Origin of the sequence: Kitasatospora terrestris (assembly GCF_039542905.1) — a bacterium.
GTDB lineage: Bacteria > Actinomycetota > Actinomycetes > Streptomycetales > Streptomycetaceae > Kitasatospora > Kitasatospora terrestris.
In genome coordinates this window covers 5,073,431-5,187,629 of record NZ_BAABIS010000001.1, presented here as the reverse complement: position 1 = coordinate 5,187,629, position 114,199 = coordinate 5,073,431, and the positions used below count along the sequence as shown (strand labels likewise).

100 protein-coding genes, 1 tRNA gene and 1 riboswitch (2 of these 102 cut by a window edge) are annotated in these 114,199 nt (G+C 73.2%); of the genes, 50 read left to right on the top strand and 51 right to left on the bottom strand.

Annotated features, from left to right (window positions below; all coding sequences use genetic code 11):
* Window positions 1-856 carry the 5' end (the start) of an endopeptidase La gene (gene lon / locus ABEB06_RS23960; RefSeq protein ID WP_345698946.1) on the bottom strand. 1,535 nt of this gene lie to the left of the window's left edge, so 856 of the gene's 2,391 nt are visible here — the first part of the coding sequence; it begins with the start codon at window positions 854-856; its stop codon lies off the left edge, out of view.
* Between the two features lie 88 nt (window positions 857-944).
* Window positions 945-1,634: a rhomboid-like protein gene (locus tag ABEB06_RS23955; protein WP_345698945.1), complete on the bottom strand. Its 690-nt coding sequence runs from the start codon at window positions 1,632-1,634 to the stop codon at window positions 945-947.
* A 412-nt stretch (window positions 1,635-2,046) separates the two neighbouring features.
* On the opposite strand from ABEB06_RS23955, the gene ABEB06_RS23950 reads away from it, so the two are divergent.
* The 7 genes from ABEB06_RS23950 (at window position 2,047) to ABEB06_RS23920 (ending at window position 12,187) form a co-directional block, all read left to right on the top strand.
* Window positions 2,047-2,772, top strand: coding sequence for a response regulator transcription factor (locus ABEB06_RS23950; RefSeq protein ID WP_345698944.1), 726 nt, complete (start codon window positions 2,047-2,049; stop codon window positions 2,770-2,772).
* A 78-nt stretch (window positions 2,773-2,850) separates the two neighbouring features.
* Window positions 2,851-4,005: a HAMP domain-containing sensor histidine kinase gene (locus tag ABEB06_RS23945; RefSeq protein ID WP_345698943.1), complete on the top strand. Its 1,155-nt coding sequence runs from the start codon at window positions 2,851-2,853 to the stop codon at window positions 4,003-4,005.
* Window positions 4,006-4,293: 288 nt separating this feature from the next.
* The gene (locus ABEB06_RS23940; protein ID WP_345698942.1) at window positions 4,294-8,031 is read left to right on the top strand and encodes a multifunctional oxoglutarate decarboxylase/oxoglutarate dehydrogenase thiamine pyrophosphate-binding subunit/dihydrolipoyllysine-residue succinyltransferase subunit; all 3,738 of its coding nucleotides are present in this window, start codon (window positions 4,294-4,296) and stop codon (window positions 8,029-8,031) included.
* A 154-nt stretch (window positions 8,032-8,185) separates the two neighbouring features.
* Window positions 8,186-9,898 (top strand): serine/threonine-protein kinase, encoded by a 1,713-nt coding sequence (locus tag ABEB06_RS23935; protein WP_345698941.1) that lies wholly within the window; start codon window positions 8,186-8,188, stop codon window positions 9,896-9,898.
* Window positions 9,899-9,950: 52 nt separating this feature from the next.
* Window positions 9,951-10,130 (top strand): DUF6104 family protein, encoded by a 180-nt coding sequence (locus ABEB06_RS23930; protein WP_345698940.1) that lies wholly within the window; start codon window positions 9,951-9,953, stop codon window positions 10,128-10,130.
* 142 nt (window positions 10,131-10,272) lie between these two features.
* Complete coding sequence (locus tag ABEB06_RS23925; RefSeq protein ID WP_345698939.1) at window positions 10,273-11,184, top strand: DUF4097 family beta strand repeat-containing protein; 912 nt, start codon at window positions 10,273-10,275, stop codon at window positions 11,182-11,184.
* A 1-nt stretch (window position 11,185) separates the two neighbouring features.
* Window positions 11,186-12,187 (top strand): PadR family transcriptional regulator, encoded by a 1,002-nt coding sequence (locus ABEB06_RS23920; RefSeq protein ID WP_345698938.1) that lies wholly within the window; start codon window positions 11,186-11,188, stop codon window positions 12,185-12,187.
* Between the two features lie 62 nt (window positions 12,188-12,249).
* Here the strand turns inward: ABEB06_RS23920 and ABEB06_RS23915 are convergent, their stop codons facing one another.
* Window positions 12,250-13,212: a zinc-binding dehydrogenase gene (locus tag ABEB06_RS23915; RefSeq protein WP_345698937.1), complete on the bottom strand. Its 963-nt coding sequence runs from the start codon at window positions 13,210-13,212 to the stop codon at window positions 12,250-12,252.
* A gap of 94 nt (window positions 13,213-13,306) precedes the next feature.
* The gene (locus ABEB06_RS23910; protein ID WP_425559685.1) at window positions 13,307-14,506 is read right to left on the bottom strand and encodes an NAD(P)-dependent malic enzyme; all 1,200 of its coding nucleotides are present in this window, start codon (window positions 14,504-14,506) and stop codon (window positions 13,307-13,309) included.
* A 608-nt stretch (window positions 14,507-15,114) separates the two neighbouring features.
* Between ABEB06_RS23910 and ABEB06_RS23905 the strand changes: the two genes are divergently transcribed.
* From ABEB06_RS23905 to ABEB06_RS23885, 5 genes are all read left to right on the top strand, one after another.
* Window positions 15,115-16,035 (top strand): ABC transporter substrate-binding protein, encoded by a 921-nt coding sequence (locus tag ABEB06_RS23905; protein ID WP_345698936.1) that lies wholly within the window; start codon window positions 15,115-15,117, stop codon window positions 16,033-16,035.
* Window positions 16,036-16,270: 235 nt separating this feature from the next.
* On the top strand, window positions 16,271-17,170 hold the full coding sequence (locus ABEB06_RS23900) for an ABC transporter substrate-binding protein (RefSeq protein ID WP_345698935.1): 900 nt from the start codon (window positions 16,271-16,273) through the stop codon (window positions 17,168-17,170).
* A gap of 86 nt (window positions 17,171-17,256) precedes the next feature.
* Window positions 17,257-18,153 carry an amino acid ABC transporter permease gene (locus tag ABEB06_RS23895; protein ID WP_345698934.1) on the top strand — a complete coding sequence of 299 codons (897 nt, stop codon included), beginning with the start codon at window positions 17,257-17,259 and terminating at the stop codon, window positions 18,151-18,153.
* Window positions 18,150-18,938, top strand: a complete 789-nt coding sequence (locus tag ABEB06_RS23890) for an amino acid ABC transporter ATP-binding protein (RefSeq protein WP_345698933.1) — start codon at window positions 18,150-18,152, stop codon at window positions 18,936-18,938. The genes ABEB06_RS23895 and ABEB06_RS23890 overlap by 4 nt, the downstream gene beginning before the upstream one ends.
* A gap of 128 nt (window positions 18,939-19,066) precedes the next feature.
* Window positions 19,067-19,657 carry a CGNR zinc finger domain-containing protein gene (locus tag ABEB06_RS23885; protein WP_345698932.1) on the top strand — a complete coding sequence of 197 codons (591 nt, stop codon included), beginning with the start codon at window positions 19,067-19,069 and terminating at the stop codon, window positions 19,655-19,657.
* Here the strand turns inward: ABEB06_RS23885 and sodX are convergent.
* Entirely contained in the window at window positions 19,648-19,983 is a 336-nt protein-coding gene (gene sodX, locus ABEB06_RS23880; protein ID WP_345698931.1) for a nickel-type superoxide dismutase maturation protease, read from the bottom strand. The genes ABEB06_RS23885 and sodX overlap by 10 nt on opposite strands.
* A gap of 104 nt (window positions 19,984-20,087) precedes the next feature.
* On the opposite strand from sodX, the gene sodN reads away from it, so the two are divergent.
* The 4 genes from sodN to ABEB06_RS23860 all read left to right on the top strand — a co-directional run bounded on the left by sodN (window position 20,088) and on the right by ABEB06_RS23860 (window position 22,743).
* The gene (gene sodN / locus ABEB06_RS23875) at window positions 20,088-20,483 is read left to right on the top strand and encodes a superoxide dismutase, Ni (protein WP_345698930.1); all 396 of its coding nucleotides are present in this window, start codon (window positions 20,088-20,090) and stop codon (window positions 20,481-20,483) included.
* 112 nt (window positions 20,484-20,595) lie between these two features.
* Window positions 20,596-21,078: a GNAT family N-acetyltransferase gene (locus tag ABEB06_RS23870; RefSeq protein ID WP_345698929.1), complete on the top strand. Its 483-nt coding sequence runs from the start codon at window positions 20,596-20,598 to the stop codon at window positions 21,076-21,078.
* Window positions 21,079-21,308: 230 nt separating this feature from the next.
* On the top strand, window positions 21,309-21,722 hold the full coding sequence (locus tag ABEB06_RS23865) for an ATP-binding protein (protein ID WP_345698928.1): 414 nt from the start codon (window positions 21,309-21,311) through the stop codon (window positions 21,720-21,722).
* A 34-nt stretch (window positions 21,723-21,756) separates the two neighbouring features.
* On the top strand, window positions 21,757-22,743 hold the full coding sequence (locus tag ABEB06_RS23860; protein ID WP_345698927.1) for an RNA polymerase sigma factor SigF: 987 nt from the start codon (window positions 21,757-21,759) through the stop codon (window positions 22,741-22,743).
* A gap of 85 nt (window positions 22,744-22,828) precedes the next feature.
* On the opposite strand, the gene ABEB06_RS23855 is transcribed toward ABEB06_RS23860, so the two are convergent.
* Window positions 22,829-23,245, bottom strand: a complete 417-nt coding sequence (locus ABEB06_RS23855; RefSeq protein ID WP_345698926.1) for a hypothetical protein — start codon at window positions 23,243-23,245, stop codon at window positions 22,829-22,831.
* Window positions 23,246-23,296: 51 nt separating this feature from the next.
* Here ABEB06_RS23855 and ABEB06_RS23850 point away from each other — a divergent pair, with 51 nt between their 5' ends.
* Together ABEB06_RS23850 and ABEB06_RS23845 are read left to right on the top strand one after the other, a co-directional pair.
* Window positions 23,297-24,268 carry a diacylglycerol/lipid kinase family protein gene (locus ABEB06_RS23850; protein WP_345698925.1) on the top strand — a complete coding sequence of 324 codons (972 nt, stop codon included), beginning with the start codon at window positions 23,297-23,299 and terminating at the stop codon, window positions 24,266-24,268.
* A 342-nt stretch (window positions 24,269-24,610) separates the two neighbouring features.
* Entirely contained in the window at window positions 24,611-24,862 is a 252-nt protein-coding gene (locus ABEB06_RS23845) for a WhiB family transcriptional regulator (protein WP_014138019.1), read from the top strand.
* Window positions 24,863-25,135: 273 nt separating this feature from the next.
* Here ABEB06_RS23845 and ABEB06_RS23840 read toward each other — a convergent pair whose 3' ends face one another.
* From ABEB06_RS23840 to ABEB06_RS23830, 3 genes are all read right to left on the bottom strand, one after another.
* A complete protein-coding gene (locus ABEB06_RS23840) occupies window positions 25,136-26,656 on the bottom strand; it encodes a sensor histidine kinase (protein WP_345698924.1) in 1,521 nt (506 codons plus the stop codon).
* 362 nt (window positions 26,657-27,018) lie between these two features.
* On the bottom strand, window positions 27,019-28,086 hold the full coding sequence (locus tag ABEB06_RS23835) for an SIS domain-containing protein (protein ID WP_345698923.1): 1,068 nt from the start codon (window positions 28,084-28,086) through the stop codon (window positions 27,019-27,021).
* Between the two features lie 150 nt (window positions 28,087-28,236).
* Complete coding sequence (locus tag ABEB06_RS23830) at window positions 28,237-29,544, bottom strand: extracellular solute-binding protein (protein WP_345698922.1); 1,308 nt, start codon at window positions 29,542-29,544, stop codon at window positions 28,237-28,239.
* Window positions 29,545-30,009: 465 nt separating this feature from the next.
* Between ABEB06_RS23830 and ABEB06_RS23825 the strand changes: the two genes are divergently transcribed.
* From ABEB06_RS23825 to ABEB06_RS23790, 8 genes are all read left to right on the top strand, one after another.
* Window positions 30,010-31,323: an extracellular solute-binding protein gene (locus ABEB06_RS23825; protein ID WP_345698921.1), complete on the top strand. Its 1,314-nt coding sequence runs from the start codon at window positions 30,010-30,012 to the stop codon at window positions 31,321-31,323.
* 108 nt (window positions 31,324-31,431) lie between these two features.
* Window positions 31,432-32,421: a carbohydrate ABC transporter permease gene (locus ABEB06_RS23820; protein WP_345698920.1), complete on the top strand. Its 990-nt coding sequence runs from the start codon at window positions 31,432-31,434 to the stop codon at window positions 32,419-32,421.
* Window positions 32,418-33,326, top strand: coding sequence for a carbohydrate ABC transporter permease (locus ABEB06_RS23815; RefSeq protein WP_345698919.1), 909 nt, complete (start codon window positions 32,418-32,420; stop codon window positions 33,324-33,326). Before ABEB06_RS23820 ends, ABEB06_RS23815 begins: the two co-directional genes overlap by 4 nt.
* 60 nt (window positions 33,327-33,386) lie before the next feature.
* Window positions 33,387-34,967 (top strand): glycoside hydrolase family 3 protein, encoded by a 1,581-nt coding sequence (locus tag ABEB06_RS23810; RefSeq protein ID WP_425559684.1) that lies wholly within the window; start codon window positions 33,387-33,389, stop codon window positions 34,965-34,967.
* Window positions 34,968-35,080: 113 nt separating this feature from the next.
* Window positions 35,081-35,866 carry a GntR family transcriptional regulator gene (locus ABEB06_RS23805; RefSeq protein WP_345698917.1) on the top strand — a complete coding sequence of 262 codons (786 nt, stop codon included), beginning with the start codon at window positions 35,081-35,083 and terminating at the stop codon, window positions 35,864-35,866.
* A 406-nt stretch (window positions 35,867-36,272) separates the two neighbouring features.
* Window positions 36,273-36,530, top strand: coding sequence for a DUF3311 domain-containing protein (locus ABEB06_RS23800; RefSeq protein ID WP_345698916.1), 258 nt, complete (start codon window positions 36,273-36,275; stop codon window positions 36,528-36,530).
* Window positions 36,527-38,149 carry a monocarboxylate uptake permease MctP gene (gene mctP / locus ABEB06_RS23795; protein WP_345698915.1) on the top strand — a complete coding sequence of 541 codons (1,623 nt, stop codon included), beginning with the start codon at window positions 36,527-36,529 and terminating at the stop codon, window positions 38,147-38,149. Before ABEB06_RS23800 ends, mctP begins: the two co-directional genes overlap by 4 nt.
* Window positions 38,150-38,263: 114 nt before the next feature.
* Window positions 38,264-39,004, top strand: a complete 741-nt coding sequence (locus ABEB06_RS23790) for a histidine phosphatase family protein (RefSeq protein WP_345698914.1) — start codon at window positions 38,264-38,266, stop codon at window positions 39,002-39,004.
* Between the two features lie 4 nt (window positions 39,005-39,008).
* Here ABEB06_RS23790 and ABEB06_RS23785 read toward each other — a convergent pair whose 3' ends face one another.
* Window positions 39,009-39,956, bottom strand: a complete 948-nt coding sequence (locus tag ABEB06_RS23785; RefSeq protein WP_345698913.1) for a helix-turn-helix domain-containing protein — start codon at window positions 39,954-39,956, stop codon at window positions 39,009-39,011.
* A 270-nt stretch (window positions 39,957-40,226) separates the two neighbouring features.
* On the opposite strand from ABEB06_RS23785, the gene ABEB06_RS23780 reads away from it, so the two are divergent.
* The 3 genes from ABEB06_RS23780 to ABEB06_RS23770 all read left to right on the top strand — a co-directional run bounded on the left by ABEB06_RS23780 (window position 40,227) and on the right by ABEB06_RS23770 (window position 44,566).
* Window positions 40,227-40,721 (top strand): GNAT family N-acetyltransferase, encoded by a 495-nt coding sequence (locus ABEB06_RS23780; protein ID WP_345698912.1) that lies wholly within the window; start codon window positions 40,227-40,229, stop codon window positions 40,719-40,721.
* A gap of 93 nt (window positions 40,722-40,814) precedes the next feature.
* Window positions 40,815-40,946: riboswitch (cobalamin riboswitch) on the top strand.
* 162 nt (window positions 40,947-41,108) lie between these two features.
* A complete protein-coding gene (locus ABEB06_RS23775) occupies window positions 41,109-43,550 on the top strand; it encodes a ribonucleoside-diphosphate reductase subunit alpha (protein ID WP_425559683.1) in 2,442 nt (813 codons plus the stop codon).
* Window positions 43,550-44,566: a ribonucleotide-diphosphate reductase subunit beta gene (locus ABEB06_RS23770; protein ID WP_345698911.1), complete on the top strand. Its 1,017-nt coding sequence runs from the start codon at window positions 43,550-43,552 to the stop codon at window positions 44,564-44,566. The genes ABEB06_RS23775 and ABEB06_RS23770 overlap by 1 nt, the downstream gene beginning before the upstream one ends.
* Before the next feature lie 55 nt (window positions 44,567-44,621).
* Here ABEB06_RS23770 and ABEB06_RS23765 read toward each other — a convergent pair whose 3' ends face one another.
* The 11 genes from ABEB06_RS23765 to ABEB06_RS23715 form a co-directional block, all read right to left on the bottom strand.
* Entirely contained in the window at window positions 44,622-45,443 is an 822-nt protein-coding gene (locus ABEB06_RS23765) for an AfsR/SARP family transcriptional regulator (protein ID WP_345698910.1), read from the bottom strand.
* A 134-nt stretch (window positions 45,444-45,577) separates the two neighbouring features.
* Window positions 45,578-47,038, bottom strand: coding sequence for an aKG-HExxH-type peptide beta-hydroxylase (locus ABEB06_RS23760; protein ID WP_345698909.1), 1,461 nt, complete (start codon window positions 47,036-47,038; stop codon window positions 45,578-45,580).
* 98 nt (window positions 47,039-47,136) lie between these two features.
* On the bottom strand, window positions 47,137-47,259 hold the full coding sequence (locus ABEB06_RS23755) for a hypothetical protein (RefSeq protein ID WP_345698908.1): 123 nt from the start codon (window positions 47,257-47,259) through the stop codon (window positions 47,137-47,139).
* Window positions 47,260-47,400: 141 nt separating this feature from the next.
* Window positions 47,401-48,027, bottom strand: coding sequence for a peptide deformylase (gene def, locus ABEB06_RS23750; protein ID WP_345698907.1), 627 nt, complete (start codon window positions 48,025-48,027; stop codon window positions 47,401-47,403).
* A gap of 59 nt (window positions 48,028-48,086) precedes the next feature.
* Complete coding sequence (locus ABEB06_RS23745) at window positions 48,087-49,073, bottom strand: tetratricopeptide repeat protein (RefSeq protein ID WP_345698906.1); 987 nt, start codon at window positions 49,071-49,073, stop codon at window positions 48,087-48,089.
* A 93-nt stretch (window positions 49,074-49,166) separates the two neighbouring features.
* The gene (locus tag ABEB06_RS23740; RefSeq protein ID WP_345698905.1) at window positions 49,167-50,543 is read right to left on the bottom strand and encodes an HD-GYP domain-containing protein; all 1,377 of its coding nucleotides are present in this window, start codon (window positions 50,541-50,543) and stop codon (window positions 49,167-49,169) included.
* Window positions 50,540-51,925, bottom strand: a complete 1,386-nt coding sequence (locus ABEB06_RS23735) for an HD domain-containing phosphohydrolase (RefSeq protein WP_345698904.1) — start codon at window positions 51,923-51,925, stop codon at window positions 50,540-50,542. Before ABEB06_RS23735 ends, ABEB06_RS23740 begins: the two co-directional genes overlap by 4 nt.
* Window positions 51,926-52,208: 283 nt before the next feature.
* Window positions 52,209-52,562 (bottom strand): mycothiol system anti-sigma-R factor, encoded by a 354-nt coding sequence (rsrA, locus tag ABEB06_RS23730; RefSeq protein WP_345698903.1) that lies wholly within the window; start codon window positions 52,560-52,562, stop codon window positions 52,209-52,211.
* On the bottom strand, window positions 52,559-53,272 hold the full coding sequence (locus ABEB06_RS23725; protein ID WP_345698902.1) for a sigma-70 family RNA polymerase sigma factor: 714 nt from the start codon (window positions 53,270-53,272) through the stop codon (window positions 52,559-52,561). The genes rsrA and ABEB06_RS23725 overlap by 4 nt, the downstream gene beginning before the upstream one ends.
* A 282-nt stretch (window positions 53,273-53,554) precedes the next feature.
* A complete protein-coding gene (locus ABEB06_RS23720; protein WP_345698901.1) occupies window positions 53,555-54,187 on the bottom strand; it encodes an alpha/beta hydrolase family protein in 633 nt (210 codons plus the stop codon).
* A 41-nt stretch (window positions 54,188-54,228) separates the two neighbouring features.
* Window positions 54,229-54,978: an SOS response-associated peptidase gene (locus tag ABEB06_RS23715; protein WP_345698900.1), complete on the bottom strand. Its 750-nt coding sequence runs from the start codon at window positions 54,976-54,978 to the stop codon at window positions 54,229-54,231.
* A gap of 136 nt (window positions 54,979-55,114) precedes the next feature.
* Here ABEB06_RS23715 and ABEB06_RS23710 point away from each other — a divergent pair, with 136 nt between their 5' ends.
* The 7 genes from ABEB06_RS23710 (at window position 55,115) to ABEB06_RS23680 (ending at window position 61,900) form a co-directional block, all read left to right on the top strand.
* The gene (locus ABEB06_RS23710) at window positions 55,115-55,822 is read left to right on the top strand and encodes a M50 family metallopeptidase (RefSeq protein ID WP_345698899.1); all 708 of its coding nucleotides are present in this window, start codon (window positions 55,115-55,117) and stop codon (window positions 55,820-55,822) included.
* A 54-nt stretch (window positions 55,823-55,876) separates the two neighbouring features.
* On the top strand, window positions 55,877-57,196 hold the full coding sequence (gene aroA, locus ABEB06_RS23705) for a 3-phosphoshikimate 1-carboxyvinyltransferase (protein ID WP_345698898.1): 1,320 nt from the start codon (window positions 55,877-55,879) through the stop codon (window positions 57,194-57,196).
* 15 nt (window positions 57,197-57,211) lie between these two features.
* On the top strand, window positions 57,212-58,270 hold the full coding sequence (gene rsgA, locus ABEB06_RS23700; RefSeq protein WP_345698897.1) for a ribosome small subunit-dependent GTPase A: 1,059 nt from the start codon (window positions 57,212-57,214) through the stop codon (window positions 58,268-58,270).
* A gap of 79 nt (window positions 58,271-58,349) precedes the next feature.
* A complete protein-coding gene (locus tag ABEB06_RS23695; protein ID WP_345698896.1) occupies window positions 58,350-58,673 on the top strand; it encodes a DMT family transporter in 324 nt (107 codons plus the stop codon).
* Between the two features lie 18 nt (window positions 58,674-58,691).
* Window positions 58,692-59,489, top strand: coding sequence for a histidinol-phosphatase (hisN, locus tag ABEB06_RS23690; RefSeq protein ID WP_345698895.1), 798 nt, complete (start codon window positions 58,692-58,694; stop codon window positions 59,487-59,489).
* 198 nt (window positions 59,490-59,687) lie between these two features.
* Window positions 59,688-61,556: a sensor histidine kinase gene (locus tag ABEB06_RS23685; protein ID WP_345698894.1), complete on the top strand. Its 1,869-nt coding sequence runs from the start codon at window positions 59,688-59,690 to the stop codon at window positions 61,554-61,556.
* Window positions 61,553-61,900 (top strand): DUF742 domain-containing protein, encoded by a 348-nt coding sequence (locus ABEB06_RS23680; RefSeq protein WP_345698893.1) that lies wholly within the window; start codon window positions 61,553-61,555, stop codon window positions 61,898-61,900. Before ABEB06_RS23685 ends, ABEB06_RS23680 begins: the two co-directional genes overlap by 4 nt.
* A gap of 95 nt (window positions 61,901-61,995) precedes the next feature.
* Here the strand turns inward: ABEB06_RS23680 and ABEB06_RS23675 are convergent, their stop codons facing one another.
* The gene (locus ABEB06_RS23675) at window positions 61,996-63,474 is read right to left on the bottom strand and encodes a catalase (protein WP_345698892.1); all 1,479 of its coding nucleotides are present in this window, start codon (window positions 63,472-63,474) and stop codon (window positions 61,996-61,998) included.
* Window positions 63,475-63,579: 105 nt separating this feature from the next.
* Here ABEB06_RS23675 and ABEB06_RS23670 point away from each other — a divergent pair, with 105 nt between their 5' ends.
* The gene (locus ABEB06_RS23670) at window positions 63,580-64,002 is read left to right on the top strand and encodes a Fur family transcriptional regulator (RefSeq protein ID WP_345698891.1); all 423 of its coding nucleotides are present in this window, start codon (window positions 63,580-63,582) and stop codon (window positions 64,000-64,002) included.
* Between the two features lie 7 nt (window positions 64,003-64,009).
* Here ABEB06_RS23670 and ABEB06_RS23665 read toward each other — a convergent pair whose 3' ends face one another.
* The 4 genes from ABEB06_RS23665 to ABEB06_RS23650 form a co-directional block, all read right to left on the bottom strand.
* Window positions 64,010-64,726 (bottom strand): alpha/beta fold hydrolase, encoded by a 717-nt coding sequence (locus tag ABEB06_RS23665; protein ID WP_345698890.1) that lies wholly within the window; start codon window positions 64,724-64,726, stop codon window positions 64,010-64,012.
* Between the two features lie 199 nt (window positions 64,727-64,925).
* The gene (locus ABEB06_RS23660) at window positions 64,926-66,854 is read right to left on the bottom strand and encodes a tetratricopeptide repeat protein (RefSeq protein ID WP_345698889.1); all 1,929 of its coding nucleotides are present in this window, start codon (window positions 66,852-66,854) and stop codon (window positions 64,926-64,928) included.
* A 334-nt stretch (window positions 66,855-67,188) separates the two neighbouring features.
* A tRNA-Met gene (locus ABEB06_RS23655) sits at window positions 67,189-67,262 on the bottom strand.
* Window positions 67,263-67,318: 56 nt separating this feature from the next.
* The gene (locus tag ABEB06_RS23650; protein ID WP_345701961.1) at window positions 67,319-70,237 is read right to left on the bottom strand and encodes a UPF0182 family membrane protein; all 2,919 of its coding nucleotides are present in this window, start codon (window positions 70,235-70,237) and stop codon (window positions 67,319-67,321) included.
* Window positions 70,238-70,379: 142 nt separating this feature from the next.
* Here ABEB06_RS23650 and ABEB06_RS23645 point away from each other — a divergent pair, with 142 nt between their 5' ends.
* Complete coding sequence (locus tag ABEB06_RS23645; RefSeq protein WP_345698888.1) at window positions 70,380-70,937, top strand: PPA1309 family protein; 558 nt, start codon at window positions 70,380-70,382, stop codon at window positions 70,935-70,937.
* Window positions 70,938-70,964: 27 nt separating this feature from the next.
* On the opposite strand, the gene ABEB06_RS23640 is transcribed toward ABEB06_RS23645, so the two are convergent.
* The 4 genes from ABEB06_RS23640 to ABEB06_RS23625 form a co-directional block, all read right to left on the bottom strand.
* Window positions 70,965-72,044 (bottom strand): YlbL family protein, encoded by a 1,080-nt coding sequence (locus ABEB06_RS23640; protein ID WP_345698887.1) that lies wholly within the window; start codon window positions 72,042-72,044, stop codon window positions 70,965-70,967.
* A 55-nt stretch (window positions 72,045-72,099) separates the two neighbouring features.
* Window positions 72,100-72,288, bottom strand: coding sequence for a hypothetical protein (locus tag ABEB06_RS23635; protein ID WP_345698886.1), 189 nt, complete (start codon window positions 72,286-72,288; stop codon window positions 72,100-72,102).
* A gap of 165 nt (window positions 72,289-72,453) precedes the next feature.
* Window positions 72,454-72,894, bottom strand: coding sequence for a molybdenum cofactor biosynthesis protein MoaE (locus ABEB06_RS23630; RefSeq protein WP_345698885.1), 441 nt, complete (start codon window positions 72,892-72,894; stop codon window positions 72,454-72,456).
* An 83-nt stretch (window positions 72,895-72,977) separates the two neighbouring features.
* Window positions 72,978-74,126 carry an NAD-dependent epimerase/dehydratase family protein gene (locus ABEB06_RS23625; protein ID WP_393069014.1) on the bottom strand — a complete coding sequence of 383 codons (1,149 nt, stop codon included), beginning with the start codon at window positions 74,124-74,126 and terminating at the stop codon, window positions 72,978-72,980.
* Between the two features lie 189 nt (window positions 74,127-74,315).
* Here ABEB06_RS23625 and ABEB06_RS23620 point away from each other — a divergent pair, with 189 nt between their 5' ends.
* Both ABEB06_RS23620 and ABEB06_RS23615 read left to right on the top strand, forming a co-directional pair.
* Window positions 74,316-75,884, top strand: a complete 1,569-nt coding sequence (locus ABEB06_RS23620; RefSeq protein ID WP_345701959.1) for a zinc-dependent metalloprotease — start codon at window positions 74,316-74,318, stop codon at window positions 75,882-75,884.
* On the top strand, window positions 75,881-76,459 hold the full coding sequence (locus ABEB06_RS23615; protein ID WP_345698884.1) for an NUDIX hydrolase: 579 nt from the start codon (window positions 75,881-75,883) through the stop codon (window positions 76,457-76,459). Before ABEB06_RS23620 ends, ABEB06_RS23615 begins: the two co-directional genes overlap by 4 nt.
* A 32-nt stretch (window positions 76,460-76,491) precedes the next feature.
* Here ABEB06_RS23615 and ABEB06_RS23610 read toward each other — a convergent pair whose 3' ends face one another.
* Window positions 76,492-77,103, bottom strand: a complete 612-nt coding sequence (locus ABEB06_RS23610; protein ID WP_345698883.1) for a M48 metallopeptidase family protein — start codon at window positions 77,101-77,103, stop codon at window positions 76,492-76,494.
* Window positions 77,104-77,288: 185 nt separating this feature from the next.
* Here ABEB06_RS23610 and ABEB06_RS23605 point away from each other — a divergent pair, with 185 nt between their 5' ends.
* Both ABEB06_RS23605 and ABEB06_RS23600 read left to right on the top strand, forming a co-directional pair.
* The gene (locus ABEB06_RS23605) at window positions 77,289-78,398 is read left to right on the top strand and encodes a ThiF family adenylyltransferase (RefSeq protein WP_345698882.1); all 1,110 of its coding nucleotides are present in this window, start codon (window positions 77,289-77,291) and stop codon (window positions 78,396-78,398) included.
* A gap of 51 nt (window positions 78,399-78,449) precedes the next feature.
* Window positions 78,450-79,793 (top strand): ABC1 kinase family protein, encoded by a 1,344-nt coding sequence (locus tag ABEB06_RS23600; protein ID WP_345698881.1) that lies wholly within the window; start codon window positions 78,450-78,452, stop codon window positions 79,791-79,793.
* A gap of 150 nt (window positions 79,794-79,943) precedes the next feature.
* Here the strand turns inward: ABEB06_RS23600 and ABEB06_RS39410 are convergent, their stop codons facing one another.
* From ABEB06_RS39410 to ABEB06_RS23580, 4 genes are all read right to left on the bottom strand, one after another.
* Window positions 79,944-80,366: a hypothetical protein gene (locus ABEB06_RS39410; protein WP_425559682.1), complete on the bottom strand. Its 423-nt coding sequence runs from the start codon at window positions 80,364-80,366 to the stop codon at window positions 79,944-79,946.
* Entirely contained in the window at window positions 80,363-80,728 is a 366-nt protein-coding gene (locus ABEB06_RS23590; RefSeq protein ID WP_345698880.1) for a WhiB family transcriptional regulator, read from the bottom strand. Before ABEB06_RS23590 ends, ABEB06_RS39410 begins: the two co-directional genes overlap by 4 nt.
* A 169-nt stretch (window positions 80,729-80,897) precedes the next feature.
* Window positions 80,898-81,302 carry a hypothetical protein gene (locus ABEB06_RS23585; RefSeq protein WP_345698879.1) on the bottom strand — a complete coding sequence of 135 codons (405 nt, stop codon included), beginning with the start codon at window positions 81,300-81,302 and terminating at the stop codon, window positions 80,898-80,900.
* Between the two features lie 159 nt (window positions 81,303-81,461).
* Window positions 81,462-83,684 (bottom strand): ATP-dependent DNA helicase UvrD2, encoded by a 2,223-nt coding sequence (locus ABEB06_RS23580; protein ID WP_345701957.1) that lies wholly within the window; start codon window positions 83,682-83,684, stop codon window positions 81,462-81,464.
* A 184-nt stretch (window positions 83,685-83,868) separates the two neighbouring features.
* Between ABEB06_RS23580 and ABEB06_RS23575 the strand changes: the two genes are divergently transcribed.
* Window positions 83,869-84,120: a mycoredoxin gene (locus ABEB06_RS23575; RefSeq protein ID WP_345698878.1), complete on the top strand. Its 252-nt coding sequence runs from the start codon at window positions 83,869-83,871 to the stop codon at window positions 84,118-84,120.
* Window positions 84,121-84,136: 16 nt separating this feature from the next.
* Here ABEB06_RS23575 and ABEB06_RS23570 read toward each other — a convergent pair whose 3' ends face one another.
* Complete coding sequence (locus tag ABEB06_RS23570; protein WP_345698877.1) at window positions 84,137-85,006, bottom strand: GntR family transcriptional regulator; 870 nt, start codon at window positions 85,004-85,006, stop codon at window positions 84,137-84,139.
* Between the two features lie 150 nt (window positions 85,007-85,156).
* On the opposite strand from ABEB06_RS23570, the gene ABEB06_RS23565 reads away from it, so the two are divergent.
* Complete coding sequence (locus tag ABEB06_RS23565; protein ID WP_345698876.1) at window positions 85,157-85,654, top strand: ATP-binding protein; 498 nt, start codon at window positions 85,157-85,159, stop codon at window positions 85,652-85,654.
* 52 nt (window positions 85,655-85,706) lie between these two features.
* Here the strand turns inward: ABEB06_RS23565 and nudC are convergent, their stop codons facing one another.
* The 5 genes from nudC to ABEB06_RS23540 all read right to left on the bottom strand — a co-directional run bounded on the left by nudC (window position 85,707) and on the right by ABEB06_RS23540 (window position 92,455).
* Window positions 85,707-86,648, bottom strand: a complete 942-nt coding sequence (nudC, locus tag ABEB06_RS23560) for an NAD(+) diphosphatase (protein WP_345701956.1) — start codon at window positions 86,646-86,648, stop codon at window positions 85,707-85,709.
* An 80-nt stretch (window positions 86,649-86,728) separates the two neighbouring features.
* Window positions 86,729-88,126, bottom strand: a complete 1,398-nt coding sequence (locus ABEB06_RS23555; protein ID WP_345698875.1) for a dipeptidase — start codon at window positions 88,124-88,126, stop codon at window positions 86,729-86,731.
* Window positions 88,127-88,227: 101 nt separating this feature from the next.
* Entirely contained in the window at window positions 88,228-91,074 is a 2,847-nt protein-coding gene (locus ABEB06_RS23550) for an FtsX-like permease family protein (protein ID WP_345698874.1), read from the bottom strand.
* Window positions 91,071-91,835 carry an ABC transporter ATP-binding protein gene (locus ABEB06_RS23545; protein ID WP_345698873.1) on the bottom strand — a complete coding sequence of 255 codons (765 nt, stop codon included), beginning with the start codon at window positions 91,833-91,835 and terminating at the stop codon, window positions 91,071-91,073. The genes ABEB06_RS23550 and ABEB06_RS23545 overlap by 4 nt, the downstream gene beginning before the upstream one ends.
* A gap of 14 nt (window positions 91,836-91,849) precedes the next feature.
* Window positions 91,850-92,455: a PadR family transcriptional regulator gene (locus ABEB06_RS23540; protein WP_345698872.1), complete on the bottom strand. Its 606-nt coding sequence runs from the start codon at window positions 92,453-92,455 to the stop codon at window positions 91,850-91,852.
* A gap of 108 nt (window positions 92,456-92,563) precedes the next feature.
* Here ABEB06_RS23540 and ABEB06_RS23535 point away from each other — a divergent pair, with 108 nt between their 5' ends.
* Window positions 92,564-93,517: an endonuclease/exonuclease/phosphatase family protein gene (locus ABEB06_RS23535; RefSeq protein ID WP_345698871.1), complete on the top strand. Its 954-nt coding sequence runs from the start codon at window positions 92,564-92,566 to the stop codon at window positions 93,515-93,517.
* Here ABEB06_RS23535 and ABEB06_RS23530 read toward each other — a convergent pair.
* The 4 genes from ABEB06_RS23530 to ABEB06_RS23515 all read right to left on the bottom strand — a co-directional run bounded on the left by ABEB06_RS23530 (window position 93,514) and on the right by ABEB06_RS23515 (window position 101,957).
* The gene (locus tag ABEB06_RS23530) at window positions 93,514-94,665 is read right to left on the bottom strand and encodes a PP2C family protein-serine/threonine phosphatase (RefSeq protein ID WP_345698870.1); all 1,152 of its coding nucleotides are present in this window, start codon (window positions 94,663-94,665) and stop codon (window positions 93,514-93,516) included. The two genes, ABEB06_RS23535 and ABEB06_RS23530, sit on opposite strands and share 4 nt — an antisense overlap.
* A gap of 261 nt (window positions 94,666-94,926) precedes the next feature.
* A complete protein-coding gene (locus ABEB06_RS23525) occupies window positions 94,927-98,055 on the bottom strand; it encodes an ATP-dependent helicase (RefSeq protein WP_345701955.1) in 3,129 nt (1,042 codons plus the stop codon).
* Window positions 98,056-98,209: 154 nt separating this feature from the next.
* The gene (locus ABEB06_RS23520) at window positions 98,210-101,476 is read right to left on the bottom strand and encodes an ATP-dependent helicase (RefSeq protein ID WP_345698869.1); all 3,267 of its coding nucleotides are present in this window, start codon (window positions 101,474-101,476) and stop codon (window positions 98,210-98,212) included.
* Between the two features lie 127 nt (window positions 101,477-101,603).
* Window positions 101,604-101,957 (bottom strand): MGMT family protein, encoded by a 354-nt coding sequence (locus tag ABEB06_RS23515; RefSeq protein ID WP_345698868.1) that lies wholly within the window; start codon window positions 101,955-101,957, stop codon window positions 101,604-101,606.
* A gap of 144 nt (window positions 101,958-102,101) precedes the next feature.
* Here ABEB06_RS23515 and ABEB06_RS23510 point away from each other — a divergent pair, with 144 nt between their 5' ends.
* Window positions 102,102-104,807 (top strand): flippase-like domain-containing protein, encoded by a 2,706-nt coding sequence (locus ABEB06_RS23510; protein ID WP_345698867.1) that lies wholly within the window; start codon window positions 102,102-102,104, stop codon window positions 104,805-104,807.
* 63 nt (window positions 104,808-104,870) lie between these two features.
* Here the strand turns inward: ABEB06_RS23510 and moeZ are convergent, their stop codons facing one another.
* The 5 genes from moeZ to ABEB06_RS23485 form a co-directional block, all read right to left on the bottom strand.
* Window positions 104,871-106,049 carry an adenylyltransferase/sulfurtransferase MoeZ gene (moeZ, locus tag ABEB06_RS23505; RefSeq protein ID WP_345698866.1) on the bottom strand — a complete coding sequence of 393 codons (1,179 nt, stop codon included), beginning with the start codon at window positions 106,047-106,049 and terminating at the stop codon, window positions 104,871-104,873.
* A gap of 131 nt (window positions 106,050-106,180) precedes the next feature.
* Window positions 106,181-107,128, bottom strand: a complete 948-nt coding sequence (locus ABEB06_RS23500; protein WP_345698865.1) for an NAD-dependent epimerase/dehydratase family protein — start codon at window positions 107,126-107,128, stop codon at window positions 106,181-106,183.
* A gap of 85 nt (window positions 107,129-107,213) precedes the next feature.
* A complete protein-coding gene (locus ABEB06_RS23495) occupies window positions 107,214-108,245 on the bottom strand; it encodes a hypothetical protein (protein WP_345698864.1) in 1,032 nt (343 codons plus the stop codon).
* Window positions 108,242-109,795 carry a DUF3492 domain-containing protein gene (locus ABEB06_RS23490; RefSeq protein ID WP_345698863.1) on the bottom strand — a complete coding sequence of 518 codons (1,554 nt, stop codon included), beginning with the start codon at window positions 109,793-109,795 and terminating at the stop codon, window positions 108,242-108,244. Before ABEB06_RS23490 ends, ABEB06_RS23495 begins: the two co-directional genes overlap by 4 nt.
* A gap of 280 nt (window positions 109,796-110,075) precedes the next feature.
* On the bottom strand, window positions 110,076-110,987 hold the full coding sequence (locus ABEB06_RS23485) for an alpha/beta fold hydrolase (protein WP_345698862.1): 912 nt from the start codon (window positions 110,985-110,987) through the stop codon (window positions 110,076-110,078).
* A 210-nt stretch (window positions 110,988-111,197) separates the two neighbouring features.
* Between ABEB06_RS23485 and ABEB06_RS23480 the strand changes: the two genes are divergently transcribed.
* From ABEB06_RS23480 to ABEB06_RS23470, 3 genes are all read left to right on the top strand, one after another.
* On the top strand, window positions 111,198-111,854 hold the full coding sequence (locus ABEB06_RS23480) for a TetR/AcrR family transcriptional regulator (RefSeq protein ID WP_345698861.1): 657 nt from the start codon (window positions 111,198-111,200) through the stop codon (window positions 111,852-111,854).
* A gap of 153 nt (window positions 111,855-112,007) precedes the next feature.
* Entirely contained in the window at window positions 112,008-112,235 is a 228-nt protein-coding gene (locus ABEB06_RS23475) for a DUF3107 domain-containing protein (protein WP_345698860.1), read from the top strand.
* 157 nt (window positions 112,236-112,392) lie between these two features.
* Window positions 112,393-112,680, top strand: coding sequence for a hypothetical protein (locus ABEB06_RS23470; protein ID WP_345698859.1), 288 nt, complete (start codon window positions 112,393-112,395; stop codon window positions 112,678-112,680).
* Between the two features lie 45 nt (window positions 112,681-112,725).
* On the opposite strand, the gene ABEB06_RS23465 is transcribed toward ABEB06_RS23470, so the two are convergent.
* Entirely contained in the window at window positions 112,726-113,454 is a 729-nt protein-coding gene (locus tag ABEB06_RS23465) for a ferritin-like fold-containing protein (RefSeq protein ID WP_345698858.1), read from the bottom strand.
* Between the two features lie 415 nt (window positions 113,455-113,869).
* Here ABEB06_RS23465 and ABEB06_RS23460 point away from each other — a divergent pair, with 415 nt between their 5' ends.
* Window positions 113,870-114,199 carry the start of a DEAD/DEAH box helicase gene (locus ABEB06_RS23460; protein WP_425559681.1) on the top strand. The gene runs 2,343 nt beyond the window's last position, so the window shows 330 of its 2,673 coding nt (coding positions 1-330); the start codon lies at window positions 113,870-113,872; the stop codon falls past the right edge of the window.

Here is a 114,199-nt window from a genome sequence, read left to right as displayed (position 1 = left end):
CCTCGGGCGACTGGTCGCTGGAGCGCTCCAGCTTGTCGACCTCCTTGAGGGCGGCCTCGCGGACCTTCTCGGGCAGGTCGGCGGCCTCGACCCGGGCCCGGTAGTCGTCCTCCTCGGTGCCGGACTCGCCGTTCAGCTCGGCGAGCTCCTTGCGGACGGCCTCCAGCTGGCGGCGGAGCAGGAACTCCTTCTGCTGCTTGGCGACCCCCTCCTCGACGTCCTTGCGGATGCTGTCGTTGACCTCCTCCTCGGCGAGGTGGTCGCGGAGCAGGCCGAGGGCGTACTCGAGGCGGGCCAGCCGGTCGGCCTCCAGCAGGACCTTGAGCTTCTGCTCGGCGGTGACGAAGGGGGCGTAGCCGATGTTGTCGGCGAGCTCGCCGACGCCGTCGATGGCGGCGACCCGGTCGACGACCTGCCAGGCGCCGCGCTTGCGCAGCCACTGGGTGGAGAGCGCCTTGTACTCCTTGACCAGGTCGGCGGCGCGGCCGGCCACCGGGAGGCCGGGGTCGGACTCGCGGAACGGGCCGGTCTCGACCCAGAGCGCGGCGCCGGGGCCGGTGGTGCCGGTGCCGATCCGCACCCGGCGGACGGCGCGGACCAGGGCGGCGGGGTCGCCGTCGGCGAGCCGGCCGACCTGCTCGACGGTGGCGAGGGTGCCGACCGCGGCGTACGAGCCGTCCAGCCGGGGCACCAGCAGGACCTGCGGCTTGGCGGCGCCGGCGGCCGAGCGGGCGGCCTCGACGGCGGCGCGGACCTCGGTGTCCTTGAGGTCGAGCGGCACGACCATGCCGGGGAGCACGACCTCGTCGTCGAGCGGCAGGACCGGCAGGGTGAGCGGAGTGGACGTCGATGCCATGATCTCTCCCCAGTCAGTGAAGTTGAGCTGACCTGACTAAGGTTTGGCGGGCCCCGGATGTTCCCGGCCGGCTGTTCGCCGTGAGCGATCAGCGCTGGGCGTCGGCGAGCACCAGGGCGCCCCGCGGCCGGGCGGGCCGGGCGCGGTCGCGGCGGCGCAGGAACGGCCAGAGGGCGACGCCGGCGGCGAGCGCGGCGGGGTGGCCGACGGCGGTGACCAGGTCGCCGTCGGCGAGCGCCTGGCGGCCGACGAACAGCGCGGCACCTGCCAGCACGGCCGCCCGCCAGGGCGGCGGGAGCAGGCCGGCCAGCGCGCCGAGGCTGGTCAGCACGCCGTAGCTGACGCCGATGTCCAGCGCGTCGAGGTCGGCGGCGGGGGCCCGGCCGGCGGCGACGGCGGCGACCACGACGGCCTGGGAGAGCAGGGTGGCCCCGACGTGCCCGGTGGCGAGGACGCCGGCCGCCCGCAGCCCGCCGATCCGGCGCTCCAGCGGGGCGACGGTGAAGAGGAAGGCCCAGAAGTAGGGGAGCCAGACCGGTCCGGCCACCCAGAGCCCGCTGAACAGCAGGGCCCGCACGGGGTGGACGAAGAGGTTGTGGGCGTCGCTGCTGGAGGCCTGGTGCAGCCGCTGCACCAGGCCGGGGTCCGCGAAGCGCGCGAACAGCGTGGTGCCGAGCAGCAGGGCGAGGTACCCCAGCGCGAAGGGGTTGCGGCGCGGCGTCGGAACACCCCGGCCGAGGGCGCGCGCGAGGCGCGGCAGTGCCCGGGTGCCGGCCATCGCACCTCCCCGTCCGGGTCTGACGCGCCTTGACGTGACCACGATACGTCGCGGTCCTGGGAGTCTGCTGAGGAAGTCCTGTGAAGAGTGGAACGATGCGTACCGCTTCCTTCTCCCCCTTGGTCCGTACCAGCCCTCCGCTTACGCACGAGTAGCCGTGCGGGCATTGGGCGAGAGCCCGACGGGGGGGTATACGCACCGTTACGGGGGAGATTTTGGGCAGGTAAGGTATCGGCCCGTGCCCGCCTGAAGTGTCCGGTTCACCTGCCGGAACACACGCGGTGTCCGTACGCTGCACAAGGGCGGGCCGGGCACAGCCCACGACGGAACAAGACGACTACGACGCGGAGCCCGCTGTCCCCACAGGCAGCCGGCCCGCAGCCCTGGGGGCGGTGGCGTGACCGTGACAGAAATGCAGCAGGAAACCCTCAACAACGGCCCGGTGGGCACTCAGCGTCGGGTGCTCGTGGTCGAGGACGAACCCACCATCGCGGAGTCCATCGCGGCCCGACTGGGCGCGGAGGGCTTCAAGGTCGCCGTGGCCCACGACGGCCCCGGCGCGGTGGACGGCTTCCACACCTGGCAGCCGGACCTGGTGGTCCTCGACATCATGCTGCCCGGCTTCGACGGCCTCGAAGTGTGCCGCCGGATCCAGGCCCAGCGCCCGGTGCCGGTGCTGATGCTGACCGCCCGCGACGACGAGACGGACCTGCTGGTCGGCCTCGGCGTCGGTGCGGACGACTACATGACCAAGCCGTTCTCGATGCGCGAACTGGCGGCCCGGGTCAACGTGCTGCTGCGCCGCGTGGAGCGGGCCCAGCAGGCGGCGCGGACCCCGGCGCTCGGCAGCCTCCGCTTCGGCGAACTGGAGATCGACCACGTGCAGCGCCGGGTCCGGCTGGGCACGGAGGACGTCCACCTGACGCCCACCGAGTTCGACCTGCTCGCCTGCCTGGCCGCGCAGCCGCGCGCGGTGCTCACCCGCGAGCAGCTGCTCGCCGAGGTCTGGGACTGGACGGACGCCTCGGGCACCCGCACGGTCGACAGCCACGTGAAGGCGCTGCGCCGGAAGATCGGCGCGAGCTGGATCCGCACGGTGCACGGCGTCGGGTACGCCCTGGAGGCCCCGCTCTCCTAGGCCGGCGCGGACGGCATGGGCCACCGGGGGGCCCATCGCCGCGCGGAGCAAGACGGCCACACGGACTCGGGACCTGCCATGACCTTTCCTCAGCAACGCAACGGGGACGCCGAGCGCTCCCCGCGCCCCGGCCTGGCCGCGCGCGCCGCGCGCCGCGTGTGGGCCGACATGCGGCCGTTCGACCCGGTCCGCTCGATCAAGGGCAAGCTCGCCCTGCTGGTGGTCGTCTCCGTGGTGCTGGCCACCGGGATGGTGGTGGTCGCGATCCGGTCGGAGACCCAGATCCGGATCATCATGATCTTCTCCACCATCGCCTCGCTGCTCTTCATGCAGTTCCTCGCGCACGGCCTGACCGCTCCGCTGCGCGCCATGACGGCCGCCGCCCGGGCGATGGCCCGGGGCGACTACAGCGCCCGGGTGGACGCCTCCTCCCGCGACGAGATCGGTGAGCTGGCCGCCACCTTCAACCTGATGGCCGCCGACCTGGAGGCCGCCGACCGGCACCGCCGGGAGCTGATCGCCAACGTCTCGCACGAGCTGCGCACGCCCATCGCCGCACTGCGCGGCGTGCTGGAGAACGTGGTGGACGGGGTCGTGAAGCCCGACCCGCAGAGCCTGGGCGCGGCCTTGGAGCAGACCGAGCGGCTCGGCCGGCTGGTCACCCACCTGCTCGACCTGTCCAAGCTGGACGACGGCGTGGTGCCGCTGGACGCCCGCCCGTTCGACGTCCGCCCGTTCCTGGACGGCGTGCTGCGCGGGGTGACCGTGGACGGCGCCACCGCCGGCGGCGCGTACGCGCGGCGCGGCGACCTGCGCCTGGCCCTGGACGTCGAGCCGTCCGGCCTGAGCGCGGTGGCCGACCCCGAGCGGCTGCACCAGGTGGTGGCCAACCTGGTCGACAACGCCTGCAAGCACTCCCCGGCCGGCGGCACGGTGACCGTGCGGGCCCGGGCCGGTCAGCGGCCCGGCGCCCTGCGGCTGGAGGTCGAGGACCAGGGCCCCGGCATCCCCGCCGCCGACCGCGAGCGGGTCTTCGAGCGCTTCGGCCGCAGCGGCTCCGCGACCGCGCTCGGCCCGGGCAGCGACGGCGGCACCGGCCTGGGGCTGGCCATCGCCCGCTGGGCGGTGGACCTGCACGGCGGCGAGATCCGGGTGGCCGAGGCCGGCCGCGGCTGCCTGATCGAGGTCACCCTGCCGGGTGAGGCCCAGCTCAGGGCGCGACTCGGCGCCTAGTTGTCACACAACCGGTACAAACATGTCGGGCCCGGGCGGAAGATCGCGCCCGGACGGTACCGCCACCACCTTTTGTCCGATTTAATGGCGGTATCAGCATGGTGGGGGCCCGGCCGGGTTCCCACCTTTACCGGATCTCTAACGCGCAGATCCGGCCAAAATCCTGCCCGCCGATGTGATCTGGGCGACGCCTGACCGGTGGGGACTGCGCGATCACTGGTCGGAGGCGTAGCCTTAATCCCCGCTGTCCAACCATCCAAAAGGAAGCGGAAGAGGGCGGTTGCCCCGATGTCGCCACACCCTGAAACCCCCAGCAGCTCGGCAAGCTCCACTGGCTTCGGCCCCAATGAGTGGCTCGTCGACGAGATCTACCAGCAGTACCTCCAGGATCCCAACTCGGTCGACCGAGCCTGGTGGGACTTTTTCGCCGACTACAAGCCCGGTACCGAGGTGACTCCAGTGACCCAGGCCGCAACCCCGGTCGGCCCCACGCCGACCCCCGTTGCCGCTCCTGCCGCTGCCGCTCCGGCGGCGCCCGCCCCCGCTGCACCGGCCGCTCCGGCTCCGGTCCAGCCGGCGCCCGCGCCGCTCGCCGCCGCTCCCGCCGCCCCGCCGGCGCCCAAGGCCGCCGCCCCGGCCGCGGTCGCGCCCGCCGCCGAGACCGGCCCCGAGCTGGTCCAGCTGCGCGGCCCGGCGAAGGCCGTCGCGACCAACATGGACGCGTCCCTGGAGGTCCCGACCGCGACCTCGGTGCGCGCCGTCCCGGCGAAGCTGCTGATCGACAACCGCATCGTCATCAACAACCACCTCCAGCGCGCCCGCGGTGGGAAGGTCTCCTTCACCCACCTGATCGGCTACGCCCTGGTCCAGGCCGTCAAGGCCAACCCGGGCATGAACTACAGCTACAAGGTGGAGGACGGCAAGACCTACCTGGTCAAGCCGCAGCACATCAACCTCGGCCTGGCCATCGACCTGGTCAAGCCGAACGGCGACCGCCAGCTCGTCGTCGCGGCCATCAAGAAGGCCGAGACGCTCGACTTCTTCGGCTTCTGGCAGGCCTACGAGGACATCGTCCGCCGGGCCCGCGCCAACAAGCTGACCATGGACGACTTCACCGGGGTCACCGTCTCGCTGACCAACCCCGGCGGCATCGGCACCGTGCACTCCGTGCCGCGCCTGATGCAGAACCAGGGCACCATCGTCGGCGTCGGCGCCATGGAGTACCCGGCCGAGTTCCAGGGCTCCTCCCCGGACACGCTGGCCCGCCTCGGCGTCTCCAAGATCATGACGCTGACCTCCACCTACGACCACCGCGTCATCCAGGGCGCCGCGTCGGGTGAGTTCCTGCGCTCGATCCACCAGCTGCTGCTCGGCGAGAACGGCTTCTACGACGAGGTCTTCGAGTCGCTGCGGATCCCGTACGAGCCGGTCCGCTGGGCGACCGACGTCGCCGCCACCCACGACGACGAGGTCAACAAGACCGCCCGCGTCATGGAGCTCATCCACGCGTACCGCGTGCGCGGCCACCTGATGGCCGACACCGACCCGCTGGAGTACAAGCAGCGCAAGCACCCCGACCTGGACGTCGTCCAGCACGGCCTCACCCTGTGGGACCTGGAGCGCGAGTTCGCCGTCGGCGGCTTCGGCGGCCAGAAGATGATGAAGCTCCGCGACATCCTCGGCCTGCTGCGCAACACCTACTGCCGCACCGTCGGCATCGAGTACATGCACATCCAGGACCCGAAGCAGCGCAAGTGGCTGCAGGAGCGCCTGGAGAAGCCGTACACCAAGCCCGAGCGCGAGGAGCAGTTGCGCATCCTGCGCCGGCTGAACTCGGCCGAGGCCTTCGAGACCTTCCTGCAGACCAAGTACGTCGGGCAGAAGCGTTTCTCGCTGGAGGGCGGCGAGTCCCTCATCCCGCTGCTGGACGCGACCATCGACGCGGCGGCCGAGCACCGCCTGGACGAGGCCGTCATCGGCATGGCCCACCGCGGCCGCCTGAACGTGCTGGCCAACATCGTCGGCAAGCCGTACGGCCGGATCTTCGGCGAGTTCGAGGGCAACCTCGACCCGAAGTCCATGCACGGCTCCGGCGACGTCAAGTACCACCTGGGCGCCGAGGGCACCTTCACCGGCCTGGACGGCGAGACCATCAAGGTGTCGCTGGCCGCCAACCCGTCCCACCTGGAGACGGTCGACCCGGTCGTCGAGGGCATCGCCCGCGCCAAGCAGGACATCCTGGACCAGGGCGGCACGACCTTCCCGGTGCTGCCGATCCAGGTCCACGGCGACGCGGCCTTCGCCGGCCAGGGCGTGGTCGCGGAGACCCTGAACATGTCGCAGCTGCGCGGCTACCGCACCGGCGGCACCGTGCACATCGTGGTGAACAACCAGGTCGGCTTCACCGCCGCCCCGGCGTCCTCGCGCTCCTCGATGTACTGCACCGACGTGGCCCGCATGATCGAGGCCCCGATCTTCCACGTGAACGGCGACGACCCGGAGGCCGTGGTCCGCGTCGCGCGGCTCGCCTTCGAGTTCCGCCAGGCGTTCCACAAGGACGTCGTGATCGACCTCATCTGCTACCGCCGCCGCGGTCACAACGAGGCCGACAACCCGTCGTTCACCCAGCCGCTGATGTACGACCTGATCGACAAGAAGCGCTCGGTGCGCAAGCTGTACACCGAGGGCCTGATCGGTCGCGGCGACATCACCATGGAAGAGGCGGAGCAGGCGCTCCAGGACTTCCAGGGCCAGCTGGAGAAGGTCTTCTCCGAGGTCCGCGAGGCCACCGCGCAGACCAGCACCGCCAACGGCCGCCCGGTCGCCGACTTCCCGGTCAACATCCAGACCGGCATCTCCGAGGAGATGGTGAAGCGGATCGCCGCCTCGCAGGTCAACCTGCCCGAGTGGCTGACCGTGCACCCGCGCCTGCTGCCGCAGCTGCAGCGCCGCGCCGCCTCGGTCGAGGACAACACCATCGACTGGGCCACCGGCGAGACCCTCGCCATCGGCTCGCTGCTGATGGAGGGCCACCCGGTCCGCCTGGCCGGCCAGGACTCCCGCCGCGGCACCTTCGGCCAGCGCCACGCGGTGCTGATCGACCGCAACACCGGCGAGGACTACACCCCGCTGCTGTACCTGACCGAGGACCAGGCCCGCTTCACCGTCTATGACAGCCTGCTGTCGGAGTACGCGGCGATGGGCTTCGAGTACGGCTACTCGCTGACCCGCCCGAACGCGCTGGTCATGTGGGAGGCGCAGTTCGGCGACTTCGTCAACGGCGCGCAGACCATGGTGGACGAGTACATCGCCTCCGCCGAGCAGAAGTGGGGCCAGCACTCCGGCGTCACCCTGCTGCTGCCGCACGGCATGGAGGGCCAGGGCCCGGACCACTCGTCCGCCCGCCCGGAGCGCTTCCTGCAGCTGTGCGCGCAGGACAACATGACGGTCGCGATGCCGACCCTGCCGTCGAACTACTTCCACCTGCTGCGCTGGCAGGCGCACAACCCGCACCACAAGCCGCTCATCGTCTTCACCCCGAAGTCGATGCTGCGCCTGAAGGCCGCGGCGTCCGCCACCAGCGAGTTCCTGTCGGGCTCGTTCCGCCCGGTCATCGGGGACTCCACGGTGAACCCGGCTCAGGTCCGCAAGGTCGTCATCACCTCCGGCAAGTTCTACTACGACCTGGAGGCGGCCCGGACCGAGCGCGGCATCACCGACACCGCCATCGTCCGGATGGAGCGGCTCTACCCGCTGCCGGTCGCCGAGCTCCAGGAGGAGCTGGCCAAGTACGGCTCGGACGTCCAGTTCATCTGGGCGCAGGAGGAGCCGGCCAACCAGGGTGCCTGGCCGTTCATCGCGATGAACCTGGTCGACCACCTGCAGGTCGTCATCGGCCGCAGCGCCAACGGCGGTGCGCGTCTGCGCCGCGTCGCCCGCACGGCCTCCTCCGCCCCGGCGGTGGGTTCGGCCAAGCGGCACGCCGCGGAGCAGCAGGCCATCGTCGACGAGGTCTTCTCGATCTGACCCCGGTCGTTCCCGAAGGCCCGGCCCCCGCACCGCGAGGGGCCGGGCCTTCGGCGTTCCGGCCGGCGCCCGCCGCTGAGCCCCCGTCAGCCGCCGGACGGGCGGGCCGCTACGGTATGGCGGTCACCGCGTGCGCTCACTGGGGGAACCTCGCATGTCCGATCCGCTGCCGCCGCCCGTCTTCCGTCCGCTGCTCGCCGAGGACCCGGCCGAGGTCGGCGGCTACCGGCTGTACGCCCGGCTGGGAGCGGGCGGCATGGGCCGGGTCTACCTCTCGTACACGCCGGGCGGGCGTCCGGTGGCGCTCAAGGTGGTGCGCCCGGAGTTCGCCGAGGACGCTGAGTTCCGCCGCCGGTTCGCCCAGGAGGTGCTGAACGCCCGGCGGATCCACGGCCTCTACACCGCGCAGGTGATCGACTCCGGCCTCGACGCCGAGGCTCCCTGGCTGGTCACCGCGTACGTGCCCGGCCCGTCCCTGCAGCAGGTGGTCCGCGAGCACGGCGCGCTGCCGGTCCGGACCGTGCTGCTGCTGCTCGGCGGGATCGCCGAGGCGCTGCAGGCGATCCACGGCGTCGGGGTGGTCCACCGGGACCTCAAGCCGGCCAACGTGCTGATCGCCGGCGACGGACCGCGGGTGATCGACTTCGGCATCGCCCGCGCGGCCGACGCCACCGCGCTGACCGGCACCGGCTTCCGGATCGGCTCGCCCGCCTTCATGGCCCCCGAGCAGGCGCAGGGCCACCCGGTCACCCCGGCCACCGACGTGTTCGCGCTCGGTGCACTGGCCGCGTACGTGGCGGGGGGCGTCCCGCCGTTCGGCGAGGGCCCGGAGACCGCCGTGCTGTACCGGGTGGTGCACGAGGAGCCGGTGCTCGACGGCGTCCCGGCCGAGCTGCGCGGCCTGCTGCTGCGCTGCCTGGCCAAGCGGCCGGAGGACCGGCCGGCGCCCGCCGAGATCATTGAGGTCGCCCGCGCGCACCCGGCGGTCGGCGGCCTGCTCCGGTTCGGCGACGACTGGCTGCCGGCCGGGGTCGGCCCCGAGCTCACCCGCCGCTCCGACCTGCCGCACACTCCCCCGGCGCCGTTGCCGACGGCGCCCGCCGGCCCACCGCCGCCCGCGATCCCGCCGACCGCCCCGGTCACCGTGCCGGTGTCCGGCCCACCCGTGCCGGTGTCCGGCCCACCCGTGCCGGCGGTGCCGCCCGCCGCCGGCTTCGGCCCGCCCCCGGCCGGCTTCGGCCCACCGCCGGCCGGCGCGTACGACACGACCCGGACGGCCGCCGGGCCCGCGCCCCGGCGCGGGAGCGTCTCCTGGAAGACCCTGCTGGCCGTCTCGGTGGTCATGGTGCTGGCCGGCACCGCGGCCGGGGTGGCGCTGAAGGGCCGGGCGGACGGGAACGGCGCGGCCACCGGCGGCGTCGCGGGCGGCTCGGCCGGCGCCGCGGGGAGCCCGCAGGGGACCGCCCGGGGCGGCTCCGCCGAGGGCCGGTACACCGAGGTGTACCGGGACCGGGAGCTGCACAGCCCGGACTACACCTACAGCTTCGACCTGGCGGCCGGGAAGGTGGTCTCCGACGGGGCGAGCCCGTCCTGGGAGCTGGAGCCCGGCCTCGGCCGTTTCACCTGGTCCGGCAACTCGGACGTGTTCGTCTCCCGCGACGGCGGCCTGACGCCCGAGCAGTGCGCGGCCGGGATCGACCGGGCCCCGGTGACCGACCTCGCCTTCGACGCGCTGCCGGTCGGCCGGGTGTTCTGCGTCCGCAACCGGGTCAACGGCGGGGTCGCCGTGGTCACGGTGCTGGAGCAGGGCAACCGGAGCACGGCGGAGGTCCGGCTGTCGGCCAGCTACTACCGCCACGACGGCTGACCCGGCCGTTCTATCCTGACGGGGTCACACCCCCATCGCACCGGAGCGCACCGTGTACTTCACCGACCGCGGCATCGAGGAGTTGGCGGGCCGACGCGGCGACGAGGAGGTCACTTTCGAGTGGCTGGCCGAGCGTCTGCGCGAGTTCGTCGACCTCAACCCCGATTTCGAGGTCCCGGTCGAGCGGCTGGCCACCTGGCTGGCCCGCCTCGACGACGAGGACGACGAGTAGGAAACCGCACCGACACGGCCCGGGAGGCGATCGCCTCCCGGGCCGTTCGCCGTTCCCGGGGGGTGCTTGACAACTCCAGAACGCGATATATCGTGAATGACAGAGGAACGCGATACATCGCGAACGGGAGGACGGGACAGCCATGACCCAGTGGACGGTCGACGAGACGACGAAGATCAGCTCCGAGGAGCCGGTCTCCACCCTGCACGTACGGATCATCGAGGGCGCCGTCAACGTGGTGCCCACCGACGGCCCGGCCCGGCTGGAGGTCAGCGAGCTCAAGGGCGAGCCGCTCCAGGTCACCCTGGAGGACGGCGTGCTCACCGTCACCTACAAGGACCTCAGCTGGGGCGAGTTCGGCGACGCGGTGAAGTCCGTGCAGTCCGCCAAGCAGTTCTTCGGCACGCTGCGCCGCCGCCGCAAGGCCGTGGTCTCGCTGGCCGTCCCGGCCGACGCCACCGTGAAGATCGGCACGATCTCCGCCGACACGACCGTCTCCGGCATCACCGGCGAGGTCTCGGTGCAGGGCGCCAGCGGCGGCACCACGCTGGTCGGCCTCTCCGGCCCGACCCACGTCAACACCGTCTCCGGCGACGTCGACGCCGAGGACCTGGCCGGCGAGCTGCGGGTCAACACCGTCTCCGGCGCGCTCACCCTGGTCGCCGGCCTCGCCGAGAAGATCCAGGCCAAGTCGGTCAGCGGCCGCATCACCCTCGACGTGGAGGCGACCACCCCCACCGACATCTCGGTGGGCACCGTCTCCGGCGCCGTCGGCATCCGGCTGCCCTCGCTCGCCGACGCCAAGGTCGAGGCCGGCACCACCACCGGCCAGCTCTCCAGTGCCTTCGAGGAGCTCACCCTGGTCTCCAGCTGGGGCGCCAAGCGGCTCAGCGGCCAGCTCGGCAGCGGCGCCGGCCGCCTCCAGGCCACCACCGTGACCGGCCCGGTGACCATTCAGCGCCGCCCCGACACCGACGAGGACGGCGCCGCCGCGCCGAAGGAGCTCCCCGCCCCGGCCGACCTCGGCAAGACCGACCTCAGCAAGGAGCTGTGACATGACCCCCGTCTTCGGCCACGGCCGGCTGCGCCTGTACCTGCTGAAGCTGCTCGACGAGAGCCCCCGGCACGGCTACGAGGTGATCCGTCTGCTGGAGGAGCGCTTCCAGGGCCTGTACGCGCCCTCGGCCGGCACCGTCTACCCCCGGCTGGCCAAGCTGGAGGCCGAGGGGCTGGTCGCGCACTCCACCGAGGGCGGCCGCAAGGTGTACCGGCTGACCGACGCGGGCCGCGCCGAGCTGGCCTCCCGGCAGGGCGAGCTCGCCGAGCTGGAGCAGGAGATCCGCGACTCGGTCGCCGAGCTCGCCGGGGCGATCCGCGAGGACGTCCGGGACAGCGCCAAGGACCTGCGTGCCCAGCTCTGGCAGGACGCCGAGCAGGCTCCCCGGTCCGGCCGCCGGGCCGGCGACCCGTGGGCCGGGCCGTGGGGCGACAAGGAGTCCTGGCAGCGCGCCAAGGACGAGTTCGCCCAGTTCAAGGCGCAGGCGAAGGAGCAGGCCAAGCGCGCCAAGGAGCAGGAGCGGGCCGCCAAGGAGCAGGCCCGCGCCGCCGAGGCCGAGGCCAAGCGGCTGCGCGAGCAGTCCAAGGCCGCGCGGTCGGCCGCCCAGCAGGAGGCCCTGCGGCTGAAGAAGCGGATCGAGGAGCAGATCCGCGAGCACGCCTCCCGCGGCGACTGGTCCACCGGCCTCAGCGAGGGCCTGGCCGAGCTCACCCGCGGCCTCGGCTCGCTCGCCGACGCCGCGAAGTGGGGCCACCCCACCGCCGAGGAGCAGCTGAAGTCGGTCCGGATCGACCTCGACGACCAGGCCCCGGCCGAGCTCCCCGACTGGGCCCGCACCGACCCCGCCGGCGACCCGGCCCGCGAGCTGGAGCGCCTGCTCGACCGCTTCCGCGACCGCGTCCGCGACGCCGCCCGCGACGACGGCGTCACCGCCGCCCGGCTGTCCCGCGCCCAGGCCGTGCTCGCCGCGGCGGTGGAGAAGCTCGACTTCGGCTCCTGACCGGTCGGCGACCGCGGCCTGGGCCGCCCGCTCGCTGCGGGCGGCCCAGGCCGCGGTGCCGGTCAGGGCGTCAGGACGAGCTTGCCGAAGACGTCGCCCTTGGCGAGGCGGGCGAAGGCGTCGCGGGCCGCGCCGAGCGGCTGGACGGAGTCGATCACCGGGCGGACGCCGGTGTTGGCGCAGAGCGCCAGCAGGCCGGCCAGCTCCTCCTTGGTGCCCATGGTGGAGCCGACCACCTTGAGCTCCAGGAAGAAGATCCGGTTCAGCTCGGCGGCCTTCGGGCTCGGGCCGCTGGTGGCGCCGGAGATCACGATCGTGCCCCCCGGCTTGAGCGCCTTGACGGAGTGGGACCAGGTGGCGGCGCCGACGGTCTCCATCACGGCGTCCACCCGCTCGGGCAGCCGGGCGCCGGACTCGAACGCGGCGTCCGCGCCGAGCTCCACGGCCCGGGCCCGCTTCGCCTCGTCCCGGCCGGTCACCCAGACCCGCAGGCCGGCGGCCTTGCCGAGCACCACCAGCGCGGTGGACACGCCGCCGCCCGCGCCCTGCACGAGCACGGTGTCGCCGGGCTTCACCCCGGCGTTGGTGAACAGCATCCGGTACGCCGTCAGCCAGGCGGTGGGCAGGCACGCGGCCTCCGCGAAGGAGAGCTCGGCCGGCTTCGGCAGCAGGTTCCAGGTCGGGACGGCGACGCGCTCGGCGAAGGTGCCCTGGTAGCGCTCGGTCAGGATGGAGCGCGGTTCGGCCGGGCCGACGCCGTGGCCGCTCTGGCCGATCACCGAGTGGATGACCACCTCGTTGCCGTGCTCGTCGACGCCGGCGGCGTCGCAGCCGAGGATCATCGGCAGCCGCTCGGCGGGCAGGCCCACGCCGCGCAGCGACCACAGGTCGTGGTGGTTGAGGGTGGCGGCCTTGACGGTCACCACGCTCCACCCGGGGCGTGCCTGGGGCTCGGGCAGCTCGCCCAACTCCAGTCCGCTCAGCGGGTCGTCGGCGTCGATACGTGCGGCGTAGGCAGCGAACATGTCCCGGACGATAGCCGGGAACGGGCGGGGCCCGGTACCACGCGGGTGTGTGAGTCTCACCGCGTGTCCCGGGCCCCGGAACCGTGCTATCGCGTTACCGGCGGGCGACGCCCTCGGCGCGGGCGGCCTCGGCGACGGCCTTGGTGACGGCCGGGGCGACCCGCTCGTCGAAGGGGGACGGGATGACCTTCTGCGGGGTCAGCTCGTCGGCGACGACACCGGCCAGCGCCTTGGCGGCGGCCAGCTTCATGCCCTCGGTGATCCGGGTGGCCCGGACCGACAGCGCGCCCGCGAAGATGCCGGGGAAGGCGAGCACGTTGTTGATCTGGTTCGGGAAGTCCGAGCGACCGGTGGCCACGACGGCCGCGTACTTGTGGGCGACCTCGGGGTGGATCTCCGGGGTCGGGTTGGCCATCGCGAAGACGAAGCAGCCCTCGGCCATGGTCGCCACGACGTCCTCGGGGACGGTGCCGCCGGAGACGCCGATGAAGACGTCCGCGCCGTTCAGCGCGTCGGCCAGCGAGCCCTCGACGCCGGTGCGGTTGGTCAGCGCGGCGATCTCGGCCTTGACGTCCGTCAGGTCGCCGCGGCCCTCGTGCACCACGCCCTTGCGGTCGCAGACCGCGACGTCGCCGATGCCGGCGGCGACCAGCATCTTGGCGATGGCGATGCCCGCGGCGCCGGCGCCGGAGATCACGGCGCGCAGCGAGGAGATCTCGCGGCCGGTGACCTTGGCGGCGTTCCACAGCGCGGCGGTGGTGACGATCGCGGTGCCGTGCTGGTCGTCGTGGAAGATCGGGATGTCCAGGGCGTCCTGGAGCCGGCGCTCGATCTCGAAGCAGCGCGGGGCCGAGATGTCCTCCAGGTTGACGCCGCCGAAGGACGGGGCGAGCCGCACCACGGTCTCGACGATCTCGTCGACGCCGGTGCAGGCCAGCGCGATCGGGACGGCGTCCACGCCACCGAACTGCTTGAAGAGGATCGCCTTGCCCTCCATCACGGGCAGCGAGGCCTCGGGGCCGATGTCGCCCAGGCCCAGCACCGCGGTGCCGTCGGTGACCACGGCGACGGTGTTGGACTTCCAGGTGTAGTCGTTGACCAGCTCGGGCTGCTCGGCGATGGCGGTGCAGACCCGGGCGACGCCCGGGGTGTAGGCGAGGGACAGGTCGTCCGCGTCGCGCACCGGCACGGTGGCACGGACCTCCATCTTGCCGCCGCGGTGGAGCGCGAAAACGGCGTCGACCGGGTCCTCGGTCGTGTCCTGGGTGTTGGGGTGGATGATCTCCGCTGCCACGATGACCTCTTCGTCAGTGTTCAGCGAGAGCGCAACGAACCCGACGGCAGCCGTCGGGCGGCGCCCTCGGTTGAGGGTTTTATGGGTGTTCTGCGCTGTGTTACTGCCGGCTGTACCCAGGCCCGGCCGGCCGGAGTCGGCAATGTGACGGACTCCGCTCGAGCCTAGGTCGGACCACGGCACCGCACCTTGTGCCGTTACGTCCATTTCGCACACCGTTCACGGCGAATCGACCACTTGACGACGGACGGACGTCGGAAGCGTCCGCCCGCCAGCGGCAACAGCCGTCCGGCGTGCACACCCGCAGGAGTGAACGCAGACCCGGAGGGGAGGCGGTGCCTCGGATCCAGAGCCGGCGTACCCGGCTTCCAGTCCTGCGCACCCCGGTCCTGTCGCGGACCGTCGGCCTGTGTTCATGCTTCGGGGGTCACCCGATACCAGATTCTGACACACCCGATGCCCGACCCAGCAGGCCGGGATGGCAGGATCCCGTGTTCGACGACCGGAATCCGGCGCTCCGCGTACTCGCGCGGACGTGGACAGCCCGCGCCGATCGGCGCGTACCGGCGGGTAACAGCACCACCTCTCCCACAGGAGCACCGCACGTCATGTACGTCCTGCACAACGCCATACGCACCGCCGGCCGGGTCGGCGCCACCGCCGTCGCCGGGTCCGTCCTCCTCACCGCCTGCGCCTCTCCCGCACCGAAGGAGCCGAACGAGGAGAAGCTCCACGACCGGCTGCCGGCCGCGGTGAAGTCCGCCGGCGCGATCAAGATCGGCGTGGACCTGAACTACGCGCCGGTCGAGTTCAAGAGCCAGGGCAACAAGCCGGACGGCCTCGACCCGGACATCGCCAACGCGCTGGGCGAGGTGCTGGGAGTCCGGGTGGAATTCGTCGACACCCCGTTCGACAAGCTGCTCCCCGGGCTGCACGCCAAGAACTACGACGTCGTGATGTCGGCGATGACCGACAACCGGCAGCGCCGCGAGGGCACCGACGAGACCGGCAAGCAGGTCACCCCGGGCGTGGACTTCGTGGACTACTTCATCGCCGGCACGTCGATCGTGGTGTCCAAGGGCAACCCGCAGAACATCGGCTCGCTCGACGACCTGTGCGGCCGCACCATCGCGCTGCAGCGCGGCACCACCCAGGCGGCGATCATCCAGCGGCAGACCGGGGCCTGCGAGAAGAACCGCAAGCCGATGACCGTGAAGCTCACCGACAGTGACGCCGAGGCGCTGGCCCTGGTCGGCTCGAACAAGGCCGTCGCCGACCTCAGCGACTTCCCGGTCGCCGCGTACGTCGCCCAGCAGGGCCAGAACGGCGCCCAGTTCCAGGTCGCCGGCGCGCAGCTCCAGGCGGCGCCGTACGGCATCGCGCTGACCAAGGAGAACTCCGAGCTGCGCGACGCGCTCACCAAGGCCCTGGACCGGATCATCCGCAACGGCGAGTACGAGAAGATCCTCAACAAGTGGGGCGTGGGCGCGGGCGCGGCACAGAACGCCGTGGTCAACGGCGGTTTCTGACCCGCCGGGTCTGCATACTTATACGCAGGGTGACAGGGGCGCGGCATTCGTCCGAATAGCGGACATCCTGGCCCCTTGTTATCCGATTTTGATCTGAATAAGGGTCCGTCCACCGGTGCCGAGTGGCAGGATTCCCACAACTCGGATCGCAAAAGCCCACCTCGGCGGAGGGTGGTGCTCGCTTCCCCCGGCGGCGCGCTCCGCCCGACTCTCCCAACAGGAGGAGATCCCCCTCATGACCGCTCGTACCCAGCGCACCCGTTTCCTCGCGGCTGGTGCCGCCCTGGCCGCCGGCACTCTGCTCCTCACCGCCTGTGGCAGCGACGGCGACAAGACGAGCACCGCCTCCGGCTCGTCGGCGCCGCTCTACAGCAAGCTCCCCGCCGACATCCAGAAGGCCGGCGTCGTCAAGGTCGGCTCCGAGGTCGCCTACGCGCCGGTGGAGTTCAAGCAGGGCGAGAAGATCACCGGCATCGACCCGGACCTGGCCGAGGCCCTGGGCAAGCAGCTCGGCGTGAAGTTCCAGATCCAGGACGCCGGCTTCGACACCCTGATCACCTCGCTCTCCACCAAGCGGATCGACCTGATCATGTCGGCGATGACCGACAACAAGGAGCGCCAGGGCAAGGGCGTCGACTTCGTCGACTACTTCAAGGCCGGCACCTCGATCCTGGTTCAGAAGGGCAACCCGAAGGGCATCAAGTCCCTGGAGGACCTGTGCGGCCAGACCGTCGCCCTGCAGAAGGCCACGGTCAACGAGGACACCGCCAAGGCCCAGTCCGAGAAGTGCAAGGCCGCCGGCAAGGGTGAGATCACCATCCAGGGCTACGAGCACGACGGCGAGGCCCTGCTGAAGCTGAAGGCCGGCGCCGCGGTGGCCGACCTCAACGACTACCCGGTCGCCGCGTACAACGCGCAGACCTCGGGCGGCGGCAAGGACTTCGAGGTCGTCGGCGAGCAGATCGACCCGGGTCTGTACGGCATCGGCGTCTCCAAGGAGAACGCGCAGCTGCGCGACGCGGTCAAGGCCGGCGTGGACGCCCTGATCGCCAACGGCGAGTACGCCAAGATCCTCGACAAGTGGAACGTCAAGCTCGGCGCGGTGACCGAGGCGACGGTCAACGGCGGCTCCTGAGCCACCGCCCCGGTCGGGCCCGCGGTTCGAGTGACCGCGGGCCCGACCCCGTCTCCCCCTCCGCCCGCCCGAGAGGCCTCATCCCCATGACTACTCCCCCGACCGGCCCGGACCAGGTGCCCGCCGAGCACGTGATCAAGGCGATCCCGGTGCGGCACTACGGCCGCTGGGTGGCCGCGGTCGCCGTCGTCGCCCTGCTGGCCGCCCTGATCGCCGCCTTCGCCGGCGCGAAGATCCAGTGGTCCATCACCGGCGACTACCTGTTCAAGCCCGAGATGATCAAGGGCGCCGGCAACACCCTGCTGATCAGCGTCGCCTCGATGGCGCTTGGCCTGATCCTCGGTGTGCTCGCCGCCGTCATGCGGCTCTCCCACAACCCGGTCACCTCGACCGTGGCGTGGGGCTACATCTGGCTGTTCCGCGGCACCCCGGTGCTGGTCCAGCTGCTGATCTGGTGGAACCTGGCGCTGGTCTTCCCGACCATGTTCGGCACCTCCACCAACGAAATCATCACCCCGTTCATGGCGGCCTTCCTGGGCCTGGGCATCAACGAGGGCGCCTACATGGCGGAGATCGTCCGGGCCGGCATCCAGTCGGTGGACGAGGGCCAGACCGAGGCCGCCCACGCGCTCGGCATCTCCCGGACCAAGACCATGTGGCGGATCGTGCTGCCGCAGGCGATGCGGGTCATCGTCCCGCCGACCGGCAACGAGTTCATCAACATGCTGAAGACCTCCTCGCTGGCGTACGTGGTGACCTACCCCGAGCTGGTCACCAAGGCCAAGGACGTCTACACCAGCAACCTCGCGGTGATGGAGCTGCTCTTCGTCACCTGCTTCTGGTACCTGGTGCTCACCACGATCTTCAGCATCGGCCAGTACTACCTGGAGCGGCACTACGCCAAGGGCTCCACCCGGAACCTGCCGCCGACCCCGCTGCAGAAGATCAAGGCCAACCTCTTCTCCCTGGGGCGTGCCAAGTGACCGACTTCGAGAAGTCCACCCCGTCGAACGTCCTGGTCCGCGCCGAGGGCGTGCGCAAGTCCTACGGCCTGGTCGAGGTGCTCAAGGGCATCGACCTGGAGGTCCGCAAGGGCGAGGTGTTCTGCCTGGTCGGCCCCTCCGGCTCCGGCAAGTCCACCTTCCTGCGCTGCATCAACCACCTGGAGAAGATCAACGCCGGCCGGCTCTGGGTCGACGGCGAGCTGGTCGGCTACCGGCAGAAGGGCGACAAGCTCTACGAGCTGAAGGACAAGGAGGTCGCCCTGCAGCGCCGTGACATCGGCATGGTGTTCCAGCGCTTCAACCTCTTCCCGCACATGACCGCGCTGGAGAACGTGATCGAGGCGCCGGTCCAGGTGAAGGGCCAGGCCAAGGCCGCCGCCAAGGAGCGGGGCATGCAGCTGCTCGAGCGGGTCGGCCTCGCCGACAAGGCGAAGAACTACCCCTCTCAGCTCTCCGGCGGCCAGCAGCAGCGCGTGGCGATCGCCCGCGCCCTGGCCATGGAGCCGAAGCTGATGCTCTTCGACGAGCCCACCTCGGCGCTCGACCCGGAGCTCGTCGGCGACGTCCTGGACGTCATGCGCCAGCTCGCCCAGGACGGAATGACCATGATCGTGGTGACCCACGAGATGGGCTTCGCCCGCGAGGTCGGCGACGCGCTGGTCTTCATGGACGGCGGCGTCGTGGTCGAATCCGGTCACCCGCGCGAGGTGCTCACCAATCCGCAGCACGAGCGCACCCGCGCCTTCCTCTCCCGGGTGCTCTGAGTCCGCGGCCCGATCCCCGGCGCCCGTCGCGTTCCCCGCGGCGGGCGCCGACACATGCGGGCGCGACGTAATACCCTGGAGGCACTTGGCCCGTTACGGCCCCTGTCGGCCGCTGTGGAAGGACCCCCGTGGAGCTCGCCTCGTACGCCGACTTCGCCGTCCGGCTGGTCAACACCGAGGAACCGCAGCGCGGCACCGACGCGCTGACCACGGTGGACGCGGTGCGCGGCCTGTTCGGCACGCCCTCGCGCGCCGCCCAGCTGGCCGACGAGGCCGACCTGCCCCGGCTGCGCGCCGTCCGCACCCGGCTGCGCGGCGTCTTCGAGGCGGCCGCGGCCGGCGAGGAGGTCCGGGCCGTCGACCTGCTCAACAGCCTGATGGTCGAGTACCCGGTCAGCCCGGTGGTCTCCGGCCACGACTACCCGGACGAGAACGGCCGGCCCGACTGGCACCTGCACCTGGCCGACAACGCGCCCACCGCCGCCGCCAACTACACCGCGGTGGCCTGCATGGGCCTGGCCATCCACCTGACCGAGCTGGGCGTCGACCGGCTCGGCATCTGCCAGGCCGCGCCCTGCCGCAACTCCTACCTCGACACCTCGACCAACCGCTCGCGCCGCTACTGCTCGGACCGCTGCGCGACCCGGGCCAACGTCGCCGCCTACCGCGCCCGCAAGCGCGAGGAGGCGCAGCGCGCCGCGCTCGCCCCTCAGGGCTGAGGCGGCCGGGCCGTCACCCCGCCCGGCCTCGGCCACACCCGCAGCAGCACCCGGCCGAGCACCAGGGCGTCCGGGACGGGGCCGTACTCCCGGCTGTCGCTGGCCACCAGCGGGTTGTCGGAGAGCATCCACCAGCCGTCGGCCCGCCGCTGCGCCGCGCGCTTGACCACCAGCAGGTCCCGGCGGTGCGGGTGCCGGAACAGCGCCACCGCGCCGGGCCGCAGCGGCGCGCCGTAGCGGACCAGGACCCGGTCGCCGTCGAACAGGGTGCGCCGCATCGAGGGACCGCTGATGTCGACCAGCCCGAACGGTGTCCGGTATCGCACGGTTCAGTCTCCTTCTTTTGCCCTAGGCCCCCGGGGCGACAGCGAATCCGACGAGGCGTAAGGGTAATGTCGGGCGCGGGAAGACGATCTAAGGAAGGACTCCCATGTTCTCTCGTCTGTTTGCTCCGCGGGTCACCGCTCACGCCCACTGCGACCTGCCCTGCGGCGTGTACGACCCCGCTCAGGCCCGTATCGAGGCCGAGTCGGTGAAGGCCACTCAGGAGAAGTACCAGGCCAACGAGGACCCGCACTTCCGTGCGCGCGCCATCGTCATCAAGGAGGAGCGCGCCGAGCTGGTCAAGCACCACCTCTCCGTGCTGCACACCGACTACTTCAAGGCCCCGCACTTCGAGGCGTACCCGGGTCTGCACGAGCTGTTCAACCGTGCCGGCAAGGCCGCCTCCGCCGCCAAGGCCTCCACGGACCCGGCCACCGGCCAGGCCCTGCTCGACCTGATCGCCGAGATCGACGCGATCTTCTGGGAGACCAAGAAGGCCTGACCCCGGCCCTCGGACGAGCACCCGGCCCGCACACCGCGGAGCCGGGTGCTTTTCTCTTTCGCCGCGGCAAACCCTTTCCGGGTCGCCGCCGGCCGCGAGTACGCTCGCACATATGATCCGCACCGCGACCGTCACCGACGTCCCCGTCATCCGCTCGATGATCCGCGAGCTCGCCGACTACGAGAAGGCGCTCACCGAGGCGAAGGCCACCGAGGAGCAGCTGCGCGAGGCGCTGTTCGGCGAGAACCCCGCGGTCTTCGGCCTGATCGCCGAGGACGACGCGTCCGGCGAGCCGGTGGGCTTCGCCCTGTGGTTCCGCAACTTCTCCACCTGGAAGGGCACCCACGGGATCTACCTGGAGGACCTCTACGTCCGGCCCGGGGCGCGCGGCGGCGGCCACGGCAAGGCGCTGCTGACCGAGCTGGCGCGGATCGCGGTGGAGCGCGGCTACGCCCGCATGGAGTGGTCGGTGCTGGACTGGAACGAGCCGTCGATCAACTTCTACAAGTCGCTCGGCGCGGTCGGCATGGACGAGTGGACCACGTTCCGGCTGACCGGCGAGGCGCTCACCGAACTGGGTTCGCGCCCGCGCTGAGGCGCGCGCGTTCGCTCGTTCCCGTGATCGTCGTCCGAGATCACGACAGAGGCCGGTCGATCGCGGTAACGTCTCGGGCGGATGCACGGCGTTCCGACTGTCCCGGGTGGGTATGGACCGGTACGTACCGCACCACCCCTCTGGACAGTTGGGGCAAGCAGTTGAACCGAGCAACAGGAAGTGCCGAGGCCGTCCGGCCGCAAGCACCGCGCGTCACCCAGGAGGTGAGGGTGTCCCAGATCGACGGCGAGCCCGGAGTGAAGGACTTCGTGGAGGTCCGGCTGCCCGCTGCGGGGGCCTACCTCTCCGTGCTGCGAACGGCCACGGCCGGTCTCGCGGCCCGGTTGGACTTCACCCTGGACGAGATCGAGGATCTCCGGATCGCGGTGGACGAGGCCTGCGCGATCCTGCTCCAGCAGGCGGTGCCGGGCTCGATCCTGAGCTGCGAGTTCCGCCTGGTCGGCGACTCCCTGCGGGTCACCGTCTCGGCGCCGACCACCGACGGCCGCGCTCCCGAGCGCGACACCTTCGCCTGGACGGTGCTCTCCGCGCTGGCCGGCGAGGTCGACTCCTCCGTCGGCGAGGACAACACGGTCTCCATCAGCCTCCACAAGAAGCGCGGCGGGGCGCCGTCCCAGCCGTAGTGAAAGTGCTCCCGGAACGGAACGGGTGATCGCCGTGAGTGATCTGGACCGCACAGTTGCTGTCGTACCGCCCCAGGCGAGCGCTGCCCGCACCGCCACCCCTGACGAAGCGCACCCGAAGGACTCCCACCGGATGAGCCAGCCGACCGACCCGAAGCCCGACCGGCCCGAGGCGTCCGCCTCCGAGCCCGCGGACGACGGGCCGGCGGCGGCCGCCGCGGAGACCGTGCGCTCGACCGTGCCGGCCCAGGGGCAGCGCTCCGGGGCACCGGACCGGGAGGCGGCCCGCGCGCTGTTCGTGCGGCTCTCGCAGCTGCCCGAGGGCTCGCCGGAGCGGGTGGAGATCCGGAACCAGCTGGTGCGGATGCACATCCCGCTGGTCGAGCACCTGGCCCGCCGCTTCCGCAACCGCGGCGAGCCGCTCGACGACCTGACCCAGGTTGCCACCATCGGCCTGATCAAGTCGGTGGACCGCTTCGACCACGAGCGCGGGGTGGAGTTCTCCACGTACGCGACGCCGACCATCGTCGGCGAGATCAAGCGCCACTTCCGGGACAAGGGCTGGGCGGTGCGGGTGCCGCGCCGGCTCCAGGAGCTGCGGCTGTCGCTGACCACGGCGACCAGCGAGCTGTCCCAGCGGCACGGGCGCTCCCCCACGGTGCACGAGCTCGCCGAGCACCTGGGCATCTCGGAGGAGGACGTGCTGGAGGGCCTGGAGTCCGCCAACGCGTACTCCACGCTGTCGCTGGACGTCCCGGACAGCGACGACGAGTCGCCTGCCGTGGCGGACACCCTGGGCGCGACCGACGAGGCGCTGGAGGGCGTCGAGTACCGGGAGTCGCTCAAGCCGCTGCTCGCCCAACTGCCGCCGCGCGAGCAGAAGATCCTGGTGCTGCGCTTCTTCCGCAACATGACCCAGTCGCAGATCGCGGCGGAGGTCGGCATCTCCCAGATGCACGTCTCCCGGCTGCTGGCCAGGACACTGGCCCAGCTCCGCGAGAAGCTCCTCGTCGAGGAGTAGGGCACCGGGAGCGGCGCACCGACGCGAAGACCCGCCCACGGCACGGCAGTGGGCGGGTCTTCGCGTCGCCCGGGAGCGGTCCCGCTCAGCCGGCGGTGGTGCCGTAGAGCAGCGCGGTCACCTTGGGGTTCAGCAGCGCGACGATGCCGGTCAGGCCGAGCAGGGCGACCACGACGCCCGCGGCGGCGCTGACGCCGCCGGCCTGCCACATGTAGTAGGCGACCGGGAGGCAGATCGAGTTGGTGAGCAGCGCCGGCGTGCGCCCCCAGCGGCGCGCCCTGAGCAGGGCGCGCCCCGCCAGCAGGGGGAACAGCCCCATCAGGAGCAGCACCGCCCCGCCCATCTCGGTGCGGCCGAGCGCGGCGGAGTCGCCGAAGAATCCGGCCACCAGGTCGTAGAGGCCCCAGCCGGCCAGCGCGGCGCCCTCCAGGGCGGTGATCGCGGCTCCGACGAGCAGCGGGGTGGGCCGGGCGGGCGCGGGGGCGGTGGTTTCTGCGGTCACCCCAGCAGGGTAACGGCACCCCTTCCGGGACCGACCCGTAGGCTGATCGTCATGCGCGCACTCCTGGTCGTGAACCCGAAGGCCACCACCACCAGCGCCCGGACCCGGGACGTGCTGACGCACGCCCTGCGCAGCGATCTGAAGCTGGACGTGGCCCACACGGAGTACCGCGGCCACGCGCGCGACCTGGCCCGCCAGGCGGCCGAGGAGGGCCAGGTCGACCTGGTGGTGGCCCTGGGCGGCGACGGGACCGTCAACGAGGTCGTGAACGGCCTGCTGGCGCACGGCCCGCACGACCGGGTGCCGCGCCTGGCGGTGGTGCCGGGGGGCTCGACCAACGTGTTCGCCCGCGCACTGGGCCTGCCGAACCACCCGGTGGAGGCCACCGGTGTGCTGCTGGACGCGCTGGACCGGCGCCGGGAGCGGGCGATCGGCCTGGGCAAGGCGATGACCGAGGGCCTGCCGGACCGCTGGTTCACCTTCACCGCGGGGCTGGGCTTCGACGCCGGGGTGGTGGGCCGGGTGGAGGAGCAGCGCAAGGCGGGGCGCAGGTCGACGCACGCGCTCTACGTGAACCAGGCGCTCCGCCACTTCGTCACGGAGCGTGAACACCGCCGGTCGGGCCCGATCACGCTGGAGACGCCCGGCGAGGGGGCGGTGCCGGGCATGGTGCTGGCCATAGTCTCCAACACTTCTCCGTGGACGTTCCTCGGCAACCGCCCGGTGTTCCCTTCGCCCTCCGCCTCCTTCGACACGGATCTGGACGTCTTCGGCATCACTCGAATGACCGCGTTCGGCACGGCTCGAACGGTCCGTCAGATTCTTCGCGCGCAGACCCCCGGGCAGGCCGGCGCCAAGCCCTCCGGTCCCACCGGAAAGCACGTCGTCTCCTATCACGACGTCCGGCACTTCACCTTGGTTTCCCAGGAACCGGCCCCGTTTCAGGTCGATGGGGACCACCTTGGAGACAGGAGTCGCGTCAGTTTCACAGGCGTTCGGCGGGCACTGCGTGTGATTGTGTGACCAGAAGGGGGTCCCGCCCTTCTTCTCGAACGCACAAGCCCCTTCACCCCATAGAAGTACGGCCTGTGAGGTAGGCGACACCGAAGAATCAAAAATTTCTTGCCGAAGGGGGTTGTATCCGCGTCCGAGGTTTGCGAACCTCTACATGGCGATCGGGACAGGCCGCAGCGGGACGGCGGCAGGATCCCTTGATAGCCGGAACCCCACTCAGCACAGACCGCCCGGGCCCGATGGGCCTTAGGTCCCTTTTGCTGTTGCGGGATTCGTGAAAGCGTTCACATTCACAAGCCATCGAGTGTGTCGGCCGGGCCACAGCCCGCCGACCGGAGGAGTTGGACCACCATGGACTGGCGCCACCGCGCTGTCTGCCGCGAAGAGGACCCGGAGCTGTTCTTCCCGATCGGGAACACCGGCCCCGCTCTGCTGCAGATCGAGGAAGCCAAGGCCGTGTGCCGCCGCTGTCCCGTCATGGAGCAGTGCCTGCAGTGGGCGCTGGAGACCGGCCAGGACGCCGGCGTCTGGGGCGGCATGAGCGAGGACGAGCGTCGTGCGATGAAGCGCCGCGCCGCCCGCAACCGGGCCCGCACCGCCTGACGTTCCGTCAGGCAGCAACTGATCGATCCACGATCAAAGGCTTGGCCGCGATGGCCGGCCGAGCCTTCCGACGACGCGAGCCGCCCAGCTACTTGATACTGCTCACTGAGAGCAATATCGTGGACCTGAGGCGCTCACCGTGTGCAACACACGTGGCGGGCGTCGCGCCACCCAGAGCCCCCGTTCCGGCCGACTCCCCCCGACGGCCGGACCGGGTTGAGAGGCCCTGTCGACCCACCCCCCCCGGTCGACAGGGCCTCGTTTCTCTTCCCCCTACTTCACCGGGATCTCCAGCACCACCTTGGTGCCGCCGTCGGGCGCGGCCACCATGTCGAAGGTGCCGCCCAGCTCGCCGGTGGCCAGGGTGCGGACGATCTGCAGCCCGAGGTTGCCGGCCTTCTGCGGGTCGAAGTCCTCGGGCATGCCCTTGCCGTCGTCCTGCACGGTGATCAGCAGGTACTCCTCCGGGCGGGCGCCGCCGTTCCAACTGTCCGACCAGCCCTTGCCGGTGGCGGGGGCCCGGCCGCGCAGTGCGCTGACCTCCAGGTTGCCGGCCGCGCTCGGACCGAAGGCGTGCTCCAGGGCGTTCTGCAGCAGCTCGGTGAGGATCATCGCCAGCGGGGTGGCCACCTCGGCGGAGAGGATGCCGAAGGAGCCGCTGCGCCGGGTGGCGACCCGGCCGTCCTGGGAGAGCTCCATCACCATGGCGAGCACCCGGTCGGCGATCTCGTCGAAGGCGACCGCCTCGTCCAGGCCCTGCGACAGGGTCTCGTGCACGATGGCGATCGAGCCGACCCGGCGCACCGCCTCGTCGAGCGCGGCCCGGGCGGAGTCGGAGTCCATCCGGCGGGACTGCAGGCGCAGCAGCGCGGCGACGGTCTGCAGGTTGTTCTTCACCCGGTGGTGGATCTCCCGGATGGTGGCGTCCTTGGTCATCAGCTCGCGGTCGCGGCGGCGCAGTTCGGTGACGTCGCGGCAGAGCACCAGCGAGCCGGTGGGGGTGCCCTTGGGCTTGAGCGGGATGGTGCGCAGGGTGACGACGCCGCCCTGGGCCTCCACCTCGGTCTGCCGGGGCGCCCAGCCGGAGGCCATCTTGACCAGGCCCTCGTGGACGGCCGCCCGGCTGGGCGGCACCAATTCGGCGGTGGTCCGTCCGAGGTGACTGCCCACCAGGTCCGAGGTGAGGCCGATCCGGTGGTAGGCGGAGAGCGCGTTGGGGCTGGCGTAGGTGACCACGCCGTCGGCGTCCAGGCGGATCAGGCCGTCGCCGACCCGGGGGGCCGCGTCCATGTCGGTCTGCTCGGCGCCGGGGTAGGGGAAGGTGCCGGCGGCGATCATCTGGGCCAGGTCGGAGGCGGACTGCAGGTAGGTGAGCTCCAGCCGGCTGGGGGTGCGGACGGTGAGCAGGTTGGTGTTGCGGGCGATCACGCCGAGCACCTTGCCCTCGCGCCGGACCGGGATGGACTCGACCCGGACCGGCACCTCCTCGCGCCACTCCGGGTCGCCCTCGCGGACGATCCGCCCCTCGTCGTAGGCGGCGTCCAGCAGCGGCCGGCGGCCGCGCGGGACCAGGTGGCCGACCATGTCGTCCTGGTACGAGGTGGGGCCGGTGTTGGGCCGCATCTGGGCGACCGAGACGTACCGGATGCCGTCCCAGGTGGGGATCCACAGCACCAGGTCGGCGAAGGAGAGGTCGGAGAGCAGCTGCCACTCCGACACCAGGAGGTGGAGCCACTCCACGTCGGCACCGGTGAGGGTGGTGTGGCGGCGGACGAGTTCGTTCAACGAGGGCACACCGTGACTGTAACGCCGGACGGGCCGGCCCACGTTGTCCAGACCAATTGGAGGACGGCTCTGGACAACCCAGATTGGTCTAGTCCACAATGGAGATGCACCAAGGAGCCGCCCACCGCGCACACTGCCCTGACCGCGCGAGGCAGCTCCGAGGTCGGTGGTCCAGCGCCCGAGGGTCCCGCACAACTCTCGGCCGGAACGGGCCGCCGACGACAGCTCCGGGCTGCGGTGCCGCACGGGTTGAGGGTCCTGTGTCGGCGCCGTGGCCCGTAGTGTTTCCCCCGTCCGCGCTCCCGGCGCGGGGGGACGCGAAGGACCCCCCGGCCGCTCGGCGCAGCCGGGGGGTCCTTCGCGTTCCGGGGTCAGCGGGTCTCGGTGACCTTGGCCAGGGCGCGCGGCGCGTCCGGGTCCTGCCCGCGGGCGATGGTGACCTCGTACGCGAGCAGCTGCAGCGGCAGGATCTCCAGGATCGGCTGCACCTCCTCGGACACCCCGGCGGGGAGCGCGAAGCCGGCGGAGGCGGCGTCCACCTGCTCCTGCTGGCCGACCACCACCAGATCCGCGCCGCGGCCGCGCAGGCGGTCCAGCACCGGCTGGAGGGCCTCGCCGCCCTTGCCCTCCGGGACGATCGCGATCACCGGCGAGACGTTGTCGACCATGGCCAGCGGGCCGTGCAGCAGGTCGGCGCCGGAGAACGGGGTGGCCGGGATGTAGGTGGTCTCCATCAGCTTCAGCGCCGCCTCGCGGGCGGTCGGGTAGCCGTAGCCGCGCGAGGTGATGACCAGGCGCTGCGCGAAGCGGTAGCGCTCGGCCAGCGCCTTGACCTCGGCCTGCCGGTCCAGCACGCCCGCGGCCAGCTCCGGCAGGTCCTTGGCGGCCGCGCCGTCGCCGCCGCGCAGGCCCTCGACGAAGAGGTACAGGGCGAGCAGCTCGGCCGTGTAGGTCTTGGTGGCGGGCAGCGCCTTCTCCGGGCCGGCCAGCACGTCGATGTGGAACTCGGAGACCTCGGCCAGCGGGGAGCCGGCGTTGTTGGTCACCGCGAGGGTGATCGCCCCGGCCTCGCGGGCGGCCTTGGTGGAGGCCACCAGGTCGGGCGAGCCGCCGGACTGGCTGACGGTGATCACCAGGCAGTCGCGGAGGTCCGGCTTGGCGCCGTACGCGGTGGTGGTGGACATCGAGGTGAGGCCGGCCGGCTTGCCGAGCAGGACCTCGACCAGGTACTTCGCGTACAGCGCGGCGTTGTCCGAGGTGCCGCGCGCGGTCAGCAGGACGAAGCGCGGGTTGCGGGCCGCGATCCCGGCCGCGATCTCGCGGATCTTCGGGGCGCCCTCGTCGAGGATGCGCCGGAGGACGGCCGGTTGCTCGGCCATCTCCGCCGCCATGCAGCGGCCCGGGACGCGGGGGCCGGGGAGGGTCTGCGGGTCGGACATCGGGGTGTGCCTCCGTGAAGACGGTCCTCCCCGACGGGCGGCTGCCCGCCGGGGACCTTCCTGACGGCGGCGAGTCCGCACACTCGCTGCTGGGTTGTCCGGACCGATTCTACGTGCGCCCCGGTCACCGCGCCCCGGTCGGCCGGGGCGTCACGACGGGTTGTTGATCAGTTGGTCGATCCTGGCGTCGGCCTCCTTGGTGGCCTCGTCGACCGACTTTCCCTTGAGGATGTCGTTGAGCATGCTCACCAGGACGTTCTGCTTCTCGATCGCGCCCCAGCCCGGGGCCAACGGGGTGAACCAGGCGTCCGGCACCGCGTTGGCCGCGGCGGCGGTGGTGGCCTTGTCCTTCAGCGGCGCCAGCTGGGTGAGGTTGTTGGGCAGGGTGTCCTTGTTGACCAGGACCTGCTGGGACTTGGTCGAGGTGAACATCCGGATCCACTCGGCGGCGAGCGCCGCGGACTGCGACTTCGCGGTGATCGCGAGGTCGGAGCCGCCGATGAAGGAGGGCAGCGGCTTGCCGTTCGGGCCGGGCATGCCGACGACCTTGAGCGCGTCCTTGAGCTTGGGCTCGCCGGAGATCGGCGCGATGGCGGTGGAGATCTCCCAGCCGTTGCCGTAGATCATGGCGGCCTTCTGCCGGCCGAGCACGGTGGCCTGGTTGGCCTCGTTCACCTTCCAGTCGCCCTTGTTGTACTTCTTCACCAGGTCGACGAAGTGCTGGATGCCCTGCTGGGACTTGGGGTCGTGCAGGGTGCCGTGCCAGCGGCCGCCGTTGTCGAAGCGGGCGATGGCGCCGTCGTAGGCGGCGACGTAGGACATCGCGGCGTACCAGTACGGGCCGGGCAGGTAGACCGGGGAGAACCCGGCGTTGCCCTTGTTCTTCGACTGCAGCTTGTCCAGCGCGGAGAGCAGGTCTTCCTCGGTCTTGGGGAAGTCGGGGCTGCCGGTCGCGTCCTGGAACATCTGCGCGTTGTAGATGCCGACCCGGGCGCCCGCGTAGTAGGGGACGCAGTAGAGCTTGTCCTGGTAGCTGCAGGTGTTGACCAGGCCCTTGATCCACGCGTCGGAGTTGTCGAAGGAGGTCCGGTCCACCGGGGCGAGCGCGCCGCTGAGGATGTACTTCATGGTCTCGGTGTTGCCGAGCTCGACCACGTCGGGGGCGTTGCCGTCCTTGAGGGCCGCGTCCAGGTTGTTGATCTTGTCGGCCCAGGTCTGGTAGCTGAGCTTGAGCTGGACCTTGGGGTACTTGGCGGCGAACTCGTCGTTGACCTGCTGCACGAGCTCGGGCCAGCTGGTCTGGGCCTCGTTCATCAGCCACACGGTCACGGTGCCGGTCATCGCCTTGGGGTCGGGTGCGCTGCCCGCCCCCTTCTCCGACGGGCTCCCGGACCCGCAACCCGTGGCGGTGGCCAGCAGGGCCGCGGTGGCGAGCGCGGCGAATACCTGACGCTTCACGCAATCCTCCGGAAAATCATGGGGGTCTGCGCTGTGGTACAGACCAGATCCACGGATCCTGGCCTAGACCACTATCTGCGTCAACGCAGCTCGGGGCTCAAGTAGCCCTTGTTGCAAACCTGTTGTGCACCCCGACCTGGCCATGTCAGACCAGGTGCTTCAGGTCTCTTTAAGGTCACGTTGAGGCGGGCTTGAGGGGGGAGTCTTTGTCCGGAAAAAACGTGATCCGGGCCCCCACTTGGTCCAGTCCAACTACGACGGAGTCAAGCGTTGATAACGGCTTGCGCAACCGCTCTTTGAACCCTTGACGCCTCTCATTGGTCCATGCCAATCTCCAGGCGTTGGTCTAAACCAATGGTCTACTCCACCTGAATCGGTGACGTTCCCCCCACAGGCACAACGCAGCTCGCAGGCCTCGGCCCCGCAGCCCGGTGCCCTACCTTGCTCATCCCTCTGGAGGATGGTTTGAACCGCAAGATCGCAGCCGTGGCCGCCATTGCCACCGTGCTCGTTGCCTCGGCTTGCTCCTCGTCCGGTTCCTCCGGCGACTCCAAGCAGGCGACGCTCAGCACGGACGGCAAGGGCAAGAAGATCACCGTCTGGCTGATGGACGACGCCCAGAAGGGCTGGCCGGGCGTGGTCGAGGCCGCCAAGGCCGAGTTCAAGGAGAAGACCGGCGCCGACGTCGACATCCAGTGGCAGACCTGGACCAACTACACCACCAAGCTCGACACCGCGCTGCTCTCCGGCAACGCCCCCGACATGCTCGAGGTCGGCAACACCCAGGCCGCCAAGTACATCGAGGCCGGCTCCTTCGTCGACCTGACCGGCGTCAAGGGCCAGTTCGAGAACTCGGACAAGTGGCTGGACTCGCTGGCCGCCTCCGGCCAGTCCGGTGACGGCACCAAGACCTACGCCGTGCCGTACTACGCCGGTGCCCGCGTCCTGATCTACCGCAAGGACCTCTTCGAGGCCGCGGGCGTCAAGGAGGCCCCGAAGACCCTGGGCGAGCTGAAGGACGCGCTCACCAAGGTCAAGGCCGCCAACGCCTCGACCCCGAACTTCTCCGCCCTGTACCTCCCGGGCCAGAACTGGTACACCGCCGCCTCCTTCGGCGCCGGCACCTTCGGTGTCAAGGGCATCGTCGCCAAGAAGGACGGCGACAAGTGGACCGGCACCCTGACCGACCCGAAGTTCATCGAGGGCGTCAAGGCCTGGAACGACCTGCAGAAGGAGTTCTCGGTCGGTGGCACCACCACCGACGAGGCCACCCAGGACGCGCTGATGGCCAAGGGCAACATCGCCGCCATCGTCGGCGCCGGCTGGGAGGTCGGCTCGGTCACCGACCCCAAGGCGGGCGACCCGTCGCTGAAGGACAAGCTGGCCACCATCGCCCTCCCGGGTGCGGCCGCCGGCTCCACCACCCCGGCCTTCCTCGGCGGCTCCGACCTGGCCGTCCCGGCCAAGGCCGCCAACGCCGGCCTGGGCGCGACCTTCCTGCAGATCTACACCAACACCAAGCAGCAGACCGAGCTCGCGAAGTTCGCGATCCCGAACGCGAAGAACCTGGTCGCCGCGTACAAGGCCGCCTCGCCGGCCAACAAGGCCACCGGTGACGCCGCCGAGGGCGCGACCTGGTTCATCCCGAACTCGCCGCTGTGGTCCGGTGCCGACGAGACCGCGCTGAAGAACGCCTTCGGTGCGATCGCCGCCGGTGGCGACCCGGCCGCCGAGCTCAAGAAGGTCCAGGACACCGTGGTGAAGGACCTCAACGGCTGACACGGCTGAGCTGAGCTGAAGCAGAGGGGTGGGCAGTTCGCGAGCGACGCGGACTGCCCACCCGTGCGCCAGGACCGAACCAGTTCCGCGGGCCTTGGAAGGACCCTGATGAGTGTGACCACCGACGAGACCGTTATCCGGTCCGAGGCCGCCGGGCCCGTCCCGGCCGGGAAGCCGCAGCGCCGCGGGTTCTTCGCAGCGGGCCTCCACATCCCCTACGCCATGATCCTGCCGGCCGTGATCGCCATGGTGGGCATGCTGGCGTACCCGCTGTACAGGCTCTTCGACCTGTCCTTCCAGAACGTCAACCGCTACGCCTACCTGGTCAACCCGGCGCTCGCGAAGTACATCGGGTTCGACGGCTACACCAAGGTGCTCGGCGACAGCGAGTTCTGGGACGTCGTGCTCCGCTCGATCTGCTTCACGGTCGAGCTGGTCGCCGCCTCGATGGTGCTGGGCATGCTCTTCGCCCTGCTGCTCAACCGGGTCTCGCCCTGGGTCCGGGTCGTCTGCATCACCGTGATGATGTTCGTCTGGGCCATCCCCGCCCTGGTCACCGGCACCGTCTTCCGCTGGCTGTTCGCCTCGAACGGCGGCGTCGTCGACTACCTGTGGTTCCTGGTCACCGGTGACGAGTCGGTCAAGCACTACGACTGGTTCGCCGACCCGACCGTCGGCCTCTACGCGGTCGGCGCCGCGGTCATCGTCTGGGGCGCGCTGCCCTTCCTGGTGATCGGCCTGTACGCCGCGCTCACCCAGGTGCCGAAGGAGCTGATGGAGGCCGCCAAGCTGGACGGCGCCAACGCCTTCCAGGCCTTCCGCCACGTGACCGTCCCGGTCATCAAGCCCTTCCTGATGATCAGCACCGCGCTCAGCTTCATCTGGGACTTCCAGGTCTTCGCGCAGATCTTCTCGCTGCGCAACACCTCTCCCGAGCCGGGCTACTGGACGATCGGCACCTTCCTCTACGAGAAGGGCATCGTCGCCTCCAAGTACAGCGACAGCTCGGTGATCTCGATCGCCATGATCCTCCTCATGCTGGCGGTGCTGGTGTTCTACATCCGCCAGATGCTCAAGATCGGAGCCCAGGACCGATGACCGTCGTCGACCACAAGCCCGCGCCGGCCGTCGCCGCCGCCCCCAAGGTCAAGGCCAAGGCCCGCGCCACCGGTCGGAGCTCCGCCGCCACCTGGATCTGGAACCTGCTCGGCCTCGGTTTCGCCCTGGTGATGGCCTTCCCGATCTACTGGATGATCATCACCACGTTCAAGACGAACAAGGACCTGATCGCCCAGGACCCGACGTTCTGGCCCAGCTCCTTCTCGTTCGAGAGCTACAAGACCGTCCTAAACGACACCGAGTTCTGGCCGTCGCTGCAGAACACCCTGATCATCACGCTCGGCGCGGTGGCCATGGGCCTGATCGTCGGCTTCCTCGCCGCGATCGGGGTGGCCCGCTTCAACTTCCGCGGCCGCAGCTTCTTCATCGTCACCATGCTGGTGGTCCAGATGGTGCCCCTGCTCGCGCTGATCGTCCCGCTGTACGTGGTGATGAACAACGCCGGCATGACCGGCACGCTGGTCGGCGTGATGCTGGCCTACCTGGTCTTCACCGTCCCGTACGTGGTCTGGACGCTGCGCTCGTTCATCGTGAACATCCCGGCCGAGCTGGACGAGGCGGCCATGGTCGACGGCTGCACCCAGTGGGGCGCCTTCTTCCGGATCATCCTGCCGCTCACCCTGCCCGGCCTGATCACCACCGGCGTCTACAGCTGGATCCAGGCCTGGAACGAGTTCATCGTCGCCAACACCCTGCTCGCCACCGGCGGCCAGAAGACGGCGATGGCCTGGCTGACCTTCTACGCCACCACCCCCACCCGCGGCGCGGACTACGGCGCGCAGATGGCCGGCGCGCTGCTGGTGTCGCTGCCCGTGATCGTCCTCTTCGTGTTCTTCCAGAAGAAGGTGTCGGCCGGCCTCACCGCCGGCGCGGTCAAGGGCTAGAACCCTTCCTCACGCCCCACACCGCACACCTCCAGCACCCCCACCACCAGGGAAGGAACCATGGCGATGCCCGGTTCGGAAAGCGTCGAACTCCTCCACGACGCCGGCGCGGTCCTGCAGCCCGGCTTCGCCGGACAGACCGCACCCGACTGGCTGCGCCGCAGACTGGGCTCGGGAGAGCTCGGCGGAGTCGCCCTGTTCGGCCGCAACATCCACACCCCGCAGCAGGTCGCCCGGCTCACCTCCGAGCTGTACGCGCTCAACGGCGACCTGCTGATCGCCACCGACGAGGAGGGCGGCGACGTCACCCGGCTGGAGGTGACCAGCGGCTCCTCGTACCCGGGCAACCACGCGCTCGGTGAGGTCGACGACACCGACCTCACCGAACGGGTCGCCCGCTCGATCGGCTTCGACCTCTCCAGCGTCGGCGTGAACCTCAACTACGCGCCCGACGCGGACGTCAACTCCAACCCGGACAACCCGGTGATCGGCGTCCGGTCCTTCGGCGGCGACGGCGGACTCGCCGCCCGCCACACCGCCGCGTACGTCCGCGGCCTGCAGTCGGCCGGCGTCGCCGCCTGCGCCAAGCACTTCCCCGGCCACGGCGACACCGCCGGCGACTCGCACCTGGGCCTGCCCCGGATCGACCTCTCGCCCGAGCAGTTCGCCGAGCACCTGCTGCCCTTCAAGGCCGCCATCGCCGCCGGCGTGAAGTCGATCATGACGGCACACATCCTCTTCCCCGCGTACGACCCCGAGCTGCCCGCCACCATGTCCCGGCGGATCCTCACCGGGCTGCTGCGCGAGGAGCTCGGCTTCGAGGGCCTGATCGTCACCGACGGCATCGAGATGGGCGCCATCTCCGGCACCCACGGCGTCGCCGCCGGCTCGGTGCGGGCCGTCGCGGCCGGCGCCGACACCATCTGCGTCGGCGGCGGGCTCCAGGACGAGGAGGCCTTCGTCTACCTGCGCGACGCCCTGGTCTGGGCGGTCCGCGAGGGCCGGCTGTCCGCGGAACGACTGCACGAGGCCGCCGAGCGCAACCGCGCCGTCGCCCGCTGGTCGGCCGCCGTCCGGCAGGCCCAGGTCGGCGCGCACGGCGAGGTCGGCATCGGTCTCACCGCCGCCCGCCGGGCGCTGCGCGTGCACGGCGAGCTGCGCCCGCTCAGCGGCGTCCCGCACGTGGTCGAGTTCTCCCCCGGCGCCAACATCGCGGTCGGCGACGAGACCCCCTGGGGCGTGGCCGCGCCGCTCGCCGAGCTCGTCCCCGGCACCACCGTGACCCGGGTCGGCGCCCCCGCCACCCGCATGGAGGGCTCCGGCCTGCTGCACGTCGCGGTCGCCGCCGACGGCGCCGAGGTCGACACCGCCCCGCTGCTCGGCGCCGCCGTGGGCCGGCCGCTGGTCGTGGTCGTCCGCGACATCCACCGGCACACCTGGATGAAGCGCGCCGCGGTCGCCCTCACCGAGGCCCGCCCCGACGCGGTCGTCGTCGAACTGGGCACCGGGCACGGCGTCACCGAGCTGTTCTCCGCCCGCGACGTCACCGTGCTCGCCACCCGCGGCGGCTCCCGGGTCTGCGGCATCGCCGCCGCCGAGGCCCTCGCCGGCCTCGCCGTCAGCCCGGCCAACGCGGGCTGAGAACACCGCCGTGCATGCGGGAGCTCCCCGGTGGGCGCTCCCGCATGCAACCATGTGCTGTTACATAGACATCAGGAGCCCTTGAGGCTGCCTTAAGAGGAGTGAGAGCTGCCATGAGTGGCGAACGGGAATCGGCACTCGCCGAGAACACCACGGTGCCGACGCAGTCGGGCCCCGCCACGAGTGCGGCCACGCGCGTCCCCAAGTACTACGGGCTCAAGCGCCACCTGCTGCAGCTCACCGAGACCCAGCCGGCCGGCACCCCCGTCCCGCCGGAGCGGGCGCTCGCCGCCCAGTTCGACACCTCCCGCACCACGGTCCGCCAGGCCCTGCAGGAGCTGGTCGTCGAAGGCCGTCTGGAGCGCATCCAGGGCAAGGGCACCTTCGTCGCCAAGCCCAAGGTCGCCCAGGCCCTGCAGCTCACCTCCTACACCGAGGACATGCGGGCCCAGGGCCTGGAGCCCACCTCACGGCTGATCGAGATCGGCTACATCAGCGCCGACGACCGGCTCGCCCCGCTCCTCGACATCAAGACCGGCGGCCGCGTCCTGCGGATCGAGCGCCTGCGCCTGGCCAACGGCGACCCGATGGCCATCGAGGTGGCGCACCTGTCCGCCAAGCGCTTCCCCGCGCTCCGGCGCAACCTGCTGAAGCACAACTCGCTCTACACCGCCCTGCGCGAGGTCTACGGCGTCACCGTGGCCGAGGCGGAGGAGACCATCGAGACCACCCTCGCCAACCCGCGCGAGGCCGGCCTCCTCGGCTCGGACCTGGGCCTGCCGATGCTCCAGCTCTCCCGCCACTCCTTCGACGCCGAGGGCGCACCCGTCGAGTGGGTCCGCTCGATCTACCGCGGCGACCGCTACAAGTTCATCACCCGCCTGCAACGCCCGGAATAGGCCTCCGGCCCGGCCTGCTCCCCCTCCGGCAAGAACCTCTCCCTCCCCGGCGGGAGCACGCAGCATCACCCGCCTGCAGCGCCCGGAACAGGCCTCCGGCCCGGCCTGCTCCCCCTCCGGGGAGGACGAGGAAGCAAGACCTCCCCCCTCTCCCTCCCCGGCGGAAGCACGCAGCATCACCCGCCTCCAGCACCCCGAGCAGGCCTCCGGCCCGGCCCGAGTGGTCACTCGAAGGTGCCGAAGTGGGTCCGATATTCGGGAACTTCGGTGGAACGTAGTGACACGCGTCACTTCGTGCTCTAAATTCCGGCTGACTTCCGATCACCAGAGGTGCTGCTCGGCGGGCGCACAGTGATGTGCGCTGCGGCGCCGACGAGGTGAGACCACTTCAGCCGGAGCCGCTTACATGTCGTCAGAAACGAACCTCCCGGCGGTCACACCCGCCCGGGTCCTGGCCGGGCTGTGCCTGGCCGTGCCGATCGTCGCCATGCTCTGGGTCGCGTCGTACAGCAAGGCCGACCCGGAGCTCGGCGGGATGCCGTTCTTCTACTGGTACCAGCTGGCGTGGGTGCCGGTCTCGGCGGTGTTCACGGTCGGTGCGTACCTGCTGATCAACCGCGACGAGAAGGCCCGCAAGGCCGCCCGCGGGGGTGACGCGCTGTGAAGGACGTCAACTGGGTCGCACTGACCGTCTTCCTGCTCTTCTTCGTCCTGGTCACCGTGATGGGCTTCCTGGCCTCGCGCTGGCGCAGGGCGGACGACGCCCTGCACCTGGACGAGTGGGGTCTGGGCGGCCGCAGCTTCGGCACCTGGATCACCTGGTTCCTGCTCGGCGGCGACCTGTACACCGCGTACACGTTCATCGCCGTCCCGGCGGCGATCTACGCGACGGGCGCGGCGGGCTTCTTCGCGGTGCCGTACACGATCATCGCCTACCCGCTGGTCTTCCTGTTCCTGCCGCGGCTGTGGTCGGTCTCCCGGGTGCACGGGTACGTGACCCCGGCGGACTTCGTCCGGGGCCGGTACGGCTCGAAGGCGCTGTCCCTGGTGGTGGCGCTGACCGGGATCCTGGCGACGATGCCGTACATCGCGCTGCAGCTGGTCGGCATCCAGGCGGTGCTGGACGTGCTGGGCGTGGGCGGCAGCGGCAACTGGTTCATGAAGGACCTGCCGCTGTTCCTGGCGTTCGGCGTGCTGGCGGCGTACACGTACTCCTCGGGCCTGCGGGCGCCGGCGCTGATCGCGTTCGTCAAGGACACCCTGATCTACGTGGTGATCATCGTCGCGGTGATCTACATCCCGATGCGGCTGGGCGGCTACGGCCACGTCTTCGACTCGGCGGCGCAGAAGTTCTCCACGGTGAACCCGGCGACCGGCAAGCCGATCGGCTCGCTGATCCTCGGCGAGAAGGCGCACTGGACGTACGCGACGCTGGCGTTCGGTTCGGCGCTGGCGCTGTTCATGTACCCGCACTCGGTGACCGGCGTGCTGGCGTCGAAGTCGCGCAACACGGTGCGCCGCAACATGGCGATCATGCCGGCGTACTCGCTGATGCTGGGCCTGCTGGCGCTGCTGGGCTTCATGGCGATCGCGGCGGGCGTGGGCAAGGGCGTGAAGGGCTACAACAACCAGCTGGCGGTGCCGCAGCTGTTCGAGAACATGTTCCCGGACTGGTTCACCGGTGTGGCGTTCGCGGCGATCGGCATCGGCGCGCTGGTGCCGGCCGCGATCATGTCGATCGCGGCGGCCAACCTGTTCACCCGCAACGTGTACAAGGAGTTCCTGAACCCGGCGGCCACCCCGGCGGACGAGACCAAGGTGGCCAAGGTCGCCTCGCTGCTGGTGAAGGTCGGCGCGCTGGTCTTCGTGCTGCTGATGGACAAGCAGGCCGCGATCAACCTGCAGCTGCTGGGCGGCCTGTGGATCCTGCAGACCGCGGTCTCCATCGTGGCGGGCCTGTTCACCCGGTGGTTCCACCGCTGGGCGCTGCTGGCCGGCTGGGCGGTCGGCATGGCGTACGGCACCTGGAAGGCGTACGGGATCTCCTCGCCGGCCACCAAGCACTTCGGCGGCAACTCGGCCGAGATCCCGGTGATCGGGCAGATCGGCTACATCGGCCTGACCGCCTTCGTGCTCAACGTGCTGGTGGCCGTCGCGCTGACGCTGGTGCTGAAGGCCGTGAAGGCCCCCGAGGGGCTCGACGAGACCGCCACCGCGGACTACAGCGCGGACGCCGGCGACGAGGCCCTGAAGGACGCTCCGCAGCCCGCTGCGGCGCACTGAGTCACCCGGGGCGCGCGGCCGAGCGCCGTGCGCCCTGTGATCGCGCCGTCACTCCGGTCAACACTGGAGTGACGGCGCGATCATTTGTTATGACGAGAACGGGGAGTCGCGGCCATGGCAGACGTCACCACCATCTCCAACGGGCACCGCACGCACCAGGGCGGCGCCCTGCTGCCCTCGGTGCTCATCGCCACCAGGCACGGCGAGTCCGTGGCCAACGTCGAGTTCCGGAACGCGGACGCGTCCGGCGCCCTGACCGTCCCGATCGGGAGCAGAGACGCCGACATCCCGCTCTCGATGCACGGCCAGGCCCAGGCCCAGGCGCTCGGCCGCTGGTGGGCCGCCCTGCCGCCGGCCGACCGGCCGCGCTCGGTCTGGTGCTCCCCGTACGTGCGCACCGCCGAGACCGCCCGGATCGCGCTCGCCCAGGCCTCCGGGCTCGGCGCGGTGCCGGTGGCGCTGCCGGTCCGCTACGACGAGCGGCTGCGCGACCGGGAGCTCGGGGTGCTGGAGATGCTGACCAAGGCGGCGATCGAGAAGGAGCACCCGGCGGAGGCGGCCCGGCGCCGCAAGATGGGCGAGCTGTACTACCGGCCGCCGGGCGGGGAGTCCTGGCTGGACGTGGCGCTGAGGGTGCGCAGCGTGCTGCGGGACGTCTGCGAGGAGGAGGCCGGCCGGCCGGTCCTGCTGGTCGCGCACGACTGCACCGTGCTGATGCTGCGGCACGTCCTCGACCGCCTCTCCGAGCCCGACCTGCTGGCCCTGCCGCCGGTCGCCAACTGCTCCACCAGCCTCTGGCGCCCGCAGGCCGGCCGCCTCCTCCCCGACGGCTGGAACGGCACCGACCACCTCTGAGCGCTCAGGCGCCCGCGAAGGCCCTCCGGTACGCCTGCGGGGTGGTGCCGAGGCGGCGGCCGAAGTGGTGGCGGAGCGTGGCGGCGTTGCCGAAGCCGCTGCGGGAGGCGATCGCGTCGATCGGCTCGGCGGTGGACTCCAGCAGCCGCTGGGCGTGCAGGATGCGCTGCCCGGTGAGCCAGCGGTGCGGGGTGGTGCCGGTCTCCTGCTGGAAGCGGCGGGCGAAGGTGCGCGGCGACATGTGGGCGAGGGCGGCCAGCCGGTCGACGGTGGTCTCCTCGTCGAGGTGCTGCCGCATCCATTCGAGCACCGGGCCGAGCGACTCGCCGTCCGCCTCGGGCAGCGGCCGGTTGATGAACTGGGCCTGGCCGCCGTCCCGGTGCGGGGCGACCACCATCCGCCGGGCGATGCCGCGGGCGACCTCGGCGCCCTGCACCTTGCGGACCAGGTGCAGGCAGGCGTCGATCCCGGCGGCCGTGCCGGCGGAGGTGATCACCGGGTCGTCGTCGACGTAGAGCACGTCGGGCTCGACGGTGGTGAGCGGGAAGCGCCGGGCCATGGTCTCGGCGTGCTTCCAGTGGGTGGTGGAGCGCCGGCCGTCCAGCAGCCCGGCGGCGCCGAGCAGGAAGCTGCCGCTGCAGATGGAGAGCAGGTACGCGCCGCGGTCGTGGGCCGCGCGCAGCGCCTCCAGCAGCGGCTCCGGGTAGCTGTCGCGGACCCCGGTGGCGGTGGCGACGACCAGGTCGGCCTGCGCGATCCGCTCGGGGCCGTGCGGGACGTCGACGGTGAAGCCCGCGTGGGTGCGCATCGGGCCGGGCCGGTCGCCGACCAGGGCGAAGTCGTAGACCGGCAGGCCCTCCTCGCCGCGGTCGAGGCCGAAGACCTCGCAGGCGACCCCGAGTTCGAAGGGGTGGACCTCTTCCAGGACCACGGCGACGACGTTCTTCAGCATGGCTCCAGGATGCCGCTGGCAGGATCTTTCGGCAAGTGTGCGTTTCTGCCACTCGTGGGGCGGTCGGCACCCCGGGAGAGTGGGGGGCATGACCTCAGCGCTCGCCCTGATGGGCATCATCGGCACCTTCGGACTGCTCGGCGCCCTGGTCGGCCGCGACCTGGAGCGCACCGGCCGGCACGGCCGGGACAACTGGCACCGCCCGGGCGGCTACCCGGTGGACCCGGCCCTCCCCGACCGGCTGCACGGCCCTTCCGGCAGACTGTCCGGATGGACACCGTCATCCGCCGCGCCCGCCCCGAGGACCTCGTCGCCGCGGGTGACGTCACCGTCGAGGCGTTCGTCGGCGACGGCCACACCCCTGCGGACGGCGACTACGTCCGGCTCCTGCGCGACACCGTCCGGCGCAGCGCGGAGGCCGAGCTCCTCGTCGCGGTCGACGCCGCGGACGGGAGAGTGCTCGGCTGCGTGACCTTCGCGGTCGGCGGCACCGAGTGGGCCGACATCGCCCGACCCGAGGAGGGCGAGATCCGGATGCTCGCGGTCGGCGCGGCCGCCCGCGGGCGCGGGGTCGGCGAGGCGCTGGTGCGGGCGGCGATGGACCGCAGCCGCGAGCTGGGGCTGGCCGGGATGGCGTTCTCCACCCGGCCCGCGATGACCGCCGCGCACCGCCTGTACGAGCGCCTGGGCTTCGTCCGGACCCCTTCCCGGGACTGGGAGCCGCGGCCCGGAATCGACCTCCTGGTGTACGCGTTGGCCTTCTGACGGGTCGTAGGGTGGCTCCGCGCGACCGCACGGACACCGCACGGACACGACACGCCGACACTACATCTGGGGCTTCCAGCTCCCCGCGCCACTACATGTATGCTCACTCTCGCTGTCGAACGCAGGGGAACCCGGTGCGAGTCCGGGACTGCCCCGCAACGGTGAGCGGGCTCGGCGTACCCCGGCCCGCACAGTCCGAGGACCTGCCGACGGTGTGCACACGGCTTCCCCGCAGACGCCTCGGTGCACAGCTGTGCCGTCCGGGCCTCGTGGGCGGGCCGGGGGTGGATCTTCGCGCGCTTGAAGCGTTTCGGCGTGCCCTCCTCCCCTGCCTGTGCGCGCGTCCGGGTTCGTACCGTCCGCTGCCGCCACAGGAGAGAGTGCGCCTTGACCGTCGCTGCCTCAGTCACCCTGCCCGCCCAGGGATCCTCCCCCAGCCTTGGGCCGGGAGGTGCCCCCATCGCCTTCACCGACCCCGGGGCAGAACTGCTTCGGCTGCTCACCGACCGCAGCACCGACCTCCCCCAGGTGGACCCCGGCCACGTCGCCGCCGCCGCGCTGCGCGGCCGCCACGCCGGTTCGGACTTCGCCGAGCTGCGCGGGCTGGCCGTGGAGGCCGCCGCGTCGATGATCGCCGAGGACCCGCAGTACTCGAAGCTCGCGGCCCGCCTGCTCGCCCTGGAGATCCAGGACGAGGCGGTCTCCCAGGGCGCCGTCTCCTTCGCCGCCTCGATCGCCGTCGGCCACGCCGAGGGCCTGATCGGCGACGTCACCGCGGCCTTCGTCGCGAAGCACGCGGACGCCTTCGACGCGCTGATCGACCAGCAGGGCGACGACCGCTTCGAGTACTTCGGCCTGCGCACCGTGCAGTCCCGCTACCTGCTGCGCCACCCGATCACCCGCAAGGTCGTCGAGACCCCGCAGCACTTCCTGCTCCGCGTGGCGGCGGGCCTGGCGGTCGGCGACACCGAGGAGTCGGTCGCCGAGGTGGCCGAGCTCTACACCCTGATGAGCCGTCTGGAGTACCTGACCAGCTCCCCGACGCTGTTCAACTCCGGCACCAAGCACCCGCAGATGTCCTCCTGCTACCTGCTGGACTCGCCGCTGGACAACCTGGACTCGATCTACAACCGCTACGCGCAGATCGCCCGGCTGTCCAAGCACGCCGGCGGCATCGGCCTGTCCTACTCCCGGATCCGCTCGCGCGGTTCGCTGATCCGCGGCACCAACGGCAAGTCCAACGGCATCGTGCCGTTCCTGCGCACCCTGGACGCCTCGGTCGCCGCCGTCAACCAGGGCGGCCGCCGCAAGGGCGCGGCCTGCGTCTACCTGGAGACCTGGCACGCGGACATCGAGGAGTTCCTGGAGCTGCGCGACAACACCGGCGAGGAGGCCCGCCGGACCCACAACCTCAACCTGGCGCACTGGATCCCGGACGAGTTCATGCGCCGGGTCAACGCCGACCAGGAGTGGTCGCTGTTCTCCCCCGCCGACGTCCCCGAGCTGGTCGACCTGTGGGGCGCCGACTTCGACGAGGCGTACCGCAAGGCCGAGCAGGCCGGCAAGGCCGTCCGCACCATCCCGGCGCAGACCCTGTACGCCCGGATGATGCGCACCCTGGCGCAGACCGGCAACGGCTGGATGACCTTCAAGGACGCCTCCAACCGGGCCGCCAACCAGACCGCGCTGCCGGGCCGCACGGTGCACTCCTCCAACCTGTGCACCGAGATCCTGGAGGTCACCGACGACTCCGAGACCGCGGTCTGCAACCTCGGCTCGGTCAACCTCGGTGCCCACGTCGCCGCCGGCGCCACCGCCGCCGACCTGGTGAACGCGATGGACTGGGACCGCCTGGACGCCACCGTGCGCACCGCGGTGACCTTCCTGGACCGGGTCATCGACATCAACTTCTACCCGACCACCGAGGCCGGCACCTCCAACTCCCGCTGGCGGCCGGTGGGCCTCGGCGTGATGGGCCTGCAGGACGTCTTCTTCCAGCTGCGGATCGACTTCGACTCCGCCGACGCGAAGACCCTCTCCACCCTGATCTCCGAGCGCATCATGCTCACCGCCTACGAGCGCTCCGCGGACCTGGCCGAGCAGTTCGGCCGCCACGAGGCGTACGGCGAGACCCGCGCCGCCCGCGGCGAGCTGCACATCGACCACTTCCCGACCGCCGCCCCGCAGTGGGCCGGCCGCTGGGAGGCGCTGCGCGCCCGGATCGCCACCACCGGCCTGCGCAACTCGCTGCTGCTGGCGATCGCGCCGACCGCGACCATCGCCTCGATCGCCGGCGTCTACGAGTGCATCGAGCCGCAGGTCTCCAACCTGTTCAAGCGCGAGACGCTGTCCGGCGAGTTCCTCCAGGTCAACCCGTACCTGGTGCGCGAGCTCAAGGAGCTCGGCGTCTGGGACCAGCAGACCCGGGACGCGCTGCGCGACGCCAACGGCTCCGTCCAGGAGCTGAACTGGCTGCCGCAGGAGGTCCGCTCGCTGTACCGCACGGCGTGGGAGCTGCCCCAGCGCGCGCTGATCGACCTGGCCGCGGCCCGCATGCCGTACATCGACCAGAGCCAGTCGCTGAACCTCTTCATGGCGGCGCCGACCATCGGCAAGCTCAGCTCGATGTACGCCTACGCGTGGAAGGTCGGTCTGAAGACCACCTACTACCTGCGCTCGCGCCCGGCCACCCGGATCGCCCAGGCCGCCTCCGGCGCCGCCCGCACCGCCGCGCCGCAGCCCGTCAACACCCCGACCCTCTCCCAGGAGGAGCAGGACGCCATCGCCTGCTCGCTGGAGAACCCCGAGTCCTGCGAGGCCTGCCAGTGATGAGCACCGAGAACCGCAAGATGCTGCTCGACCCGGGCTTCGAGCTGACCCTCCGTCCGATGCGCTACCCGTCGTTCTACGACCGGTACCGGGACGCGATCAAGAACACCTGGACCGTCGAGGAGGTGGACCTGCACTCCGACGTCGCCGACCTCGCCAAGCTGAGCGAGGGCGAGCGGCACATGATCGGCCGGCTGGTCGCCTTCTTCGCGACCGGTGACTCGATCGTCGCCAACAACGTGGTGCTGAGCCTCTACAAGCACATCAACTCCCCGGAGGCGCGGCTGTACCTGTCGCGCCAGCTGTTCGAGGAGGCCGTGCACGTCCAGTTCTACCTGACGCTGCTCGACACCTACCTGCCCGACCCGGAGGACCGCAACGCGGCCTTCGCCGCGGTGGAGAACATCCCCTCCATCCACCAGAAGGCGCAGTTCTGCTTCAAGTACATGAACGCGGTCGACCACATCGACTCGCTGCGCACCAAGGAGGACCGCCGGGCGTTCCTCCTGAACCTGATCTGCTTCGCGGCCTGCGTCGAGGGCCTGTTCTTCTACGGCGCCTTCGCGTACGTGTACTGGTTCCGCAGCCGCGGCCTGCTGCACGGCCTGGCCACCGGCACCAACTGGGTGTTCCGTGACGAGTCCATGCACATGGACTTCGCGTTCTCGGTGGTGGACACCGTCCGCGAGGAGGAGCCCGACCTCTTCGACGACGAGATGGCCAAGCAGGTCACCGAGATGCTGGAGGAGGCCGTCGAGGCCGAGCTCCAGTTCGCCCGCGACCTGTGCGGCGAGGGCCTGCCCGGCATGAACACCGAGTCGATGCGCGAGTACCTGCAGGCGGTGGCCGACCAGCGCCTGGCCCGGCTCGGCCTGCCGATCCGGTACGGCTCGACCAACCCGTTCGGGTTCATGGAGCTGCAGAACGTCCAGGAGCTGACCAACTTCTTCGAGCGCCGGGTCTCCGCCTACCAGGTCGCCGTCGAGGGCTCGGTCTCCTTCGACGACGACTTCTAGGCGACGGGCCCCTGCCCGACCCCGAGGGGGGTGCCGCCCGCGGGCGGCACCCCCCTCAGCCGTTCTCCAGCCCCGCGTCGCCGGCCAGGATCCGGGCCTGGAGCTCGGACACCGCACGGCCCGGGTCCAGCCCCTGTTCCTCCCGCAGCAGGGCCCGCAGCTCGCCGTACTCGGCCAGCGCCTCCGCCTGCCGGCCGCTGCGGAACAGCGCCAGCATCAGCTGCGCCCGCAGCCCCTCGCGCAGCGGCTGCCCGACCACCAGCTCACGCAGCACCGGCACCGCCTCGGCGTGCCGGCCGAGCGCCAGCTCCGCCTCGATGAGCCACTCGGTGGCGGTCAGCCGCTCCTCCTCCAGCCGGCTGGCGTACGCGTACGCGCCGGGCGCCACCGGCACGTCGGCCAGCGCCGGGCCGCGCCACAGGCCCAGGGCCGGGCGCAGCAGGCGCGCCGCCTGCTCGGGCCGGCCGGCCAGCAGCTCGGCCCGGCCCCGCTCGGCGAGCATCCCGAAGCGCACCGCGTCGATCGCGTCGGCGGCGGCGCGCAGTTCGTACCCGTTGCCGGTGGTGTGCAGCGCGCCGGGTCCGAGCAGGGTGCGCAGCCGCCAGACGTAGCCCTGCAGGGTCTTGCGGGCGGTCTTGGGTTCGCGGTCCTGCCACAGTTCGCCGATGATGCGGTCGACCTGGACGGGCCGGTTGGCGTTGATCGCCAGCAGGGCCAGCAGGGCGCGGTGCTTGGGTGCCGGGACGGCGATCTCGGTGCCCTGGCGGCACAGTCGGAGCGGGCCGAGCAGTCCGAGACGGGTGGTCCGGTGCTGCTCGGGTCCGGCCGGCCCGGCCGCGGTGGCGGCCGGGGCCGGTAGGTCAGACAGGACGGTCATGCAGGGTTCCCCTCCACCGGGTGTCGCAGCCGGGCGTCCCGGGGGCATCCCGGTCGTGCCCGGTTCAAGGACTACCAGGATGCACCGCACTCGAACTTCCGTGTGCCGGATCCGCCAGGTGGTGGCGCGGCCCCTCAGTCGCCGACCGGGGCGACGAGCCCGGCCGCCACCAGGCCGGCCAGTCCGGCTGCCAGGCGCCGGTCCACCGTGCCCAGTTGCGCGGCGTACCGCTCCTCGATCGCGCCCAGGGGGCTGCCGTCGCAGAGCGCGTAGATCAGCCAGGCGTGCTCGTTCAACCAGTGGAACCTGGCCGGCCCGGGCGCGTACGCCAGCAGTTGACGCTGTTCGGGCAGTGCGCAGACCGCCACCGGCTCGACCTTGCGGTAGCCGCGCGGCTCCGGCGCGGGCGGCTCGCCGGAGCGGTCGGCGGCCGGCGCGTCGGCGCGGCCGTCGGCGGCCGGCTCGGGGGTCCGCACCGCGGGCACCAGCGGCGCGACCGCGTCCAGCAGCCACTCGACGAACCGCCGCCCGGCCGGGGTCAGCGCCCCGCCGTGCACCTGGAGCGCCTGGTACCCGAGGTAGGTGGCCCGCTGGGCGCTGGTGGTGAACCCGCCCTCCAGCGCGGCCCGGCTGCCGGGGGTGGGCACGCCGACGTCCTCGGTGACGGGCGGCTCGCCGAAGCGCTCGCGCAGCCCGGCCGGCGCCTCGGCGGCGGCCGCGAAGAACAGCACCATGTGGGCGTAGACGTGCAGCGCCGCCAGCACCCGGGTCAGCGACCAGGGTGACAGCCGCCACGGGATCTCCACCTGGTGGCCGGGGTCGGCGACCAGCGAGCCGGTGCGCAGCACGTCGAACTGCTTGAGGTGCAGGCCCTCGTGGAGCAGGATCTCGGCGGTCGCCCACGGGTCGTCCAGGTGCTCCGGCGCGATGAACAGCGCCGAGGGCAGCGGGTCGCCGCCGGAGAGCGAGTACAGCTCGCCGTCGTCGGTCTCGCCGCGGGCCAGGCCCACCAGCGAGATGTGCGGGAAGACGCCGGCCCCGGAGTGCGGCAGGAGTTCGGCGAGCAGTTCGGCGCCCCGGGTCAGACCCGTGACGGCCTTCTCGTCGGGGCTGACCCGGCGGGCGCCGCGCAGGTCGGCGAAGGTGCCCGCGCAGAGCTCCTCCAGCCGGGCGGCGAGCGGCAGTGCGCCGGTGCCGGGGCGGACGTCGGTCCACACCCAGCCGACGCCGCGGCCGGGCCAGGGGCGGTGGCGCGGGTCCATCAGCCGCTCGCACGGGCCGAGCCCGTCGGCGGCGTCCAGGTCGGCCGCGCCCAGGTGGGCGGCCAGCTCACTCGGGTCCTGCCGGTGGTTCTCCAGCGCGACCAGGTCGTCCTCGAAGGCGTTGCGCAGCACCGGGTCGTAGAGGAACGGGCGGAGCACCGGGTCGGCCTCCCGGCCCAGCCGCTCGAAGCGGTCGGCCGCCTCGGGGAAGCGGCGGGCGAGGACGGTCAGACCGAGCCGGAACCGGGCGATGTTCCTGGCCTCGATGGCGGCGCTGTCCCCGAACTGCGGGTCCGTGCCGAGGATGCGGTCGATCGGTGCGGAGGACGGCAAGGCTTCACCTCATGGGATCGGAGTGCGGACCTGGCTGCGCGCGGACGGCGGGCCGGTCACCCCGGTCGCCCGGGGTGACCGGCCCGCCGCCGGTGCCGCTACTTCGCCGGGGCGAGGTACGGCGGGAACCACGCGCGCTCGTGCGGCGCGTCGGTGGTGATGCTGGGCGCCGACTCGGCGGCCACCTCGGTCTTCGGCAGTTCCACGGTCTGGGACGGCATGTCGTCTCCTCTCCGATAGCTGTCAGGTGCCACCGAATCTAGGCAGCCGCGGTGTGGCGGCGGTGTGGCCGCGCTCTCGCGTCCCGGCAGCACGAAGGGCCGCCCCCGACCCGCGGGAGCGGCCCTTCGCCCGACGACCCGTCAGTCGTTCGGCACGGTCGCGTACTTGGGCGTGCCCTCGGCCATCTGCCGCAGCGCGTCCTTGCGGTCGCGCTTGGACAGCCGGTCGATGTACAGGTAGCCGTAGAGGTGGTCGGTCTCGTGCTGCAGGCAGCGCGCGAAGAAGCCGCTGCCCTCGACCCGGATCGGGTTGCCGTCCTTGTCCTGGCCGGTGACCGCGGCGTGGTCCGGGCGGGCCAGCTCCTGGTAGGCGGTGGGCACCGACAGGCAGCCCTCCTGCGAGTCGTCCAGGGTGCGGCGGCCGGCCGGCAGGTCCTCCAGCACCGGGTTGACCACGTGGCCGATGTGGCGCACGCCCTCGTCGTCCGGGCAGTCGTAGACGAAGACCTTCAGGTCGACGCCGATCTGGTTGGCCGCCAGGCCCACGCCCTCGGCCGCGTACATCGACTGGAACATGTCGTCGATCAGCGCGGACAGCCCGGCGTCGAACTCGGTCACCGTCTTCGTCTCGCGGTGCAGCACCGGGTTGCCGACCACGGTGATCGGACGCGCGGTGCCCCTGCTGAGGTCCGGCTCCTGACCGACCACCTTCTGGACCTGGGTCTCGTCGTGCTCGTGGTCGTGCTCGTGGTCGTGCTCGTCCGCCATGCCTCAATCCGCTCCGTGTCGATCCACTCGGGGTGTACCGGTCCAGCCTACGGGGCGGATCAGCACACTTCCTCGAGATCCCGGTACGCCCGGGTGGCCGGGGACGCCGCCACCCAGCGGTCCAGCAGGGTGCGCACCAGCGAGGCGGGCGCGGCGATCCCGCACTCCCGCTCGACCAGCCAGGACATCCCGGCGCCCGCCTGGCTCAGGTGGCTCAGGTGCCCGGGGTGCAGCGGATCGCCGTCGTCGTGCGGGTCGTGGTGCGCGGTGTGGCCGTCGTCGATCGCCATCCGGCTCTCCGAGCAGGCCCGGCACAGCAGCCGCACCGAGGACGTCCAGTCCTCCGCCGCGTACCCGGCGTCCGCGACCAGCCGCTCCAGCGCGTCCCGGTCGCCGGCGGTCGCCGCCTGCAGCAGCACCACCCAGGTCGGCACCGGCGAGGGCGCCCACAGCTCGATCTCGTCGAAGACCGGGTACGCCACCCCGTCCGCGACCCGCTCGCCGTGCGGGGCGCCGTCGTGCAGCACCACCTCGCCCCAGCGGCGGCCGGAGGACGGCAGCGGGATCGACAGCACCTCGATCCGGGCCGGGTCCAGCCGCCGGCCCCACACCACCTCGGACTCGCCGTCCGGGGAGAGCCGCACCGGCGTGGTGCCCAGGTCAAGCTCGATCGGGCCGTCCGCGCCGACCGTCGCGCCGGGCAGCCGCAGGCCGTACGCCTGCCAGGCCCGGCGGGCCAGCGGCCAGTCCTGGAGGGCGGTCGCGGTGATGCCGAGGTTCCACCAGTCCGGGGCGCCGTGCTGGCGGTCGAGCAGCGCGACCGCGCGCAGGCCCGCGCTGCGGGCCTGCTCCCAGTCCCGGCGGAACTTGTGCAGCAGGGCCAGGTTGAACCAGGAGTCGGACAGCCACGGCTCCAGGTCGGCCGCCATCACCAGCAGCGCCCCCGCGTCCTCGTACCGGCCGTCGCCGATCAGCGTGAAGGCCCGGTCGGTCGTCTGCCGCCAGGTGGCAGACGGCCGGTGCCGTGCGCGATGGAAGATCCTCACGTTCCGTCCCTGCCGTCGTGGTCACCGGGTGGTGTTCCCCTCTCGACCGCATCCAACCACGGCACCCGCCGGCCGCGCTCCCCGCACACCCGTTCAGTCCGCTCCGCGGACCCTGCTGCCCACTCTGGCCAGCGCGTCCAGCACCGCCGGATCGTAGGAGCGGCCCCGTTCCAGGCGCAGCCGCTCCAGCGCCTCCAACCCTCCGGCCGGCTCCGGCACCCCGCGGTCCCGGGCCGCGGTCACCAGGTCGTCGTGCGCGTTCGCCACCCGGATGATCCGTGCCGCCAGCGGCAGCGTGGCGTCCGGGCGGCCGTCCGGCAGCCGGCACGGGTCCGCCAGCCGGGCGACCTGCTGCCACACCTGGTGCGGCACACCCGTCCGCCGGATCACCTCGCTGCCCAGCCGGGCGATCCGCTGCTGCTCGGGGTCGGGCAGCAGTGCCGTCGCCCCGCCCGGCACCGGCTCCACCAGCGACAGCTGGCCGATGTCGTGCATCAGCGCCGCGTACTCCAGCAGGGCGAGGTCCCGGCTCCCCAGGCCCAGCTCGCGCCCCAGCGCGCACGCCGTGTCCGCCACCCGGCGCGCGTGCCCCGGCGTGGTGTAGCCCGCCACCTCGGTCGCCCGCGCCAGCGTCCCGATGGTCTGCCCGGTCGTGGCCCGGACCGCCGCCGCCCGCCGGAACGAGGTCTGCGCCAGCAGCAGCGGCACGCAGAACAGCGGCAGCGCCCACAGTCCCACCTCGCCCGCCAGCAGGCTCAGCAGCAGCCCGGTCGCGACGATCGCCGATCCGATCGACAGCAGCGACCGCAGCCGGTCGTCCAGCGCCGCACCGAACCGCAGGCCGGTGCGCTCCCGCTCCAGCACCGCGGCCAGCGCCGCGTCGGCCAGCGCGGCGAGCGCCGCCACGCCCGCCGGAACCACCCAGTACCCGGGCCCCGCCCCCACCAGCCGGTCGAGCACCCCGCCGTTGTACAGCGGCTGGAAGACCACCGCCGCGAACCCCACCACCAGCACCCGCTGCGCGCCCGCGGACACGTCCGCCCGCACGGCACCGCCGCCCGGTCGGGCAGCGGGGGCCGGGGCGCTCCCCCACCGCCGTCCCCGACCGGCCCGGCCGGCCCGTTCCGCCCGCCGCCGCAGCAGCCGGCCGGCCCCGGCCAGCGTCGCGCCCACCAGCGTCCCGGCCCCCGCGACCACCACCACCTGCAGCACCCCGTGCGCGGTCGGCAGCCCGCGCAGCGGCCCGAGCAGCGCGTACGCCAGCGCCGCCGCCGTCCCGATCGGCGCCTGCTCGCGGTCGCCGGGCAGGGTGACCCGGACGCACTCGCCGAGCGCCACCAGCCCGCCGAACGCCAGCGCCACCTCCGGCTCGACCAGCCCGTCCGCCGCCAGGTGGACGGCGGCCGTGCACAGCAGCAGTGCGGCCGCGCCGCGCACCGCCCCGGCCGCGGTCGGCCGGACCCGTCTCACGGGGACCCCCCGCCGGTCGACACCGCCCGCCCCTGCGCGGGCAGCCGCCGGGCCGGCTCCGGCACCCCGAGCGGGATGTCCGGCACCTCGCCGTCCCACCCACCGGGCGGCGCGGGCTCCGGCTGCCACCCGTGCTCGCCGACGGCGACCACCAGCGCCCGCACCATCACCGGGTCGAACTGGCTGCCCGCGCACCGCTCCAGCTCCGCCACCGCCTCCTCGACCGGTCGCCCCCGCCGGTAGGACCGGGTCGAGGTCATCGAGTCGAAGGCGTCCGCCACCGAGATGATCCGGGCGAACTCCGGGATGCCGTCCCCCTCCAGCCCGTGCGGGTAGCCGCGCCCGTCCATCCGCTCGTGGTGGTGCAGGATGCCCTCCCGGGCCTCGCCGAGGAAGGCCAGCTCGCGGACCAGCCGGTGCCCGAAGACCGGGTGCACCTCCACCGCCCGCCGCTCCGCCTCGGTCAGCGGCCCGTTGCGCCGCAGCAGCTCGGTGGCGACCGCCAGCTTCCCGACGTCGTGCAGCGTCCCGGCGAAGTGCAGGGTGCGGACCCGCTCCTCCGCCATGCCGAGCTGGCGGGCGATCAGCACCGAGGCCCGCCCGACCCGTTCGCTGTGGCCGCGGGTGTACGCGTCCTTGATCTCCACCGCCTGCACCAGCGCCCGGACGGTCGCCCGGTGCGCGGCCTGCTCCCGGTCGCCCTGGGCCGAGACCCACGCCGAGATGGACAGCGGCAGCAGCCCCAGCACCGCGGCGAACGCCCCGTACGTGCCCTGCCAGAGCACCGCGATCATCAGCCCGCCGGCGCCGTGCAGCAGGGCCGGCGGCACCGACCCGGCCAGCCGCCGGCCGGCCCGCCCGGTGCCCGAGCGGCAGCCGGCCAGCCGCCGCATCACCCCCACCAGCACGCCGTTGACCAGGCAGAACGCCAGCACCGCGGCCAGCGCGCCGAGCGCCGCCCCGGGGAAGCGCGAACCGGCCAGCAGCCGCTCCCCGCCGAGGACGCGGAACACCGCCGCCGCGGCGAACGCGGCGAGCGCGAGCTGGGCCGCGTTCCACACCCGGCGCAGGGTGCGCGGGGCGGTGGTCGGCCCGAGCAGTGCCCCGGGCACGGCGACCAGCGCGGCCGCGGCCGGCGGCAGCATCAGCACCGCCGCGAACAGCACCGGGAAGAAGCTGCCGCCGCGCGGCCCGCCCTCCGCCGGGGCCTCGGGCACGGTCCGCCCGCGCAGCCGGTACCAGAGCCGGGCGCACGGCGTGGGCGCCCCCTGGGCGAGCGACTCCAGGCAGCCGTGCAGCAGCGCCAGCAGCGCGACCCGGGGCCAGTCGACCTGCCCGCCGGAGACCGGCCACAGCAGGCAGGCCGGCACGGCGAGCAGCACCGCGGCGACGTATCCGATCGCCGGTCCGGACAGGGCCGCGCCCTCGCGTTCGCTGGCGATGTCGGCCTCCCCGCCCCGCTTCCCGGCCCTCCCGGGTGTGAGGGCCCGTCAGGAGGATAGGGCCCGGTCCGGGGGCTGGGCCGCACGATCGCGGATTGCCGCAGTCGGAGCAGCGACAGCTCACTCGAACGGGTGACGGCGGAGCATGCGCGGGCGTACCGGTGCGCGAAGGCCCCGGGGCTGTGCGCCCCGGGGCCTTCGCGTCGTCCGGCTCCGCTGTCCGCTACTCCGCCGCGACCGCTGCGCCGTGCCCGGCCGAGCCCTCGACCGTCACGGTGATCTCGGTGGACTCCACCACCTCGACGCCCTCGCCGGACCGCTGCTTGGCGCGGATCGAGTCGATCCGGGCCAGCACCTTGGTCCGCAGGTCCACCGGGGTGTCGTCACAGCCGCAGGAACGCTTGATCAATGCCTTGATCGCCTGCTCCAGGCCGTACTTCTCCAGGCAGGGCGAGCACTCCTCGAAGTGCACGCGCAGCTTGGCGCAGTCGCCCTCGGCCATCTCGTTGTCGAGGAATTCGTAGAGGTGGTCGAGCACCTCGCCACACTCGGTCTCGTGCGGATCGCCGCAGCTCATGAGCGCGCGCCCTTCGCTTCCTGCCCTGCACCGCTGCCCGCCGGAACGAGCCCGCGCTCACGGGCGTAGTCCTCCAGCATGCCGCGCAACTGGCGGCGGCCCCGGTGCAGTCGCGACATCACCGTACCGATGGGTGTACCCATGATGTCCGCGATCTCCTTGTACGCAAAGCCCTCGACATCCGCGAGGTAGACCGCGATCCGGAATTCCTCCGGGATCGCCTGCAGGGCGTCCTTCACGTCGCTGTCCGGCAGGTGGTCGAGCGCCTGGGCCTCCGCCGAGCGCAGACCGGTCGACATGTGCGACTCGGCCCGGGCCAGCTGCCAGTCCTCGATCTCCTCCGCCGCGGTGCGCTGGGGCTCCCGCTGCTTCTTGCGGTACGAGTTGATGAACGTGTTGGTGAGGATGCGGTACAGCCACGCCTTGAGGTTGGTGCCCTCGCGGAACTGGTGGAAGGACGCGTACGCCTTGGCGAACGCCTCCTGGAGCAGGTCCTCCGCGTCGGCCGGGTTGCGGGTCATCCGCAGCGCGGCCGAGTACATCGGATCGAGGTAGCCCAGCGCGTCGCGCTCGAAGCGCTCCCGCCTGCTCTCCTCGCTCTCGTCCGCGGACACCCGGAAGGTGTCCTCGCCGATCGCCTCGGCCAGCTCGTCACCGGAGAGCGCCTCGCCCACCGGCAGACCCTCCTCGGAGTCTCCCGCGCCCGACACGGCCTCGTCCTCGGTCCCGACGACCGGACCCACCTCCTCGGCATCGCGGGCACGACCCACCGCGGGCCGACCCGAGAGCGAGGATATCGGGGCCACCGGCTTCTCGCCCGCGACAAGCCATTCCGACCAGTCGGGCACGAGCGACTGGTGCGCCGCACGCTCCTCCGGCCGCTCGGGGCACGCGATCGAACCCATGGACGCTGCCTTTCACCCGGACACCACTGCTGACGGTACGAGTCAACCCCGCCGGAGCCCGGTACATTCCCGACGCGCCGCGATCCGTCAGGTCATCTCCAGGATCCAGTCGCCGACCGCCCCGGTGATCAGCCCCAGCGTCGCCGCCCCGTCCACCGGGGCCCGCTTGGGGACCCCGAACCCGTGCGAGCCGTACGGCACCTCCACCATCCGGTGGCCCCCCGGCAGGGCCGGGAACTCCTCCGGCCCGCCGAAGGTGTCCGCGCCGCCCTGCACCACCAGCGTGGGCAGCCCGGTGGCCAGCAGCTCCTCGGCCCGGCTCCGCTCCGGCTTCCCCGGCGGATGCAGCGGGAACGCCAGCGCCACCACGCCCGCCGCCCCGGCCTGCCGGCCGGTCCGGCACGCCATCCGCGCCCCGGCGCTCCGGCCGCCCGCGAACACCGGCGGCCCCGCCCGCCGCACCCGCTCCACCACCGGCAGCCAGCCGGCGTCCAGCGTCTTCGGCGCCGGTGCGAGCCGTTTGCCCGCCACCCGCCACGGCTGCTCCGCGAGCACCACGGTGATCCCCCGGCCCGGCAGCGCCCGCGCCAGGGCCTGCAGGTCCGCCGCCTCCACCCCGCCGCCCGCGCCGTGCCCCAGCACCACCAGTGCCTTCGCCCGCGCCGCCTCGAACCACGTCAACCGCGCATCCCCGACCGGGGTCCCGATGATCTCCTGCACGGTTCCGAGGGTACGGACGCCGGCCCGGGCGCGTTCGCCGATCAGAACAACGTCGTCCGGTCCTCGTCGGTGAGCTCCCGCACCAGGTCCGGCGAGTTGTTGCGGATGTTGCCGACCGCCGGCCCGACCTCGTGGACCCGCAGGGCGCCCGGGCCCGGCGGCACCAGCAGGCGCCGCACCTCGTCGGGGTCGTCCAGCGAGGGGTCCAGCCAGGCGTCGAACGCGCCGGGGTCGAGGAAGAGCGGCATCCGCTCGTGGATCGGGGCGAGCAGCGGCTCCGCCTCGGTGGTGACCACGGTGCAGGTGACCAGCCAGGCGTCCGGGTGGTCGGCGGGCACCGACCGGTCGCGCCAGAACTCGTACAGCCCGGCGAGCGCGAGCGGCGCCCCGTCGACCCGGCTGACGAAGTAGGGCTGCCGCGGGCCCCGCCTGCCCTCGGTGCCCGTGGTCTGCCACTCGTAGTAGCCGTCGACCGGCAGCAGGCAGCGCCGCGAGGCGAAGGCCTGCCGGTAGGCGGGCTTCTCGTGCACGGTGTCGGCCCGCGCGTTGATCATCTTCACCGCGGTCTCGGCCGACCTCGCCCAGGACGGCACCAGCCCCCACCGCAGCACCCGCAGCTGCCGGACCGGCTGCCGCTCTCCCCTGGGCGCCCGGTCGAGGACCACGAACGCCGAGTCGGTCGGCGCGACGTTCCAGCTGGGGGCCAGGGTCTCGCTCGGGTCCCACTGCTGGACGCCGAACATCTCGACCAGGTCCTCGGGCTCGGTGGTGGAGGCGAAGCGTCCGCACATGGCGGCCAGCTTGCCACGCGGACGCCTTCCGCCAGGTCGTCCTCCCGTCGGGGCAACCCGCTGCTACCGCCGGGCCGTCCCCTCGTGGGAGGCTGCCCGTTCGGCAGCGGCTCCGAGCGGCGGAAGGCGGGAACCCGTGGACATCTCCGAGATCTGGCACCGGCTGGTGGACGTCCAGCCGGATCCGCCGCGCTGGCTGGTCCTGGGCGCGGCCGGGATCGCCCTGCTCGCGGTGGCCGTCCGCCCGCTCTGGCGGCTGAGCCGCAACGTGGTGACCATCGCGCACGAGGGCGGCCACGGCCTGGTCGCGGTGCTCACCCGCCGCCGGCTGTCCGGCATCCGGCTGCACTCGGACACCTCCGGCCTGACCCTCTCCTCCGGTCCGCCGACCGGCCCGGGCATGGTGCTGACCGCCGCCGCGGGCTACACCGCGCCGTCCCTGCTCGGCCTCGGCGGCGCCGCGCTGCTCGCCTCCGGGCACATCACCGCGCTGCTGTGGATCTCGATCGCGCTGCTCGCCGGCATGCTGCTGATGATCCGCAACGCCTTCGGCGTGGTCTCGGTGCTGGCCACCGGCGGGGCGTTCCTCGCCATCTCCTGGTACGGCTCGACCGAGCTGCAGGCGGCGTTCGCCTACCTGGGCGTCTGGTTCCTGCTGCTCGCCGGGGTGCGGCCGGTGGTGGAGCTGCAGGCGAAGCGGCGGCAGGGCGGGGCGCGCGACTCGGACGCGGACCAGCTGGCCCGGCTGACCGGAGTGGGCGCGATCCTCTGGGTGACGCTCTTCCTGGTGCTCGCCCTCGCCTGCCTGCTGGCGGGCGCCACCTGGCTGGTCTCCGGCACCTGACAGGCCCGGGTCGGGGAGCGCCCCGCCCTCCCGCCGCGCCCATAGACTTGGCGCATGACCGAGACCCTGTGGCCCGCTCCCGTCGCCACCGCCGCCGTGGACGCGACCGTGACCATCCCCGGCTCCAAGTCGGCGACCAACCGCGCGCTGGTGCTGGCCGCCCTGGCGGACGGCCCGGGCTGGGTGCGCCGGCCGCTGCGCAGCCGCGACTCGCAGCTGATGGCGGACGGCCTGCGGGCGCTCGGCGTGACCGTCGAGGAGACGGTCAACGCGGCCAGCGGCGGCACCGGCGGCGGCGAGGCGTGGCGGGTCATCCCGGCCGCCCAGCTGCACGGCCCGGCCCAGGTGGACGTGGGCAACGCCGGCACGGTGATGCGCTTCCTGCCGCCGGTCGCGGCGCTCGCGGACGGCGCGGTCCACTTCGACGGCGACCCGCGCTCGTACGAGCGCCCCCAGCACGGCGTGATCAACGCGCTGCGCGCCCTCGGCGCCCGGATCGACGACGGCGGCCGCGGCGGCTTCCCGCTGACCGTGCACGGCACCGGCGCGCTGGACGGCGGCCCGGTCGACGTGGACGCCTCCTCCTCCTCGCAGTTCATCTCCGCCCTGCTGCTCTCCGGCGCCCGCTTCAACAACGGCGTGGAGATCCGCAACACCGGCGGGACGGTCCCCTCGCTGCCGCACATCCGGATGACCGTCGACATGATCCGCAAGGCCGGCGGCCAGGTGGACGCCCCCGAGGACGGCGGCGAGAAGGACGTCTGGCGGGTCACCCCGGGCGCGCTGCTCGGCCGCGACCTGGTGGTCGAGCCGGACCTGTCCAACGCCGCGCCGTTCTTCGCCGCCGCGCTGGTCACCGGCGGCCGGGTGACCGTCCGGGACTGGCCGAAGCACACCTACCAGCCGGGCGACCAGCTGCGCGAGATCTACACCGCGATGGGCGGCTCGTGCCGCTTCTCCGACGAGGGCCTGGAGTTCACCGGCACCGGCAAGGTGCACGGCATCGAGGTCGACCTGCACGACGTCGGCGAGCTCACCCCGGTGATCGCCGCGGTCGCCGCGCTAGCCGACTCCGAGTCGCACCTGTACGGCATCTCGCACCTGCGCCTGCACGAGACCGACCGGCTCGCCGCGCTCGCCAAGGAGATCAACGACCTGGGCGGCGACGTCACCGAGACCGAGGACGGCCTGCGGATCCGGCCGCGCCCGCTGCACGGCGGGGTCTTCCACACCTACGAGGACCACCGGCTGGCCACCGCCGCCGCGGTGATCGGCCTCGCGGTGGAGGGCGTCCAGGTCGAGAACGTGGCCACCACGGCCAAGACCCTGCCCGACTTCCCGCAGATGTGGGCCGACCTCCTCGGCCAGGGCTGACGGGGGACGACGAGCATGCGCCGCTACGGCAAGGACGCCGACGAGGACGACATCCGCAACCGCCCGGGTCGCAAGGGCTCCCGCCCCCGCACCCGGATCCGGCCCAAGCACGAGGACGCCGCGGACGCGATGATCCTCACCGTGGACCGGGGACGGCTGACCTGCCTGGTCGACGGCGGCACCAAGCAGGAGCGGCAGGTCGTCGCCATGAAGTCCCGCGAGCTGGGCCGCAAGGGCGTGGTGGTCGGCGACACCGTCAGCGTGGTCGGCGACCTCTCCGGCGAGCCGGACACCCTCGCCCGGATCGTCCGGGTCTCCGAGCGCAGCTCGGTGCTGCGCCGCACCGCGGACGACGACGACGACCCGTACGAGCGGATCGTCGTCGCCAACGCCGAGCAGATGGCCATCGTCACCGCGCTGGCCAACCCGGAGCCGCGGCCGCGGCTGATCGACCGCTGCCTGGTCGCCGCGTACGACGCCGGGATGGAGCCGCTGCTCGTCCTCACCAAGTCCGACCTGGCCCCGCCGGAGCGGCTGCTGGAGTCGTACGCGACGCTCGGCATCCGCTACGTGGTGACCCGCCAGGACGAGCTGGAGACGGCCGGTGCCGAGGCGGTGCGCGAGCACCTGCGCGGGCGGACCACGGTCTTCATCGGGCACTCCGGCGTCGGCAAGACCACCCTGGTCAACGCGCTGGTCCCGGAGCGCCGGCGGTCCACCGGGCACGTCAACGCGGTCACCGGGCGCGGCCGGCACACCACCGTCTCCGCGCTGGCGCTGCGGCTGCCCCCGCCGCCCGGCGCCAGGCCCGGCTCGAAGAAGGCGCTGGACCCGGGCTGGGTGATCGACACCCCGGGCTTCCGCTCCTTCGGCCTCTCCCACATCGACCCGTCCCGGGTGATCCTGGCCTTCCCCGACCTGGAGCCCGGAACCGTCGAGTGCCCGCGCGCCTGCAGCCACGACGAGCAGGACTGCGCGCTGGACGCCTGGGTCGCCGACGGCCACGCCGACCCGGCCCGGTTGTACTCGCTGCGCCGCCTGCTGTCGACCAAGGAAGCCCACGAGGGCGACTGACGTGTCGAGGTGTCGGATCCGGGTCGGCTGGCGATCATAGGAAGGTCAGCCGATTCCCCTCCGACAGGGAGACAACCCGATGGCATGGGCCATGGTGATCCTCGCCGGTCTGCTGGAGACGGGCTTCGCGGTCAATCTCAAGCTGAGCCACGGTTTCACCAAGCTCTGGCCCACCGTCAGCTTCTGCGTCTTCGCCCTCGGCAGCTTCGGCCTGCTCACCCTGTCGCTGAAGACGCTCCCGGTGGGCAGCGCCTACGCGGTCTGGACCGGCATCGGGGCGGCCGGCACCGCCGTCTACGGCATGGTCTTCCTGGGGGAGTCGACGAGCACCCTGAAGCTGGTCTCGATCACCCTGGTGATCTCCGGCGTGATCGGTCTCCAGCTCAGCGGCAGCGGCCACTGAGTCCGCTAGGGTTCGGGCATGGCCGACTACCACGACGACCTCCGACTCGCCCACGTCCTCGCCGACTCGGCCGACTCGATCACCATGGAGCGCTTCAGGGCCCTGGACCTGAAGGTCGAGACCAAGCCCGACCTGACGCCGGTCAGCGACGCCGACAAGGCCGCCGAGGAGCTGGTGCGCAGCGTGCTGCAGCGGGCCCGCCCGCGGGACGCGGTGATGGGCGAGGAGTACGGTCTGCAGGGCACCGGCCCGCGCCGCTGGGTGATCGACCCGATCGACGGGACCAAGAACTACGTGCGCGGCGTCCCGGTCTGGGCGACGCTGATCGCGCTGCTGGAGGAGCAGCCGGACGGCGAGCTGCAGCCGGTGGTCGGCATCGTCTCGGCGCCGGCGCTGAACCGCCGCTGGTGGGCGGCCAGGGACCTGGGCGCGTTCGCGGGCCGCAGCCTGGCGAAGGCGAGCCGGATCGGCGTCTCCAAGGTGTCCCGGATCGAGGACGCCTCGTTCTCCTACTCCTCGCTGACCGGCTGGGAGGAGCGCGGCCGCCTCGACCCGTTCCTGGACCTGACCCGGGCCTGCTGGCGGACCCGGGCGTACGGCGACTTCTGGTCGTACATGATGGTCGCCGAGGGCGCGGTGGACATCGCCGCCGAGCCGGAGCTGAGCCTGTGGGACATGGCGGCCCCGTGCATCGTGGTGCAGGAGGCCGGCGGCCGGTTCACCGGCCTGGACGGCTTCGACGGCCCGAACGGCGCCGACGCCGTCGCCTCCAACGGCCTGCTGCACGCGGAGGCGCTGCACCGCCTGTCCGTCTGACGGATCGACAGCGGGGTTTCGGACGCGGGTCTCCGGGGTTTCCGGCGGCCCGCTTCGGCGTTCCGGCGGCGCTGAGCCGGGCGCAACCCCGGTGCAACCGGCGGCCCCTAGGCTCGGTCGGGCCAAGGGCCGGCACCGCGGCCGGCCCCCGTTCCCCCGTGCGCCACCCCGCCGGGCTGCTGCTTGGGGGGCTCCCCTGTGCGTACGCTCCGCACGATCCGCCACCGGCTGGCGCTGCTGCTCGCCCTGCCCACCGGCGCCCTGGTGGTGCTGGCCGCGACGGGTACCGCCGCGCAGGCCGGCCGGTACGCCGAGGCCGGCCGGACAGGTGACCGGGTGGCCGTGGTGGCCGGTACCGAGGACCTGGTCCGCGAACTCCAGCGCGAGCGCGGGCTGACGGCCGGCCTGCTCGGCGGCGAGGAGGGCTTCCGGGCGCAGCTCGGCGCCCGGCGGGCGGCGGCCGACCAGGCCCGGCAGGCCCTGGACCGCCTCCTCGCCGGCGACCCGCCGGGCGCCGGGCCGGTCCGCCGGGCGCTGGCGCCGCTGACCGGGCTGGCCGCCCTGCGCGGCCGCGCGGACACCGGGACGGCCACCCGCACCGAGGCGCTCGCCTTCTTCACCGACGCGGTCACCGGTCTGACCGCGGCCGCCTTCACCGACGCCACCGGCGGCGCCGACCCGCAGCTGGCGGCCGCGCTCGCCACGCTGCGCTCGCTGGCGGACGCCACCGAGGCCGCGGCCCTGGAGCGCGGCACGCTCAACGGCGTGCTGGCGGCGGGCGCCTTCCGGGGCGGCGACTACCCCGCGTTCGTGCGGATCACCGCGGTGAAGGGCGCCGCGCTGGACCGGGTGCCGCGCACCGCGACCGCGGCCCGGACCGGCTCGCTGGACGCGGCACTGCGCACCCCCGCCGCCACCGCGGTCGCGGGCATGGAGCAGCAGGCCCTGAACGGCTTCGCCGCCGAGCGGCTGCCGGTCCGCGCGGCGGACTGGTGGCAGGCGGCGTCCACCCTGGTGGACGACCTGCACCGGGTGGAGTCGGAGGCCGCCGCGGAGGCCCGGGCCCGGGCCGCGGCGCTGCGCTCGGCGGCGCTGCGCGGGCTGCTGCTGGACGTCGGCCTGGCGCTGGCGGCGGTCGCCGGGGCGGCGGCGCTCGGCCGGCTGGCCACCCGGTCGGTCACCCGCCCGGTGGCGGCGCTGGTCGCCGGGGCCGAGGAGCTGGCCGAGGCCGTCCTGCCGGCCGCGGTGGCGCGGGCCCAGGAGGGCGGGGCGGCCGGGCCGACCGCGCCGACCGCCGTCGGCGGGCCCGCGGAGCTGGTGGCGCTCGGTGCCGCCCTGGACCGGGTCTCGGCGACCGCGGTGCGCCTCGCGGTCGAGCAGTCGGCGCTGCGCCGCAACACCGCCGAGTCGCTGGCCAACCTGGGCCGCCGCAACCAGGCGCTGGTCACCCGTCAGCTGGGCTTCCTGTCGGCGCTGGAGCGCGGCGAGCACGACCCGGGGGTGCTGGCCAACCTGTTCGAGCTGGACCACCTGGCCACCCGGATGCGGCGCAACGCCGAGTCGCTGCTGGTGCTGGTCGGCGAGGTGAGCCCGCGCCGCTGGGAGCTGCCGGTCGGGATGGGCGACGTGATCCGCTCGGCGCTCGGCGAGGTGGAGGACTACCGGCGGGTGGTGCTGCGGCAGGTCGACGAGGCCCGGCTGGACGGCGGGGCGGTCGCCGAGGTCGCCCACCTGCTGGCCGAGCTGATCGAGAACGCGCTGGCCGCCTCGCCGCCGGACACCGACGTGGAGGTCTGGGCCCGGCGCGGCTCCGGGGGCTACCTGGTGGCGGTGGTGGACCGGGGCCGCGGCATGGCGGACGGCGAGCTGGAGCTGGCCAACGCCCGGTTGAGCGGCCGGGAGAGCTTCCTGGTCGGCCGGGACGGGCTGCTGGGCCACTACGTGGCGGGCCGGCTGGCGGCCCGGCTGGGGGCGCGGGTCCGGCTGACGCCCTCGCCGGTGAACGGGGTGACGGCGAGCGTGCTGCTGCCGGAGGGCCTGCTGGCCCGGGCGGAGGTGCCGGTGTGAGCGGGTCCGGCTTCGAGCAGGGCGAGGTGGTCCGCCCGTTCGTGGTGACGGCGGGGCGGACCCGGCCGGTCCGCGAGGAGCTGCGGATCGAGACGCTGGTGTCGGCGGCGCCCGCCGCGCTCTCCGCGCCGCTCGGCTTCGAGCGCCACCGGATCGTCGAGCTGTGCCAGTACCCGCGCTCGGTGGCGGAGCTGGCGGCGCTGCTGCCGGTGCCGCTCGGGGTGGCCCGGGTGCTGGTGGCCGACCTGGCGGCGGAGCGGTACGTGACGGTCCACGAGCAGCTCGCGGGCGACCCGTCGGTGGCGCTGCTGGAGCGGATCAGGGACGGGCTGCTGCGGCTGTGATCCGCTGCGGCCGCGGCCGGGCGCGGTCGCGACCGGGCGTGGTCGCGGGCCCCGGGGAGCACCACGCGTCCCGGGGCCCGCAGTCGTGGGGCGCGTTACTTCTGCTTGCGCAGCTCGCGCACCGTCTCCTCCAGGCGGCGGCCGTAGTCGGCGTCCGCCCTGCGGAAGTTCTCGATCGCCCGCTCGACGATGTCGTCGCGGTCGGCGGAGACCTTGGCGATGAAGCCGCCGAGGTTGGCGACCAGGCGCTGCTTCTCGTCCTCGCCCATCAGCCGGTAGAGGTTGCCGGCCTGCACGAAGTCGTCGTCCTCGGCGTGCACCGGCGCGACGTGGTTGCCGGTCAGGCCGTTGACCGGGACGGCGGCCCAGAGCGGACGGCCGGTCTGCACCGGCCCGCCGAAGCTGTTCGGCTCGTAGTTCTTCCGGCGGCCGTGGCGGCCGTCGTAGAGGTGGCCGTCGCGGCCGTTGGTGCGCGCCTCGGTGGCGTGCGGGCGGTTGACCGGCAGGTGGTCGGCGTTGATGCCGACGCGGTAGCGGTGCGCGTCCGGGTAGGCGAACAGGCGGCCCTGCAGCATCTTGTCCGGGGACGGGCCGATGCCGGGGACGAAGTGGCCCGGGGAGAAGATCGACTGCTCGACCTCGGCGAAGACGTTGTCGGGGTTGCGGTTGAGCTCCAGCTTGCCGATCTCGATCGGCGGGTAGTCCGCGTGCGGCCAGACCTTGGTCAGGTCGAAGGGGTTGAAGCGGTAGGTCGCCGCGTCCGCCGCCGGCATGATCTGGACCTGCACGGTCCAGGTCGGGAAGTCGCCGCGCTCGATCGACTCGCGCAGGTCGCGCTGGTGGCTGTCCGGGTCCTCACCGGCCAGCCTGTTGGCCTCGTCCTGGGTGAGGTTCCTGATGCCCTGGTCGGTCTTGAAGTGGTACTTCACCCAGAAGTACTCGCCGGCCTCGTTCTCCCACTGGAAGGTGTGCGAGCCGAAGCCGTCCATGTGGCGGTAGGACGCCGGGATGCCGCGGTCGCCGAAGAGCCAGGTCACCTGGTGGGTCGACTCGGGCGACAGGCTCCAGAAGTCCCAGACGTTGTCCGCCTCCTGCGAGCCGGTGTACGGGTCGCGCTTCTGGGTGTGGATGAAGTCCGGGAACTTGATGGCGTCCTTGATGAAGAACACCGGGGTGTTGTTGCCGACGAGGTCGTAGTTGCCCTCCTCGGTGTAGAACTTCAGCGCCCAGCCGCGCGGGTCGCGCACCGCGTCCGCCGCGCCGAGGTTGCCCGCCACCGTGGAGAAGCGCAGGAACGTCTCGGTCTGCTTGCCGACCTCGGACAGGAACTTCGCCCGGGTGTACGCCGTGACGTCCGCGGTCACCGTGAAGGTGCCGTAGGCGCCGGCGCCGCGGGCGTGCACCACGCGCTCCGGGATCCGCTCGCGGTTGAAGTGCGCGAGCTTCTCGAACAGCAGCTGGTCCTGGATCAGCGCCGGGCCGCCGACGCCGGCGGTCTCGGTGTTCTGGTTGTCCGCCACGGGAGCGCCGGACTCCGTGGTGAGGGTGGGACGCAGCTCGTCCTGGGTGGTCATCGGGTATTGCCTCCGCGTTGTCCGGTCGGAACGACTCGATCCTAACTTGGACTTTGTCTAAGTCAACACTGGAACCAAGTTCGGATCGTCGCTTAGTCTGTGCTCATGAGCGACCTGTTGGAACGACTTCGCGGACGGGGCTGGCGCCTGACTTCGCAGCGCCGGGTGGTCGCCGAGGTACTCGACGGTGATCATGTCCACCTCACGGCGGACGAGGTGCACGCCCGCGCGGTGGAGCGGCTCCCCGAGATCAGCCGGGCGACCGTCTACAACACGCTGGGCGAGCTGGTCGTCCTCGGCGAGGTCCTGGAGGTCTCCACCGACGGCCGGGCCAAGCGCTACGACCCGAACGCCCACCACGCCCACCAGCACCTGGTCTGCTCCGGCTGCGGGGCCATCCGCGACGTCCACCCCCAGGGTGACCCGCTCTCCGCCCTCCCGGCCGCCGAACGCTTCGGGTTTGTCATCTCCAGCGCCGAGATCACCTACCGCGGCCTGTGCCCGAACTGCGCGGGCCAGGCCCGGTAGGACCGGCTCAGTCCTCGTACAGGCCGACGCCCCCGCCGTCCGCGGCGCGCTCCAGCACGTCCGCCAGCTCCTTCGGCGCCGACAGCATCGGGTAGTGGCCGGTCGGCAGCTCGAAGAAGGTCACCCCCGGCTCGGCGAGCTTGGCGAACCGCGGCATGCCGGTCGCGTGCAGCGACCGGGCGAACTCGATGCTCAACCTGCTCGCCAGGCAGAACACCCCGGTGGTCGGCACCCGCAGCCACGCCCCGGTCAGCTCGATCGGGTCGGTGACCGTCCGCACCGGCTGCGGGACGGCCAGCCGCTTCCAGCGCTCGTGCTCCGCCTCCGGCACGGCGTGCACCGCCGGGATCTCCTTCGGCACCGGGACGACGTCCCCCGTCACCCCCGACAGCAGGTCCACCTGCGGCATCGACAGCACCACCGACTCACCCGACTCCGGGTAGCCGGTGTCCACGAAGACCACCCGCGACACCAGCTCCGGCTGCCGGTCCACCGCGCCCACGGCCGGGAACGCCCCGTAGCTGTGCGCCACCAGCACCGTCCCCGGCCCCTCGGCGGCGAGCACCTGCGCCACTGCGTCCACGTGGTCCGCCAGCCCGGCCGCCGGCTCCGCCGGCAGCGTCACCGCCACCGCCCGGTGCCCCGCGGCCTCCAGCTCGGCGGCCACCGCCTCCCACGCCCAGCCGCCCATGAACAGCCCGGGCACCAGAACGAACGTCGCCATGACACACACCCCTCTCGGCCGGCCGCGCCCTGCGGCCGATCGAGAAGGTACGACCTCCCCCCGGGGGAGATTCCAGCCCGGACGCGGGCGGCCCGACAGGGGCGAGGCTCCGTCGACCAGCGGCTCCGCCGCGGGGCGCGCGGCGGGAGCGCACGGCCCGCGGTCGCGCACCGGCAGCAGGCCCCGCCCGCGGCAGGCGCTACGCGCTCAGCTCCGAGTGCAGGGCACCCAGCAGCCGCGCCGCCCGCTCCGCCACCTCGGCCGGCCCGTACTCGGCGGCCCGCTTGCACCAGTTCTCCGCCTGCACCGGCTCGCCGCGGCGCAGCGCGAGCAGCGCGAGCCGCAGCGCGGCCCGCCCGTGCCCGGCGTCGGCGGCCCGGGTGTACCAGAGCATCGCCTCCGCCTCAGCGTCCTGCCGGGCCAGCAGCAGCCCGAGGTTGAACGCGGCACTGCGGCTGCCCGCCTCGGCGGCCCGCCGGTACCAGCTCTCGGCGATCTGCAGCGCCCCGCGCTCGGCCGCCCGGACGCCCATCCGGACCTGCGCCCGGCGGTGCCCGGCGTCGGCGGCGACCGCGTACCAGTGCTCGGCCTCCGCGTCCGCGTCGCCGCGCCGGTCGAGCATCGAGGCGAGCCGGAACGCGCCCTCCACGGAGCCGCCGCCGGCCGCCTGCCGGTAGCGCTCCAGGGCGCCCGTCGGGTTGCCGCGCTGCTCCTGGGCCACGGCCAGCTGCAGCGCCGCCTCGCCGTGCCCCTCGGCGGCCGCCCGCGCGTACCACTCCTGGGCGTGCCGGTGCTCGCCGCGCCCGGCGTGCAGCACGCCCAGGTTGAAGGCGCCGTCGACGCTGCCGGCCTCCGCCGCCTTGGAGAACCACGGCTCGGCCCCGGACTCGTCGCCGCGCTGCAGCAGCAGCACGGCGAGCGCGTTGCAGGCCTCGCGGTGCCCGGCGTAGGCGGCCTTGCGGTACCACTGCTCGGCCTGGGTGCCGCGCCCGGCGCCCGCGCACAGCAGGCCCAGGTTGAAGGCGCCGTTGTGGTCGCCGGCGTCCAGCGCCATGCGGTACCAGCGCTCGGCCTCGGCGGCCTCGCCCCGGCCGGCGTGCAGCGCGCCGAGCGCGTTGGCGGCGGTGCCGTCCCCGGCCTCGGCGGCCTCCTGCCACCAGTCGGCAGCGGCGGCGGCGTCCCCCGCGTCGCGCAGCAGGAAGCCGAGGGCGCAGGCGGCCCGCGGCTCGCCGTTCTGCGCGGACTGCCGGTACCAGCGGGCGGCCTCGTCGAGGCAGCCGGGCTCCTCGGCGGCGCGCTCCTCGAGCAGCACGCCGAGCCGCAGCGCGGCGCGGGCGTGGCTGCGCGCGGCGGCGGTGCGGTACCAGGTCTCGGCGGTCTCCTTGTCGCCGGCGGCCTCGCGCATCCGGGCGAGCCGGTACGCGGCCTCGCGGTGGCCGGAGTCGGCGGCGAGCTTGAACCAGCGCTCGGCGCGGACGTCCCGCCGGTGCTCCATCAGGTCGCCGAGCGCGTACGCGCCCAGCGGGTGGCCGTGCTCGGCGGCGAAGTGCAGCCAGTACTCGGCGGCCTCCTCCTCGCCCTGGTCGCGCAGCTGCAGCCCGAGCGCGTGCGCGGCCGGCGCGGAGCCGGCCACGGCGGCCTGCCGCCACCACTGGGCGGCCTCGGCCCGGTGGCCCTGCTGGTGCAGCAGCACCCCGAGGTTGTTGGCGGCGGCGCGCAGCCCGGCGGCGGCGGCCCGGCGCAGGTACGGTTCGGCGTCGGCGAGGTCGCCGCGGCGCAGCAGCAGCGCGCCGAGCTGGCTCGCGGCGTTCGGGTCGCCGTCGTCGGCGGCGGCGCGGTGGCGGGCCTCCAGGGCGGCCTGCTCGCGGGCGGCGAGCACGGTCTCGAAGCTGGCGGCCTGCTCGGGCTCGTCGACGACCAGGGCGGCGCGGTGCGGCGCGGCGGTGTCGGCCACCTGCCGGGCCGTCAGGTGGACCAGACTCTCCGGGCCGTAGCCGGCCGAGGTGCGCTGGCCGGGCAGCGTGCGGTTCGGGTCGTCGGGGCTCTGGGCCCAGGACTCGGTGTCGACGTCCGTGTGTGCGCGACCCGGCAGCTCTTCTCCCGTCCCGTTCCTGCCGATAAGCTTCATGCCGACTCCCGCTCCCCCCGAGTGCCGAGCCTTTGGCCGGGGGCGCCACGGAGCCGACGGCCGGTCAACGGCCTTGCCCCATCCCCCATGTGGTCCATCGTCGCATCACCCGCAACCCGCGTACACCGGCTCCGACCGAATTGGGCGGAGCGGGGCCGAAGCCCGGCGAGATTGCTTCAGCGCTTTGTCGATTTCCCGACACTTGAGCCCCACAAACCCCGGCCACGCATAGTACCGGAGTCGATCACCACTTCTCCCCCACAAATGGCGCCGGACACGGCGGCGGGCATGCCGAAGGCCCGGAGGCGAGCCTCCGGGCCTTCGTGCTACTGAGTAGCGGGGACAGGATTTGAACCTGCGACCTCTGGGTTATGAGCCCAGCGAGCTACCGAGCTGCTCCACCCCGCGTCGGTGGTTGAACCATAGCACGGTCGCGGGGTGAACCAACAATCGGTTGTCGCAGCTCAGGGGCTCGCGCTCGGTGGGGGCGAGGCCGAGGGCGACGGCGAGGACGTCGGCGCGCCGCTCTTCGCCTGGGCGTCGGCGGCCGCCTTGAGGGCGTCGCCGAGCGCCTTCTGGGCCACGCCGTACGCCGCCCAGTCGCCGGCCCGCTGGGCGGCCAGCGCGTCGTCGTACGCCTTCTGGGCCGCCGCCAGCGCCTTGGTCAGCTCGGGGCTCGTGGTGCCACCGGGTGTGGTGGTGCCGGGCGCGGTGGGGGTGGTGGGGGCGGTCGGCGTGGTGGTCGCGCCGGACGCGGCGCCCGACAGGACCTTCTCCAGCGCCTTGGCGAGGTTGTCCTCCAGGGCGACCGAGTTGCCGTAGACCGCGAGCACCTTCTGCAGCACCGGCGCCTTGGCGCTGCGGCCGAGCAGGTACACCGGCTCGACGTTGAGGAAGCCGCCGCCGACCGGGAGGGTCAGCAGGTTGCCGTACTCGATGTCGGAGTCGGTGCCGGTCTTCAGCAGGGTCAGCTGGTTGGCCACCGCCGGGTCGGAGTTGAGCTTCGCCTGGGTCAGCTTGGGCCCGAGCGCGCTGGATCCGGTCGGCACCTTGAGGATGCGCATCGTGCCGTAGTCCGGCCCCGGGTCGGCGTTGACCGCCACGAAGGCCGCCAGGTTGTCGCGGCCGCTGGGCACGAACGAGGTGGTCAGCGAGAAGGTGGCGTCCTGCTGGTCGGGCATCCGGACCGTCAGGTAGTACGGCGGCTGCACCTCGCCCGAGTTGGTGGTCGGGTCGATCGGCACCTGCCAGATGTCGGTGCCGTTGAAGAAGCTGGTCGCGTCGGTCATGTGGTACTGGCCGAGCAGGTCGCGCTGCACCTTGAAGAGGTCCTGCGGGTAGCGCAGGTGCGGCAGCAGGTCGGCCGGGATGGCCGTCTTCGCCTCCACCGTGCCGGGGAACGCCTTCATCCAGGTCTTCAGCACCGGGTCGGCCTCGTCCCACTGGTAGAGGGTGACCTCACCGGTGTACGCGTCGACGGTGGCCTTCACCGAGTTGCGGATGTAGTTGACCTTGTTGACCGCGGTCAGGGTGCGGCCGCGCTGGTCGGTCAGCGAGTCCTTGGTGACGTCGCCCAGGGTGGTCTTCGAGGAGAACGGGTAGCCGTCCGAGGTGGTGTAGCCGTCCAGCACCCAGACCAGCCGGCCGCCCTGCACCACCGGGTACGGGTCGGCGTCGATCGACAGCCACGGCGCGACCTTCTCCACCCGCTCCTTCGGGGTGCGGTCGTAGAGGATCCGCGCGCCGTCCTTGATCGCCCCGGAGTAGAGGATCTGCGGCTCGGCGAACTTCACCGCGTACGCGGCCCGGGTCAGCGCGTTGTCCAGCGAGACGCCGCTGCCGCCGTTGTAGGTGAAGGACTGCACCGCACCGGACTCGGAGGTGTAGTCGATCTCCGACATCCCGGCGCCGCCGACGATCGAGTAGCCGGCGGTCTTCTCGCCGTAGTACACCCGCTGCTCGTAGGTGCCGAGGGTGCCGGTGGTCGGCAGCGACTGCTCGGTGTAGACCGGGTTGCCGTTCTTGTCGACCTGGTTGCCCTTGGCCGCGACGACGCCGTAGCCGTGGGTGTACTGGAAGTGGTCGTTGATGAAGTTGCGCTGCTGGACGCCGCTCAGGTCCAGCTCGCGCACGCCCAGCACGGTGTCCTGCTGGCCGTACCGGTCGACGTCCAGCGTCCGCGGGAAGGCGTAGTACTTCCGCAGGGCCTCGTTCTGCTGGAAGGTCGGCGACACCACGTTCGGGTCCAGCAGCCGGATGTCGGCGATGGTCTGGGCGTCCGGCTTGACCGCGTCGGCGCTGGTCGTGACCTTCGGGTCGTACGGCTGCGACTCGCTCGCGGAGATGCCGTACGCCTGCCGGGTCGCGTCGATGTTCTTCTGGATGTACGGCGTCTCCTTGGCCTGCTCGTTCGGCTTGACCTGGAACTGCTGCACGATCGCCGGGTACACCCCGCCGATCAGCACCGCGGAGAGCGCCATCAGGCCGAAGCCGATCAGCGCCGGCGCCCAGGTCCGCCGGATCGGGGTCAGGAAGAACAGCAGCGCGCAGATGATCGCCACGAAGAACAGGATGGTCTTGGCCGGCAGGAACGCGTTGGCGTCCACGTAGCGCAGGCCGGTCCAGCCGTCGACCTGCTTGTACGAGCCGGTCTTCACCACCAGCGCGTACCGGTCCAGCCAGTACGCCACCGCCTTCAGCAGCACGAAGACGCCCAGCAGCACCGCCAGGTGCCCCTGCGCGCCGCGGCTGGCCCGCCGGCCGGGGCCCTGCAGGCGCAGGCCGCCGTACAGGTAGTGCACCAGCACCGAGGCCAGCAGCGAGACGATCACCGCGCTGAACGCGAAGCCCAGCAGGAACTCGTACCAGGGCAGCTCGAAGGCGTAGTACGAGACGTCCAGGTGGAACTGGCTGTCCTTCACGCCGAACGGGGTCTCGTTCGTCCACAGCATCCACGTGCGCCACTGGCCGGAGGCCGCGGCGCCGGCGGCCGCGCCGACCAGCAGCGAGACGCCGATCAGCGCCCAGCGGCGGAACGGGGCGATGCCCATCCGGTAGCGGTCCAGCGACTGCTGCTCCACCGACATCGCGGCCAGCGGCGGCCGCAGCCGGTACGCCAGCCAGATGTTCGCGCCCACGACGACGGCCATCAGCACACCGAACACGGCGAACAGCGCCGCCTTGGTCAGCAGTTGCGAACGGAACACCGAGGAGTAGTCGACGGACTTGAACCACAGCCAGTCGGTCCACAGCCCGGAGACCAGGACGAACAGCAGGAAGAGCGCCGCCAGGACGCCCAAGGTCAGCAGCAGCACCTTGGTCCGGCGGGACGGCGGCCCGACTCTCGCTCGGAATCCGGGCCCCGGGCCCGGGCGGTCCGGCATCTGGAAGGTCAAGGCTCCACCTCGGCTGTGTCGTGTCGTCGTGGTCTCTCGGTCTCCTGTGCAACTTAATCGGTCTTTACCGGAGTTCCCACGGATTGCGTCGGAGTTCGGGAGCCCGCCCCCGCCGTGTGAGGATTGGGGCATGTCCGAAGCCCCTGACCTTTCCGCCGCCGCCGGCCTGCCGGCCGCGACTCCGCTCACCCGGGCCGCGCTGGAGATCGACGAGCACGCCTCCTCCCTCGGCTGGGACATGCCCGCCCGGCTGTTCGCCCTGGTCGACAACGCCCAGATGCTGAAGGCGAATCCGAGGCTCGCCAAGCAGCTCGGCCTGACCGACAACCCGACCGGCCTCACCCCGGTCGAACAGGAGGAACTGCCCGCCGGCATGGAGCTGGACAAGTTCCTCGGCACCATCGCCTGGCCCGACGGCGTGGTCGGCTGCGCCCTGGTGGTCGAGCGGCTGATGCTGCCGCCCGGTGCCGAGTCCTCCCGGCCGAAGAACGCCACCGAGAAGGAGATCGCCGCCTGGATCGCCGAGCACCCTCAGCGCCAGGAGGTGCGGATCACCGCCGCCGTCCTGCGCGACGGCGCCAAGGAGTGCGCCCTGCGGCTGCGCGAGAAGGACGTCGCCCGCGAGGTCCTCACCGGCCCCGACCTGGTCCCCAACCTGACCGGGGCGCTGCTCGCCACCTTCTCCTGACGGGTGTGGGCGCCCCGCCGGGGGCGTTCACTTCGCGCAGCTCGGCAGGCCGGCCTTCTCGCCGGCCTTGATCTTCCCGAGGGCGTCCATCGCCTGGCCGAGGGTGTCCACCTTCACCAGGGTCAGCCCGTCCGGGGTGTTCTTCACCGCCTCGGTGCAGTTCTCCGCCGGGGTGAAGAAGTACTCGGCGCCCTTGTCGCGGGCGGCGATCAGCTTCATCTGGATGCCGCCGATCGGCCCGACCTCGCCGTTGTCGGTGATCGTCCCGGTGCCGGCCACGAACTTGCCGCCGGTCAGGTCGTCCGGCGTCAGCTTGTCGATGATCCCGAGCGCGAACATCAGGCCGGCGCTGGGCCCGCCGACGTCCTGCAGCCCGATGTCGATGGTGAACGGGTAGGTGTGCACCGCCGCGGGGGTGATCCCGACGATCGCCCGGTCCCCGTCGGGCGCCTTCGCCGTGGTGATCGGCACCTGCACCTCGTCCGCCGCCGTGTGCGAGGGGCCCGCCTTGTCGTGCGGCACGACGGTGAAGACCGTCGTCTCGCCCGGCTTGTGCTTGGTGACCTGCTCGGCGACGCCCTCCCGGGTGGTGACCCTGGCGCCGTCCACCGCGATGATCTGGTCGCCCGCGTGCAGCTTGCCCTCGGAGGGACCGCCGGAGCTGACCGCCCGCACCCGGATCTCGGTGCCGACCGGGATGCCCAGCTGGTTGAGCGCCGCCGTCTTGGCGCTGTCCTCGGAGGAGGCGAACTCCTCCGCGTTCTGCTCCTGGGCCTCCTGGTCGGTCTGGCCCTCGGGGTAGACGTTCTCGTGCGGCACCACCAGCACGTCGTCGCGCAGCCAGCCGACCACCGCCGAGACCAGGCTCGGCTCGTAGTTGGCGCCGGTGACCTGGACGGTCGTCATGTTGAGGTGCCCGGAGGTCGGGTACGTCTCGCGCCCGGTGATGGTGATCACCGGCTCGCCGGTCCGGTCCTGCTGGCCGAGCGTGTTGTAGGTCGGCCCGGGGCTCATCTCCGTGTACGGCACCTTCATCAGCACGGAGGCGCAGAGCAGGCCTATCAGCAGGAGCGTGGCGGCGAGCATCGTCGCGGAGCGGCGTGGCATGGGTCCGACAGTACGGGACGACCGCTTCCGCGTGCCCTCCGGGTGGCGCGCGGGATCACTCGCCGACGCGTTCACCGGACCCGCCGCCGGCGGTGCTGCGCTCCATCGCGGCGAGGAAGCGCTGGTGCTCGGCGAGCGAGCTGGGATCGGTCATGGCCCTCGGCGGGCGGGCCGCCCAGCCGGCCCACACCATCGCCAGCAGCGCGGCGACGATCGGGATGATCAACCAGGCGAGCGCAGCCATATCCGTACTCCCCACAGGCTCGTCGTGTCTATCAGCAGATTAACTGCACGACACGGGAACGGTGCGGGCGCCGTCCGGGTTACGGCCCCGATTCCGCGCTCACCTCCGGGGGGTATTCGTCGTACCGCAGGCCGCCGAACGGGCGAGCGAGGGCCCGGTGGCCGCTCAGCACTCCCCGGCGCCGACCCACTCCTCCTCGCCGTCGGCGAAGACCTGGTGCTTCCAGATCGGCACCTCGTGCTTGAGGTCGTCGATCAGCCGCCGGGCGGCCGCGAACGCCTCGCCGCGGTGGGCGCAGGAGACGGCGACGATCACCGCCCTGTCGGTGATCTCCAGCCGGCCCACCCGGTGCACCGCGGCCAGCGCGCGGACCGGGAAGTCCGCGCAGATCTTCTCGGCGATCCGGCGCATCTCCCGCTCGGCGCTCGGGTGCGCGCTGTACTCCAGCGCGGCGACCGACTTGCCGCCGTCGTGGTCGCGGACCGTCCCGACGAAGAGCGTGGTGCCGCCGGCGGCGTCGTCACCGACGGCGGCGTACACCTCGTCCAGCGACAGCGGGGTGTCGCGGATGGCGAGCAGGCGGATCGGGTCGTGGTTCTCGGACATGGTCACCATGATTCCCCATCCCGGCCGACCCGGGCAGGTGATTCCACATCACGATTCCGTCATTCCGCAATACGAAAATCTACTTAGAAGGCGCGGCGCTTCCTCGCCCGCCGGACCAGTGCGGCCGTACCGACCAGCGCCACCGTCGCACCGGCCGCGCCCAGGCTGGTGGCGGCCTCCTTGCCGCCGAGCCGCCGGCCCGCCACCGCGTGCTTGCCCGAGACCTGGGCCAGCAGCTCGGCCAGCACCTCCTCGTTGGTGAACCGCGGCCGCCAGCCCGCCTCGTGCAGCCGGCTGCCGGAGACCACCCAGGGGTACATGGTGTACGCCAGGTCCGCGGCCGGCGCCGGGGTGAGGCCGAGCCGGTGCAGCCGGGCGGCGGTGCCGAGGGCCAGCGAGGCCGGCAGCTCCATCCGCCGGATCCCGGACAGCGTCTCCACGTCCTCCTGCTCCAGCCAGCCGTCGCAGCCGACCGTCACCTCGCCCTCGACCAGCCCGAGCGCGGCGTACTCCACCGCCGCGACCAGGTCGTCCAGGTGGCAGAACTGCCAGCACGGCCGGGAGCCGGCGACCACCAGCAGCCGGGGCGCCTCGAAGTGCCGGGTCAGCACGGTGTCGATGCCGGGGCCGACCACCACCGCCGGGCGCAGCACCGTCACCTGCAGGCCCGGGTGGGCGCGCGGGGCGCGGCGGGCCAGCCGCTCGATCTCCATCAGGTCGCCGACCAGCGAGGCCTCCTCGGTGGCCCGCAGCTCGGACTCCTCGGCCAGCGGCACCTCGTTGTCGGGGAGCGCGCCGTAGACCATCGCCGAGGTGCACAGCACCACCCGGTGCACTCCGGCGGCCGCGGCGGCGGTCAGCACGGTCTGCGCGCCCCGCACGTTGTACGCGCTCCGGGCGCGCGGGTCGGACTCCATGCCCAGGTCCATGGCCAGGTGGACCACCACGTCCACCCCGGCCAGCCGCTCGGCCACCGCCGGGTCGCGGACGTCCAGCACCCGCCACTGCACCCCGGCGACCTCGCCGCGGCGGTCGTCCACCGCGAGCACCTTGCGCACGTGCGGCGAGGCGACCATGCGGGCCGCGACCCGCTCGCCCAGCACCCCGGCGGCACCGGTGACCGCCACGGTCAACGGCTTGCCGCCGTAGGCTGGAGACGGCGAACCGGCCGCAGCCGGCACGTCCTCGTCCCCGGTCAGCCCAGAGCGAACGTCCGAAGGCGGGGAACTCACCGGCCATCCTCCACGGTTAGCTTATGTGCGTACGTACGAGTGTCACGTACGGTCCATCCTGCCCGAGGCTCGGGCCCAGCGGTGCGCCCGGCACGTGCGGTCCGCGAGACCATTGTTACGGCGCGCATCCGATCGCTTCACCACCACCCGCCACTCCCCCGCGTGACGGCCGACCAGATCGAGGACCCCGTGAGCGACCTCCCCTTCGGATTCGGAGTTCCCCCCGAGGAGCCCGAGGACGGCGACAACAAGGGCAAGAAGGACGGCGAGCAGGGCGGTGACCAGGGCGGCTCCGCTCCGCAGCAGCCGTTCGGCTTCGGCACGGGCAACCCGCTCGGGGCGCTGTTCGGCATGGGCGGCCCCGGCGGCGGCGCCGGGGCGGACAACCCCTTCGCCGCGATGATGGGCGGCCTCAACCCGAACGACCTGGGCGCCGCCTTCCAGCAGCTCGGCCAGATGCTGTCCTTCGAGGGCGGTCCGGTCAACTGGGAGCTCGCCAAGAACATCGCCCGGCAGACCGTGGTCGCCGAGCAGCCCGAGGGCCGGTCCAAGGACCGCTCGGTCGGCGACGCCGAGCGCACCGCGGTCACCGAGGCGGTCCGGCTCGCCGACCTGTGGCTGGACTCCGCCACCGAGTTCCCCACCGCCTCCTCCACCGCCGTCGCGTGGAGCCGCGCCGAGTGGATCGAGGCCACCCTCCCGGTCTGGAAGGACCTCGTCGACCCGGTCGCCGAGCGGGTCGGCAACGCGATGGGCGGCGTGCTGCCGCCCGAGATGCAGGCGATGGCCGGTCCGCTGATGGGCGTGATGCGCTCGATGGGCGGCGCCATGTTCGGCACCCAGATCGGCCAGGCGCTCGGCGCGCTCGCCGCCGAGGTGCTCGGCTCCACCGACGTCGGCCTGCCGCTGGCCCCCTCCGGCAAGGCGGCCCTGCTGCCGCAGAACATCGCCGAGTTCGGCGAGGGCCTGAGCGTGCCCGCCGAGGAGGTCCGGCTCTACCTGGCCCTGCGCGAGGCCGCCCACCAGCGCCTGTTCGCCCACGTGCCGTGGCTGCGCGCCCACCTGTTCGGCGCCGTCGAGGCCTACGCCCGCGGCATCAAGGTCGACACCTCCCGGATGGAGGAGCTGGCCGGCCAGCTCGACCCCACCAACCCCGAGGCCCTCCAGGAGGCCCTCGCCGGCGGCCTGCTCCAGCCCGAGGACACCCCCGAGCAGAAGGCCGCCCTGGCCCGCCTGGAGACCGCGCTCGCCCTCGTCGAGGGCTGGGTCGACGCCGTCGTCCACGCCGCCGCCGAGCCCCACCTCCCGCAGGCCGGCGCCCTGCGCGAGACCCTCCGTCGCCGCCGCGCCACCGGCGGCCCCGCCGAGCAGACCTTCGCCACCCTGGTCGGCCTGGAGCTGCGCCCGCGCCGCCTGCGCGACGCCTCCCGGCTGTGGGCCTCGCTCGCCGACGCCCGCGGCATCGACGGCCGCGACGCCCTGTGGAACCACCCCGACATGCTGCCCACCGCGGCCGACCTGGACGACCCGGACGGCTTCGTGCACCGCGACACCGCCGGCGACGCGCTGGAGGGCGGCTTCGACTTCGACGCGCTCGACAAGCTGCTCGGCGAGGCCGCCGAGGGCAGGAAGGGCGGCCCCGCGGGCGCGGGCCCGGCGAACGACGCCCCCACCGACGGCAAGGGCGACGGCGGCGAAGGCGGCGCGGGCGAAGGCCGCGGCAGGGACGAGGACCGGAAGGACGGGACCGCCGAGTGACGGCCGCCGCCACCGCCCTGCACGCCGACGCCGTCCGCGCCCTCGACGGGTGGGCGGTCGCCGACCCCGACCAGGACCGGCTCCGCCGCGACTACCTCGACCACCTCGCCGACCGCCCCGACGGCATGTGGCGGGCCTGCCTGCCAGCCCACATCACCGCCAGCGCGGTGGTCGTCGACCCGGCCGGCGGGCGGGTGCTGCTCACCCTGCACCCCAAGGTCGGCATGTGGCTGCAGATGGGCGGCCACTGCGAGCCCGGCGACGCCACGCTCGCCGCCGCCGCGCTCCGCGAGGCCACCGAGGAGTCCGGCATCCCCGGCCTCGAACTGCTCGCCCTCGACGGCGCCGTCCGCCCGGTCAAGCTCGACCGCCACCGGGTCCACTGCACCGGCAAGGACCAGCCCGCCAACACCCACCTCGACGTCCAGTACGTCGCCCTCGCCCCGGCCCACGCCGAGGAGATGATCAGCGAGGAGTCCCTGGACCTCCGCTGGTTCGAGTACGACCACCTGCCGGAGCTGACGGACGTCTCCGTCCGCGACCTGGTGGCCCTGGCCCGCGGGCTGGTGGACTGACCCGACCGGCCGGGTGCCCCCGGGGCACCCGGTCAGTCCGCCCCGCAGTCGCTCCCCTGGCCGGGGACGTGCGGCAGCCGGGCCGCCGAGGCGACCCCCTCCAGGTAGCCGCGGGCCCGCTCCGTCCGCGGGTAGCCGTCCAGCAGGGCCCAGAACCGGGGCCCGTGGTCCGGCACCAGCAGGTGCGCCAGCTCGTGCAGCAGCACGTAGTCGATGACGTACTCCGGCATGCCCTGCAGCCGGTGCGACAGCCGGATCGTCCGCTCGCTCGGCGTGCAGGACCCCCAGCGGGTGTTCTGGTTGGTCACCCAGCGGACGTTGCCGGGCACCGCCCGCCCGCCCAGGTACGCCCGGGACAGCTCGCGGGCCTTCGCCTCCAGCGCGTCGTCCCCCAGCATCCGCCGGCTCTCCTGGGCCGCCAGCTTGTCGAGCATCTGGGCGACCCAGCGCTGCTCCTCGCTGTGCGACATCCGCGCCGGGATCAGCACGATCGTCCGGTCGCCCTCGCGGTACGCGGAGACCGTCCGGCTGCGGCGGGCACTGCGTCGGACCTCGACCTTGGCACGGTCGATCGGCGCGGGCGCCGTCGCGGACGCTGCCGCCGACCGGGACGCCGCCGCCTGGGAGTCCCGTTCGGCTGCCATGGCACACGACGGTACCCGCTCGCACCGACAGAAACCCGGTGCCCGCGCCGTGAAGTTGTCCACAGGGTGTGCAAACAGATCTTCGGATGATCGGCTCGGGCCTGTGGACAACGCGCTTCCCACCTCCTGCGGCCCCGGGCATCCTGCATCCACCGAGCGGATCCCGACCCGGCCAGGAGGTCACCATGCGCCCCGTCCTCAAGCCCGCCCTCTCCCGGCTGTGGCGGGAGAAGCAGACCCTGCAGTTCGGCACCGTGCGCCGGCACGCCCGGCTGATCGACGACGTCGACCGGCCGCTCGCCGCCTTCCTCGACCTGATCGACGGCACCCGGGACGGGCCCGCCCTGGTCGCCGCCGGGCAGCGGCTCGGCCTCGACGCGGAGTACTGCGAGGCCATGCTCGACTCGCTGGCCCGCAGCGAGCTGCTCGACGACGCCGAGGCGGGCCGGCAGGCGCTCACCGCCTTCCCGCCGCCGCGCCGCGAGCAGCTGGTGCCCGACCTCGCCTCGCTCTCCCTGGTCCACCCGGCCCCGGGCGAGGCCGCGGCGGTGCTGCGCGCCAGGGCCGGCGCCCGGGTCGAAGTGCGCGGCGCGGGCCGGGTCGGCGCGGCGACCGCCGCCGTGCTGGCGGCCGGCGGGGTCGGCGACGTCGCCCTGCTCGACCGCGGCCGGGTCGCCGCCCGGGACGTCTCGCCGGCCGGCTTCCCGCCCACCGAGGTCGGGCGGCTGCGGGCCACCGCCGGGCGCGAGGTGGTGCACCGGGCCGCCGGGGCTGCGGTCGGCGAGCGGTACCGCCGCTCGCCGGCCGCACCGCCCCCGCCCGCCCTGGTGGTGCTGGCCCCCCGCGACGGCTCCGGCGCCTTCACCGGCGCCGCGGTGGAGGCGCAGGAGCTGATGCGGGCCGGCGTCCCCCACCTGTACACGGGGGTGCTGGAGCACCTGGGCGTGGTCGGGCCGCTGGTCGTGCCCGGCGCCTCCGCGTGCGGCAGCTGCGCCACCCTGTCCCGGCGGGACGAGGACGAGGCCTGGCCCCGGCTGCTGGCCCAGCTGATCGACAGCGGCCCGGGCCGGGCCCGCGTCCCGGCCTGCGACAGCGCGCTGGCCACCGCGATCGCCGGGCTGGCCGCGCTGCACGTCCAGCTGTACCTGGACGGCGTGCTGCCACCGAGCGTGGACGGCTGGTGCGAGCTGTCCGCGGCGGACGGAATGACCCGCCGGCTGCGGCTCCGCAGCCACCCGGACTGCGGCTGTCTCTGGCAGTCCGTCACGGCGGGTCGAGCGGGCACAATGGCGTAGTGACCACCGCCGGTGGCGTGCCGGCCGGTGCGGCTGATTGGGAGGCCTGGGGTGAGCGATCTTCCGCGCAAGGCAGTGACCCGTACGGCGAGGCTGGCCGCCCTGCCGCTCGGGATCGCCGGCCGGGCCACCCTCGGCCTGGGCAAGCGGATCGGCGGCCGCTCCGCCGAGGTGGTCACGGCCGAGCTCCAGCAGGCCACCGCCGATCAGCTCTTCAAGGTGCTGGGGGAGTTGAAGGGCGGCGCGATGAAGTTCGGGCAGGCCCTGTCGGTCTTCGAGGCAGCCCTGCCCGAGGAGGTCGCCGGGCCGTACCGGGCCGCCCTGACGAAGCTTCAGGACGCCGCCCCGCCGATGCCCGCCGCCACCGTGCACGCCGTCCTGGAGCAGCGCCTCGGGAAGACCTGGCGGCGCAAGTTCCGCAGCTTCGAGGACCGTCCGGCCGCCGCCGCCTCGATCGGGCAGGTGCACCGGGCCGTCTGGCGGGACGGCCGGGCCGTCGCGGTCAAGGTGCAGTACCCGGGCGCGGGCGACGCGCTGCTCTCCGACCTGGGCCAGCTCAGCCGGGTCGCCTGGCTGCTCGGTCCGCTGATCCCGGGGCTGGACATCAAGCCGCTGATCACCGAGCTGCGCGAGCGGGTCGCCGAGGAGCTGGACTACGGCCTGGAGGCCGAGGCGCAGCGCCGGCATGCGGAGGAGTTCGCCGACGACCCGGACATCCGGGTGCCGGGGGTGGTCGCCCAGGCCGACCAGGTGCTGGTCACCGAGTGGATGGACGGGGTGCCGCTCGCCCGGGTGATCGCCCGCGGCAGCCAGGCGGAGCGCGACCGGGCCGGGCAGCTGCTGGCCCGCTTCCTGTTCGCCGGCCCGTCCCGGACGGGGCTGCTGCACGCCGATCCGCACCCGGGCAACTTCCGGCTGATCAAGGACGACGGCCCGGTCGAGGGCTGGCGGCTCGGCGTGATGGACTTCGGCACGGTCGACCGGCTGCCCGGCGGGCTGCCCGCGCCGATCGGCGACTCGCTGCGGATGGCCCTGGCCGGCGACGCGGCGGGCGTGCTGGAGCGGCTCCGCGAGGAGGGCTTCGTCAAGCCCTCCATCCAGCTGGACGCCGACGCGGTGCTCGACTACCTGCTGCCGATCATCGAGCCGGCCACCGTGGAGACCTTCCACTTCACCCGTGCCTGGATGCGCTCCCAGGCCGCCCGGATCGCCGACCCCCGCTCCCCCGCCTACGACCTCGGCAAGCAGCTCAACCTCCCCCCGGCCTACCTCCTGATCCACCGGGTGACCCTCTCCACCATCGGCGTGCTGTGCCAGCTCGGCGCCAACGCGCCGTTCCGCGCCGAGATGCTCGAATGGCTGCCCGGCTTCGCCGAGGAGGCCCCGGCCCGCTGAGGGTCCGCACGCCGGGGCCACCGCCCGTCGAGGGGTCCGCCCGCCGAGGAGTCCGCACGCGCCGATGGCCGGCCCGCGGGCTCCCGGGGGGTGGGGGGAGCGGGCGGGCCGGCCATCGGCGGACAGGGGATCGTGCGGCTGCGCGTGGTGTTACATCAGGGCGACGGCGAGCGCCTTGCGGGCGCGGAGGGAGGCCCGTTCGGCCTTCCGTCGGAGCCGTGCCGCCTGCAGGACGCGCAGGCCGAGGCGTTGCTCCTCAGCCTCGTGGAGGCGTTCCTGCATATGGGCGCGGGCGAGGGATTCGTGCATGAGATGCATTTCGAGGGTCCTGTTCCGGATCTGGAGTTCGGTGGTCTGCTCGCGGCGGGTGGTGCGGCGGGCCGCGGTGTCGAAGGACGGGTTCATGTGGTGGTCCTGCTCGTGGTGCGTCGTCGGAGTGGTGCGGGCGAGGGCTGCGTCGGCCTTGGCGGCGGCGCGGCGTACGGAGCGGCGCAGTGCGGTGTCCAGCGGGGGCTGCTCTCCCCTGCGGACGGCACCGGATCCGTGACCGGAGATCGGAGCGGCGGAAATCACGCCATGACCTCGGTCTTGCGCGGGCGGCCACGAGGCCGCTTGCGGGCCACGACCACACCCTGGACGAAGAGCTCGCCACCCCAGACGCCCCACGGCTCGCGGCGCTCGAGGGCGCCGGCCAGGCAGGAGGCCTTCACGGGGCAGGTGCCGCAGAGGGACTTCGCGTACTCGACATCGGCGGGGGTCTCCGCGAAGAACACCTCCGGGTCGAAGGCGCGGCACGGGATCGGAAGGCCGAGGGTGTCGGCCTCGTCGATGGCGGTGAGCTGCATGAGTGTTACCTCCGGGGGGTCGGCCTGGTCGGCCTTGACGGTCTTGTCGGTCGGTACGGACGGGAGGGGCGGTGTGATGACCGTGGACACTGTGGGCGTCTTCCTCGTCTTCGATGTGGATCCGGCCCAGTTGGCTGGTGGGCTGGGCCGGAGGCCCCGAGGGGCCTTGGGTGGGTCTTGCGTACCGGACAAAACAGAAGGGCCGCGGATCCCAATGTGACGGGTTCCGCGGCCCTGGAGAAGCCGACCTGAGGCTGACTCAGGTTCGTTCGCTCCAGGGTTCAGGCCCGCGGAAGGCCCGCATCCGGATGGCCTTGGCGCCCGAGAAGGCGGCCATGGCCTGGTGAATCTGCTGGTCCTGCTGCTCGGATCCGGCACCGACTGCGGCGGCATAGTGGCCGTGCTCGGCCGCTGCTACCTCTGCCTTCGGTGCCTGGGTCGGTCGCTCATCACGCAGCTCGAGGCCGTCGACAAACGTCGCCCAGTCACGGGACAGACCCGTCTCGACACGGGTGCCCTCAGCATTGCGCGGGCCACTGACAAGGCAGGGGCCGGCAACGGAGAGACCGGTGGTACCGAGACCCAGACCGAACGCCGAGGTGCGCGAGGGCATGCCGAGGACAACGGTCTGGCCAGTCATTTTGGTCACGTTGTTGATCTTCACTGCACTCGCCTCCTCTCGGCGTCTCGCGGTGCCCGGTCACCCGGGCCCCGATGTCTGATTATGGTCGCGCGCAGGCGGAAGGAAGCCCTTCGCGAGCGCTGCGGTCTCGTCCCCTTGACCGCTCCGGCAGGCTATTGCGCCTTACACGCGGCGCGCAAACTATTTTTCCGGCGAGTTCAGAACCGATTGCTCAACGGGCTCGTCAACGAGCTCCGGAACCTCCCCCGCACACAACAAGAGCACGTCGGAGCCGTACTTGTCCAGCTTCATCGCACCCACTCCGGAGATCAGGGCGAGCTCCTGCGGGGTGCCCGGGCAGTCCTCCGCGATGGCCATCAGGGTGGCGTCGGTGAAGACCACGTAGGCCGGGGCGCCCTGCGCCTTGGCCTTGGCGGCCCGCCACTCCCGCAGCCGCTCGAACAGCCCCTCGTCCATGGTGGACGGGCAGCCCTCGCAGCGGCGGAGCTTGCGCTCGACCGCGTCGATCAGGGTGCGCTCGCAGACCCGGCACTTGACCGGGCCGCGCGCCTTGCGTCCGGCGGAGCGCTCGCCGCGCTCGATGCCGCCGGAGCCGCCCCGGGAGCGCGGGCCGGCGGCGGAGGAGCCGGGGCGCAGCCCGTCCAGGAAGCGGGTGGGCTTGCGGCTCGCGCGCCCGCCCGGCGAACGGGAGAGCGCCCAGGAGAGGGTGAGCACCCGGCGGGCCCGGGTGACGCCGACGTAGAGCAGCCGGCGCTCCTCCTCGACCTGCTCGTCGGTCTTGGCGTAGATGATCGGCAGGGTGCCCTCGGTCAGGCCGACCAGGAAGACCGCGTCCCACTCCAGGCCCTTGGCGGCGTGCAGCGAGGCCAGCGTGACGCCCTCGACGGCGGGGGCGTGCTGGGCGGCGGCGCGGGCGTCCAGCTCGGCGACGTAGGCCGCGAGGTCGGCGCGCCCGCCGGCCTCCCGGCGGGTGGCCTCGAACTCCTCGGCGAGCCGGACCAGGGCGGCCAGCGACTCCCACCGCTCGCGGACCGCGCCGGAGCCGGCCGGCGGGTCGGCGGTGAAGCCGCGGGTGGCGAGCACGGCGCGCACCTGGGCGGCCAGGTCGGGCGCGCCGGTGGTCAGCGGGTCGTCGCCGGCGCGGGCGGCGCCGCGCAGCAGGACGCCCGCCTCGCGCACCTCGGGGCGCTCGAAGAAGCGCTCGGCGCCCTTGAGCTGGTACGAGATGCCGAGGTCGGCCAGCGCCTGCTCGTACACCTCGGACTGGCTGTTGGTGCGGAACAGCACGGCGATCTCGCTGGCCCGCTCGCCGCTCGCCAGCAGGTCCTTGATCAGGTGGGCGGTGGACTCGGCCTCGGTCGGCTCGTCCGGGTACTCGCGGTAGACCGGCTCGGGGCCGGCCTCGCGCTGGGAGACCAGCTCCAGCCGGTGCTGGGCGGCCTGGCCGCGGGCCTGCGAGAGCAGCCCGTTGGCGAGGTGCACCACCTGCGGGGTGGAGCGGTAGTCCCGGACCAGCTTGACCACGGTGGCCTCGGGGTGGCGGGTGCGGAAGCCGAGCAGGTAGTCGGGGGTGGCACCGGTGAAGGAGTAGATGGTCTGGCTGGCGTCGCCGACCACGCAGAGGCTGGCGCCGCCGCCGGTCCACTGGTCGAGGAGGCGCTGCTGGAGCGGGGAGACGTCCTGGTACTCGTCGACGGTGAAGTGCCGGTACTGGGCGCGGACCCGGTCGGCGATCTCCGGACGGTCCTCCAGGATGGCGGCGGTGAGGAGCAGCACGTCCTCGAAGTCGATCACGTTGCGGTCGCGCTTGGCCTGCTCGTACGCGGCGTAGACCTTGGCGATCTCGGCGGGGTCGCGCGGGGCCTCGCGGGAGGACTTGGCGACGGCGGTCGGGTAGTCGTCCGGAACGATCTGGGTGACCTTGGCCCACTCGATCTCGGCGGTGAGGTCGCGCAGTTCGGTGCGCTGGACCCGCAGGCCGCTGCGGCCGGCCGACTCGGCGACCAGCTGGACCTTGCGCTCCAGCAGCCGGGGCAGCTCGCCGCCGACGGCGCGCGGCCAGAAGTACTGGAGCTGGCGCAGCGCGGCGGAGTGGAAGGTGCGGGCCTGCACGCCGTCCGCCCCGAGCTGGCGGAGCCGGCCGCGCATCTCGCCGGCGGCGCGGGCGGTGAAGGTGACGGCGAGCACCTGCTGCGGCTGGTAGACGCCGCTGCGCACGCCGTAGGCGATCCGGTGGGTGATGGCCCGGGTCTTGCCGGTGCCGGCGCCGGCCAGCACGCAGACCGGGCCGTGCAGGGCGGTGGCGACGGCCCGCTGCTCGGGGTCGAGCCCGGCCAGCACCGCGTCGGCCCCGATCGACGGGCCGAACGCGCCGGGGCCCGGGCCGTCGGAGGGGCCGGTCATACCGAGAAGCTCTTCCTGCATGCCTTCCATCCTCTCAGGCACACCTGACAGTCTGCGGCGCTCCGTCCACAGGCCCACCAGATCGCTCCGATAATCACACCCTGAAGACTGCTCGGAATGAGCCCGCACCGGTGGACGTTGCACCCGGCGACCGTCCACCTCCACCACGAAGGAGTCCACTGCCATGTCCGGCACCGTGACGATGTACAGCACGACCTGGTGCGGCTACTGCAACCGCCTCAAGGGCCAGCTCGGCCGCGAGGGCATCGGCTACACCGAGATCAACATCGAGCAGGACCCGGCGTCGGCGGAGTTCGTGGAGTCGGTCAACAACGGCAACCAGACCGTCCCGACCGTGGTCGTCGTCTCCGCCTCCGGCGAGCGGACCGTGATGACCAACCCGAGCCTGCGCCAGGTCCAGGCCGCCCTGGTCTGACCCGACGGGCCACGGGTCAGGGGCGCGAGTCCGGCTCGCGCCCCTGACCCTTGCCGTGCCCCTGGCCGGCCCCGTGCCCCTCGCCGGCTCCGTGTCCCTCGCCCGTGCCGTGGCCGTCGCCGACCTCGAAGACCAGCCGGCAGCGGTCGGCCGCGTAGCGGGTCTCCACCACCCGCACCGGGCCGCGCCGGTCGTGGGTGACCCGGGTCTGCACCAGCAGCGGCACGCCGGGGCCGATCTCGAACCAGGCCGCCTCCTCGGGCCCGGGCATCCGGGCCGCCACCCGGTCCACCGCGGTGGTCTCGGTCCGCCCGAGCGCGGCCAGCACCACCTCGTCGCCGCCGGGCACCGGATCGGGCTCCATCAGCGGCGTGCCGGCGGCCAGCCCGGCCCGGTAGTGGCTCTCCTCGATCGAGTACGGCTCGCGGCCCATCAGCCGCAGCTGACGGCGCACCATCACCGCGTCGCCGGCCGGGAGTCGGAGCAGCTCGGCGATGTCGGCCCGGGCCCGCACCACCATCACGTCGAACTCCACGGTCAGCTGCCGCCCGGCCAGCGCGGCCTCGCGCGCGTACAGCTCGCCGGGGTCGGCCAGGGCGCCGCGCTGGCCGGGGAGCCGGGACGGCCGGTGGGCCCGGTGGTCCAGCACCGGCCGGTGCCGCAGGTAGGTGCCCTTGCCCTGCATCCGGACCAGCCGGCCCTCGTTGACCAGCACGTCCACCGCGAGGCGGACGGTGTTCCGGGCCACCCCGTACTGCTCCTCCAGCTCGCCCTCGACCGGGAGCTGGGCGCCGTCCTGCCATTCGCCGGCCTCGATGCGGCGGCGCAGGTCCGCCGCGAGCCGCTGGTACTTGGGAGCGGGCGCACCGCCCCGGGGGATCGTCACCCGAGTGAATGTAGCCATTCTGCTTGCGCCTTTTCAGCGAAACCCGTCAACATTGGCCGGGATTGGGGATTCCGTACCCTGGCCCGGATCCTTTCGATCGCATTCGAATGTATTACTGACCACGCACACCCCGGGGGCGGATCCATGCCCGTGAGCAGTACCCCGCAACGGCGGAGCGCACGTCACGCCGACACGACCGACTCGTCCGGCGCCGAGGCGCGCCCCGGCCGGGTCCTCCCCGCCGCCGAGCGCGGCGCCTGGACGGCGGGGGCCACCTTCCCGCCGCTGCCGCGGAACGTCGCCCGGGCCCGCCGGCTGGCGAGTACCGCGCTGTCCGCCTGGGGCGTCAAGCACCTGGCGGACAGCGTCGAACTGGTGGTGTCCGAGCTGGTCACCAATGCCGTGCGGTACGGCCGGGGGGCGGTGTCGATCAGCCTGACGCTGCAGGAGTCGGCGCTGCAGATCTCGGTCGCCGACTACGGCCACGGCATGCCGCAGATGCGCGCGGCCGGCGAGGAGGACTCCAACGGCCGCGGGCTGGCGATCGTCTCCGCGCTGTGCACCCGCTGGGCGGTCACCACCCGGCTGACCGGGAAGACGGTCAGCTGCTGGCTGGCGGTCGAGCCGCCGCCGATCGAAGTGAAATGAATAAAGGGGGCGCGCGACATAAATCGCGCGCCCCCTTTATCGTTCCGGGCCATTACCAGCGGGCCGCCGCGGGCAGCGGACCGCCGTACCAGAGTTCGACCAGGTGCCGGGCGATCGAAATGCCGGACGGCGGCAGGATCTCGCCCGCCTCCATGCCCGCCTTGAGCTCCGCGCGGGAGAACCAGCGCGCCTCGGACAGCTCCTCGCCGTCCACGGTGATCGCGGTGCCCGCCGGGTCGGCCTTGCCGAGGAAGCCCAGCATCAGGCTGGACGGGAACGGCCAGGGCTGGCTGGCCACGTACTGCACCTCGCCGACCCGGACCCCGGCCTCCTCCAGCACCTCGCGGACCACCGCCTGCTCGATCGACTCGCCGGGCTCGACGAAGCCCGCCAGGGTCGACCAGCGGCCCTCCGGCCAGAGCGCCTGACGGCCCAGCAGGCAGCGGTCCTCGCCGTCGGTGATCAGCATGATCACCGCCGGGTCGGTCCGCGGGTAGTGCTCGGCCGCGCAGGAGGTGCAGCGGCGGACGTGGCCGGCCCCGGCCTTCTCGGTCGGGTGGCCGCAGCGGGAGCAGAAGCTGTGCAGCCGGTGCCAGTGCTCCAGCGCCACCGCGTGCACCAGCAGCCCGGCGTCGCGGTCGGAGAGCGAGCCGCCGACCTCGCGCAGTCCGGCCGGACGGGCGTCGCCGTCCAGCCGGCCCGGCAGGCTCTCGCCGGCCAGCGCGAAGTAGTTGACCCCGTCCTCGTCGGTGCCGAGGAAGAAGCGGTCCCCGGCCTCCGGCGCCTCGAAGGAGGGCAGCAGCACCAGTTCGCTGCCGGCCTCGGTGTCGACCACGAACGCCTCGCCGCCGGCGATCGGCAGCACCTTGGTGGTCGGGTGGCTCCAGGCCGCGGCGAGCCACGGCTCGTCGAAGCGGTGGTGCGCGGCGCGGTCCACCCCGGCGCGGGCCAGGGCCAGCGGCTGGGTCTCCGGCAGACTGCTCAACTCGTCCATCCCCGTTCGCGTCGTCGAACTCTCGGCGGTGGTGCTCGTGGTGGTGCTCGTGGCGCCGCTCGCGGTGGTGCTCACGGTGGTCACGGCCGGAAGGTCTCGGCCAGGTCGGCCCAGAGGTACGCGGAGGCCTCCACGCCCTTGCGCAGCAGGTCCAGCTCGACCTTCTCGTTGATCGAGTGCCAGCCGTCGGAGGGCACCGAGATGCCGAGGAACAGCACCGGGGCGCCGAGCACGTCCTGCAGGTCCGCGGCGGGGCCGGAGCCGCCCTCGCGGGTGAAGAGGATCTTCTGCTCGAAGGCCCGGCCCATCGCCCGGGCGGTGGACTGCAGCGCCGGGTGGTCCAGCGGGGTCAGGCACGGGCGGGTGGCGCCCGGGAAGACCAGCTCGTACCGGATGCCCTCGGGCACCTGCTCGGCGACCCAGGAGCGGACGGCCTCGCGGACCTTCTCCACCTCCTGGCCGGCCACCAGCCGGAAGGAGAGCTTGACGTGCGCCTCGGCCGGGACGATGGTCTTCTGGCCCGGGCCGGTGTAGCCGCCCCAGATGCCGTTGACCTCGGCGGTGGGCCGGGCCCAGACCCGCTCCAGGGTGGAGTAGCCGGCCTCGCCGAGGGTGCCGTACGACTTGGCGACCTTCAGCCACTGGGCCTCGTCGAAGGGCAGCTCGGCGAAGAGCGCCCGCTCCTCGGCGGTCAGCTCGACCACGCCGTCGTAGAAGCCGGGGACGGCCACCCGGCGGTCGGCGTCGTGCAGCGCGGCGACCAGCGAGGCCGCGACGTCGGCCGGGTTCGGCACCGCCCCGCCGAAGGAGCCGGAGTGGATGTCGCTGTCCGGGCCGAAGAGGTCGATCTGGGCGTCGGCCAGGCCGCGCATGCCGGTGCAGACGGTCGGGGTGGTCTCGGACCACATCCCGGTGTCGGAGATGATCACCACGTCGGCGGCCAGCCGCTCGGCCTCGCGGCGGATCAGCGCGCCGAAGTTCGGCGAGCCGGACTCCTCCTCGCCCTCGATCAGCAGCTTGAGGTTGACCGCGGGGGCGGTCCGGCCGGTGGCGGCGAGGTGGGCCCGCACCCCGAGGGTGTGGAAGAAGACCTGGCCCTTGTCGTCGGCCGCGCCGCGGGCGTACATCCGGCGGCCGACCACGGTGGGCTCGAACGGCTCGGTGTCCCAGCCGTCCTCCTTGGCGGCGGGCTGCACGTCGTGGTGGCCGTAGACCAGCACGGTGGGCGCCCCGGCGTCGCCGGAGGGCCACTCGGCGAACACCGCCGGCAGACCGTCGGTCTCCCACACCTCGGCGACCGGGAACCCGGTCCCGCGCAGCTTCGCGGCCAGCCACTCGGCGGAGCGGCGGACCTCGTCGGCCCGGCCGGGATCGGCGGAGACCGAGGGAATGCGCAGCCAGTCCGCGAGGTCCTGGAGGAAGCCGGCCTCGTGCTGGTCGATGTAGGAGCGGACGACGCTGTCCGGGGTTTTCGTCATACGGACGACTTTAGTTCGCCCGGGCGGGTGGATGCGGCCCGGGTTTCCCCCGGGTGACGACCGTCACCCGGGGGCGGGCCGCATCACGTCGGCCGTGCCCGTCAGCCCGCGCGGCGGGCCAGCACCAGCCGGGAACGGGTGACCAGCATCGCGAGGCCGCAGGCGAGCGCGGGCAGCACGATCAGCGTGAGGCCCAGGTTCAGCCACGGGAAGGCGATCACGGTCTCCCGGGGAATGCCGCCGGCCTCCGTGACCGCGCTCTGCGAGGCGGCCTCCAGCCGGCGCAGCGCGACCGCCGGGACGACGCCGCACAGGGTGCCGAGCACCGCGCCCATGGCGGCGATCACCCCGCACTGGAAGCCGGACAGCCGTCGCCGGATCCCGCCGGTCGCCCCGACCGCGGCCAGGGTGGCCAGGTCGTTCTGCGAGTCGGCGGAGGCCAGGCCGGTGGCGATGCCGGCCGCGCCGAGCGCGACCAGCGCGGCGAAGCCGGTCAGGCCGAGCGCGTACAGGTCGCGTCCGCCCTCGTAGCCGCGCTCGACCTGGAGGAAGGCGTCCTCGTCGACCTTGGAGAGGGCCGCGTCGGCCCGCTGCTGGGCGACCCCGGCCGGCGCCGCCGCGGGGAGCCAGACCGACCCGGACTCGGTCGCGCCGAGCCCGGCGGCGCGGGCCGCCTGCGGGGTGAGCAGGGCGAGTTCACCGGGCGTCGTGGGCGCGGCGTACACCGCGTCCACGGTGATCTCGTGGGTGGCCGGACGGACCCGGCGTCCCTCGGCTGCCGCCTTGGCCTCCTCCTCGGCGCGCACCGGCTCGGTGAGGGCCAGGATCAGCTTGCCGTTCTTGACGTACCGCTGGTCGAAGACCACCGCCTTGCCCTGGGCGAGGGCCTGCTCGGCGGCGGGGTCGTGGACCGCGAAGAGGTTGTGCAGCACGGTCGCGTCGCCGAGCGACATGCCGTACCGGTCCTCCCGGCCGCCGTGGAGGCGGCAGCGCGGGTCGTCCGTCGGCCGGCCGACGCCGACCTCGCCGGCCTCCTGCAGCTCGTCGGCGGGGCAGCGCAGCTCCGCGGGCAGCTTCGGCCGCACGTCGCCGCAGCTGCCGGGTGCCTTGCGGCAGTCGCCGCCGTAGCTGACGTCCCAGGTGTCGCCGCGCGGGCCGAGGTCGGAGACCGACTGCTCGACGGCGGCCCTCAGCTGCGGCAACCGGTCGGTGGAATCGGGGTTCCAGCCGGCCCGCAGGACCACGGCGCCGGACGGGACGGTGGCCACGTACTCGCGGCGGTTCTGCTCGTCGGAGCTGGTGGTGTAGATGCCGACGGCGACCGAGCCGGCCACGGCGGCCATCACGGCGGCCACCGCGGGGGCGGTCCGGCCGCGGTGGCGGACCGCGTCGCGCAGCGCCAGCCGGGGGCTGAGCGGGAGCAGTCGGCCGAGCCGGCCGAACAGGCCGACCAGGACCGGGGTGCACAGCACCATGCCGAGCTCGGCGATCACCGAGCCGCCGAGCACCGGCAGGCCGCGGCCCGCGCCGAGGGCGCTGCCGAGCAGCGCGAGCGCGGCGCCGCCGGCGACCATCACGAGGCCGAGCATCGCGATCCAGCGGTTGGCGGGCTTGAGCGAGCCGCGGCCGGTGAGCGCCTCCACCACGTTCTGCCGGGCGGCCTGGACGGCCGGCACCACGGCCGCCAGCAGGCCGGTGACCAGGCCGACCGCGGCGATGCCGAGCAGGTCCAGCGGGTGCAGGTCGAAGTGGCCGAAGCGCTGGCCGCCCCACTCCTCCAGCCAGGGGCGGCCGACCGCGACCAGCGCCACGGCGAGCACCACGCCGACCACGGCGCCGGCCAGGCCGAGCACCACGCCGCCGCCGAGCACCACGGCCCGTACGTGCGAGCGGTCGCCGCCGCCGGCCGCGATCAGTCCGAGCTGGCGGCGCGAGCGGCGGGCGCCGACCGCGAAGGCCGGGCCGGCCAGCAGCACGATCTCCAGCAGGGCCATGCCGACCACGGTGGCGACCACGGCGAGCGCGGCGGCGTCGATCCGGCTGTCGTCGTAGCCGTGCTGGGCCTTGTACGCGTACAGCGGCACCTCGGAGCGGGCCGGCGGGTCCAGCAGCACGGTGCGGCTGGTGGCGCCGAAGCCGTACTTGTTGAGCTCCAGCACCTGCGGCCAGCCCAGGGTCTGCCCGGCGGGCAGCTTCACCAGCCAGTCGCCACCGCGGCCGGGGTTCCCCCGGTCGCCCTGCTCGGAGCCGCGGGCCTTGTCCAGCGCGGCGATCAACCCGCCCGGGCGGGCCACGAGTTCGACGGAGCCCAGGTCCTCGGGGTACTCGACCACGCCGGTGATGGTGTACGGGGTGGCCTCCAGCCCGCGCAGGGCGGTGGAGTCACCGATCCGCAGACCGGACTGGTCGAGGAAGGCCCGGGTGGCGGCGACCTGCCGGTCCCCGCTCGGGGCCGCGCCCTCGACCACGTCCAGCAGACCGCGCCAGACCGGGTCGGTCAGGTCGGCCTCGGTGGTGCCGACGGAGAGCCGGCCCTCCTTGGTGGTGGCGGAGGCCCGGGGTCCGAACGGCACCGGGACCAGGGTGGTGCCGGGCGGCAGCAGCTGCGGGAGCAGCACGTCGGGCTCGGTCCCGGAGCTGCGCTTCTGCTCGGGGGTCGGGGCCTGGCCCTCGGTCGGGCCGACCGTCTGGCTCTCCGCGCGGTGGTTGGGGGCCTGCAGCACCGTCGAGCCGCGCCCGTCGAGCGAGACCAGGGCGTCGGCGCCGCCCATCATCCGGACGGCCTGCTCCGCGGGCTCCAGCTGGGCGCTGCGGGCGACCACGTCCACGCCGGCCACGCCGAGCACCGGCAGCGCGATCATGGCCAGGACCAGGGCGGAGCGGCCCTTGGCCCGCATCGCGTCACGGCGGGCGATCCGCAGGGCGGCCCGCCAGGCGGTGATCCTCACGCCTCGTCGCCGCCCTTCACGCTGTTGGTCGCGGCGGCGACCAGCAGGCCCGCGGCGTCCGTGTTGGCGGTCTCGTCGACCATCCGGCCGTCGCGCAGGAAGACCACCCGGTCCGCCCAGGCGGCGTGCCGCGCCTCGTGGGTGACCAGCATCGCGGCCGCGCCGGCGTCGCAGCGGGCCCGCAGCACGGCCAGCACCGTCTCGCCGGTGGTGGAGTCCAGGGCGCCGGTCGGCTCGTCCGCCAGCACCAGGCGGCGGTCGCCGATCAGCGCGCGGGCGATCGCGACGCGCTGCTGCTGGCCGCCGGACATGTCGTCCGGGAAGCGGTCGGCGAGCTCGGCGATGCCGAGCTCCTCCAGCGCGGCCAGCGCCTCCCGGCGGGCGGCCCGGGCGGAGACGCCGTCCAGCTCGCGGGGCAGCGCGATGTTCTCGGCGGCGGTCAGCGCCGGTATCAGGTTGTAGTCCTGGAACACGTACCCGACCGAGCGGCGGCGCACCGCCGCCTGCTGCTTGCGGGAGAGCGCGCCGAGGTCGGCGCCCTCGACCAGGACCCGGCCGCCGGTCGGGGCGTCGAGGCCGCCGGCCAGGGTGAGCAGGGTGGACTTGCCGGACCCGGACGGGCCCATCACGGCGACCAGTTCGCCCGGGTGCACCTTCAGGTCGACGGCGCGCAGCGCGTGCACCTCGGCGGCGCCGTGGCCGTGCACCCGGCTGACCTGCTCCAGGTGCAGCACCGGGGCCTGGGACTCGGTTGTACTCATGGCTTCCCCCATGTTCATCGGATGCGGCTGCGGCGGCGCGGGGCGTTCGCCGGCGCCTCGGTGGTCGCGGGCACCTCGGCCCGCGCACGCTCCGCGTGCCGGGCCAGCCGGGTCTCGCAGTGGTCCAGCCAGCGGATCTCCGCCTCGGCCTGGAAGATCAGTTGCTCCAGCACCAGCAGCCACGCCAGGTCCTCGCCGGCCCCCGTGTCGTTGACCAGTGCCTGGCCCTTCAGCCGGGTGTAGTCCTGCAGCGCCTGCATGCTGTGCCGGCGCTGTCCCTGCACCACGGCGGTGACGTCCACCCCGGGCACGGTGACGGCCATCGCCAGCTTGATCGCCAGCTCGTCGCGCGGCGGATTGGTCCGCTGCACCGGGCTGTCGAACCAGCGGCGCAGTTCCGCGCGTCCTTCCTCAGTGACGGCGTAGAACTGGTGCCCCTCGGCGTCCTCACCGGCGGGCTCCACCAGGCCGTCGCGCTCCAGGCGCCCCAGCGTGGTGTAGACCTGGCCGACGTTGAGCGGCCAGGTGGCGCCGGTGCGGGCCTCGAACTCGGTGCGCAGTTGGTAGCCGTAGCGCGGGCCCTGGTCGAGCAGGGCGAGCAGGCCGTGACGGATCGACATACCGAGTATGTATACCCGGTATGCACGGCGTCCGGCAACGCACCCCCCTCGCACGACGGAGGGCGGCGGGCAACAGGGCGTTCACGCGCAGCCGGTACCGTGAGTCCGGTGAGCCATCTGCGCATCGCGACCTACAACCTGCTGCACGGTCAGCCGCTGGCCGCCGACGGCAGCCCGGACCCCTACCCCGCCGACGCCGGCGCCCCGCTCGGCGAGGCGGTCGCCGACCTGGACGCGGACGTGCTCGCGCTCCAGGAGGTCGACCGGTACCAGGAGCGCTCCGGCTGCGTCGACCAGGCCGCCGTCGCCGCCAAGGCGATGGGCGCCGCGGACTGGCGGTTCGCCGCCGCCCTGCACGGCACCCCCGCGCCGCTCTCCGGCTGGCTCCCCGACCCCGACCTCCCCGGCCTCCAGGTGTACGGTCCCGCCGAGGTCGACACCGCCACCGGTCAGCCCTCGTACGGCACCGCGCTGCTCACCCGGCTCCCGGTGCGGCACTGGCGGGCCCGCCGGTTCGCGCCCGCGCCGTTCGGCCTGCCGCTGAAGGTCGCGGGCCGGCGCGGCCTGACGCCCGTCCCGGACGAGCCGCGGGCGGCGATCGCCGCCGTCCTGGAGGGCAGCGAGGGGCCGTTCACCGTGGTCGCCGCGCACCTGTCGTTCGTGCCCGGCTGGAACGTCGCCCAGCTCGCCGGGATCCGCCGCTGGATCGCCGACCTGCCCCAGCCGTACCTGGTGCTCGGCGACTTCAACCTGATCGGCGCGGTGCCGCGGACCGTGCTCGGGAGCGCCGCCGCGATCGAGCGCACCACCTCGCGCGAGCGCGTCCGCAACGCCCGGCAGGCGCGGACCGGGCTGCGGCGGCGCCGCACCCGCGAGCCGCGCCCGCGCCTCCAGGGCTGGTACGACCTGGCCCGCACCCCCACCTACCCGTCGCACCGGCCGGCGGTCCAGTTCGACCACATCCTCGGCATCGGCGTCCCGCGCACCGCCGTCGGCTCGGTCTCGGCCCCCCGCACCGCGGTCTCCGACCACCGGCCCCTGGTCGTCGACGTACGGATCTAGGAACCGGTGGCCCGCCCCGCGGCGGAGCCGCTGTCCGGCAGGGCCTCGCGGCCCTGCCGGGGCTGCGGGAGCTCGGGGGCCGGCGGCTCGTACTGCAGCAGCAGCATCGCCGCGTCGTCGCCGAGCTTGTGGCCGACGTGGCGGACGACGTCCTCGTGGAGGCGCCGGAGCACCTCGACCGGCCCGCCGACGGCGAGTTCGCCGATCCGGCCGGCGAGCGGGTAGAAGGAGCCGCGGTGGTCGCGGGCCTCGATCACGCCGTCGGTGTAGAGCAGCACCCGGTCCCCCGGCCGTACGGCGACCCGCTGGACGGGCGGCCGAACGTCCGCCGGGTCGAGCACGCCGAGCGGCGGCACCGGCTCCTCCGGCTCCACCGCCCGGCAGCCGTCGGCGGTGAGCAGCAGCGGCGCCGGGTGGCCGCAGTTGACGATCTCCACCGAGCCGTCCGGGCAGACGCCGATCAGCACCAGGGTGACGAACTCCTCCTCCACCCCGGGGTGGTCGGTCTCGTGCAGGGCGCGGTCGAGGCTGACCGCGAGCCAGCCGGCGACCCGGTCGAGGGCCGGCTCCTGGTGCGCGGCCTCGCGGAACGCGCCGAGCACGGCCGCCGCGGTCTCCACCGCGGCGAGACCCTTGCCGCGGACGTCGCCGACCACGGCCCGGACGCCGTGCCGGGTGTTGACCACCTCGTACAGGTCGCCGCCGATCGAGGCCTGGGCGGCGGCGGCCGCGTAGTGGACGGCGGCCCGGACGCTGCCGACCCGGTCGGGGACGGGGCGCAGCAGCACCCGCCGGGCGATGTCGGCGACCAGCCGGGCGTCGGCCAGCGCCTGCTCCTGGCGCAGCCGCAGGGTGGCGCTGACGTACCCGATCCCGGCGACCAGGGCGACCGCGAGCACGGTCGCGGTGTGCACGGACTCCCCGAGCACGCCGTTGTACCAGGCCATCAGGAAGGAGCAGAGCTCGGCGACGGCGCCGACGAAGAGCGGGTACCAGGTGCGCCGGCTGACCACGGCGGCCAGCGCGGGAACGGCGGTGATCGCCGGTTCGACGGTCACCTCGCTGTTGGTGAAGTAGTCGAGGGAGACCACCAGCACCATGCCGATCAGCGGCAGGGCGTGGGAGGTCTTCGGCCAGGTGCCCGTCACGGTGCCCGGCACGCCCCCCGGGGGCGGGCCGGTGAATCTGTCCCTGATCCATCCGGTCGCGCTCAACGTCGGTCTCTCCAGCGGAAGGTGGCCGGTGCCGGTGGACACCTGCGGTGATGACGGAAAGTCAGGGGCTGGGCCCCTGCCGGCGGCCGGAGTACGGGGAGATGACCGGTTACCGACCCCACAATAGGCGCGAAACGTGCACAGCGCACAGGTTTCGCTCGATCTTGTGACGACTTGGATGCTCTGAGTGACTTCTTATGAGCTATTCCCGATCAGGAGCTCGCTCAACTCTTTTCGGTCGGGAAGTCCTGACGGTCTCACGATCCGGCCACTGCGCACGTAGAGGAACGACGCCGTGACCTGCTCGGCCGGGACACCGGTCCGCTCCGCCCAGGCCAGCCGGTAGACGGCGAGCTGCAGCGGGTCCGCGCTCTCCTCGCGGCCGGTCTTCCAGTCGACCACTTCGTACCGGTACGACTCCGGTGACGCTGAGCCACCGTCACGGTCGCGGTACACCGCGTCGATCCGGCCGCGCACCACCCGCCCCGCCAGCACCAGGTGGAACGGCTCCTCGACCCGGTACGGCCGGCGGCCCGCGTAGGGGCCGCGCAGGAAGGCCTCCTTGAGCCGCTCCAGGTCCTTCTCGTCCTCGATGCCGTCCTCGTCCAGGCCGGGCAGCGCGTCCGGGCCGAGCAGCAGCGGCTGGTCGAACCGCGCCTGCACCCAGGCGTGGAAGCGGGTGCCCCGGCGGGCGGCGGGCGCGGGCGGGCGGGGCATCGGCCGGGCCAGCTCGGCGGCGAAGCCGTCCGGGTCGGCGGCGAGGCGCAGCAACTGGGTGGCGGAGAGCGAGGCGGGCAGCTCGACGTCCCGCACGGCCCGCCGGGAGCGCTCCAACTCGCCCAGCAGCGCGCCGAGATCGCGGTCCCAGGAGGCGACCAGGCGCTGGTCCTCGACCGCCATCCGCTCCGGCTCGGGCGCGGGCAGTCCGGCCAGCCGGGCCCGGACCACGTCCGCCACCCGCCGCCGGGAGGTCTGCGCGGCCGGGTCCAGCGGCAGCGGCCACGGGGTCTCCACCGAGACCGCGAACGCCGGGTTCTCGGCGTCCGGCAGCGGCTCCTCGGCCCAGACGTCCAACTCGCCGTTGCCCGCCTCCCGCTCGCAGTGCGCCCTCAGCTCCAGCAGGAAGGAGGACGGGCCGCGCCGGCGCTTCTGGCTCGGCCCCCACCAGTGCCCGGAGGCCAGCAGCAGCGACCGGGGCCGGGTGAACGCGACGTAGCCGAGCCGCAGTTCCTCGACCGCCGAGTGCCGGATCATCGCCTGCTTGAACAGGCCCATGCCCTTGCCGGTCCACTCCGGGTCGGCGGGCAGGGTGGCGGCGTCGCCGCGCAGCGCGTGCGGCAGCACCTTCTTGGTGCTGGTCCAGCGCTCGCGGCCCTTGTTGCTGGGGAAGGCGTCCTTGACCAGCCCGGGGACGGCGACCACGTCCCACTCCAGGCCCTTGGACTTGTGCGCGGTCAGCACCTTCACGGTGTCCTCGCCGCCGGGCAGGCTGTTGTCCAGGCCGCGCTCGTACTCCTGGGCGGCCCGCAGGAACGCCAGGAACGCGGCCAGGCCCGGGTCGCCGTCCAGGTCGGCGAAGCCCGCCGCAATGTCCAGGAAGGCGTGCAGGGTCTCCCGCCGGCGGGCGGCCAGCGCCAGCGGCGAGGCGGACAGCTCCACCTCCAGACCGGTCACCGCGAGCACCCGGTGCAGCACGTCCATCAGCGGCTCGGCCAGCGCCCGGCGCAGCTCGCGGACCTCCCGGGCCAGGCGCGCGAAGCGGACCTTGGCCTCCGGGGAGAACGGCAGCTCGTCGGGCTGCTCCGCGTCGAGGAAGGTCTCCAGGGCGTCGGCGAGCGAGACCACCTCGGTCGGGTCGGTCTCGGCGACCGCCGCCGCCAGCGGGTCGCTGCCGTCCGGGCGGGCGGTGCGGACCAGGTCCGCGGCCCGGCGGCCGAGCAGCGCCAGATCGCGCGGGCCGATCCGCCAGCGCGGGCCGATCAGCAGCCGGACCAGCGCCGCGTTGGCGGTCGGGTCCTGCAGCACCTCGCAGACCGCCACCAGGTCCGCCACCTCGGGGAGTTGCAGCAGGCCGCCGAGGCCCACCACCTCGACCGGCACGTCCCGGGCGACCAGCGCCGCGTGGATGTCCGGGAAGGCGCTGCCCGCCCGGCACAGCACCGCGATCCGGCCCGGCGCCGTCCCGGTGCGGACCAGGTGCGCGATCCGGTCGCCCAGCCACGCCACCTCCTCCGCGTGGGTGGGCAGCAGCGCGGCCCGGACGAAGCCGTCCCGCTCCGCCCCGGGCGCCGGGCGCAGCGCCTCCACGCCCTCGTGCATCTCGCGCAGCGGCTCGGCCAGGTGGTTGGCGAACGCCAGCAGCCGGCCGCCGCTGCGCCGGTTCTCGCTGAGCGCGTACCGGGCGCCCGGCGAGCCGTCCTGCTTGGGGAAGTGCGCCGGGAAGTCGTCCAGGTTGGCGACCGAGGCACCGCGCCAGCCGTAGATCGCCTGGCAGGGGTCGCCGACCGCGGTCACCGGGTGCCCGGTGCTGTGCGCGCCGCCGAACAGGCCGGACAGCATCAGCCGTTGGGCGACCGAGGTGTCCTGGTACTCGTCCAGCAGCACCACCCGGTACTGGGCGCGCAGCAGCCGGCCGACCTCCGGCCGCTCCTGGGCGAGCCGGGCGGAGGCGGCGATCTGGTCGCCGAAGTCCATCAGCCCGGCGGCCCGCTTGCGCCGCCGGTAGTCCTCGACCAGCTCCAGCAGCTCCAGCCGGGCCCGGGCCGCCTTCGGGACGGCGCGCAGGTCCTCGTTGCTCAACTTCTTGGTGGCGAGGGTGTCGAGCAGTTCGGAGTCGTGGCCGCGCAGCCGCTCCGGGTCGACCAGGTGCTCGGCCAGCTCGGAGTCGAGCGCGATCAGCTCGGCGACCAGGGAGGAGAAGGTCCCGCTCAGCGCCGGGTACGGGCCGCGCGCCGAGCGCAGCACCTTGGCGGCGAGCTGGAAGCGGGTCGCGTCGGCGAGCAGCCGGACGTCCGGCTCTATCCCCAGGCGCAGGCCGTGCTCCTTGAGCAGAGTGCCGGCGAACGCGTGGTAGGTGGAGATCTGCGGCTCGCCGAGGGCGTCCTCGTCCGGGTCCAGGACGCGGGCGCGCAGCAGCGCGGTGCGCACCCGCTCGGCGAGCTCGCCGGCGGCCTTGTTGGTGAAGGTCAGGCCCAGCACCTGCTCGGGGCGGACCGCGCCGGAGCCGACCAGCCACACCACCCGGGCCGCCATCACCGTGGTCTTGCCCGACCCGGCGCCCGCCACGATCACCGCGGGCTCCAGCGGTGCGCCGATGGCCCGCATCTGCTCGGGGTTGAACGGGATCCCGAGCAGCTCCTTGAGTTCCTCGGGATCGCTGAGCACGCCCCCAACCGTAAGCGACGCGGCCGGCTCCACCCGCGCCCCGGGTTCCCGCAGCGGCTCCGCCCGCGGCGGGAGGGGGTCCGGGTGGCCGGGGTCAGTCGACAAGCTGGCGCCCGTCGCGCTGGGCGGAGCAGCTGCCGCGGAAGGCGCAGCGCGCGCAGCCCTCGCCGACGGTGGGGACGAAGCGCTCGGCGAGCACCCGGCCGGCCGACTCGGCGAGCAGGTTCTCGATCCACGGCTCGCCCTCGGCGGGCAGCTGCCGCTGCACCTTCGGTGCCTCGGGCTCGCCCTTGGCGGGCTCGCGCAGGTGCACCAGCTCCGCGCCGCCCGGGGTGGCGGCGCCGTCGTCGAAGCCGGGCAGCCCGTCCAGCGCGCCGCCGCGCACGGCCAGCTGGTAGACGGCGAGCTGCTTGTGCTCGGGCAGCGACTTGTCGGTCGGGATCTGCTTGCCGGTCTTGAAGTCGACGACGTACGCGCGGCCCGCCGCGTCCCGCTCGACGCGGTCCATCGAGCCGCGGATGCGGACCGCGATCCCGCCGACGTCCAGGGTCAGGTCGAAGCCGTGCTCGGTGGCGACGAGGGTGCGTTCCCGCTCCAGCACGTGCCAGTGCAGGAAGCGCTCCAGCGCCGCCCGGGCCTCGGCCTTCTCCTGCTGCGACTTCCACGGCGCGTCGAAGGCCAGCGCGTCCCACACCGTGTCCAGCCGCTCCATCAGGACGGCGAGGTCGGCGGGGGTGCGGCCGGAGCCGACCTCGTCGGCCAGCGCGTGGACGACGTTGCCGAAGCCCTGGGCGGCGGTGGTGGTGGTGCCGGCCCTCACGTCCTTCTCCAAGAACCACTGGAGCGCGCAGTCGTCGAGCTGTTCCAGGCCGCTGCCGGACAGCCGGACCGGTACGCCGTCCGCCCGCAGCGGCTCGGGCGCGGCGGTCTGCTCGTCCAGGCCCCACCAGCGGTCGGGGTGCGCGGAGGGGACCAGCGGGTGGCCGTCCTCGTCGAGCGCGGACGCCAGCCGGGCGAGCCGCTCGGCCGCCGCCCGGCGCAGCTCCGGCGAGCGGGCCGGGTCGACGGTGACCGCGCGCAGCTCCGCCACCAGGGCGGACACCGACAGCGGCCGCCGCGGCCGGCTGGTCACCTCGGCGACGGTCACCTGGGGGGTGCGGGAGCGCACCTTGCCGGTCCGCGGGTCGAGCTCCTCCCGGTAGAGCTCGCGCAGGAACCGCGACGGCTCGTCGCCGTCCTCGGCGGGGGCCTTCACCGCGGTGACGATCAGCCGGTCCTTGGCGCGGGTGGCCGCGGTGTAGAAGAGGCGCCGCTCCTCCGCGAGCAGCGCGGCCGGGGTGAGCGGTTCGGCGAGGCCGTCCCGGCCGATCCGGTCGGCCTCCAGCAGGGAGCCGCGGCGGCGGAGGTCCGGCCAGAGGCCGTCCTGGACGCCGGCCACCACGACCACCCGCCACTCCAGGCCCTTCGAGCGGTGCGCGGTCATCAGCCGGACCGCGTCCGGCCGCACGGCGCGCACGGTGAGGGTGTCGGCGGCGATGTCCTGCGCCTCCAGCTCGGCGAGCAGGTCCAGCGCGCTGCGGTGGCCCGCCACCTGCTCCTCCGCCCGCGCGGCGGTCTCGAACAGCGCGCACAGCGCGTCCAGGTCTCGGTCGGCGTTGCGGCCGGCGGTGCCGCCGCGCAGGGCGGCCCGCTCCAGCCGCTCGCGCCAGCGGCGGCTGCCGTCCCACAGCTCCCACAGCGCGTCCTCGGCGCCCCCGCCGCCGGACAGCAGCTCCCGGACCTTGCGCAGCAGCGTCCCGAGCTCGCGGGCGCGGCGGGCGTAGGGGCCGTCCAGCAGCATCAGCCGCTCGGGCTCCGCGAGGGCGTCCCGGATCAGCGCCTCGGCCGGGGCGACCACCTCGTGCCCCTCGGCTCGCGCCTCCTCCCTCAGTGCCCGACCCAGCCGCCGCAGGTCGGAGCCGTCCAGGCCGCCCATCGGGCCGGTGAGCAGGGTGTGCGCGATGTCGACGGTCATCGCCTCGGCCGGCTCCGCGCAGACCCGGAGCGCGGTCAGCAGCGGCACCACACCGGGCTCGTCGCGCAGCGGGATGTCGTCGCCGTCGATCTCCAGCGGCACGCCGGCCGCGCCCAGGGCCCGCCGGACGCCGGGGATGGTCCGCCCGCCGGCGCGGACCAGCACCGCCATCTCGCCCCAGGGCACCCCGTCCTCCAGGTGCGCCCGGCGGAGCAGGTCGGCGACCGAGTCCAGTTCCGCGCCGGGGGTCGGGTAGGTGTACACCTCGACCGCCCCGCCCTCGCGGGAGGGCAGCAGCGCGCGGTGCTGGGCGAGCTTGTCGGCGGGCAGCCGGCCCATCGGCATCCGCCGGGTGAGCTCCCGCGAGGCGGCCAGCAGCACCGCCCCGGACCGCCGGGACACCCGCAGCACGGCCACCTCGGCCGGCCGGCCGTCGGCCCGCCGGAAGGCGTCGGGGAAGTCGAGGATGCCGTTGATGTCGGCGCCGCGGAAGGCGTAGATCGACTGGTCCGGGTCACCGACCGCGACCAGGTCGCGGCCGCCTCCGGCGAGCTGCTGCAGCAGCCGCACCTGGGAGGGGTCGGTGTCCTGGTACTCGTCGACGAAGACCACGTCGTACCGGCCGCGCAGCGCGTCCCCGACCTCCGGGCGTTCGGCGAGCAGCACGGCCCGGTGGACCAGCTCCGCGTAGTCCAGCACCCCCCGCATGTCCAGGACGTCCAGGTAGTCCGCGAGGAAGTGCGCGGCGGCCGCCCAGTCGGGCCGCTGGACGCCCTCGGCGAAGCGGGCCAGCTCGTGCTCGCCGAGCCCGAGCTCGCGGCTGCGCGCGAGCACGGCCCGGACCTCGTCGGCGAACCCGCGGGTGGTCAGGCAGGCCCGCAGGTCGAGCGGCCAGCCGATCCGTCCGACGCCGGCCCTGGCGTCCTCCGCGTCGCCGGCCAGCAGCTCGCGGACCATCACGTCCTGCTCGGGGCCGGAGAGCAGCCGCAGCGGCTCGGCGTACTCCTCAGGGTCCTGGTGGGCGCGCAGCAGCGCGTAGCAGAAGGAGTGGAAGGTGGTCGCCTGCGGCACGGCGACGCCCGCGGCGACCCGGGCGGTCATCCGGTCGCGCAGCTCCATCGCCGCCTTGCGGCCGAAGGTGAGGACCAGGATCCGCTCGGGATCGGTGCCGTCCGCTATCCGCCGGGTGACGGCCTCGACCAACGTGGTGGTCTTGCCCGTGCCGGGCCCGGCCAGCACCAGCAGCGGCCCACCGGCGTGCTCGACCACCGCCTGCTGGTACGGGTCCAGGACGGGCGGCTCGGGCTGTGCGAGGGGGCTGCGCACCAGGCGGAAGGGCGGGGTCACTGCGGTCCAGACGGGTTGTACCAGGGCATGTGCGGGGCGGGGCCGCAACGGACCTCGCCCGCACCGAGCCTACGATCCTGCACCGACAACCCCCTCCCGCGCACGGGATCGGGCGAAAAAGAGACGACTACCGCCCGTCCCAGCGGGCCTGTCGCAGGTCGACCCGGAGCGAGTCGCCGACCGTGCGCAGCGGGGTGCCCTCGGCACGGTACTCGGGCAGGGCACGGTGCTCGTGGCCGGGCAGCGGGCGGCCGTCGGCGCGGATCACCCGCCACCAGGGCACGGCGCCGCCGTGGAGCGCCATCACCCGGCCGACCTGGCGCGGGCCGCCCCGGCCGAGGTACTCGGCGACGTCGCCGTAGGTCATCACCCGGCCCGGTGGGATCCGCTCGGTGAGGTCGAGCACGGCCTCCGCGAACGGCGGCAGCTCCGCGCCGTCGTCCGCGCCCGCGGGGCCGTCCTCGCGCGTACTCTCGGTCATCCGCCGCATTCTTCCCCATCCGGTCGATTTCCAGGACCCCGAGCGGGCGATCCGCCGCGCCTGATGCGCCCCCTGCCCGGCGCCGGACCGTCCGGCATGGCAGCATCTTCGGGGCAGTGCGTGGTGATACGAGGACAAGACCAGATGACCGGGACGGCAGAATTGAACGTGGACGAGGGCTCCGGGGAGTCCGCGACCGACGGTTCTGCCGGGCACCCGCAGGTCGAGCCACCCGCCGTCTCACTGCACAAGACACCCGCCGGACCGGTTCCGGAGGCGGGCACGGGGGAGGACGAGAACGTGGTCGCGTACGACGGACCACCTGACGGGGTGGTCCCTGACGACACCGGACCGGACGAGGAGCCGACCGGCGAGCACCTGGCGGTCGACGAACCGCTGCTGCCGCCGCGGGCGCACCGCCCCTCGGACCTGATCCGGTTCACCGCCGGTGTGCTCGGCATCATCGCGGTGTTCGTCCTCGCACAGGTGGCGGTCTCCACCACCACCGGCATCGAGAGCGACATCACCGCCAACGCCAAGCACATCCCGAGCGTGCTCTCCACCATCGCCGCGCTGGTCTCCAGCGTGGCGGTGCTGGCGGTGCCGCTGGCGTTCGCGGTGGAGCGGCTGATCAAGCGGGACGGCCTGCGGGTCGCCGACGGCGTGCTCGCCTCGGTGCTGGCGTACGGCGTCTCGCTGGGCGTGGACTGGTGGGTGGCGGCGAGCGCCCCGGACGCGATCCGCAACGCGCTGACCCAGTTCCCCCCGGGCGGCGGGGACACCCTGACCGACCCGGTGCACGGCTACCTGGCGCCGGTGATCGCCTACATGACCGCGGTCGGGATGTCCTCCAGACCCCGCTGGCGGGTGGCGCTGTGGGTGGTGGTGATCCTCAGCGGCGCGACCGAGCTGATCAGCGGCTACACCACCCCGCTGTCGCTGATCCTCACCGTGCTGATCGGCTGGTCCGTGGCGTACGGCACGCTGTACGCGATCGGCTCGCCGAACATCCGGCCGACCGGCAAGAGCCTGATGATCGGCCTGCGCAAGGTCGGCTTCACGCCGTCCGCCGCCCACACCGCCCCGGAGGCGCCCGGCGGCACCCGCCGCTACCTGGTCACCCAGCAGCACGGCCCGCTGCTGGACGTCCACATCATCGACCGCGAGCAGCAGGCCTCCGGCTTCTTCTACCGCGCCTGGCGCCGCCTGCGGCTGCGCTCGGTGGCGGTCCGCCGCAGCCCCCAGTCGCTGCGCCAGGCCCTCGAACAGGAGGCCCTGATCGCGTACGCGGCCGCCGCCTCCGGGGCCCGGGCCCCGCAGCTGGTGGCCACCTCCGAGCTCGGCCCGGACGCCGCGATCCTGGTCTACGAGAACGTGGCCGGCCGCACCCTCGACGAGCTGGCGGACGAGGAGATCACCGACGAGGTGATGGCCTCGTTCTGGGAGTCGGTCGGCACCCTGCACGAGCGCCGGATCGCCCACCGCCGGCTGACCGGCGAGTCGCTGCTGGCGGTGGACGAGAAGACCGGCTGCCTGGTCAACCTCTCCGGCGGCGACATCGCGGCCGGCGACCTGACGCTGCGGATCGACGTGGCCCAGCTGCTCACCACCTTCGCGCTGCGGGTCGGCCCGGAGCGGGCGGTGGCGGTCGCCAACCGGGTGCTCGGCCCGACCCGGGTCGCGGACTCGCTGCCGCTGCTCCAGCCGGTCGGCCTGAGCCGGCAGACCCGTGCCGACCTGCAGAAGATGACCAAGGAGCGGAAAGCCGCCGCCCAGGCGCTGGCCCTGGAGCAGGTCGCGGCGGGGGTGAAGACCCAGCAGCAGGCGGAGGAGGACATCGCCGTCGCGGGCGAGGACCTGCTGAGCCGGATCCGCGGCCAGATCCTCCAGATCGCCCCGGAGGCGCCGATCGCCCCGGCCAAGCTGGAGCGGCTCAAGCCCAAGACGCTGATCATGGTGGTGGCGCTCACCTTCGCCGCCTACCTGGCGGTCACCACCATCCGGCCGGACCAGTTCAAGGTCTCCGAGATGAACTGGGCCTGGGCCTCGCTCGCCCTGCTCGCCTCCGCGACCAGCTACGTCGCCGCCTCGATGAGCCTGACCGGCTTCGTCCCGGAGCGGCTGCCGTTCGGCCGGACGGTGGCCGCGCAGGTGGCCGGCTCCTTCGTGAAGCTGGTCGCGCCCGCCGCGGTCGGCGGCATCGCGCTCAACACCCGCTACCTGCAGAAGGCCGGCATCCGGCCGGTGCAGGCGGTGGCCAGCGTCGGCGCCTCGCAGCTGGCCGGCCTGGCCGGGCACCTGCTGCTGCTGTTCTCCTTCGGCCTGATCACCGGCACCCAGACCAACGGCGACCTGGGCGCCTCCCGCGCGGTGATCATCGGCGTGCTGTCCGCCGCCGTGCTGGCGCTGGTGATCGCGGCGGTGTCGCCGCTGCGGCGCTTCGTGGTGAACCGGCTGCGGGTGCTGTTCTTCGGCGTGGTGCCGCGGATGCTCGACCTGATGCAGACCCCGTCCAAGCTGGTCACCGGCTTCGGCGGGATCCTGCTGCTGACGCTCTCCTTCACCGCCTGCCTGGACGCCTCGGTGCAGGCCTTCGGCGGCGGCGCGCACGTCACCTTCGCGGCCGTCGCGGTGGTCTTCCTGACCGCCAACGCGGCCGGCTCGGCGATCCCCACCCCGGGCGGCATCGGCCCGGTCGAGATCGCCCTGATCGCCGCCCTCACGGTGGCCGGCGTGCCCGCCACCGCCGCCACCCCGGCGGTCTTCCTCTACCGCCTGCTCACCTTCTGGCTTCCGGTGGCGCCCGGCTGGATCGCCTACAACGTGCTCCAGCGCAAGGGCGCGCTCTAGACCCGGCCGCAGCACGACGGAAGGGCCCGGGGCGTGCGCCCCGGGCCCTTCCGTCCGAGCTCCTCAGTACACCGGCTTGTGCGGCTCGATCTGGTTGACCCAGCCGATCACGCCGCCGCCCAGGTGCACCGCGTCCGCGAAGCCCGCGGACTTCAGCACGGCCAGCACCTCGGCCGAGCGGACGCCGGTCTTGCAGTGCAGCACGATCCGCTTGTCCTGCGGCAGGTCCTGCAGGGCGTTGCCCATCAGGAACTCGTTCTTCGGGATCAGCCGCGCGCCCGGGATCGACACGATCTCGTACTCGTTGACCTCGCGGACATCGATGATGTCGATGCTCTCGCCCTCGTCGATCCACTCCTTGAGCTGCTTGGAGGTGATCGTCGAACCCATGGCGGCCGCCTGGGCCTCCTCCGACACGACGCCGCAGAAGGCCTCGTAGTCGATGAGCTCGGTGACGGTCGGGTTGTCGCCGCAGAGCACGCAGTTCGGGTCCTTGCGGACCTTCACCTGGCGGTACTGCATCTCCAGGGCGTCGTAGATCATCAGTCGGCCGACCAGCGGCTCGCCGACCCCGGCCAGCAGCTTGATCGCCTCGGTGACCTGGATCGAGCCGATGGACGCGCACAGCACGCCCAGCACGCCGCCCTCGGCGCAGGACGGGACCATGCCCGGCGGCGGGGCCTCCGGGTAGAGGCAGCGGTAGCACGGGCCGTGCTCGGCCCAGAACACCGACGCCTGGCCGTCGAAGCGGTAGATCGAGCCCCACACGTACGGCTTGCCGAGCAGCACCGCGGCGTCGTTCACCAGGTACCGGGTGGCGAAGTTGTCGGTGCCGTCCACGATCAGGTCGTAGCCGGCGAAGATCTCCATGACGTTGTCGTTGTCGAGGCGCTCGTCGTGGAGGATCACGTTGACGTACGGGTTGATCTCCTTGACCGAGTCGCGCGCGGACTCGCCCTTGGAGCGCCCGATGTCGGACTGGCCGTGGATGATCTGGCGCTGCAGGTTGGACTCGTCGACGGTGTCGAACTCGACGATGCCGAGCGTGCCGACACCGGCGGCGGCCAGGTACATCAGGGCGGGCGAGCCGAGGCCACCGGCACCGACGCACAGCACCTTGGCGTTCTTCAGCCGCTTCTGCCCGTCCATGCCCACGTCGGGGATGATCAGGTGGCGGGAGTACCGGCGGACCTCGTCGACGGTGAGCTCGGCGGCCGGCTCGACCAGGGGTGGCAGCGACACGGGGACTCCGATGGTCGTCAGTTCACAATTGACTACGCCAACAGTGTCACGTGCCCGGGGTATTCCGAGACAGGCGTTCCAGCACGTGAGATGCCCGACACCGGATGCTGGGACCGGGCCCCCGCCCCGGGTCAGACCCGGCAGGCCGTCTCCAGCCAGACGTCACCCAGCGACTCCTCCAGCGGCACCTGCGTCCGCCAGCCGAGACGGTCCCGCGCCGTCCGCACGTCCGCCTGCCGCCACTGCACCGGCTCCAGCACCGGCCGGGCGTCCAGCTGCCGCCCGGGGTCCGCCCCGGACGCCGCCTGCGCGGGCAGCACCACCTGGCGCGCGTCCTCGGTCACCTGCCCCTCGAAACCCGAGGCCCGGACCAGCAGCTGCGCCGCCTCCCGGGCCCGCACCGCGTGCCCGCTGCCGATGTTGATCACCCCGGTGGCCGCCGAAACCGCCGCCGCCTGCACCGCCCGGGCGACGTCCCGGACGTCCACGAAATCCCGGTATCCGGACAGGTCCGGCATCCGCACCTGGTGCTCGTCCTGCTCCAGCGCCCGCCGCAGGCCCTCCGCCAGTCGCCCGAACAGCGACGCCGTCGGCGAACCCGGGCCCACCACGTCGAAGATCCGCAGCACCAGCGCGTCCAGCCCGGACGCCAGCACCAGCTCCGTCCCCGCCAGCTTCGACACCCCGTACGGGCCCACCGGCCGCGGCTCGGCGCTCTCCGGGATCGGCCCCGCCGGCGGCACCGGCCCGTACTCCGCCGCCGACCCGATGTGCACCAGCCTGGCCGGCTCGCGACTGCGCCGGATCGCCTCGCAGACCGTCGCCACCGCCAGCGTGTTCGCCCGGATCAGCGCCCGCGAGGTGCCGTACGTCGCCCCCGCGCAGTTGATCACCACCTGCGGCGCCACCGCGTCCAGGAACCGGGCCAGCGCCCCCGGACTGCCCGTCGTCAGGTCGAAGCGGATGTCGGCCGAGTCCCGTCGGCCCAGCACCGTCGTCTGGAGGCCGTCCTCCGCCAGCAGGCGATCGGCGACCCGGCGGCCGATGAAACCGTCGGCACCCAGCAGCAGCACCCTCATCGGGCGTGTGTCCTTCCACGAGGCCCGGCCGGTTCTCCCCGGCCCGGCGATTGCTTGCAGTTCTCGGTTGTCCGTCACATGTCCGTCAGGCGGGCGGCCCGGGCCGGTGCGACCCCGGCCGCCCCAGCAGCAGCCACGCGTACGGCAGCAGCACCGCCACCGGCACCGCGCAGCCCGCCGGAACGGCGAGCGCGGGATCACCCCGCAGCACCACCAGCACCACCCCCGCCGCCGCCACCAGCACCCCGACCGCGGCGACCGCCGGCCGGCCGCACGCCCGCACCACCCCGGCCAGGAGCAGCAGCACCGCGAGCGCCCCCTGCCCCGCCCACGCGGCCGCGTCCGCCCCGCCGCGCGGGGCCGCCACGAGCACCCCGGCCAGCACCACCTGCGCCAGCACCGCGACCGGCAGCACCGGGCGCATCCGCGCCCCGAACTCCGCGATCGTCACCGCCGACCCCACCTGCGCCCGCCCGACCCCCCGCGTCCACCCCACCCACCACCGCGCCGCCCCCGCCCCCACCGCCGCCGCCACCCCGGACGCCACCGACGCCCGCGCCACCACGACCAACACCACCGAGACCCCCACCGCCGCCCCGGCCTCCGCCCACAGACGGCTCCACCCGGCACCCGCCCGGGCCCCCGGGGGCCGCGCGGCCCTCCCGGCCCGAGGCCGTTCCCGTCCGGAGGGCGAGCCGCCCCGCGGAGCGGTGCACCGACCGCCGGCCGGGTCCGGCCGGCGGCGGGGGCGGTCCAGGGTGGTGAGCGCGGCGGCGCCGGCGGCGGTGGCGAGGGCGGGGGCGGCGGGGTGACCGGCGGCGAGGGCGAGGACGGCGACGGGGACGAGGTGGAGCAGCGCCGATCGGGTGGCGTCCGCCGCCCGGGTGCGCCGGCGGACGGCGGGCGGCGCCCCGCCCGGGGCGCCGGGCCGACGGGGGACGCGGGCGTGGAGTTCCTCGGCGAGGCCGAAGACGTCCGCGTGCCGGTAGCGCGCGGCGCTCTCGGGTCCGATCCCGGCGTCCTCCAGCCCGGCGGCGATGTCGAGGTCGTCGACGGCCTGCTCGCACAGCTCCCGGTGCGCGTGGAGCAGCTCCCGCACCGGGTCGGCGCCCGTCACACCGCCTCCGCGAGCGCCGTGGGCCTGGCTCCGGCGGCCCTCGCGGGGGCCGCCGGCGTCTCCCCCGCGACCCAGTACTCGGCGGGCCGGGCGAAGGGCTGCGCGGCCCCGGCCGGGAAGGCCGGGAAGCGGGAGACCAGTTCCAGGTAGATCTCCCGGAAGGCGCCGACCACCGGCTCGACCGCGAAGCGTTCCTGCGCGCGCAGCCGCCCGGCGAGCCCGAGCCGGGCTCGCCGTTCGGCGTCGCCGAGCAGCGCCAGGCAGGCCGCGGCGAGCGCCTGCGGGCTGCGCGGCGGCACCAGCAGCCCGCTGGGCCCGAGCATCTCGGGTGCCACGCCGACCTCGGTGGAGACGACGGCCCGTCCGCTGAGCATGGCGTCGGCGAGCAGTCCGGGGCTGCGCTGCGCGAGTGCGGTGAAGACGACGGCGCTGCCGGTCTCCCACATCGGGGCGGTGGCGCGCGGCCGGCCCTCGAACCGGACGGCGCCGGCGATGCCGAGCCTCCCGGCGATGGCCTCGCAGTGCCCGCGGTAGCCGGGGACGCCCTCCTCGCCGTACATCCGCAGTTCGGCGTCGGGCAGTTCGGCCCGGATCCGGGCGAACGCGTGCAGCATCAGTTCCGGGTCCCGTCCGGGCTCCAGCGCGCCGGCCCAGACCAGCGTGGGCTTCTCGGGCTCCGGCCCGGCGGCGTCGCGGGCGACGGCCGGGGTGCCCTCGTGGACGACGCGGGTGCGGGCGGGGTCGGCGCCGCAGCGGCGCTGCCACTGCTGGTCGTAGGCGCTGCCGGGGGTGAGGACGGCGGCGTGCCGGTAGGTCTCCTCGGTGAGCTGCCGGAAGAAGGCGAGCAGCAGGGCGCGGACCGGCCAGCGGTAGGGCGCGGTGCGGTAGCTGCGGTACTGCTCGCGCAGGTGGAGGCCGTGCTCGGTGACGACGAAGGGGACGCCGTGGAGCTGCCGGGCGACCAGCGCGGGCAGGGCGGCCGGCCCGCCGCCGACCACGTGGCAGAGGTCGGCGCCGCCGAGGCCCGCCGTGCCGGTGCCGTACCAGGGCGCGGAGAGCGGCCGCAGGCACTGCTCCAGCAGGTCGGCGGCGACCAGGACGTCGCGGACCTGGGGCTGTCCGGCGGCGGTGTCGGCGCCGGGCGAGCGCCAGACCCTCTCCAGCACCCGCTGGGCGTGGCCGGAGGAGAGGTAGGCGGGCAGCGCGTCGTCGTCCCGGTTCAGCTCGGCGAGGCGGTGGAGCGCGGGCCCGAACAGCGCCCGGTCGCCGGGGACGACGAGCGAGCCGACCAGCTCCTCGTACGCGCGGCCGTACGCCCGCCGCCGGTGCAGGGCGGGCCCGCGGCCGCCGGGGCGGCGGCCCCACATCGGCAGCTCGTGCACGCCGCGCAGGCCGGGGATGCCGGTCGGGGCGGCCGGCAGGCCGGCCCGGACCAGCCGGTAGAGCCGGAACTCGTGCTCGGGCAGCCCCTCGACCAGGCGGCCGCACCAGCCACCGTCGCCACGCTGTGCATTGGTCCGGGTGCCCTCGGTGAGCAGAGCGATGCGCACGACGCCTCCATGGCGGACTCGGGATCCACGACGAGACAGGGAGTCCGTCCACCTATCGGCTAGTGGCACCGGCACTCGGAAGCGGACGACCGCGGGCCGGCCGGCCGCTCCCCGCGACCGCCGCCCCTCGCCTGCGCCCCCCACACCTGTTCGGTCTGACAACACGACGGTAGAGCGCCACCGAGGCGCCCCTAGGGCCGCCGACCGCCTTGCCACCTGAACGAGTGAAAGCCCGTGACCTCGCGCCGCCGCCCGCGTTCCGGCGCCGCCCGGACGCCGCTCAGACCTCCGCGAGCAGCTCCCGGACGGCGCGGGCGACCTGCTGCGGGTGCTCCAGCATCGCCACGTGCCCGGAGTCGGGCAGCACCAGCAGCCGGGCGTCCCGGAAGGCGGCGCAGGCCCGCCGGGCGGAGCGGTAGGAGACCAGCTTGTCCTTCAGTCCGTAGACCAGCAGCACCGGCGCCTCGACCTGCTCGGCCTGCCGCCACAGCGCCTGCTCGCCGCGCTCGGTGTAGGCGGTGACGATGCCGCGCGCGGAGCCGACCATGGCCTCCAGCGCGTACGGCAGCGCGGCCCGGCGGCGGTACTCGGAGACCGCCTCGGCCCGGCGGCGGGCGGGGATCCGCGAGGTGTCGGCGTAGACGAGGCGCAGCAGCTCCTCGGTGGCGTCCTCGGCGGTCTGCCGGCTGCGCTCGCGGGCGCGGCGCAGCAGCGAGGGGACGCCGGGGACGGCGAGCAGCCCGGTCGGCCAGGCGGAGTGCTGCGGGGGCAGCTCGGGCAGCGCGGGCGAGATCAGGGTGAGGCTGCGCACCAGGTCGGGGCGGAGGGCCGCGAGCCGGACGGAGACGGCGCCGCCGAGCGAGTTGCCGAAGAGGTGGACCGGGCCGCGGCCGGAGGCCTCCAGGTAGCCGATCACCGCGCGGACGTGGCCGGAGACCGAGAGGTTGCCGTCGGCGGGCGGTGCGGAGTACCCGAAGCCGGGCAGGTCGACCGCCTCGCCGGCGACCTCGCCGGAGAGCTCCTGCATCAGCTCGTGCCAGTTGTCGGAGGAGCCCCCGAGGCCGTGCACGAAGAGCGCGGGCGGCAGCCCGTCGGCCGGGGCGGACGGGGCGCTGACCGCCAGGACGGCCCCCGGTACCCGGACGGTGCGGTGGGGCGCGGTGGCGGTGACGGGGTGCTGGTCGGCGCTCATGGAGCACGATGGTAGTGAGCCGGGCGCCGGCGCAGCGCGTACCGAGCCGGTCTCACCCTGTGGACAGCGCAGGCCCGAGCCGTATTGTGGGCTCCCGACAGGGCGGGATCTGCGCTTTACTCGGCTTCACCCCGCGCCAACGGGGTTACCGAAAAGTAGAATCAATCACCACCCAGCCAGCCCATCGCAGACCGTGAAGTGAGGAGCGCCGTGACGGCCATCCAGGAGGCGCAGGAGCGCCCGCGCGGTGCCCGCCTGCCGCGAAGCGCCCGCCGTGAACAACTGCTCGGAGCCGCGCAGGAGGTGTTCGTCGCCCAGGGCTACCACTCGGCCGCCATGGACGACATCGCCGAGCGCGCCGGCGTGAGCAAGCCGGTGCTGTACCAGCACTTCCCGGGCAAGCTCGAGCTCTACCTGGCGCTGCTGGACAAGCACTGCGACGCCCTGGTCGACGCCACCCGGGACGCGCTGGAGGCGACCACCGACAACAGGCACCGGGTGGCCGCGACCATGGAGGCGTACTTCCACTACGTCTCCAGCGAGTCCGGCGCCTTCCGCCTGGTCTTCGAGTCGGACCTGACCAACGAGCCGGCCGTGCGCGAGCGGGTGGAGCGGGCCAGCGACATGAGCGCCACCCTGGTCTCCAAGGTGATCGCCGAGGACACCGACCTGCCCGAGGCGGAGTCCAAGCTGCTCGCCGCCGGCGTCTGCGGCCTGGCCCAGATCACCGCCCGGTACTGGCTCTCGCAGGGCAAGGACATCCCGCGCGACGAGGCGGTCCGGCTGGTCGCCAGCCTGGCCTGGCGCGGCCTGAAGGGCTTCCCGATGCACCCGGTCGCGGAGTCCTCCCCCTCCGAGGCCGAATAAATTCCCGTTCCGGCCGGAATCAGCCCTCAGCGGAGCGTCAGCGGACCTTCACCGTTCCGCCGGGCGGCTGCTCTAAGGTGAAGCCGTACGGCGCGACGCCCGCGAACAGCGGTTCGAGCGCGTGGATGGCTGCAACCCGGAGGGACGGAAGCCGTGGAGGTCAAGATCGGCGTGCAGAACGCGCCCCGAGAGATCGTTATCGAGAGCTCGCAGACTGCCGAAGAGGTCGCGGACGCGGTCGACAAGGCTCTGGACGGGAGCTCGAAGGTCTTCACTCTCGCCGACGAGCACGGCCGCCGGGTGATCGTCCCGTCCGAGCGCCTGGCCTACGTCGAGATCGGCGAGACCGCCTCGCGCAAGGTCGGCTTCGGCAACCTCTGAGGCGACGACCGCATCGGAGTCCCGTTCCCCCACCGGGGGGACGGGACTTCCGCATGTGCGGGGGCTTCCGCGGCCGGACGCGTACCGACCGCCCGCCCGGGGTATGGGGCCGGGGTCGGTACGCAGCGTCGCCCACCACTCCCCGGGAGGCAGCCCCGTGGTCTTCGAGACGATCGCCTTCGCCCTGATCGGCTTCGCGGTGGGGGCCGCCGCCCTGGCGCTGCTACCCGGGTGGTTCGCCGCCGCCCGGGCAGTGACCGTAGCCACCGGGGTGGTCTCGGCGCTGCTCGCCGGGCACCTCACCGGCTACGTGCTGGACGGCGGTTCGATGCCGGTGCAGCTGGTCAGCGCGGCGGTCTGCTCGGTACTGCTGGTGTCGGTGCCGGCCCGGCCGGACCGGGCGCCGCGGCCGCGCGGCGCGCACCGCCGGCAGCGGCCCGCCTGAAGGGCCGCCCGGCGGGAGCCGTCGGACGGCCCCCGGGGCGACGGCTCAGGAGGCGAGGCCGAGCGCGGCCATCCGGCGGGTGTGCGCCTCGGTGATCCGGTTGAACATCTTGCCGACCTCGACCAGGTCGAAGCCGTGCACCTCGGCGCCGCCGACCAGCAGGTTGGAGAGCGCGTCGCGCTCGGCCACCACCCGCTGGGCCTGGCTGAGCGCCTCACCCATCAGCCGCCGGCCCCACAGCGCCAGCCGGCCGCCGACCCGCGGGTCCTCCTCGATCGCCTGCCGCACCCGGTCCACCGCGAACTCGGCGTGACCGGTGTCGGACATCACCCGCAGCACCAGCTCCCGGGTGTCGTCGTCCAGCCGGACGGCCACCTCGCGGTAGAAGTCGGTCGCGATCGCGTCGCCGACGTACGCCTTGACCAGACCCTCCAGCCAGTCGGAGGGGGCGGTGAGCCGGTGGAAGTTCTCCAGCGCCTCGACGAAGGGCGTCATCACCTCGGTCGGGTCCGCCCCGACCTCGGCCAGCCGGTCGTGGAGCAGCTGGTAGTGCTGGTACTCGGCGGAGGCCATCCGGGCCAGGGCCGCCTTCTCGGTGATCCCCGGCGCGAACTTGGCGTCGTCGGCCAGCCGCTCGAAGGCGCTCAGCTCGCCGTACGCGAGGGCGCCGAGCAGGTCGAGCACGGCCGCCCGGTAGCCGGGATCGGCGGCCCGGGTCGCCCAGTCGCCGATCGACTCGAACGGGGCGCCGTCACCAGTTTCCAGAGTCTCCATGGCACGAAACCTTAGCCCCCGCCACCGGCGGGGTTGTGCGCGTCACGTGTTCGAGTCCTCGCTTGACTGTATGGTGGTAGCGAGGCCTGGTGTATTCGCGCGGCCCGCCCTCACCGGCAGGCCGCGCAGACGTGCTCAGCACGGTGCACCCGGCGCTCACGTACGCGGATGCCCGGTCGGAGACCCGATCGGCTCCGACCTTGGCCCGGACCTCGGGCCCAGGCACCGCATCAGTGGCCGAGCGAGGGCCGCCGCGGACGGCGCCCCATGGCGCAGGTCCCGCGCCGAACCCCTCACGGGAATCCTCCCCCGCGCCGCCGCCCGACGCGCCCGTTCATGGGCTGCCCGGGTGGGCAGGACGCTGGGGTAACGGCGCGGTCGTGCGGTCGGAACAGGCAGCTGCGGAGCGGGCGCGATGCGTCCGCACCCGGCCCCTGCGACCGACCGGCACGCGCACCGCCTGCTCGCTCTCGGCCCCCCACATGGAAGAGGCAGCACCCTGTCCACCACCGCTGAACCCACCAAGACCACCTTCCGGGACCTGGGGATCCTCCCGGAGACCGCCGAGGCCCTGGAGGCCGTCGGCATCGTCCACCCCTTCCCCATCCAGGAGATGACCCTGCCGGTCGCGCTGACCGGCCACGACGTCATCGGCCAGGCCAAGACCGGCACCGGCAAGACCCTCGGCTTCGGCCTCCCGCTCATCGAGCGGGTCGTCGTGCGCGCCGACGTGGACGCCGGCCGG

Excerpts from the sequence above, each read along its gene's own strand:
- ABEB06_RS23765 (WP_345698910.1), bottom strand. The coding sequence starts at position 45,443 with ATGACCGTCCTGTCTGACCTACCGGCCCCGGCCGCCACCGCGGCCGGG.
- ABEB06_RS23900 (WP_345698935.1), top strand. The coding sequence starts at position 16,271 with ATGACCGCTCGTACCCAGCGCACCCGTTTCCTCGCGGCTGGTGCCGCC.
- ABEB06_RS23755 (WP_345698908.1), bottom strand. The coding sequence starts at position 47,259 with ATGCCGTCCCAGACCGTGGAACTGCCGAAGACCGAGGTGGCCGCCGAG.
- ABEB06_RS23915 (WP_345698937.1), bottom strand. The coding sequence starts at position 13,212 with ATGTTCGCTGCCTACGCCGCACGTATCGACGCCGACGACCCGCTGAGC.
- ABEB06_RS23640 (WP_345698887.1), bottom strand. The coding sequence starts at position 72,044 with ATGCCACGCCGCTCCGCGACGATGCTCGCCGCCACGCTCCTGCTGATA.
- ABEB06_RS23610 (WP_345698883.1), bottom strand. The coding sequence starts at position 77,103 with ATGGCAGCCGAACGGGACTCCCAGGCGGCGGCGTCCCGGTCGGCGGCA.
- ABEB06_RS23805 (WP_345698917.1), top strand. The coding sequence starts at position 35,081 with ATGAGTGGCGAACGGGAATCGGCACTCGCCGAGAACACCACGGTGCCG.
- ABEB06_RS23780 (WP_345698912.1), top strand. The coding sequence starts at position 40,227 with ATGGACACCGTCATCCGCCGCGCCCGCCCCGAGGACCTCGTCGCCGCG.
- ABEB06_RS23575 (WP_345698878.1), top strand. The coding sequence starts at position 83,869 with ATGTCCGGCACCGTGACGATGTACAGCACGACCTGGTGCGGCTACTGC.
- hisN (WP_345698895.1), top strand. The coding sequence starts at position 58,692 with ATGGCCGACTACCACGACGACCTCCGACTCGCCCACGTCCTCGCCGAC.
- ABEB06_RS23820 (WP_345698920.1), top strand. The coding sequence starts at position 31,432 with ATGAGTGTGACCACCGACGAGACCGTTATCCGGTCCGAGGCCGCCGGG.
- ABEB06_RS23950 (WP_345698944.1), top strand. The coding sequence starts at position 2,047 with ATGCAGCAGGAAACCCTCAACAACGGCCCGGTGGGCACTCAGCGTCGG.
- ABEB06_RS23525 (WP_345701955.1), bottom strand. The coding sequence starts at position 98,055 with ATGCGGGCCATCGGCGCACCGCTGGAGCCCGCGGTGATCGTGGCGGGC.
- nudC (WP_345701956.1), bottom strand. The coding sequence starts at position 86,648 with ATGGACGAGTTGAGCAGTCTGCCGGAGACCCAGCCGCTGGCCCTGGCC.
- ABEB06_RS23850 (WP_345698925.1), top strand. The coding sequence starts at position 23,297 with ATGCGCGCACTCCTGGTCGTGAACCCGAAGGCCACCACCACCAGCGCC.
- ABEB06_RS23945 (WP_345698943.1), top strand. The coding sequence starts at position 2,851 with ATGACCTTTCCTCAGCAACGCAACGGGGACGCCGAGCGCTCCCCGCGC.
- ABEB06_RS23630 (WP_345698885.1), bottom strand. The coding sequence starts at position 72,894 with ATGTCCGAGAACCACGACCCGATCCGCCTGCTCGCCATCCGCGACACC.
- ABEB06_RS23835 (WP_345698923.1), bottom strand. The coding sequence starts at position 28,086 with ATGTCCGACCCGCAGACCCTCCCCGGCCCCCGCGTCCCGGGCCGCTGC.
- ABEB06_RS23645 (WP_345698888.1), top strand. The coding sequence starts at position 70,380 with ATGTCCGAAGCCCCTGACCTTTCCGCCGCCGCCGGCCTGCCGGCCGCG.
- ABEB06_RS23580 (WP_345701957.1), bottom strand. The coding sequence starts at position 83,684 with ATGACCGGCCCCTCCGACGGCCCGGGCCCCGGCGCGTTCGGCCCGTCG.
- ABEB06_RS23815 (WP_345698919.1), top strand. The coding sequence starts at position 32,418 with ATGACCGTCGTCGACCACAAGCCCGCGCCGGCCGTCGCCGCCGCCCCC.
- ABEB06_RS23635 (WP_345698886.1), bottom strand. The coding sequence starts at position 72,288 with ATGGCTGCGCTCGCCTGGTTGATCATCCCGATCGTCGCCGCGCTGCTG.
- ABEB06_RS23955 (WP_345698945.1), bottom strand. The coding sequence starts at position 1,634 with ATGGCCGGCACCCGGGCACTGCCGCGCCTCGCGCGCGCCCTCGGCCGG.
- ABEB06_RS23695 (WP_345698896.1), top strand. The coding sequence starts at position 58,350 with ATGGCATGGGCCATGGTGATCCTCGCCGGTCTGCTGGAGACGGGCTTC.
- ABEB06_RS23500 (WP_345698865.1), bottom strand. The coding sequence starts at position 107,128 with ATGAGGGTGCTGCTGCTGGGTGCCGACGGTTTCATCGGCCGCCGGGTC.
- ABEB06_RS23940 (WP_345698942.1), top strand. The coding sequence starts at position 4,294 with ATGTCGCCACACCCTGAAACCCCCAGCAGCTCGGCAAGCTCCACTGGC.
- ABEB06_RS23465 (WP_345698858.1), bottom strand. The coding sequence starts at position 113,454 with ATGGAGACTCTGGAAACTGGTGACGGCGCCCCGTTCGAGTCGATCGGC.
- ABEB06_RS23845 (WP_014138019.1), top strand. The coding sequence starts at position 24,611 with ATGGACTGGCGCCACCGCGCTGTCTGCCGCGAAGAGGACCCGGAGCTG.
- ABEB06_RS23925 (WP_345698939.1), top strand. The coding sequence starts at position 10,273 with ATGACCCAGTGGACGGTCGACGAGACGACGAAGATCAGCTCCGAGGAG.
- ABEB06_RS23905 (WP_345698936.1), top strand. The coding sequence starts at position 15,115 with ATGTACGTCCTGCACAACGCCATACGCACCGCCGGCCGGGTCGGCGCC.
- aroA (WP_345698898.1), top strand. The coding sequence starts at position 55,877 with ATGACCGAGACCCTGTGGCCCGCTCCCGTCGCCACCGCCGCCGTGGAC.
- ABEB06_RS23650 (WP_345701961.1), bottom strand. The coding sequence starts at position 70,237 with ATGCCGGACCGCCCGGGCCCGGGGCCCGGATTCCGAGCGAGAGTCGGG.
- ABEB06_RS23510 (WP_345698867.1), top strand. The coding sequence starts at position 102,102 with ATGACCGGGACGGCAGAATTGAACGTGGACGAGGGCTCCGGGGAGTCC.
- ABEB06_RS23515 (WP_345698868.1), bottom strand. The coding sequence starts at position 101,957 with ATGACCGAGAGTACGCGCGAGGACGGCCCCGCGGGCGCGGACGACGGC.
- ABEB06_RS23935 (WP_345698941.1), top strand. The coding sequence starts at position 8,186 with ATGTCCGATCCGCTGCCGCCGCCCGTCTTCCGTCCGCTGCTCGCCGAG.
- ABEB06_RS23605 (WP_345698882.1), top strand. The coding sequence starts at position 77,289 with ATGCGCCCCGTCCTCAAGCCCGCCCTCTCCCGGCTGTGGCGGGAGAAG.
- ABEB06_RS23670 (WP_345698891.1), top strand. The coding sequence starts at position 63,580 with ATGAGCGACCTGTTGGAACGACTTCGCGGACGGGGCTGGCGCCTGACT.
- sodN (WP_345698930.1), top strand. The coding sequence starts at position 20,088 with ATGTTCTCTCGTCTGTTTGCTCCGCGGGTCACCGCTCACGCCCACTGC.
- ABEB06_RS23660 (WP_345698889.1), bottom strand. The coding sequence starts at position 66,854 with ATGAAGCTTATCGGCAGGAACGGGACGGGAGAAGAGCTGCCGGGTCGC.
- ABEB06_RS23715 (WP_345698900.1), bottom strand. The coding sequence starts at position 54,978 with ATGTGCGGACGCTTCGCCTCCACCACCGAGCCCGAGGACCTGGTCGAG.
- ABEB06_RS23920 (WP_345698938.1), top strand. The coding sequence starts at position 11,186 with ATGACCCCCGTCTTCGGCCACGGCCGGCTGCGCCTGTACCTGCTGAAG.
- ABEB06_RS23810 (WP_425559684.1), top strand. The coding sequence starts at position 33,387 with ATGGCGATGCCCGGTTCGGAAAGCGTCGAACTCCTCCACGACGCCGGC.
- ABEB06_RS23540 (WP_345698872.1), bottom strand. The coding sequence starts at position 92,455 with ATGTCGATCCGTCACGGCCTGCTCGCCCTGCTCGACCAGGGCCCGCGC.
- ABEB06_RS23895 (WP_345698934.1), top strand. The coding sequence starts at position 17,257 with ATGACTACTCCCCCGACCGGCCCGGACCAGGTGCCCGCCGAGCACGTG.
- ABEB06_RS23675 (WP_345698892.1), bottom strand. The coding sequence starts at position 63,474 with ATGACCACCCAGGACGAGCTGCGTCCCACCCTCACCACGGAGTCCGGC.
- ABEB06_RS23800 (WP_345698916.1), top strand. The coding sequence starts at position 36,273 with ATGTCGTCAGAAACGAACCTCCCGGCGGTCACACCCGCCCGGGTCCTG.
- ABEB06_RS23545 (WP_345698873.1), bottom strand. The coding sequence starts at position 91,835 with ATGAGTACAACCGAGTCCCAGGCCCCGGTGCTGCACCTGGAGCAGGTC.
- ABEB06_RS23870 (WP_345698929.1), top strand. The coding sequence starts at position 20,596 with ATGATCCGCACCGCGACCGTCACCGACGTCCCCGTCATCCGCTCGATG.
- ABEB06_RS23790 (WP_345698914.1), top strand. The coding sequence starts at position 38,264 with ATGGCAGACGTCACCACCATCTCCAACGGGCACCGCACGCACCAGGGC.
- ABEB06_RS23785 (WP_345698913.1), bottom strand. The coding sequence starts at position 39,956 with ATGCTGAAGAACGTCGTCGCCGTGGTCCTGGAAGAGGTCCACCCCTTC.
- rsgA (WP_345698897.1), top strand. The coding sequence starts at position 57,212 with ATGCGCCGCTACGGCAAGGACGCCGACGAGGACGACATCCGCAACCGC.
- ABEB06_RS23485 (WP_345698862.1), bottom strand. The coding sequence starts at position 110,987 with ATGAGCGCCGACCAGCACCCCGTCACCGCCACCGCGCCCCACCGCACC.
- def (WP_345698907.1), bottom strand. The coding sequence starts at position 48,027 with ATGGCGGACGAGCACGACCACGAGCACGACCACGAGCACGACGAGACC.
- ABEB06_RS23770 (WP_345698911.1), top strand. The coding sequence starts at position 43,550 with ATGAGCACCGAGAACCGCAAGATGCTGCTCGACCCGGGCTTCGAGCTG.
- ABEB06_RS23555 (WP_345698875.1), bottom strand. The coding sequence starts at position 88,126 with ATGACGAAAACCCCGGACAGCGTCGTCCGCTCCTACATCGACCAGCAC.
- ABEB06_RS23665 (WP_345698890.1), bottom strand. The coding sequence starts at position 64,726 with ATGGCGACGTTCGTTCTGGTGCCCGGGCTGTTCATGGGCGGCTGGGCG.
- rsrA (WP_345698903.1), bottom strand. The coding sequence starts at position 52,562 with ATGAGCTGCGGCGATCCGCACGAGACCGAGTGTGGCGAGGTGCTCGAC.